Source organism: Streptomyces sp. NPDC041970, from assembly GCF_055588985.1.
The window spans coordinates 81447-185584 of the sequence record NZ_JBVJCD010000004.1 but is presented as its reverse complement, the minus strand read 5'-3'; the positions used below and the strand labels follow the sequence as shown (position 1 = coordinate 185584).

The window sequence follows — 104138 nt, the reverse complement described above, 5'->3', positions numbered from 1 at the left end:
CCCCCCCCCCCCCCCCCCCCCCCCCCCCCCCCCCCCCCCCCCCCCCCCCCCCCCCCCCCCCCCCCCCCCCCCCCCCCCCCCCCCCCCCCCCCCTCGCCGTCTGGCGCCCAAGGGGTGAGCGCGCGGCGGGGCTTGACCGGGCGGATCGCCCCGGCAGTTCCGGCAGGCGGCGGTGAGGCGGGAGGAGGAGCGAGTGATGACGGACGGCAGGAGTGGCGACGGTGACGGCGGCAGGGGCGGTGACGCCGGAGTCGGTGTGGAGGCGGCGGCAAGGGACCGGGGGAGCGGCGATCCGCTGCGTGTGGCGGTGATCATCGGCAGTACCCGCGAAGGGCGTCTCGGCGACGCCGTCGGCCGCTGGTTCATGGAGCGGGCGCGGGGCCATGGCGAGCTGGACCTCGCCGTTCTGGATCTCGCGGAGTTCGACTTCCCCGTGCACTACCCGGAGCGGGCGACGGACCGGATGACGGAGTTCAGCGAGGCGATCGACGGGGCCGAGGCCTTCGTCGTGGTCACCCCGGAGTACAACCGCTCGTTCCCCGCCTCGTTGAAGCAGGCCATCGACATCGCCTACGACGAATGGCAGACCAAGCCGGTCGCCTTCGTGAGCTACGGACACGGCTCCACCGGGTTGTACGCGGTGGAGCACCTGCGCTCGGTCTTCACCGAGCTGCACACGGTCACCCTGCGGAACGGGGTCGCCCTCGACTTCCTCCGGCAGCCGCTGGAGGACCGGGCCGGGGACGGCGCTCGGGACCGGGCGGTGGGGCTGATGCTCGACCAGCTCGGCTGGTGGGGCCGGGCCCTGCGCGACGCGCGCGCCGCCCGCCCGTACGTCTCGTGACCCGGCACGCGGGCCCGGCCCCGCCCGCTTCCTCCGCCCGCCCCCTCGACCGCCCCAGAGCACAGACGCGCACCCGACGCACGACAGAGAAGGAAACATGAGCACTGAACTGGCCATCGAGACCGAGGGGCTGGTGAAGGTCTTCGGTGAGAACCGCGCGGTGGACGGCATCGACCTCGCCGTCCCGACCGGCACCGTCTACGGGGTCCTCGGACCCAACGGCGCCGGCAAGACCACCGCCGTCCGGATGCTCGCGACCCTGCTGCGCCCCGACGGGGGGACGGCCCGCGTGTTCGGCAAGGACGTGGTCAAGGACGCCGACGCGGTCCGCAGCCGCGTCAGCCTGACCGGGCAGTACGCCTCGGTGGACGAGGACCTGACCGGCACGGAGAACCTCGTCCTGCTGGGAAGGCTCCTCGGCCATTCCAAGCCCGCCGCCCGCGACCGGGCGGCCCGGTTGCTGGAGGGGTTCGGGCTGAGCGAGGCCGCGGGGAAGCAGGTGAAGAACTACTCCGGAGGGATGCGGCGGCGCATCGACATCGCCGCCTCCATCCTGAACACCCCGGACGTGCTGTTCCTGGACGAGCCGACCACCGGACTCGACCCCCGCAGCCGCAACCAGGTGTGGGACATCGTGCGGGCCGTCGTCTCCCACGGCACCACCGTCCTGCTGACCACCCAGTATCTGGACGAGGCCGACCAACTGGCCTCCCGCATCGCCGTGATCGACCACGGCAGGGTCATCGCCGAGGGCACCAAGGGAGAGCTCAAGGCGTCCGTCGGCTCCGGCACCGTCCACCTGCGGCTACGGGACGCCGGCCAGCGGGCCGAGGCGCAGCGGGTGCTCGCGGCCGCGCTCGACGCGTCGGTCCAGCCGGACGCCGACCCGGTGGCGCTGACCGCCCGGATCAACGGGGAGAACACCGGTCAGGGCGCGGCGGAGAAGGCCGGACGGGCCCTCGCGGAGCTGGCCCGGTGCGGCATCACGGTCGACAACTTCTCGCTGGGACAGCCCAGCCTCGACGAGGTCTTCCTCGCTCTCACGGACAAGAAGGGAGTGGCGGCATGAGCACCGCGACCACCAAGGCGGAGCCGGAAGGCGTCGAGCTGGCCGCACCGGACGCCGAACGCCTCTCGGAGCTCCTGATCGGCCAGGACCGCCCACCGCGACCCAGCGCCCTGTCGGCGTCCCTGACCTTCGGTTGGCGCGCGATGCTGAAGATCAAACACGTGCCGGAACAGCTCTTCGACGTGACGGCTTTCCCGATCATGCTGGTCCTGATGTACACCTATCTCTTCGGAGGGGCGCTGGCCGGCTCCACGGAGGAGTACATCCAGTTCCTGCTGCCCGGCATCATGGTGATGAGCGTCGTGATGATCACGATGTACACGGGTGTCGCGGTCAACACCGACATCGCCAAGGGCGTGTTCGACCGGTTCCGGACACTGCCGATCTGGCGGCCCGCGCCGATGGTCGGCTATCTCCTCGGTGACGTCCTGCGCTATGTGCTGGCCTCGTTGGTGATGCTGGCCGTCGGCATGATCATCGGCTACCGGCCGGGCGGCGGTGCGCCGGGGATGCTGGCCGGGATAGCGCTGCTGGTCGTGTTCTCCTTCGCGTTCTCCTGGATCTGGACCATGTTCGGGTTGCTGCTGCGCACCGAGAAGTCGGTGATGGGCGTCAGCATGATGGTGATCTTCCCGTTGACGTTCCTCAGCAACGTGTTCGTCGACCCGAAGACGATGCCGGGCTGGCTCCAGGCGTTCGTGAACAACAGCCCGGTCACCCATCTCGCCACGGCGGTCCGCGCGTTGGCGGCGGGCGACTGGCCCGCAGCCGACATCGCCTGGACGCTGGGCTGGTCCGCGCTGTTCCTGGTGGTCTTCGGCGCGGTGACGATGCGGCTCTACAACCGCAAGTGACCCCGGACACCGGGCCCGCCCCGCGCGCCCCCGCCGGCGGGTGCCACCGGGTGCCGGTGTCGGCACCCGGCGAAGGGTCGGGGTCGCCCCGGCACCCGTCGGGCCGGTTCGGCCGGGGCGGCTCCAGGTCCGGGGGGAACCCGGCGTCGGGTGGGCCGCCCCCGGTGCCGTGGCGGGCGGGCCGCCCCGGTGCGGTACCGGTCGGGCGCCCCGGTGTTGTACTTGCCGGGTTTCCGGTCCCGTTCCCGTCGGGCGTTCCGGTGCCGTACCGGCCGGGCTGTCCGGTCCCCTACCCGTCGGGCGTTCTGGTGCCGTACCGGTCGGGCGGGGTCAGAGCCGCCAGGCGGGGGAGGGGTCGGGGCGGTAGGCGCAGGTGGTGCCCGTCGACACGGACGCCTTCAGGTGGGCGGCCAGCGAGGGGTGCAGGGAGTCCAGCTTGCGCAGGGTGTCGCGGATGCGGGCGGTGACCGTCTTGCGGGCCCGCTCGGTCTGATCGCCCAGCCGGCGGGTCCGACCGCCGAGCCCGGCGGCCGTGCGGAGTTCGTCGAGGAGGGCTCGGCGTTCGCGGTCGTACTCCTCGACCTGCCGGGTGTCGTTCCGGGCCGCTGCCCGGTCTATCTCGGCGTCCAACCGGGCCAGGCGTTCCTTGTACCGGCGTTTGGCCTCCTCGTCGAGCACGGGGTCGCCGCCGAACCGCCCGGCGGCGACGACGGCGCTGCCGCCCTCGGGGGCGAGCAGGTGGACGGCGGGGACGTCGGAGCCGGGCAGCCCCAGGAGGGTGTGCAGATCGCGCAGGCCCTTGGCGTCCGGGACGTGCACGGTCACGCCGTCCCACCGCAGTCGCCAGACGGGCCCGTTGCGCCGGAACTCCGCGGCGGGGGCGGCAGGTCGGGCCGGATGGCCGGGCTCCGGGGACCCGGCGCGCATGGCCGGGGCCGCCGCCGCCTCGTCCTCGGGACTGCTGGAGCCGGGCTCCACCGGTGCTCCCGCCCCGGCGGTCCGGGGGACGGCCGAGAGGCGGGTGGCGATGGGACCCCAGGAGGCGGCGGGTTCGGGTTCGGGAGCGGGGGCGCGGGGTGGTCGGAGGAGGGCGGCGGCTTCGGTCGCCAGGTGGTCCAGGCTCAGCACGGTCGCCTCGCGCGCCACGTCGGTGAGCGTCCGACGGGCCCGCGCGGCGTCGTCCCCGGTGGCGCGGGCGAGCAGGGAGCGGGCCAGGTGCAGTCGGGCGCGTACGGCCCAGGGGCGGGCGCCGAGGCGCTCCGAGGCGGCGGCGGCCTCGGTGAGCGCGGCCACCGCGGCGTCCTGGTCGCCGCGGGCGGCGGCGAGCATCCCGAGCCAGAGGTCGACGGGGCCGCCGATGTCGCATCCGTACAGCGAGACGACCCACTGGCCGGTGTGGGGGGCGAGTTCGTCCTCCGCTCGGGTGATGAGCCGGGGGTCCCCGGTGGCGGCGGCGGTCTGGGCCAGCAGCCGGAGCCACATCGGCAGGAACGCCCGAGGGTAGGGGGCGGGGCGGTCCGCCTGCTCGGTGAGGAGGCGGAGGGCGGGCCCGCTGTCGCCCTGCTCGACGGCGGTGAGCGCGGTCAGCAGCTCGGGGTGGGGGTAGCCGGAGGCGGGCAGGGCGGCGAGGACCTCCTCGGCCTCCGCGAAGCGGCCCTGGAGCAGATACAGGGACCAGTGCAGGTGGCGGTTCATGAAGCCGTAGGCGGCTTCGTCGTGGTCCTGGTGGGCCAGCTTCTCGTGGTCGAGGGCGTCGGTCGCCTCGGCGAACCGGCCCTGCAACGAGGCGATCAGGCTGGAGTCCACCGCGATGGCCAGGGCGAACCGGGCCAGCCCGCTGCGCTCGGCGAGCCGGACGAACGTACGGAACTGGTCGAGGAAGGCCGGGTCGCCCAGCTCCAGGAGGGTCACCCACCGCATGGACGACGCGTGCAGCTCCATGTCCTGGTCCTGGGTGCGGCGGCCGACGACGGTCATCTCGTCGGTGAGGCCGAGCCGTTCCACCGCCGAGCCGAGGCCCCAGACGGAGGCGTGGCGCGCCCAGAGCGAGAAGGCGAGCGCCTCGTCGTCCGAGCCGCGCCGGGCCAGCGCCATGATGTGGACGGACAGCTCCTGGGCGAGGCGGTCGTCGGAGAGGGTGTCCTGGCCCTCCGTGCCGGTGATCCTGCGGTGCGCCTCGGCGAGGAGGCCGGTCGTGGTGGATTCCCGGCCGCCGAGCGCCCCTTCCTGGTGGGCGGTGATCGCGACGCGGGCCAGCAGCTCCGGTTCGCCCAGCTTCCGGCTGAGGGCGACCGCCCGCTCCAGGACGTGCCGGGCCTCGGCCACCTCCCCGGAGTGCCGGAGCTGTCCGGCGAGGTCGAGGCAGATCAACGCGGTCCGCCGGAGGTCGGGGCCCGCACCCGCTCCCGTCGCACGGACGGCACGTCTCGCCGTGCCGTCTGCCGCGTCGCCAGGGCTGCCCGGCGTACCGTCTGCCGCGTCGCCAGGGCTGCTCGCCGTGCCGCCTGCCGCGTCGCCAGGGCTGCCCGGCGTACCGTCTGTGAGGCCGGGCTCGCTCGCCGTGCCGCCTGTACTGGCCGCCGCGTCGTCCGCTGTGCCACCTGCGAGGCCGGCTCCGCTCGCCGTACCGCCCGCGTGGCCTGTCGTGTCGCCCGTGCCGGACGCCGTACCGCCCGTGAGGCCGGCTTCGGTCGCCGTGCCGGTCGGGCTGTCCGTGCGAGCGGCCTCGCTCGTTTCCGCGTCGCCGCTCGTGCGGGCCGGGGTTTCGTACGCGGTCTCGTCGGAGGCCACCGCGAGGGCGCGCCGGTAGTGGCCGAGGGCCTCTTCGTCGGCCAGCCGCCCGGCGGCGTCGCGGGCGGCGGCGAGGAGGAGGTCGATCCGGCGGTCGCGCTCCAGCTCATCGCCGGCGAGGTGGGCGTGGCGGGCGAGGTCGCCGGCCCGCACCGCGCCGTCGAGGCCGCCATGGGCGTCCAGGGCCCGCACGGCGTCGGCGTGGCGGGCGCGGGCGGCGTCGCCCAGGGAGGCGTACAGCGTCTCGCGCAACAGGTCGTGGGCGAAGGCGTACTGCCCGGAGGGGCGGGGGACGAGGACGCGGGCGACGACCGCCGGCTCCAGCAACCGGTCCACGTGGGGGGCCGGCGCCCCGTGCACCACGGCCAGCACCTGGCGGCCGAACTCCCGGCCGAGCACGGCGGCGCTGGTCAGCAGCGAGACGACCGGTTCCGGCAGCAGGGCGAGCCGTTGCCGGACCGCCTCCCGCACTCCGGGCGGAATGGCGGAGATCGGGCTTCCGCTGTGCCAGAGCCGGGCGGTCTGCTCGACGAAGAAGGGGTTGCCGCCGGTGCGCCGGTGGACCTCCTCGACCAGGCGCGGTGCGGGTGCGCGGCCGGTGGTCACGGCCATCAGCGCTCCGACCTCCGCGACGCCGAGCCCGGTCAGTGTGAGGGTGGCGGAGGCGCGGGAGACCAGGGGCAGGATCAGTTGGCGGAGCCGGTGTCCGGGGGCCTCCACCTCGACGTCCCGGTAGGTGCCGACCAGCAGCAACCGCTCGAACCACGCGTGCTGGGCGGCGAATTCGAGCAGCCGCAGCGAGGCCGGGTCCGCGCTGTGGAGGTCGTCGAGCACGACCACCAGCGGCCGGTCCTGGGAGACCGTGACGAGGGCGGTGGTCACCGCGTCGAAGAGCCCGAACGCCTCCGCCCCCTCCGGAGAACCGGCCTCGGCGCTCTCGCCGCGTCCGCCCTCGGCTCCCGGCGCGGGGCCTTCCGCGCTCGGACGCGCGTCGCCTTCCGTACTCGGGCGGGCGCTCGCACCAGGGTCGCCGAGGAGCACGCCGAGCCGGCCGTCCGCCGCCTCCTGGGCCTTCGCCCACTGCGCCGCCGTGGCGGACCGGCGCAGACCGCGAAGCACCTGCACCCAGGGCCAGTAACCGGGGGTGCTGTCGGAGTCCCAGCAGGAGCCGCCCACCACCAGCGCACCGCGCCGCCGCGCCTCGTGCGCGGCGTCGGTGACCAGGGTGGTCTTGCCGATCCCGGCCTCACCCGTCACGAGCACGAGACCGCCGTGGCTGTCCGTGGCCCGGACGATCTCCGCGCGCAGGATGCCCGCCGGGTGGTCGCGCCCGAAGAGAGCAGGGGTCATGCCCTCACGATAGGAGCCCCCACTGACAACGGCCGCCGATTCGGCCGCTGTCCCATGAGCGGACGACGGCACCGGTACGGAGGCCCCGCGCGCGGGGCCTCCGTACGACCTCGTGGTCTCCGTGCGGCAGGGCGCCGCACGGGCGCCGCGCCCGCCTCACCGGACCTGACCGGCCGCATCAGCCGAACCGGTCCCCGCCCCTCAGCCGTACCGGTCCCCGCGCCTCAGCCCCGGCGCAGCTCGGCGAGTTGCTGCTCGAAGGGGACGACCGCGTCCTCCCCGTCGTCCAGGCCCCGTGTGCGCGGGGCTCCGGAGACCGTGCGGCCCAGGACGGCCGAGGCCAGTTCGCCGCCCGCGCGCCGGATGCGGGCGGGCAGGCCCTCGGTGTACTCGTCGCCGGAGGAGCCCCAGTCCTCGGACGCCGCGTAGACGGAGGTCGGCACGGTGACGGCCCGCAGGTAGGCGAAGAGCGGGCGCAGGGCGTGCTCCAGGACCAGCGAGTGCCGGGCCGTGCCGCCCGTCGCGGCGAGCACGACGGGCTTGCCGGTCAGCGCGGTGGGGTCGACCAGGTCGAAGAAGGACTTGAACAGACCGCTGTACGAGGCGGTGAACACCGGCGTCACGGCGATCAGCCCGTCGGCCTCCGTCACCGCGTCGATCGCCTCCCGCAGCGTGGCCGAGGGGAACCCGTTGACCAGGTGATGGGCGATGTCCACGGCGAGGTCGCGCAACTCGACGACCTGGACCTCGACGTTCCGGTCCTGCTCGGCCGTGAGGCGCTCGCGGGCGGCGGCGGCCAGCCGGTCGGCCAGCAGCCGGGTGGAGGACGGCTGGCTGAGCCCGGCCGAGACGGCGACGACGCGCAGGGGGGTCGTGGCGAACATGGGGTCAGGCCTCCTTCTCGGTGGTGCGGGCGGCGCGGGCGGCGGCGACCGCCGGGTGGACGGGGGCGTCCGGCACACCGGCCGGGCGACGGGCGGCGAACTCCTTGCGCAGGACGGGCACGACCTCCTCGCCGAGCAGGTCGAGCTGTTCCAGGACCGTCTTCAGCGGCAGGCCCGCGTGGTCCATCAGGAACAACTGGCGCTGGTAGTCGCCCACGGCGTCCCGGAACGTCAGGGTCCGCTCGATGACCTCCTGCGGCGAACCCACGGTCAGCGGGGTCTCGCGGGTGAAGTCCTCCAGCGACGGCCCGTGGCCGTAGACCGGGGCGTTGTCGAAGTACGGGCGGAACTCCCGTACCGCGTCCTGCGAGTTCCGGCGCATGAACACCTGGCCGCCGAGTCCGACGATGGCCTGTTCGGCGGTGCCGTGGCCGTAGTGGGCGTAGCGGCGCCGGTAGAGGTCGACCATCTTCCGGGTGTGCTCCATGGGCCAGAAGATGTTGTTGTGGAAGAAGCCGTCGCCGTAGTACGCGGCCTGTTCGGCGATCTCCGGGGAGCGGATGGAGCCGTGCCAGACGAACGGGGGGACGCCGTCCAGCGGGCGCGGGGTGGCGGTGAAGGACTGGAGCGGCGTGCGGAACTTGCCCTCCCAGTCCACGACGTCCTCGCGCCACAGCTTGTGCAGCAGGGCGTAGTTCTCGATGGCCAGCGGGATGCCCTGGCGGATGTCCTTGCCGAACCAGGGGTAGACCGGGCCGGTGTTGCCCCGGCCCATCATCAGGTCGACGCGGCCGTCCGCGAGGTGCTGGAGGGTGGCGTAGTCCTCGGCGATCTTCACCGGGTCGTTGGTGGTGATCAGCGTGGTGGAGGTGGACAGGATCAGGTTCTCGGTGCGGGCCGCGATGTAGCCGAGGGTGGTCGTGGGGGAGGAGGGGACGAACGGCGGGTTGTGGTGCTCACCGGTGGCGAAGACGTCCAGGCCCACTTCCTCGGCCTTCTGCGCGATGGCCAGGGTCGCCTTGATCCGCTCGTTCTCGGTCGGGGTCCGGCCGGTGGTGGGGTCGGTCGTGACGTCTCCGACGGTGAAGATCCCGAACTGCATGGCGTCCGCCTTCCTGCTTCCTGGGTCCTGGCCGGAATCCGGAGATCCGAGAGCCCGAGGGCCCGCCCGTAATTGGTTGAACGTTGAACTACACCCTACAACGGGACCCCCTCCCGTCCTATTCCACGTCCATCCGCACGCCGCCGCCTCCGAAACCCCGACCCCGCCCACGCGCCGCCGAGCCCCCCGCGTACCGCTGCTGCTCCGCACCCCCTCCGGTCTCACGCCCCCGCCGGCCACCCGCGCGCCACCGTCTCCCGCGCCGTTCCCCCCGCTGCTACCGTGGCGGCATGACCTCCGTCCCGTGCCGGAACTGGTGGCGCTCCTCCTAGGAGCGGCCGCAGCATCTGCACGGGATCAAGGGCCGTTCGACAGGACGGCCCTTTCCGCTGCTCGCGGTACGGGCGGATACGGGCGCCGAGCGCCGCAGCCGCCCGGACGGGGTCGTCCTCCACGCATCCGCCGTACGCGAGGAGAGGCACCCGCCATGACCGTTCCCGTCCCCACCGCCACCCCCACCGCCGCCGAGCGCCGCAGCGCCGAGCTGGAGCAGCGGATCGCCCAGGACCCCGGCCGCTTCCGGGTCCTCACCGGGGACCGCCCCACCGGCCCCCTGCACCTCGGCCACTACTTCGGCACCCTGCGCAACCGGGTCCGCCTCCAGGACCTCGGCGTCGACGTGTTCGTCCTGATCGCCGACTACCAGGTCCTGACCGACCGCGACACCGCCGATCGGCTGCCGGAACACACCGAAGGGCTCCTCCTGGACTACCTGGCCCTCGGCATCGACCCGGCCCGGAGCACCGTCTTCAACCACAGCGCCGTCCCCGCGCTCAACCAGCTCCTGCTGCCCTTCCTGAGCCTCGTCTCCGTCGCGGAGCTGGGCCGCAACCCCACCGTCAAGGACGAGATCACCCACTCACGGCAGACCGCGGTGAGCGGGCTGATGTACACTTATCCGGTGCACCAGGCCGCCGACATCCTCTTCTGCAAGGGCGACGTCGTCCCGGTCGGCCAGGACCAGCTCCCCCACCTCGAACTCACCCGGACCGTCGCCCGCCGCTTCAACGAGCGGTACGGCCCCGTCTTCCCGGAGCCGGAGGCCCTGCTCTCCGCCGTTCCCCTCCTCCTGGGCGCCGACGGCGCGAAGATGAGCAAGAGCCGCGCCAACTCCGTCCCCCTCTCCGCCACCGCCGACGAGACGGCCCGGCTGATCAGGGGGGCCACGACCGACGCCGACCGGCAGATCACCTACGACCCCGCCCGCCGGCCCGGCGTCTCCTCGCTCGTCCTGCTGGCCGCCCTCTGCCTGGACCGGGACCCGCACGAGGTCGCGGCGGAGATCGGCGGAGGTGGCGCGGCCGTCCTCAAGCGGACCGTGACGGACGCGGTCAACAGCCGTCTGGAGCCGCTGCGCGCCCGCCGGGCGGAGTACGCGGCGGACCTGGCGTACGTACGGTCCGTGCTGCGCGCCGGCAACGAGCGGGCGGCGGCGGTCGCGGAAGCGACGCTGGAGGAGGTGCGGGAGGCGATGGGCACCTTCCGGTAGGACGTGCGCCCCGTCACGGCGAGGCACCTTCCGGTAGGGCGCACGCCCGTCACGGCCGCGCGGCGAGTCCGGCAGCGGGGGCGCGCGCCTTCTGGGGCCCGCCGCCGGGCCCGGCCCAGCGGTCGGGGTCGGTAGGGGCGCGCCCGGCGGCCCCCTCCCGGCGGCGCAGACGAGCGCTGGGCGAGCCCGGTCCAGCGGTAGGGGCACGCCTCACCGCCCTCCCGGCGGCGCAGACGACGGCCTCACCGGATCGGCCCCTGCGGGCCGCCTCACCGGGCCCGCCCCGCGGGCCGTCTCACCGGGCCCCGGCGGCGCGGCCGACCGCCTCACCGGGCCCGCCCCGCGGGCCGTCTCACCGGGCCCCGGCGGCGCGGCCGACCGCCTCACCGGGCCCGCCCGGTAGTCCGGGGTGCGTGCCTCAGCGGCCCCGCCCGGCGGGCCGCCTCGTGCCCCCGCGTTCGGTGGTCGTGCTGCCGCACAGGCGTCCAGGGGCGACTCCCTACGCCCCGGCGGGAGCAGCGCCCCGCGCCAGGCGGGTGGGGGTCTCCCGCCCCGCCTCGGGCGTCACGGGCGCCCCGGCGGGAGCAGCACCCCACCCGCCCGGCGTGCTCCCCTCCCCGCCTCGGGCGTCACGGGCGCGGCGCCGCCGGCCGCTGCCGCCGCAGCAGCTCCGCCAGGCCCCGGCGGGTGGCGGCGATCACGACGCGGTCCTCGGCGCGCAGCACGTAGCCGGGCGGCAGGTCCCACACCAGCCCGGAGGGCGGTTGCCGGGTCCCGTCCTCCGGGCGGTACGGCGGGAGGGCGAGGTCCGGGGTGCGCTCGTCGGGCGGGGTGGTGTCGATGGCCAGGACCCGCCACGAGCCCGCCTCGAACGCCTCCTCGACCGTGCGGTCCTCCAACTGCGGGTGCTCGCCGACCTCCAGGGCGGCGAAGAGCATGACCTTGCGCTCGACCGGCACCGCGCCCAGGATCTGACGACCCATCATGGCGACCGCGAAGGAGGGGGCGGCGAGGTGGGAGACCGAGCGGGACCGGGTCAGCGCCTGCGGGTGGGCGGTGCGCAGGGTGCGGTAGACGGCGGTGGCGAACTCGTCGTCGTACAGCCGCAGCGCTACCCTCAGGTCCGGTTTGACCGTGCGGGCGTACAGGGTCGCTTCCAGGTTGGTCGTGTCGATGCTGGTCAGCGCGAGGAGGGCGTGCGCGCGGTGGACCTTGGCCGCTTCGAGCACGCCTTCCTGGGTGACGTCGCCGATCACGGTCGGCACGCGCAGGGAGCGGGCCAGCGGGATGCCCCGCGCCTGCGGGTCCTCCTCCACGACGACCACGGGGATGCCCAGTTCGCGGAGGCGTACGAGGACGCGCGTACCGATCTTGCCGAGGCCGAGCAGCACCACGTGCCCCGACAGGCCGCGCGGCGGGCGGCGCAGCGAGGACGCGGTGCGCAGGGTGCCGAACGCCTCCAGGACGGCGGCGACCAGCAGCGGGAGCAGCAGAAGCCCGGCGAGGCCGGACAGGAGCTGGATGATCTGCCGGGCGTTCTTCCCCTTCTCCGCCGGGTCGCCCATCGCCAGCAGGTCCAGCAGCGTCAGGTAGGTGGCGCGCAGCGCGCTGTCCCCGGTGGTCAGCACCGAGGCGACGGCCAGCGCGACCACCGACGCCGCCACCCCGAGGGCGGACCAGCGCAACCGGCGCGAGAACACCTGGGAGAGCGGGGCGCCCCTGCCGCCCATCCGGGTCGCCGTACGGTCCGGTCCCGCGCGGCTGATCGTTTCCAGGACCACCGTGCCCCGGCCGGTCGCGGCGGCGATCGTGCGCTCGTCGGGCAGGAGTTGCGGCCCCTCGTCACCACTGCTCTCCGAACCCTCCGCCCCCGCCGGGTCGTTGGTGGTGGAGGAGAGCAGGGCGAGGGTGCACAGACCGGGGTCGGCCGTCTCGCCGGGGCCGGGCGGGGGGCGTTCGGCGGCCCGCAGGAGCAGGCCCTCGGCCTGGACGACCTTGCTGCTGCCGGTCAGGGCGGTGGCGGCGAGCGCCGGGGCGGCGGTGTCGGCGTCGGACAGGACGGTGGTGGAGGCGTCGAGCAGCGTCGGATCGATGCCGGGCATGGCGACGGCCGCGGCCTGGTCGAGCAGGGCCTCCAGGTGCTGGCCGAGCTTGCGGTTGTAGAGCCGGATGACCAGCCGCAGGCGGGGGTTGAGGCGGCGGGCGGTCAGGGCGGCGCGGATGTTGCGCTCGTCGTCGTCGTAGACGAGGGCGAGGGCGGCCGCCCGCTCGACGCCCGCCTCCTCCAGGACGTCGTCGGAGGGCTCGAACGCCTCCATGATGCGGACGGCCTCGACCCCGGCGTTGGTGTCGTCGCTGCCGGGCCCCGCCGCTACGGCGCCCCCGGCGCTGTAACCCGCGCGGCTCATGGCCGCCGACATCCGGCCGAACAGGGCGGCGGCCCGCCCCCGTTGGGTCAACGGCGTCTCGGCGCCGCCGGCGTCGCGGCCCGGTGGGAGGAGCAGGGTGACCCGCTCGCCGTAGACGTACCGCAGTTCCACGGCGAGTCGGCGGGCCAGGGTGTCGTCACCGCAGACGAGCATGTGGCCCGAGGACGACGAGGGGCGGGTGGGCTGAGGGGTCGGAGGCACGAAGCCCAACATGCCGTACTCCTTCCGGCTCGTTCGTGCCGATCATTCGTGCCGATCAACGGCCCCGGTGGCTCGTCCGGTCGACCGCCCCGGTCGGCTGCTCGCGGGTCGGCCCATCGGTCCGTGGCCCATCGGTCCCTGGCCCAGCGTTCCGTGGCCCACGGTCCGTGGCCCATCGCTCTGCCGTCCAACCGGCCTGGTGGTGCCGGACCTTGGGCCGGCGGGCTGTCGGTCCGTCAGTCCGCGGCCGTCGTCCGCGGCTCGTCGGGTGGCCAGTCCATCAGTACACCAGCCCGCCAGTCCATCAGTTCGATGTGAATCGGTTGTGATCTTCGCCGTCGCCGGTGGAGGAGCGGGGACGCGTCGCACGCCCGTGGTCGCCGGACTCCCGGTGCGGGCGGGGCGGTGGGTGGCTTCGGGGCGGCGGAGGCGGGCGGCGAGGAGGCGTACCACCGCCCAGGCGAGGACCGCCGATCCGACCAGCACGGCCACCGCGAGCACCGCGTGGCCGGCGCTGTCGACGTGGCCGCGGTGGAGCAGGACCGTTCCGGCGAGGCTGCCGAGCCAGGTGAGGACGATCAGCAGGGAGACCGAGACGGAGACCGGTAGGCCGCCGAGGCCGACCGGGCCGGTGTCGAGGTCCGCGTCGAAGGCGTCGTGGCCGACGGCGCCGACGAGCACGAGCAGCCAGAAGCAGACGACGACCACCAGGGCGCCGCCCAGGAGGACGGCGGGGAACCCGAATGCCGCGTGCACGAACTCGCCCATCGCTTCCGCCCCCTGCGGTTCTGCGCGCCTGCCTCGCGGTGGCGCGTCCGTGTCCGGTACGGGGTGCGGCGGGCGAGGCGTCGGGGCGACGGGGGCCGCCGCCGCGGCTCGTGAAACCGTGCGGCAGCGGCCGGGGCGCACGCACGGGGCCCCGACGCCTCGCCGTGGGACGCGTCCCCGCGCGTCCTGGCGACGTTTCGAGAGGGCCCCCGCCCCCGGTTCCCCGTGCTTCCCCCGTACTCCCCCCGTGACTTCCCCCGTGTTCCCCCGTGGTGTCGCCTGCCTGATCCTGCCATCCGGGACGGCGTACGGCATTGCCGGATTCCGGCAGACTTCGGGGGCGGCCCATGCCGGGTACCGGCACCGCCGGCGGCGTGGGGAGAATGTCATGACGGGTGCGGGGTGAGGGGGTACGGGTGGCCGAGCCGGAGATCTCCGAGGAGATGCTGGGCGACTACGCCCGCGTTCTGGGCGAAGTGGCGGCCACAGGACGTCGGCTGACCCGCGACGAGCTGGAGGAGCGCCGGGCGCTGGGCCGGGAGGCGGCGGACGCGGGCCACCAGTTGCGGGCGCTGGTGACGATGCATCTGGCGCAGACGCGGAAGGCGTGGCCGCACACCGCGGCCGCGGGCTCCCCCGCCGTGGCGGACGCCGTGCTGGCGGCGGTGGAGCAGGCGGTCGACGCGTTCGCCGAGGGTTTCGAGGGGGCACAGCGGCTCACCGTCCGGCGTGAGGAGGCGGCGCGCCGCGAGTTCATCGACGACCTGCTCTACGGCCGCAGCAACCTGGCCCGGCTCGCGGAGCGAGCCACCCGCTTCGGGCTGCGGCTCTCGCGGGCGCACGCGGTCGCGGTGGCCTCGGGACCGGAGGCGTACACGGAGACCGACGCGGTGCCGCGCCGGGTGGAGGCGTCCCTGCTGGCGCGGTTCAGCGGCCGCAAGATCCTGCTGACGACGAAGGACGGCCGGATCGTCTGCATCGCGCCGGGCAGCCAACCCGACGTCCTGCGCTACTTCGCCAAGCAGGCGCACGCGGCGACGGACGGGGGCCGGGTCGCGATCGGCCGCCCGCACAAGGGCCCCGGCGGGGTGGTCCACTCGTACGACGAAGCGCTGGAAGCCCTCGACCTGGCGGACCGGTTGGAGATGGAGGACCCCGTGCTGCACGCCGGGGACCTCCTGGTCTACCCGGTGCTCACCCGCGACCGGCAGGCGATGGCCGACCTGGTCCGCAGCGAGTTGGGCCCGCTCCAGCAGGCGAGGGGCGGCGCCGAGCCGCTGCTGAACACCCTGGCGGTCTACTTCGACGCGGGCTGCGTGGCCGCCGAGACGGCCCGCCGCCTCGCGCTGAGCGTGCGGGCGCTGACGTACCGGCTGGAGCGCATCCGCCAGTTGACCGGGTCCGACCCGGCGGACCCGATGCACCGCTACACCTTGCAGACGGCGGTCATCGGGGCCCGGCTGCTGGACTGGCCGGCGAAGGAGATCTGACCGACCCGCGCCGACGCGCTCCCGCCCGCGCCGACGCCTCTGCCTGCGCCGTCGCGTTCCCGCCCGCGCCGACGCGTTCCCACCCGCGCCGTCGCGTTCCCGCCCGCGCCGACGCGTTCCCGCCCGCGCCGACACGCTCCCGCCCGCGCCGACGCGTCTGGAAGCGGCCGAGGACCGGCCTACGCGAAGAGCCCCCGCCGCGCGCGCAGGAGGCGGCCGGGAACCGCGTACGGAAGGGCGGCCGGGGATGCCCAGGGGCGGAGCATCCCCGGCCTCGCCGGCGGGGCGCGGACCGATGGTCGAACGGTCCGCCGCGCCGCACCGGCGGTCCGGGGGAGGGGCCCCGGCTCGGGCCGGGCCCCCGGCGGGGCAGGATCAGAGGTCGAACTCGTGCGGCGGCAGGTCGAGCGCGAAGCACGCCTCCCGCACGACGGCCCGCTCCGCGGGGTCGAAGTCGCCGTCCGCGCCGCCGATGACGATGCCGATCTGGATCACGGCACGCGCCTCGACGGGCTTCTTCTTCGCCTTGGCGATCTCCTGGACCACGCTGACCTTGCCGAAGTCGAAGTCGGCGGTGAGCTTGTCGACGTAACCGTCGAACCGCCGCTGGAGGTCGTCGGCGGGGAAGTTGCGCAGGACGTCGTTGCTCGTGATGAGCGCGCCGGCGCTCGGCCGGGTCGATGGTGCCGTCGGCGGCGGCGACCAGGGCGCACATGGCCATGCTCGCGTCCCGGAAGGCTCCCGACCTCAGGTCGTTCTTCTTCGCCTCCAACTGCGTCTGCATCGACGACGCGGATTCCTTGATCCGATCCCACAGAGCCATGACATCTCCATACATTGCGGTGCAGTGCCGTGATGGAGACAACTCTACAGACGTGTAGAACTGCGCCGCACGGGGGCGGGTCCCCGCACGGGCGGCCCGGTCGTGGGAACACGACGGCCGGTCGGGCGCGCCCCGGCGGGGCGGTCCGACCGGCCGTCACGAGGATGCCGGGAGGGGGAAGGCGCGGGGCTACTCGCGCGTCTCGCCCGCGGGTTCCGGCGTACGGGCGTCGTGGCCCGGCAGCACGGCGCCGGGGGCCTGCGCGGCGGGCCCCTTCGCCGCGCCCGCGCCGCCGCCGAAGCGGCTCTCGATCCTGGACGCGATCGGCTGCGTCCACCGGGCGGTGAGCGGTCCGGCGATGACCAGGATCAGGACGTACGCCGTGGCCAGAGGCCCGATGCGCGGTTCGCTGGCCACGGCCAGACCCGCGATGACGATGGAGAACTCGCCGCGCGCCACGAGGGTCCCGCCCGCACGCCACCGGCCGCGCGGGCCTATCCCGGCGCGCCGGGCCGCGTACCAGCCGGTGAGGATCTTGGTGAACGTGGTGGCGACGGCCAGCAGCAGCGCGGGCGCCAGGACCGGCGGGATGTCGGCCGGGGCGGTGGAGAGCCCGAAGAAGACGAAGAACACGGCGGCGAACAGGTCGCGCAGCGGGGTCAGCAGCTTGCGCGCGCCCTCGGCGACCTCGCCGGAGAGCGCGATGCCGACGAGGAACGCGCCGACGGCGGCGGAGACCTGGAGCTCCTGCGCCACCCCGGCGACCAGCAGCGTGAGGCCGAGGACGACCAGGAGCAGCATCTCCGGGTTGTCGGAGGAGACCGCGCGGCTGATGAGGCGGCCGTGGCGCAGCGCCAGGTAGAGGACGAAGCCGACGGTGCCGAGCGCGATGAGCAGGGTGAAGCTGCCGCCGGCCAGGCCGACCCCGGCGAGCATGGCGGTGAGCAGCGGCAGGTAGACCGCCATCGCCAGGTCCTCCATGACGAGGACGCCGAGGATGACGGGGGTCTCCCGGTTGCCGAGCCGGCCCAGGTCGGTCATCACCTTGGCGATGACGCCGGACGAGGAGATCCAGGTGACGCCGGCGAGCGCGACGGCACCGACGGGGCCCCAGCCGAGCAGCAGGGCGGCGACCGCGCCGGGGGTGGCGTTCAGGACGAAGTCGACGGCCCCGGAGGGGTACTGCGTCTTGAGGCTGGTGACGAGTTCGGACGCGCTGTACTCCAGTCCCAGCAGGAGCAGCAGCAGGATGACGCCGATCTCCGCCCCGATGGCGGTGAACTCCTCGCTGGCGGCGAGCGGCAGCAGCCCGCCGTGCCCGAACGCCAGCCCGGCGAGCAGGTAGAGGGGGATGGGGGAGAGCCCCACCCGCCCGGCGAGGCGGCCGATGAGCCCCAGCCCGAGGATGATGGAGCCCAGCTCCACCAGTAGCGCGGTCGTGTCGTGCACGGTCAGCCCTCCGCAATGATGTCGGCGAGCGCGTCGACGCCCTCGCGGGTGCCGACGGCGACGAGGGTGTCACCGATGGCCAGTCGGAAGTCGGGCTCCGGGGAGGGGTGCGCGCTGTGCGTGCGCAGCACCGCGACGATGGACGCCCCGGTGCGCGTGCGCGCCCGCGTCTCCCCCAGCAGCCGCCCGCCGTAGGGCGAGCGGGCCCCCAGCGGGATGTGCTCGGTGACGAGGTCGATGCCCTCGGTGCGTACGGCGTCGATGGGCGCCGGGTCGATGAGGTGCGCCAGCGCGGTCGCCTCGGCCGTCGTCAGGGGCACCGAGAGCCGGCACGAATCGGGGTCGTCCTGTTCGTAGAACCCGATGAACCGGCGTCCGTCGTGGTGGACGACGACCGAGATGTGCTGCCCCGACTCGGTGGTGAAGTCGTACTGGGCGCCGACTCCGGGCAGTGACGTGCGACGGGTTGCCATGGTTTCCTCCCGGAGCGCGCGGCGGTGCGGCGGCGCACGTGACGATCTCTTTATCCGGCCATTACCTTATCGGGCGGCCGAAATGCGCCGATAGGACGGACCGGCGCGGTGCGGGGGCCCGAACAGCGGGAACGGGTCCCGGACACGGCCGTGCCCGGCGGTGGACGGGTCGCCGCCGGGCACGTGCGGGAGAGGGCGCGACGCCTCAGTCCGTGACCTCGATCCGGCTGTCCTTCGCGCCGGCCGGCTCCGGGGCGGCGGCGGGGGCCGGCGCCGCGGCGCCCGTACGGTCCTTGAGGCTCTGGAGGAGCCCCGCCACGTCCACGCCCGTCGTGGAGCTGAGCAGCTCCATCCCCTGCGCCACGTTGTCGGTGACCGTGCGGGCCAACTGGCTCGCGCCGTCCGTGGAGATGACCGTCAGCTTGTCGATGGCGCTCAGCGGCTCGGAGGCCTTGGCGACGACGCTCGGCAGGACCTCGACCAGCATCTGGAGGACGGCCGCGTCGCCGTACCGCGCGAACGCGTCGGCCTTCTTCCGCATGGCGTCGGCCTCGGCGGCCCCCTTGGCGGCGATGGCCGCAGCCTCCGCCTCGCCCTCGATGCGGACCGCGTCGGCGAGCGCCGAGCGGTGCAGCTTCTCGCCCTGACCGGTCAGGCGCGAGCGCTCCGCGTCGGCCTCGGCCTCCTTGACCTGGGCGATGCGGCGGGCCTCGGCCTCCTGCTCGGCCTGGTAGCGGGCGGCGTCGGCGGGCTTGCGGACCTTGGTGTCCAGCTCGCGGTCGGTCAGCGCGGCCTGGCGCTCGGCGACCTTCTCCTGCTCCTGGAGGACCTCCTGCTGGCGCGCGGCCTCGGCGAGCGGCCCGGCCGCGTTGGCCTTGGCGGCCGCGGCCTCCGTCTCGGCCTTGATCTCGGCCTGCTTCAGGTAGTACGTCCGCTCGGCGATGGCGATCTCCTCGGCCGCCTTCAGCCGGGCCTGCTCCGAGGCCCGCCGGGCGATGGCCTCGGCGATGTCGGCCTCCTGCTTGGCGCGGGCGGCCTCCGGGCGGCCGAGGTCCTCCAGGTAGGAGCCCTCGGTGGTGATGTCCTGGATCTGGAAGGCGTCCAGGATCAGGCCCTGCCCGGAGAGGCTGGCCTCGGCCTCCTCCGCGACCTGCCCGGCGAACGCGGCCCGGTCCCGGATGATGTCCTCGACCGACATCCGGCCGACGATGGCGCGCAGCGCTCCGGAGAGCACTTCCTGGGTGAAGCCGACGATGCCGTTCTGCTGCTGGAGGAAGCGCTGGGCGGCGGCGCGGATGGCGTCCTCGCTGCCGCCGACCTTGACGATCGCCACGCCTTCGAGGTTGGACTTGACGCCCCGCAGGGTCACCGCGCCGCGCACGGCGATCGGGATGTGGCGGCTGGAGAGGTCCAGGGTGAACTTCTGCTGGACGAACGGCACGACGAAGACGCCGCCGCCGACGACGACCTTCTGGCCGCTGTTGTCGACGCTGATCTGCCCGGTGACCGGGTCCGTCGACTTCTTGCCCCGGCGGCCGGTGATGATGAACGCCTCGCTGGGCCCGGCGACCTTGTAGCGCGTGATGACGACCAGGCCGAGCAGGACGAGGAGTACGACGATGCCTATGACGGCGATGACTACTGGACTCATGGTGAGGTGTCCCCCCTGCCTCCCGTGGGGGACGGCAGATTGTCGTGGAGCGGGGTGGTGCCGCGGGTCGGTGGGGTGATGGGCGTACGGGTGGCCGCCGGGCGGTCCGGGCCGGTCAGCGTTCGACCGGGCGGACGGCGACCGAGGTGCTCGACAGCGCCGCTTCCACCCAGACCTCGCCCCCGCGGGCGACGGGCGTGGCGCACTTGGCGGCGTACTTGACGGGCTGACCGCCCAGCCGCAGCATCACCTCGCCGTACCCGTCGGCGGGAATGGCCGTGACGACGGACCCGGAGGTGCCGACGAGGTCCGATGCGCGGGGGGTCGCGTCGGTCTGGTCCCGCATCAGGGCCGCGCTGAACCTCCAGGTGAGCCAGGCCGCGACGAGGCCGGCGGCGACACCGGCGGCGGTGGCCGCGAACGTCCCCGCACCCGTCGTGCCGAGCACGAGGGCCCCGCCGAAACCGAGCATCGAGACGAACCCGGCGATCACCGGAAGCGAGAGGAGACCGTCGAAGAGGCCGTCGAACACACCGTCGAGCAGCCCTTCCAGGATTCCGCCGAAGACCAGGGAGAGCGCGAGCAGGACGATCCCCGCGATGCCGGCGCCGAGAAAGAAGGTCATGCGATCGCTCCCCCTGATGGTCGACGTCCCCCGAAAGCGCTCCGTCGAACTGGCTGGATGGTCCCATACCCGGCGTGGTCCGGTCACTGCCGTATTCCGGCAGTCGTCGGGCCGCTTCCCTGCCGGGTGGAGCCGGGCGGCGCGCCCCGATCCCGGACCCGGCGACCGCCCGGCGGCGCTGCGGATGCGGCGCGCGGAGTGTCGGCCGACGATGGGGGTTCCGGGCGACGACGGCGGGAGGCGGACTCGTGCAGGCCGAAGCGTGCGACGACGGGATGCCGTCCACCCTGGACACCCGCACGGTCGCGGCCGTGTTCGACGGCGCTCCGATCGGCGTCGCCGTCCTCGACCACCGGCTCCGCTTCACCTACGTCAACCCGGCGCTCGAACGGCTCGACGGCGTGCCCGCCGCCTCCCACCTGGGCCGGAGCTTCGCCGAGGTGCTGCCGGACCTGCGGGGCCAGGTCGCCGCGCTGCACAGGGCCCTGGCCGACGGGGTCCCCCGCGAGGAGACGGTCAGCGGGCGGACCTGGGCGTTCTCGGGCGACGAGCCCCGGTTCTGGCAGGTCACCTACCACCGGCTGGAGGCGAACGGGCAGGCGTGCGGCCTGCTGGCGATCGTCGTCGAGATCACCGACATCGCCCGCCAGCGCGCGGAGCTGGAACAGGCCCGCGGCCATGTGGCCCTGCTCAGCTCGGCCGCGCTCCGGATCGGCACCACCCTCGACATGGACACCACCTGCCGGGAACTGGTCGCGTTCGTGGTGCCCGCCTTCGCCGACGTGGCGATCGTCGACATCTTCCCGTCCGAGGTGGGGAGCCCGGTGCGCCGCCCCGACGCCGGCGTCCTGCGGCTGAGGCGCGCCGCGCTGCGGGGCACCGGGGTGCTCGACGAGCGGATGCGGCGGTTCGGCCACGCCGGGGAGTACGTCGACTTCACCCCCGACGCCGCGGTGAACCGCTGCCTGGCGGAGAACCGGCCGATCCTCGACGAGTGGCCCGGCCGCGGCCGGAGCGCCATCACCGCGGAGCGGATCGCCGCCTACCAGGCCCTCGGCCTGCGCGACGCGCTCGTCGTCCCGCTCACCGCGCGGGGCCACCCGCTCGGCGCCCTCAGCCTCGTCCGGGCCACCGGCTCCCCGGCCTTCACCGAGCAGGACGTGGCCGTCGCCCGCGAGCTGGCCGCGCGGGCGGGCGTCGACCTCGACCACGCCCGCCGCTACGACCACGAGCACAGCATCGCCCGCGAACTCCAGCGCTCCCTGCTCTCCGAGCCCTACGGCCCCCACTCCCACGTCGAGGTCGCCACCCGCTACCGGCCGGCGGACCGGGGCGTCCTGGTGGGCGGCGACTGGTTCGACGTCGTCCCCCTGCGGGACGGCCGCCACCTCAAGGCGATGGGCGACGTGATGGGGCACGGTGTGGAGGCGGCCGTCGCCATGAGCCACTACCGCTCGCTGCTGCGCGTGCTGGCGAGCGAGGACCTGCCCCCGCACCGCATCCTGGAGCAGCTCGACGCGATGGTGGAGCGGTCCGGCATGGACCGGGCCGCCACCTGCCTGCTCGCCGTCGTCGACCGGTTCGGCGGGAGGTGCCAGTTGGCCAGCGCGGGCCACCTGCCCCCGGTGTTCATCGATCCGGGGAAGGCCGGGGCCCGGATCGCCCGGCTGCCGGTGGGGCCGCCGCTCGGCACGGGCTTCGGCGGCTACCGGACCGCGTCGGTGTCCTGCGGTCCGGGGACGGTGCTGTTCATGTACACCGACGGCCTGGTGGAGCGCCGGGGCGAGGACATCGACGTGTCGGTGGGGCGGCTGTCCTCGCTGACCCTGCCGAGCAGCGGACGGCTGGACGACCTGCTGGACGAGGTCCTCGACCGGTTCGGCCAGGACGCCGAGGACGACATCGCCGTCCTGGCGTCCCGCATCCGCGAGGGCCCGCCGGTGCTGCGGCCGCCCTTGGGGTGAGACCCGAGGCCGCCCGCACGCCCCGCCGTCAGCCCAGTTCGAGGGTGGTGATGCCGTACAGGCCGCTCCGGTCGATCTCCGGTTCCGGGCCCGCGTACATCCGGGCGGTGTCGAACGAGGGGGCCAGCCCCAGCTCCTCGGCGAGCCGGACCGCCGCCGGGTTGGCGTCGGGCACGTCGAGCGCCACGGGCGTGTCCGGGGCGGTGGCCGCGACCGCGCTGACCAGTGCCGCCGCCACGCCGGGGGACGCGGCGTACAGGGGGCCGATGCGGGAGGCGGCGCGGCACGGCCGGAGCACCGCGAGCCCGTGGACCTCGCCGTCGCGGACGGCGGCGAGGGCCGTGTGGTGCGGGGCCGAGGTCCACGACGCCAGGAAGCCGTCGCGCGCGGCCGGGAAGAACCGGCGGTCGTAGGCGGCGAGCAGGTCGAACGGCACGCTGCGGGCGTCCACCAGGTCGGTGCCCGGCGGCGGGGCGAGGCCGGGCGGCGGCGTCCCCTCGTACCGCGCGTTGCCCCAGCAGGTGCGGAAGCCGGACCTGCGGTAGTTGTCCTGTTGGGCGGGCACCCCGTCCAGGCCCACCGTGCGCCCGGCGAGCCGGGCCGTCCCGGCCTGCCAGGTGCGCAGCCCGTACCCCTGCCCGCGCAGGTGGGGGCGGGTGAGGTAGAAGCCCAGGAAGCCGTAGTCGTCGCCGTAGCGGACGACGGACAGGGAGGTGACCGGCTCGCCGTCCAGCCGCCCGAACAGGAAGCCGCGCGGGTCGGCGGCGTAGAACAGCCCGCCGTCGCCCCCACCGGGATTCCAGCTCTCCTCGTGGGCCCACGCGCCCAGCGTGACGATGTCCTCGGCGCGGGCCGAGGTGATCTCGAAGTGTTTCGGCACGGTACGGACGTACCCACCGCGGGGCCGGTTCAGGCCGCGCCCCGCCGGTTCGCCTCCCACCGCCGCACCGGGCCGGGCTCAGGCCCCGTGCCGGCGCCGCTCGCGCAACCGCCGCAGGACGACGGCGGCCGAGGTGACCAGCGGCAGCATCCCGGACACCGTGTCGGCGGTGCTCCGCCCGCCGTGCGCGCCCTTGGCCCGGCGGAACCGCTTGGCCGCCCTGGCCACCGCCAGCGCGCCGCTGCCCAGGCTCAGCACGAGCCCCACCTTGCCGCCGCGCGTCCCCTTGAGGGGCGTGGACCGGTTCTTCGCCATCGCGGGTACCTCCAGATGCGGGACAGCGGTCGGGCCCGTCGCGTGTCCCACGTAACCGGCTCTCCGCCGCGCCCGCAAACGGACGGGCCCCGGCGCGGCGGGGTGGCGTCATCATGTGTTCACGCCCCGTCCGCGCGCGCGTCGCCGCGCCTTGCGAGGGTCCCCGGAGGAAGAGCGGCCGCCGCGGCCGTGCGGAGGAGACGTGCCATGAACGGATCGACTGCCGGCCTGCCCCGCCGCGGGGCCCTGCTGCTGGCGGGGATGGTGGCCGCGGGCACGGTCGCCACCGGCGCGGGGACGGGCGCGGCCCAGCCGCGCACCGGGGCCGTGTGCGCCGAGGGCGAGCCGTCGTCGTACGCCTGCGCGCGGCCGGGGGACCTGATCGGTGCCACCCTGGGCGAACTGCACCCCACCCAGGCCGTCCTCGGCTTCGACCAGGTCTTCTACAAGCTGGGGCGCTACGGCAGCACCCGCGACGAGGCCGCGGGCGGCGTCAACAAGCGCTTCGACGACTGGTGCGAGACCAACGGCCAGGGGGAGGCGGCGTCGGCGCCCCCCGGCGCGCGGCTGGACGACCCGGCGAGCTTCACCTGCACCGTGCCCCTCGGCCGGGAGACCCCGGAGTCGATCGCCCCGATGAAGACGGCCGTCGTCGGGCCGGGCGGGAAGCTGTACCTCACCGACGGGCACCACACGCTCACGTCGTTCCTGGAGGGCCCCGACGGCAGTCCCCGGCTGCCGGTGCGGCTGCGGGTCACCGACAACCTCAGCTCGCTGTCCACCGCGGAATTCTGGCGGCGGATGGCCGCCGAGAAGAAGGTCTGGCTGCGCGACGAGCACAACCGGCCCCTCACCCCGGACCGGCTTCCCGACCGGCTCGGGATCACCCACTTCCGCGACGACCCCTACCGCAGCCTCGTCTACTTCACCCGCGACATCGGCTACGAGGTCCCGGCGGCGGCCACCGAGTTCCTGGAGTTCTCCTGGGGCGCGTGGCTGCGCGGCGAGCACGACCTCGCCCGGGAGGACCTGACCGCGCCCGGCCCGTACCTCGACCTGGTCGAGCGCGCCTCGCGCTCCATGGCCGCGCTCGCCCCGGACGCGGTCGTCGACGACGGGAAGACCGCCGCGCAACTGGGCCGCATCGCCCAGTGGAACGGCGGCAAGAAGCGCACCGCCGGGGAGTTCGCCAAGCTCGGCAGGCCGCTGAGCGACGCCAAGCCCGGCAAGCTCGCCGAGGCGCTGCACTACAAGGCCGGCGTCCCGGCCGCGCCCGCCTGCACCACGCGGATCACCGGGCCGCGCACCGGGCCGCTGACCGTCGCCTCCGGCGTCGCCTGCCTCGACCGCGCCGACCAGCGCGGCCCGGTCACCGTCCGCGCCGGGGCGGCCGTCGTGATCACCGGCTCCACGCTGGAGGGCCCGCTGCGGGCCGACCGCGCGGCGGCGGTCCACGTCTGCGGCTCCCGCGTCACCGGCCCGGTCTCCGTCAGCCGTAGCACCGGGATGGTACGGATCGGCGGTCCGGGCTGCACCGCCGACTCGATCACCGGCCCCGTCCACCTCACCGGCAACACCGGAGGCGTGCTGCTCGCCGGGAACACGATCACCGGCCCCCTGGCGTGCTCCGGCAACCTCCCGGCCCCGGACGGCACGGGCCGGGCCAACGAGGGGGGCGGCCCGCGTACGGGCCAGTGCGCCGCGCTGTGAGTCCGCGCGCCCCCCGCCGGGGGCGCTGAGGGCCGGGTCAGACGAAGGCGTACGCCACCGCGGTGGCCGCCCCCAGCCCCGCGCCCGCCACCGTCTGGGCGACGGTGTGGTAGCCGAGGGCCACGCGCGACCAGCAGACGGCCGCCGTCAGGGGGTACGCCGCGAGCCACCAGGGCGTGTGCACGACGGCGAGGAGGGCGACGGCCGCCGAGGCCACCGCCGAGTCGACGGAGATCTTCCACACCGTGTTGACGGCCAGCAGGCCGACCGTCATCACCCACAGCGCGAGCATCGCGACGAGGATGCCGGTGGGCGCGCCGCCCGCCACCATCACCGCCGACCCGACGCCGATCGAGCCGAGGATCACGAAGAAGATCGGCGCGCGCTTGGTGCGGTCCACCACGTGCCGGTCGCCCCAGGCGCCGCGCCCCCGCTCCCACTCGATGTAGCCCGCCGGGACCAGCCCGGCGCAGAGCGCCCCGAGGAGCCCCCAGAGCAGCCCGGTCCCGTCGCCCGCCGCCGCCAGGCCGATGCCGACCATGCCCGCCAGCAGGACGTTGCGGGGCTGGAGGACGTCGGTGACGGTGCGTGCGGCGGACCGCGTGCGGGCGGGGGCGGCGGGTTGCGCGGTGGTCCGGTTCACGCGGTCGGCTCCGTGGTGCGGGGGGTGCGGGGGGAGGTCGCCTCGGCGAGGACCGCGCGGGCGCGCTCCTCGCCGACGGTGCGGTAGGCGGCGGCGATCCGGACCAGCCGGGCCACCTCGCCGTCCTGGTCGGCGGCGTGCTGGGCGGCTACGGTCGCGGCCGCCCCGGCGGGCGCGCCGGAGTCCAGGGCGAGCAGGGCGGCCCGCACCCAGTAGGCGTCGGTGAGGGCCGCCGCCCGGCGCGGGTCGGCGGTGTCGCGGGCGGCGGCCCGCCCGGCGGCGGCCAGCAGCCCGTCCGGCACGTAGTGGCGCAGCCTCTCGACCGCGTCCGCGATGTCGGCGGCCCAGCGGTCGACCCGCAGGTCGGCCGGGACGTTGAACCGGGTCAGCTCCCGGCCCAGCGAGGCGGGCGGGTCGAACGGCTGGTCGGGGAAGGCGGTCATCAGCTCGTGCCAGAGGGCGTGCAGCCGGACCTGGGCCCGCCACAGCCGGGCCCGGCGCGCGCCGGCCGCGAGGGCGGGGAGGGACGCGCCGAGGGCGAAGAGGACGAACAGCACCACCTGGGCGGCTTCGGTGGCCCGGTCGAACCGGAGGGCGAACGCCTCGCTCGGCCGGTCGGCCACGCTGACCCAGAGGAACAGCGTGCGGCTGGCGGTGTAGCCGACGCCGATGAACATCGCGCACGTCATCATGGCGAGCCCGACGCGCAGATGGCGCCGCCGGGCGTCGGCGGTGGCCAGCGCCCACTGGAAGGCGCACACGGCCGACGCGGCGCCGAGGTAGAGGTAGAACACGCTCATGTAGAGCGTCGCGCCCCACTCCCCGGCGTGGTCGGAGACGAAGCGGTCCGAGGGCTCGGAGCGGTCCACCACGGTGAAGAAGAGGACGGTGAGCAGGACCAGCGTGGCGGCGGACGCCCTGGCCGCCACCTGCTGGACGAGCCGGGCGAAGCGCACGTGGCGGGGGACCGCGCCCTCCTCGGGGTAGCTGCCGTAGACGGCCACGATGTAGCTGAGGATGGCGAGGATCGCGACGGTGGCGGTGTAGTGCTTGATGAGCACGGCCAGGTCGGTCACGGCGCTGTTGTTGAGGGCGGTGCGCACCGCGTGGGTCTTCGTCCACAGGGCGACGGCGAACCCGGCGTAGCAGCCCCACAGGGCTCTGCGCCGGCGGTCCTCCTCGTCGCCCCACAGGGCGGCGGGCATCCGCCACAGGGCGACGGCCGTCATCAGGCCGGCCGTCAGGTAGCCGGCGAGGTCGAGAGAGGTCACGGGGGCGTTCGTCCTCGGGGTCGGGGCGGGGGAGCGCGGGGCGGGTCGAGCGGGGGGCCGGGTGGCACGTGTCAGAGGGCGTCGGGCCGCCCGAGCCGGAGGAGGCCGCGCCGCCGGTGGGCCACCGGGCGGGAGAGGGAGTCGTCGAGTCGGCCCACCATGTCGTCGGTGGTGAGGCCGCGCGCCATCCGGGGGATCAGCGAGGCGCCGAATTCGGCCATGCGTTCGTCGTGGGTGTCGTACTGCGCGCGGGCCTGGACGGTCGCGCCGCCGGAGGCGAGGACGTCGGCGGCCTCGGGGGAGAGGACGCGGGCGATCAGCGAGGTGTCGAAGACCGGGAGGAGGGTGCGCAGCCGCTCGGCGTCGAGCGTCGTCCCGTGGTCGAACCACTCGTGGCACAGCTCGTGCAGGACGACGTGCTGCGTCTGGTACGCGGTCGGCCTGCGGCGGTAGAGGACGAGGCTGGTGCCGCCCGCCTTCAGGCGCAGCCCGCACGCCGCGTTGACGCGGGCCAGGCGGTCCGGCATCTCGTGCAGCCGGATGGTGCGCCCGCGCGCCTCCTCCATGTTCGCCACCAGTCCGGACAGCGAGAAGGGGGTCGGCAGGGGCAGGTCGGCGAGGCCGGCCTCGCACTCTTTCCGCAACTTCCGCAGGGACATGACCAAGACGCTACGCTTCCGGCCCCGCGCGGCGCCGGTCGGCGGCGGAACCCGTCGGTCCGGAGCCCTCCCCGAGGGGGTTCTCCCTCTCCTTGGCGGCGTCCTCCAGCAGGGCCAGCGCGAACCGCAGCAGCTCCGGCGGGAGCCCGTCCTCGTCCAGCCCCCGGCCGGCCACCCCGCTGATCTCCCCGGTGCGCCGCTTGGCCAGGAACTGGAGGCCGGCCACGACGTCGTCGACGACCTCGGACTCCTCCTTGAAGAAGCGCCAGTCCACGCCGAATCCCAGGCCGAGGGCCTTCAGGATCTCCTCGGAGGGCTGGGTCACCTTGCCGGCGAGGATGTTGGAGAAGTAGCTGTGCGACAGCGAGCCGCCGCGCTCCCTGACCCGTTCGGCGAAGACCCGGCCCGAGATCCGCCGGCCCGGAAAGGTCTTCTCGACCATGTACTCGACCTTCTGCCGCAGCGAGTCCAAGCGGGGCAGCTCGTCGGGTCCGGGCGGCCGGGGCGGTGCGGTCGGTTCGCGCGGTTCCGTACCGGGTTCGCCACCGTCGTCCTTGGCCATCCGGGCCTCCACGGTCACCTCGGAGTCGGAACTGAGCTTGCGCAAACACTCTACGTCACTGTTAACTCGAAAAAACACGGGCAGGGGACCACGAGGGGAGTCCCTTGCCCGTGCGCGAACGCGCGTCCGGAAGCGGCTCCGGACAGGGGTGTAGCCCTTCACGACGGGGGATGCGTGAAGGGCTACACGCGCATTATGGCCCCGTGGTCCTCCCCACGACAACTGACCAGTCGGTCAGCGGTTCCGCGCGCGGCCCCGCCCGCGCCGCCCGCCGCCCCCGGAATCTGTTCCGGCCGCGATAGACATGGCGTAACCGGACGATTAGGGTTTCTCGTGCGGTCATGTGAAAGAGCGGTATGCGGCAGAGGGGCCCGCGGCCGTACGGCGACCGGCCCCTGAGCGGTCCCGCGCGGCACGGCGCGGAACAGAAGAGGTGCAGATGCCCCCGGAGAACCCCGCGAACGCCGCCGATCGCCTCGACGACGACGACTACCCCGCCTACACGATGGGGCGCGCCGCGGAGATGATCGGCGCGACGCCGGGATTCCTCCGGGCGATCGGCGAGGCCCGGCTGATCACCCCGCTGCGTTCCGAGGGCGGCCACCGCCGCTACTCCCGCTACCAGTTGCGCATCGCCGCCCGCGCCCGCGAGTTGGTCGACGGCGGAACGCCCGTCGAGGCCGCCTGCCGCATCGTCATCCTGGAGGACCAGCTCGAAGAGGCGCTGCGCCTCAACGAGGAGCTGCGCGGCCGCCCCGCGCGCTCGGGCGGCCCCGCCGAGCGCTGAGCGCCCCGGCCGTCCGCCGGGGCGCCGCGCGGCCCCGCGCCCCGGCGCCCCCGGAGGTCTTCGCGGAGCCCCGCGCCATATCTGCATTCGCCAGCACAGTATTTCACGCAATGCGCGGTGAGGCTTTTATGTTCCGACGGGCGCGGTGTTATTGCCGACGCGCTCTCCCGGCATCACCGTGCTACTGTTGATCTCAGTTGCAGTTGTGGTTCCCAAAAACTTCAAGTGCTCTTGCCGGTCAGATGTCGGCGGGCGCGCTTATGTATTTCCGGTACTTCCGGACGGGGTAATCATCGCGGCGACGTCGGACCCGCACAGTGTGGGTCCGCGGGCTCTGCCCCTAAGGAGATATGACATGGCTACTGGCACCGTGAAGTGGTTCAACGCGGAAAAGGGCTTCGGCTTCATCGAGCAGGACGGCGGCGGCGCCGACGTCTTCGCCCACTACTCCAACATCGCCGCCAGCGGCTTCCGTGAGCTGCAGGAGGGCCAGAAGGTGAACTTCGACGTCACGCAGGGCCAGAAGGGCCCGCAGGCCGAGAACATCACCCCCGCCTGATCACTCAGGCCGCAGTACCGCGTAGCTGGGGCCCGCACCTTGGGGTGCGGGCCCCGGCTCGTTGTCGTTTCCGGGGCCCGCACCGCGCGCCCCCTGCCGAAGCCGCGTCCGGTGCACTGATTCCCGGCGGCCGGGTTTCGCTCTCTTCTGTCATTTCATCGGCTCGTTCTTGCGATTCTGGGTGCCGTTCACGGCCGCTTCCCGAAAAAGAATCCCTCGATACGTGCCCCATCGAGGAAAGGTTCTGCATGAACCGCGAACGCACACCCCGCTCGAACGACCGATTCGCCCGCACCCGCTCCGGCGGCCCCTCCGCCGCCCGCAGCGGCGGCGCGCCCCGCCACTCCGGCGGCGACCGCCGTGCCGCGGGCTTCGGCGGCGGCCCCAAGCGGTCCAGCGGCTCCGGGGGCTACGGCCGCCGCTCCGCCGCCGGCGTCAAGGGCGAGTTCGCCCTGCCGGTCACCGTCACCCCCGCGCTCCCCGCCGCCGAGACCTTCGGCGAGCTGGAGATGCCGGCGCCGCTGAAGGCGGCGCTCGTCGCCGAGGGCATGACCGTGCCCTTCCCGATCCAGGCGGCCACCCTGCCCAACTCGCTGGCCGGCCGGGACGTCCTGGGCCGCGGCCGCACCGGCTCGGGCAAGACGCTCGCCTTCGGCCTCGCGCTGCTGGCCCGCACCTCGGGCCGCCGTGCCGACGCCAAGCGCCCCCTCGCCCTGGTCCTCGTCCCCACCCGCGAGCTGGCCCAGCAGGTCACCGACGCGCTCACCCCGTACGCCCGGTCGCTGAAGCTGCGCCTGGCCACCGTGGTGGGCGGCATGTCCATCGGGCGGCAGGCCAGCGCGCTGCGCGGCGGCGCGGAAGTCGTCGTCGCCACGCCGGGCCGTCTCAAGGACCTGATCGAGCGCGGCGACTGCAAGCTGGACCGGGTCACCATCACGGTCCTGGACGAGGCCGACCAGATGGCCGACATGGGCTTCATGCCGCAGGTCACCGAGTTGCTGGACCAGGTGAGCCCGGACGGGCAGCGGATGCTGTTCTCGGCCACCCTGGACCGCAACGTCGACCTGCTGGTGCGGCGCTACCTGAACGACCCGGTCGTGCACTCCGTCGACCCGTCCGCCGGTGCGGTCACGACGATGGAGCACCACGTCCTGTACGTCCAGGGCGCCGACAAGTACGCCACCACGACGGAGATCGCGGCCCGCGACGGCCGGGTGATCATGTTCCTGGACACCAAGCACGCGGTGGACAAGCTCACCGACCACCTGCTGCACAGCGGGGTCCGGGCGGCGGCGCTGCACGGCGGGAAGTCCCAGCCGCAGCGCACCCGCACCCTGGAGCGGTTCAAGAGCGGGCACGTCACCGTCCTGGTCGCCACGAACGTCGCGGCGCGCGGCATCCACGTCGACAACCTCGACCTCGTGGTCAACGTCGACCCGCCGAGCGACCACAAGGACTACCTGCACCGCGGCGGCCGGACCGCCCGCGCCGGGGAGTCCGGCAGCGTCGTCACGCTGGTGCTGCCCAACCAGCGCCGCGAGATGACCCGCCTCATGGCGGACGCCGGGATCACCCCGCAGACCGCCCAGGTCCACTCCGGCGAGGCCGAGCTGAGCCGGATCACCGGCGCGCAGGCGCCCTCGGGCGTCCCGGTGGTCATCACCGCCCCGCCCAAGGAGCGCTCCACCCGCGGCGGCGCGTTCATGGGCCGCGGCACCAAGCGCGGCGGCGCGACCGCCACCCGCCGCCGTCCGGGCGTGCCCACGCCCGAGGCCCGTACGGCCGCCGCGCAGCGCCGCTCCAACCGCGCCGCGTGAACCCGCGCGGCCGGCGGTCCGCCGCCGGCCGCTCCCGTGCGGCGCTCCCCGAACCCCTCGTGCCGCTCCGTGTACGCGAACCCTGTTGAGGAACCATGCGCTGTGTCATCGCCCGCTTCCCCTTCGATCTGTTCAAGAACGAGGTGGAGGACTCGATGAAGGGCATCAAGCCCGAACCCGTCACCGGTGACGCGGTGGTCATCAGCCGCCGGGTGTACCCGGTCAAGCAGGTGGGCGAGGTCATCACCCGCCAGGACCGCCGCGATTTCAGCTCCTCCGAAGTCGTGCGCGCGCTGTCCAAGCTCGGCTTCACCTGCCGCACCGCCGAGACGGCCGCCGCACCGGCGGCCGCCCCCCGCTCCCCGCTGGAGACGGCCTCCGCTCTGCTCGGCACCCCCGCCTCGGAGCCCGCGCCGGCGCCGGCCGCCGCGCGGGGGCTCGGGACCCTCTGAGCCCCGCTCGGCCGGCCGTCCGCGCCGCGAGGGCGGCCCGGACCGGCGCCGGTCCGGGCCGCGCGCGGTCCGGGGCGTGCCAGGATCAGCGCCCATGAAGAGGAAGCTGACCGCGTTCGGCGCGGCGGTGGCGGCGTGCCTGCCGGCCGCCGCCCCCGCGCACGCCGACGAGACGCACACGGACTCCCACAACGGGCCGGTGGTGGCCCTGATCTCGACGGGTCAGATCGACGATCCGCTGGAGGACGTCCTGGAGCACGTCACGCTCCTGGGCCGGACCGTGATCCAGGACGGCTGAACCCCGAGGGCCCGTTGCGCCCCCTCCCCCGGACGGGAGGGGGCGGACGGGCCCTCGCGCCGTCCTGCGGTTCAGGCCGCCGGGACGGCCGGGGGCCGCTGCCGCGCCCACGCCATGCGGGGCTCCAGCAGCGGGCGGAGCAGCCGCCGTACGGGCGGCGTGCACAGCAGCGTGACCATGACGGCCGCACCCGCGGTGACGGCGACGGAGCCCGCCGCGGTGGCGAGGAACGGCCGCTCGTAGAAGCCCTCGTAGGACAGGCCGCGCACGACGAAGCCGTGCAGCAGGTACCCGTACAGCGTGCAGCTCCCCAGCGCCGTCATCCACGTGCGGCCCCTGGGCACCCAGGACAGGAAGCACGCGCCCAGCACCAGCGCCGCCGCGAACAGCAGGACGGTCGCCACCGGGCCCGTCCACTGCGCGGTCTCCAACTCCTGGGTGCTGTTCTTGCGGAAGAACCACGAGGTCGAGGTCCGGGGGACCAGCCAGTACGCCACCAGCGTCCCGAGGGCGAGGACCGGCACCGAGACGACGCGCACCCAGGTGCGGCGGACCAGCTCGAAGTGGTGCGGGCCCAGCCGCAGCCCGAGGACGTAGAACGGCAGGAACTGCAGCACCCGCTGGACGGGGAGCGCGCCGTCCGCCGCCGGCGACAGCGTCGCCAGCGCGGCGATGGCGAGGGAGACCAACACCGGAGCGCGGACCGCCTGCCACAGCGGGGTGGACAGCCGCCAGAGGAACAGGGCGGGCAGGAACCACAGCAGCCAGTAGGGCGAGAGCAGCGCCAGGGCGAAGTCGGCGTCGCGCAGCGTCCGCTGGAAGACGGTGTAGAGGACCTGGAACACGACGTAGGGCGCCAGCAGGCTGGTGACCAGCTTCCACACCCGGTCCGGCCGCAGCTCGAAGGTCCGCGAGAAGTAGCCCGCGATCAGGATGAACACCGGCATGTGGAACGTGTAGACGAAGGTGTACGCGGCCTCCACCAGCCGGCCGTGGGGCAGCGGCTCCCAGGCGTGGCCGATGGCCACCAGCACGATCGCCAGGTACTTGGCGTTGTCGAAGAAGTGGTCCCGGCCGTCGTCGGGCGTGCCGCTCCGGGGGGAGGCGGCCGCGGTGGGGCGCGGCAGCTCCGGGGTGAGGGGGGAAGGCATCCTGACACCCTAGGGCGTGTTCGCGTTCCGTCGGAGGGGTGTGTTCCTCGTCACCTTCGCGGGGGATCCGTGCTCCGCGCGGGGGTCACCCGGTTGACGCGCTCCCCTGCGCGCCGGCGGGTCCGGGCGCAGGGTGGATGCCATGTGGTCCCGCCGTATCGTCCTGGGCGTCCTGGTCCTGCCCCTGGCCCTCCTGGTGTTCGGGGACGGCCCGGCGCTCCACGCCTCGCGGACCGAGCTGGCCACCGGGCCCCGGCCGCCCCGCGGGCTCCCGCAGCCGGCCGTCGTCGGGCGCGGGGCGTGGCGGGCGGCGGAGGAGCTGGTGCGGGAGGAGCCGCGCTACACGGGGGCGGCGAAGGCGGTGTTCGTCCACCACACCGGCAATTCCAACGACTACGACTGCGCGGACGCCCCCGCGCTGATCCGCGCCGTCCAGGCCGCCCACGTCGAGAAGGACGGCTGGGACGACATCGGCTACAACTTCCTCGTCGACCGCTGCGGCACCCTCTACGAGGGGAGGGCGGGCGGGGTCGCCCGGCCGGTGCTGGGGGCCCACACGAAGGGGTTCAACGCGGACACGGTCGGCGTCGCGGCCATCGGGAACTTCGCCGAGGGGGCGCGGGTCCCGGCGCCGATGCTGGAGGCGCTGGTGCGGCTCGCCGCCTGGAAGCTCCGGCCGGGGGCGGACCCGATGGGCACGGTGGACCTGGTCTCGACGAACGACGAGAGCCGCTACGACCGGGGCCAGGTGGCCCGGCTGCACGTCATCTCCGGGCACCGCGACAGCTTCGAGACCCGCTGCCCCGGAGACGCGCTCTACGGGCTGCTGCCCGAGCTGCGGGAGCGCACGGCGAAGCTGCGCGCCTCGGTCCCCGGACACTCGGCGGCGGCCCGGCTGCGCCCGACGTTCTGAGCGCCGGCCGGGCCCCCGGCTGCCGTCAGCGGGCGACGAACTGGGTGAGTATCGCCTGCACCTCGTAGATGTCGACGCCCTTGGTGAACGTCTTCTGGAGCGGCGTGGGGCTGCCCGAGATCCAGATCTTCAGCTCGGCGTCGAGGTCGAACGTCCCGGCCGTCTCCACCGCGAAGTGCGTGATGCTGCGGTACGGCACGGAGTGGTACTCCACCTTCTTGCCGGTGATGCCCTGCTTGTCGACGAGGATCAGCCGACGGTCGGTGAACAGGATGGTGTCGCGGATCAGCAGGAAGGCGGCGTGGATCTGCTCGCCCTGCCCCAGGAGCCGGGCGTAGTCCTGCTGGGCCGTGGCCGGGTTGATCGTGTGCGCGTTGCCGAACAGTGCCATGGGCGCCTCGTCTCTCGTTCCGTCGTAGTCAACTACGCGCCGGGCGGGGCGATGGTTCCCGATCGCTGCCCGGCCGCCGGGTCTCAGAGGGGGACGACGGTCGCCTCGGTCGCCTTGACGCTGGTCCAGACGGCCGTCCCCTCGGCGATGCCCAGCTCGGCGGCGGCCTGCGGGGTGATCTCCGCGACGAGGTCGGGAGCCCGGTCGGAGGTGATCAGCAGGCGGAGCCGGCTGCCGCCCGAGGTGATCTCGCGGACCGTGCCGGGCCAGACGTTGCGCGGGCTGCCGGTGGGCCGCTCGCGGTGGACGGAGACGGCTTCCGGCGCGATGACGGCGAGGGCCTCCGTGCCCGCCGGGAGGGGGTCGGCGACGACGAGGCGCCCGCCGCCCTCCGGGGCGAGCCCGTCCGCCGTGGCGGTGCCGGGCCAGGCGTTGCGGCCCAGCATCCGGGCGACCCACGGGGAGCGCGGGCGGCGGGCGACCTCGGCGGGCGGCTCGTCCTGGAGGACCCGGCCGTCCTCCAGCACCAGGACCCGGTCGGCCAGCGAGACCGCCTCGACCGGGTCGTGGGTGACGATCAGGCAGACCCCGCCGAAGTCCGCGAGGTGCCCGCGCAGGGTGTGGCGCACGCGGGCGCGGGTGGTCTGGTCGAGGGCGGCGAGCGGTTCGTCCAGCAGCAGGAGGCGGGGGCGGGCCGCCAGCGCGCGGGCGAGGGCGACCCGCCCGGCCTGGCCCCCGGAGAGCTGGGCGGGCCTGCGGTGGGCGAGGTGGCCGACCCCGAGCCGGTCCAGCCAGCCCTGCGCCTCGCGGCGGGCCTCCGCGCGGGGCACGCCGCGGGCGCGGAGCCCGTACGCCGTGTTCGCCAGGGCGCTCAGGTGCGGGAAGAGCGCCCCGTCCTGGGGGACCCAGGCGACGCCCCGGCGGTGCGGGGGCAGCGCGGTGGCGTCGACGCCGCCGAGGCGCAGGGCGGCGTGCGCGCGGGGGGTGAGGCCGAGGAGGGCCCGCAGGAGGGTCGTCTTGCCCGCGCCGTTGGGGCCGACGACCGCGAGGGTGGCGCCCGCCGGGGCGTCCAGCGTGAGCCGGGTGAAGCCGGTGACCTCCGCGTGGAGCGGCCAGGGCTCCGACGGCGCGGGGGCGGCCGGCGGCTCCGGGTGCGCGCCGCCGCGCCCCTCGCCGCCCTCGCCGCCCTCGGCGTCGGGCGCGGGCCGGTGCGCGGGGGACCGGTCGTGCGGGGCGCCGGTCCAACGGCCGCGCAGGGCGGTCAGCACGGCCATCGCGATCACCAGCAGCAGCAGCGACACGGAGGTGGCGGCCTCCGGGGAGTCCTGGAGCAGCAGGTACACCTGGAGCGGCAGGGTCTGCGTCGCGCCGGGGAGGTTCCCGGCGAAGGTGATGGTGGCCCCGAACTCCCCGAGCGCGCGGGCCCAGGTGAGGGCGGCCCCGGCGATCAGGCCGGGGGCGACCATCGGCAGCGTGACGGTGAGGAACACCCGGACCGGCGCGGCGCCGAGGGACGCCGCCGTCTCCTCGTACCGGGGGCGCAGGCCGGCGAGCGCGCCCTCCAGCGAGATGACCAGGAACGGCATGGCGACGAAGGTCGCCGCGAGCACGGCCCCCGAGGTGTGGAAGGGGAGCGTGACGCCGAGGGAGTCCTCCAGCCAGGGGCCGAGCAGCCCGCGCCGCCCGAAGGCCAGCAGCAGGGCGACGCCGCCGACCGTGGGCGGCAGGACCATCGGCAGCAGGACCAGCGAGCGGACGAACGCCTTGCCGGGGAAGGAGGTCCGGGCCAGCAGCCAGGCCAGCGGCACCCCGAGCAGGAGGGAGAGCCCGAGCGCCCACAGGGAGACCGTCAGCGAGAGCCGCAGGGCCCGGACGGTGGCCGCGTCGGTGAGGTGCGCGCCCAGCTCGCCCCAGGAGGTGCGGGCCAGGATGCCGACGAGGGGCAGCAGCAGGAACGCCACGGCCAGCAGGGCGGGCGCGGTGAGCAGCAGCGGGGCGCGGGTGCGCGGGGCGCGGCGGCCTTTCGGGCGCGGGCCCCCCGCGCGGCGGGCGGTCACGGCTGCTGGAAGCCCGCGGCCCGCAGGATCTCCTGCGCGGGGGGCGTGGTGAGCCAGGCGACGAACGCGGCGGCCGCCGCGCCGTTCCGGGAGGTCTTCAGGGTGGCCGCCGGGTAGGAGGCGACGGCGTTCTCGGCGTCCGGGATCCCGACCGCGTCGACCTTGCGGGCCGCGGCCTCGGCGTCGGTGCGGTAGACGATCCCCGCGTCCGCCTCGCCGAGCGCGACCTTGGCGAGGACGGCGCGGGCGTTGGGTTCGTGGGAGACCGGGGCCACCGCGATCCGCTGCGCGTCGAGCACCCGCCGCGCGTAGCGTCCGACCGGCGCCTCCACGGCGGCGAGGACGACCTTCAGTCCGGGGTCCGCGAGGTCGCGCAGGCGCCCGACGTGTTCCGGGTTGCCCTCGCCCACGGCGATGACCAGCCGGTTGCGGGCGATCACCGCCGGCTTCCCGGTGTCGGCGGCGAGGGCGTCCATGGTCGCGGTGTCGGCGGTGACCAGCGCGTCGGCGGGGGAGCCCTGGTGCACCTGGGCGGCCAGCTCCTGGGAGCCGGCGAAGGAGAACGTGATCGCGGTGCCGGGGTGCGCCTTCTCGTACGCGGCGCCCGCCTCCGCGAAGACGTCGGTGAGGGAGGAGGCGGCCAGCACCGTCAGACGTGTCGTGGGAGCGCCCGGTCCGGGCGCTCCGCCGCCGCAGGCGGTGAGGGGGACGAGGAGTGCGGCGGCCAGCGCGGCGGCGGCCGGGCGGCGGCGGGTCGGGGCAGGCACGGGGCGGGGCTCCTCGGGCGCGGGCGCGGTCGGGCGGGCGGTGGGGGAGGTCCGGGCTCAGGCGCGGTCGATGTGCACGCTGGTCGACTTCACGCGGGCCGTCGCCCGTACGCCGACCTCCAGCCCCAGCTCCTCCACGGCCTCCCTGGTCAGGAGGGAGACGAGCCGGTGCGGACCGGCCTGGACCTCGACCTGGGCCGCGACGTCGCCGAGCTTCACCGCCGTGACGATGCCGGGGAAGGCGTTGCGGACCGAGGTGGCGGGGGCCTCGTCCTCGCCGCCCGCGCCCTGGCCCACCTCGATCGCGAAGGCCGCCAGCGCCCGGCCCTCGATCACGCGCCGGCCCGCCTCGTCGCGCCGGGTCGCGACCCGGCCGGCGTCCGCCCAGCGGCGGGCGGTGTCGGGGCTGACCCCGAGCAGCCGGGCGGCCTGGCCGATGGTGTAGGTCTGCATGTGCGCCACGCTAGAGCAGTCGGCCTGGCAGGTGCCAGCCTTCGGGCGGATACGCATCGCAGACGCGTGCCTCTCCGCGCGGCGGCGCGGGTCGCGCCGGGGCCCCCGGCCTCGGCCCGTGGACGCCGGTCGGGCGGGGATCAGGCCGCCGGGCTGATGGCGGGGACCTCGCCCTCGGTGGTCGTCACGTCGATCACCGAGAACGCCGCTCCCTGCGGGTCGACGAGCGCGGCGAACCGGCCGAAGGGGCTGCCCACCGGACCGAAGCGCAGCGTCCCGCCGCGCCCGGTCGCCCGCGCCACCGCCGCGTCGCAGTCCGGCACGGCGAAGTACACGTTCACGAAGGCCGGTTCCTCGGCGGGGAACTCCTCGCCCATCGTCATCCGGCCCAGGACCGTCTCGCCCTGGACGTCGAACATGGCGTAGTCCATCGAGGCGTCGTCGAACCGGCGCACGGCGTAGGAGAAGACCGCCGGGTAGAACGCGTCGGCCTTCTCCGGAGTGCGCGTGTACACCTCGGCCCAGCAGTACCCGCCGGGGGTGCCCAGGTCGGTCGCGAACCCCTCGTGCTCGCCGGCCTGCCAGACCCCGAACACCGCGCCGCCGGGGTCGCGGGCCAGCACCATCGTGCCGAAGTCGCCGACCCGCATCGGCTCCATCAGCACCTCGCCGCCGTTCTCCCGGATCGCGGCGGCCGTGGCGGCGGCGTCCGGCGAGGCGAGGTAGAGGCACCACGAGGGCCGGCCCTCCGCGCCCGGCACCGGCGGGACGACGGCGGCCGCCGCCCTGCCGTCCGCGTACGCCTGGACGTAGTCGCCGAACTCCGACGCGCTCGTGTCGAACGTCCAGCCGAGCACCTCGCCGTAGAAGTCCTCCACGCCCTCGACGTCGTCGAACATGGCGTCCGCCCAGCACGGAACGCCCTGCGGTTTCCCAGCCATGGGCCCGGTCCTTCCCTGGGGTCGCTGCCTCGGTCCCTCCCGTACGACCACGCTAGCCAGCCCCCGCCGCCTCCGCGCGCCGGGCGGCGGGAGCGGGGCTCACGGGCGGGAGCGGTGCCGGGACCGGGGCTCCGGGGCGGCGTGGTCCGCGCAGTCGGGGTTCTCGCAGGGGCCCGGACGCCAGACGGGGACGAAGACCCCGAGGGACTTGTGGCGCCGCACCTCGGAGGGGACGGGGTGCTTGCAGGTCGGACACATGAAGGCGGTCCGCCCGCGTCGGTCGTCGCTTCCTTTGCTGTCCATGCACCCACGATAGGTCCGGCGGCCCGTGCGGGACACCGCTCGCCGGGGCTCCGCCGTGCGCACGAACGGCCCCTCGCGCGCCTACGCGCGGGCGCCGGCGCCGCCGGAGGGGTCCGGGCCGTCCGCGTCCTCCGGCGGGCGGCGGCGGAGGCTCAGGACCACGGACACCGCGAGGATGACGACGATGACGGCGAGGCTCACCGGCGAGGGGATCTCCGGGACGGAGGAGCTGACCATCTTGTGGGTGGCCTGGAGGATCAGTTTGACCGCGATGAAGGCGAGGATGACCGCCAGCCCGTGGCTCAGGTAGTGGAACCGGTCCAGCAACCCCGCCAGCAGGAAGAACAGGGCCCGCAGCCCCAGGATCGCGAACGCGTTGCTGGTGTAGACGATGAAGAGGTGGTCGCTGACCGCGAGCACGGCGGGGACGCTGTCGACGGCGAAGACCAGGTCGGCCGCCTCGATCGCGGCGACCACCGCGAGCAGCGGGGTGGCGACCCGCCGGCCTCCCTCCCGGACGGTGAAGCGCGTGCCGGAGTAGTGGTCCTGGACCGGCACCACCTTCCGCAGCAGCCGCACGGCGAAGCTCCTGCCCGGATCGAAGCTCTCCTCCTGGCCGCTGAGGATCTTGTAACTGCTGTAGAAGAGCACCGCGGCGAAGAGGAACAGCACGGCGGTGAAGCGGTCGACCACCGCGACGCCGAGCGTCAGGAAGACCGCGCGGAACACCAGCGCGCCGATCACCCCGAGGAAGAGCACCCGGTGCTGATAGGCGCGCGGCACCTGGAAGTAGGCGAAGATCAGCGCGAAGACGAAGAGGTTGTCGACCGAGAGGCTCTTCTCCAGCAGCCAGGCGGTGGTGTACTCCGTCGCGGCGTCCGTCCCGAGCACCAGGAGGACGAGCCCGCCGAAGGCCAGCGCGAGCCCCACCCACAGGGCGCTCCACAGCCCGGCCTCCTTGAAGCCGATGACGTGCGCGCCGCGGTGCGCCAGGAGGTCCACCGTGAGGGAGACGACCACGGTCGCGGCGAAGACGAGCCACAGCCACACCGGTACGTCCACGCCGCGCACCTCCCACTCGGTTGTCTACGAGTGTGTCCCTCCCCGTTCGGTCCCGCGCGCCGGAGCGTGCCGGGTGGCGGCCGCGACCGAGGCCATCAGCTCCGCGTCGAGGAACGACGGGTCGGCGAGCCGGGCGGCGGCGGCGTACGAGGTGAACAGGGCCTTGGTCACCCGCAGCGCCGCCTCGGGGCGGCGGACCACCGGCTTCGCCCAGGCGGCGACCGCGTCGTCCAGCTCCGCCTCGGGCACCACCTTCTGGAGGACCGAGAGCCGGTGCGCCTCGGCGGCGTCGAAGGGGCGGCCGGTGAGGACCAGTTCGCGCACGCGGGCCGCGCCGACCTCGTTGATCAGCCGGGGCAGCAGCCCGCCCCAGGCGGTCGGCAGCCCGAGCGCCAGCTCCGGCAGCCGGAAGACCGCGCTCTCCGCGCCGACCCGCAGATCGCAGGCGAGCGCGAGCGCCATCCCCGCGCCGATGGCCTTGCCGTGGACGCGGGCGATGGTGACGGCCCGGCCGCCGGAGATCGCCTCGCAGACCCGGCGGGCCTTCTCGCCGGCGACGCGGATGCCCTGGCCGGTGGGGTCCTCCTCCAGCCAGTCGGCGAACTCGGCGCGGTCCCCGCCCAGGCAGAAGTCGGCCCCCGCGCCGCTGAGCACCATCACCCGCACTCCGGGGTCGGGCACGGCGACGATGTCCAGCAGGTCGTCGAGCATCGCCTCGCTCACCGCGTTGCCGGTCTCCGGCGCGTGCAGCTCCACGTACAGGACGGGGCCCTCGCGCCGGGTGCGCACCGTGGAGGGCCGCTCGTACGAGGTCAGGAACTCGGGCAGCGAGAGCTTCACGCCGCCACCCCCAGCGAGGTGATCCGCCGGAAGACCATCCGGGAGGCGTACACGGCGGGGGAGGCGGTGCGCAGGGTGGGAAAACGTTCCAGCATTCGCGTCAGGAGCGTGCGGGCCTCCAGCCGGGCCAGCGCCGCGCCCAGGCAGTAGTGCACCCCGCCGCCGAACGTGAGGTGGCCGCCGCCCTTGCGCAGGACGTCGAACGCCTCCGGGTCCGGGTTGCGCCGCGGGTCGTGGTTGGCGGCGCCGTAGAGGACGTGGACCATGCTGTCCTTCGCGATCGGGACGCCGGCCAGGACGGTGTCCTCGGCGGCGATCCGGGTGTTGATGTGGATGGGCGGGTCGTAGCGCAGCACCTCGTCCACGGCCGCGTCGACGTGCTCGGGGTGCTCCCGCAGCCAGCCCCAGCGGCCGGGCTCGGCCAGCAGCAGGGCGGTCATCGACGAGAGCAGCGTCGCGGTGGTCTCCAGCGAGGCGATCGTGACGAACATCGTGAGCCGGTAGAGGATCTCGTCCGCCCGCTCGCGGTCCGGCTCCATCGCGTCCCAGGTGTGGATCCACCCCGTCAGCACGTCCTCGCGGGGCTCCGCCCGGCGCCGCGCGACCAGGGAGGTGAAGTAGGCGCGCAACTGCGCGGTCGCCTCGGCGGAGACGGCGAGCTGCGACTTGGTGGGCAGCAACTCCTGCGCGTACACCTGGTTGTGCGTCATCTCCAGGATGTGCGGGAAGTCGGCGGGATCGATGCCCAGCCAGGAGCCGACGGTGGTGACCGGCAGTTGCTCGGCGACGGTGGAGGCGAAGTCGGCCTCGCCCCAGCGGAGCTTCTGCGCCAGCTCGTCCAGCAGCCGGTCGGCGTCGCGCTCGACGGCGGGGGCGAGGCGTTCGATGGCGGAGCGGTCGAAGAGGTTGCCCAGGCTGCGCCGCTGGCAGGTGTGCTCGGGGGCGTTCAGCCGGGAGAGCGTGGCGGTCATCTCCCGCGTGGCGACGGCCTCCCACCGCTCGGTGTCGTCCTGCCGCTCCTGCCAGGCGAAGTCGGGGGCCAGCCAGGTGCGGCCGCGCAGGACCTGGCTGCAGGCGTCGAAGCCGGTGACGAAGTGGCCGCCCCACGGAGCGCGGACGACGTCACCCATCGCCCGCAGCTCCGCGAGTATCCCGTAGGGGTCGGCCTGGCCCTCCGGAGAGGTGAGTCTACGAAGGAGTGCGACCACCGCCCGCCGACCGTCGGGGGTCCTGGCGGTACCGCCTGTGACGCTCACGCAGAGTTCCTTGTCCTGGGCCCGTGGTTACCGCCCAGAACCTACCCCTGCCAATGTCCACGTCAAGCGTCGATCTCTGTTGCCCCCGTCACATGCATTCGTGACGAATGCCCGTTCTCACCCGCGAATTGTCACCCGGTGGGTCATACGCGAAAGACGTCGAGGAACGAACTCCACCAGCCCTTGGGCTTCTTGCCCGGCTCCGCAGCGTGACGGCCCGCGGGCGCGGCGGGCGCGGACGCGTTCCGGTACGGGTCCGGCAACTGGGCCGAGCCCTGCGCCGGGGGCTGCGCCCCGGTCGAGGCCCGCCGCGCAGCCGTCGGGGTGAACCGCACGGGCAGGGCGACCAGGGCCCGGTGGAAGGGGCCGGGCCGCCAGGCCACGCCGGTGGGCGGCACGGCGAGCGCGAGGTCCGGGACGGTGTTGAGGATCTTCTCGATCGCGGTGAGCGCGATCAGCGTCGCGGGCGACTTGGCCGGGCACACGTGCGGCCCGGCGCCCCACGCCAGGTGCGCCCCCTTGCTGAGGGTGTGGCGGGCGTCGGTGAGCCCCGGATCGCTGTTCGCGGCGGCGAAGCTGATCAGCACGGGGGTGTCCGCGCGCAGGGTCACCCCGTCCAGCTCGATGTCCTGGACCGGGTAGTGCGTGGCGTAGTTGGCGATCGGCGGGTTGTTCCACAGGACGTCGTCGAGCGCGTCCTCGACGAGCATCCCCGAACCGCGCCGCTCGGGCCCGCCCGGCTGGTCGCCGGCGAGCATCAGGAGCAGCGCGTTGGCGATCAGGTTGCGCTCCGGCTCGACGCCCGCGCCCATCAGCATCACCAACTGGTCCTTCAGCTCCTCGTCCCGCAGCCCCGCCGGGTGCTGGATGAGCCAGGAGGTGATGTCCTCGCCGGGCTGGCGGCGCTTGAGCGCGACCAGCTCCATCAGGCACTCCGTCAGGTCGGCGTTGGCGCGCAGCACGTCCTCGCCGTCGAAGATGGCCGACATGGAGCGGGTCAGCCGGTCGCCGATGTCGCCGGGGCAGCCGAAGAGCTGGTTGAACAGCAGCAGCGGCAGCAGCTTGGCGTACTCGTTGAGCAGGTCGGCGGTGCCGCGCTCGATGAACTGGTCGATCAGGTAGTCGGCGATCCGCTCGACGTCCCGGCTCAGCCGGCTGCTGTTGAGCCGGGCCAGGGACTCGGTGACCGCCTTGCGCAGCCGCAGGTGCTCCGCGCCGTCGGTGAACAGGCAGTTGGGCCGGTACACCATCATCGGCAGCACCGGGCTGTCCAGCGGTACGGCGCCCTCGCGCAGCGCGGCCCAGCGCCGCGCGTCGCGGGCGAACAGCGAGGGGTTCTGGAGGACCCGCAGCGCCGCCTCGTGCTGCACGATCAGCGTGGCCTCCACGCCGGGGGCCAGCTCGATGGGGGCCGCGGGGCCGTGGGCCCGGAAGGCGTCGTAGGCGCGGTGCGGATCGGCGGCGAACTCGGGGCCGTACAACGACGTCTGCTGCTGGTGCATGGGGCACCCGGCGGGGGCGTTGTACGGGGTGGCTCCCGGCGACGGGTCCATGTCGGCTTCCTCGGTGTGATCGCGGGGCCCGGTCGGCCCCGGCTTGGGGATACGTGGGGGGGTGCGTCAGGCCACGTGCGCCAGCAGGTGGCGGACCAGGGTGATCAGGGCCTGCGCGGAGGACTTCTGGTCGCGTGCGTCGCAGTAGACGACCGGGGTGTCCGGCAGCAGGTCGAGCGCTTCGCGCAGCTCGTCCTCGGCGTGGCGGGAGTACGGGTCGAAGCTGTTGACCGCGACCGCGTACTCCAGCCCGTACGTCTCGACCAGGTCGATGACGGGGAAGGTGTCGGCGAGCCGCGCCGGGTCGACCAGGAGCAGGGCGCCCAGCGAGCCGCGCGCCATGTCCTCCCACAGCTCGACGAACCGCTGCTGCCCCGGCGTCCCGAACAGGTACAGCACCAGCTCGTCGCTGAGCGTGAGCCGTCCGAAGTCCAGGGCGACGGTCGTCGTCGTCTTGTCGGGCGCGCCGCGCAGGTCGTCGATGTGCGCCGACGCCTGGGTCATCCGCTCCTCGGTGCGCAGCGGCTTGATCTCGGAGAGGGTGCCGATCAGCGTGGTCTTGCCCACGGCGAAGTGCCCGACGACGAGGATCTTCGCCGCGCGCCGCACCGCGTCCGGCACGTAGATGTTCTCAGCCGAACCGGACCTGGAGTCCATGCAACACCTCTTCGAGGATCTTCCTGTCAACGAGCTGGGCCGGCGGCGGCGCCTTGCGGCGCAGCAGGTGTCCCTGGTGGCTTAAATCCTGGAGCAGCAGACGGGCCACTCCCACGGGCAGGCCGAGGTGGCCGGCGACCTCGGCCACCGACAGGTAGCCGCCGGAGCACAGCTCCCAGATCGCCTTCACCTCGGGGCTCGGGTTCGGCGGAGGCTGGCTCTCGGGGGCGAGGGTGACCAGCGTGACGAGGGAGAGGTCCTCCGCGTCGGGCAGCCCCCGTCCCCCGGTGATGACGTAGGACCGGACGAACCCGCTGCTGACCTGCTGCTCCTCGCCCGGCGCGGTCATATCTCGCTGTCCGCGTGTCGGCGGGGGGGCGTGGTCATCGCCTTCCCCAGTGCGGTGACCTGCTGCTGCATCCGGAAGGACATCGCCTCCATGTCCACGTCGGCGGCCGCGGTCGCCGCCAGGTAGGCGCCGCTGCCCGCGGCGATCAGGAAGATCCAGCCGTCGTCGTACTCGAGGAGCGTCTGCCGCCAGCGGCCGGGCTCGCGGGTCCCGATGAAGGGGGCGACCGCCCGGCTGAGGGACTGCATGGAGCTCATGGCCGCGGCGACGGTCTCGGCGTCGTCCCGGCCGATCTCGCTGGAGTTGGCGAGCAGAAGGCCGTCGGCGGACACCAGGATCGCGTGCCGGGCGCCGGGTACCTGGAGCACATCGTTGAGCACCCAGGTGAGGTCGGGGTTCACTGGAACTCGGGTCCTTCCGTCGTCGTCGTGTCCCGCCCGGACCGGGTACCGCGCTGGAACGCGCCCAGCCGCGAGGCGGTCTCCTCGTTGCTGCGTACGGGCTGCGGCTCGACCGAGGGCACCGCCGAGACCGGGCTCTTGCGACGACGCTTCGGCAGCCCCCCGGCGGTGGTGGTGATCTGGGGGAGCTGCTGGGTGGCGGTGTCCGGCTGGGGGGTGGGCGGGAAGAGCGGTGTGGGGGCCGGGGCGGGGGCGGGGGCGGGGCGCGGGTCCGGCGGGCGGACCTGCTGCTGGTGCCCGTACGCCTCGGGCGCCTCGGCGGGGGCCGGGGCGGACGGCGGCGCCTCGGTGGTGAGCAGTTCGTCGGGGATGAGCACCACCGCGCGTACGCCTCCATAGGGGGAAACGGAGTCCACCGAGACCCGGAAGCCGTAGCGGGCGGCGAGCATCCCGGAGACGGCGAACCCGAACTGCGGCGGTATGCCCAGGCTGGAGACGCTGATCGCCGCCTGGGGGGAGAGGAGGGCCGCTGCGCGGTCCTTCTCCTCCTGGCCCATGCCGAGGCCGGCGTCGTCGACGATGAGGCAGACGCCCGACGGCACGGCTTGGATGTTGATCTCCACCGGGGTGCCCGGCGCGGAGTAGTTCGTCGCGTTGGCGAGCAGTTCGGCGAGGACCACGGCGACGGGCTCCACCGCCCTGCTGACGACGGAGAAGTTGACCTGGCCGTTGACGCGGACCCGGTCGAAGTGGCGGATGCGGCCCTGGGCGCTGCGGGCCACGTCGAAGACGGAGGCCACGGTCTCGCGCCGGCCGAGCCAGCCGCCGCAGAGGACGGCGATGCCCTGGGCGCGCCGGCCGAACTGGCTGTTGGCGTGGTCGACGGCCATCAGGTCGGCGAGGATGCCGGGGTCGTCGCCGTACTTGCGCTGGGCCTTCTCGATCACGACCTGCTGCTCGTCGGCGAGGCCCTGGAGGGTGCGGACGGCGGCCTTGAGGACCGCCTTCGTCTCCTCCTCGGCGTCCTTGCGCACCTCGGCCAGCTCGGAGGCCTGGCGCTGGAGCATCCCGTTGTGGACGACGTGCAGTTCGTCGCGCTGACGCAGCAGTTCGTCGCGTTCGCCGCGCAGCTCCGTGTTCTGTCTGCGCAGTTTGACGTTGGTCGCGCGAGCCCGCAGGACGGCACCCACGGCGACCAGTGCTACGACAGCCAGCGCCCAGATGAGGGGGCCCTGCGAAAATGTCATGAGACTCACTTCAAGTGCCATGGCTGGAAACGGCTTGACACCCCGTCAGGCGGCACGCGACCAGGGCTGGTGGGCCAAGACCGTGCGCCGCTCCGAAAGGTGCCCCTCCGAAGGTGGGGCCGAGGAATTCATTCCTCCCGGAATGCCCCCATACGCCATCAGCCCACTGGAAGTAAGATGATCTTATCACTGGCCGCGCGGTGAAATGTCAAGACGGCCACGCCAGTTGCCACTCGACGCGAAACGTTCACATCCCGGTGACATGGAGGACAGTGCTCCGGCCCCGGCGGGACGGGAGGAGGCTCAGCCGGCCGTCGCGTACCGGCTCGCGGGCCGCGCCAGGCCCAGATGCCCGCGCAGGGACGAGGCCGTGTACGCGGTACGGAACACCCCGCGCCGCCGCAGCTCCGGCACCAGGCTCCGGGTGATCGCGGTGAGGTCGTGCGGCAGGGCGCCCGGCCGCAGCCGGAAGCCGTCCAGCCCCGCCTCCCGCCAGTCGAGCAGCAGGTCGGCCAGCTCGCCGGGGGTGCCGGCGAAGATCTCCGCGTCGGAGGCGAGGGCCGCCCCGGCCAGCTCGTCCAGCTCCGCCCTGCGCCGGGCCGCCGCCCCCGGCTCCTCGTCCAGGAAGACCAGGAGGTCGGCGAAGGTGCGCAGCGGCCGCTCCGCCACGTCCCGGCCCGCGCCCTCCACCGCCGCCCCGACCTGCGCCAGGATCGCCTCGACGCCCTCGCGGTCGTGCGGGGTGACGCAGACGAGGTCGGAGGCGGCGGCCGCGAACTCGTACGGGGTCGAGGCGTGCGCGAGGCTCACCACCAGCGGCTGGCCCTGGGGGGAACGCGGGGTGGTCGAGGGGCCCTTGACGCTGAAGTCCGTCCCCCGGAAGTCGATGTGGTGGACCTTGTCGCGGTCCAGGAAGCGGCCGGTGGCCGCGTCCCGTATCTCCGCGTCGTCCTCCCAACTGTCCCAGAGCAGCCGCACCGCCTCGACCGCCTCCGCGCCCTCCGCGAAGAGGCCGCGCAGCCGCTTGGCGATCAGTTCCGGGTCGGTGACGTCGTCCTCGGTGAGCTGGGGGGTGGTGCGGCGGCCGAAGTGGGCGGCGTCGGCCGCGCGGGAGGCTATCTGCGGCCGCCAGCCGGCCCGGCCCCGGCTCGCGTGGTCGAGCGTGGCGATCCCGATGGCCACGTGGAACGGCTCGGTGTGGGTGACGTTCGCGGTCGGCACCAGGCCGATGCGGTGGGTGAGCGGGGCCAGGTACGCCGCCAGCAGCACCGCGTCCACGCTGCCCCGGACCTGGTCGGTGCGGTCGTCGGGCCGGTGGAAGGCGGCGGACTGGAGCCCGAGGGCGTCCTCCAGGGTGACGAAGTCGAGCAGGCCCCGCTCGGCCTCGGCGACCAGGTCGGCCCAGTAGGCGGCGGTCAGCAGCTCGCCGGGCCGGGCTCCCTCGGCGCGCCAGGCCGCCGGGTGCCAGCCCGCCCCGTCGAGGGCGACGGCGAGGTGCAGCGGTCCGCCGGGGGCGCGGGAGGTGCCGGTCATGCGGAGGTCTCCTTCTCGGGGCGGGGGGCCGGGCGGTCGCGGCGTGCGGACCAGGCGGCCGGGCGGGGCGCGTCGGCCAGGCCCAGGTGGTGCCGGAGCGTCGTGCCCGTGTACTCCTCGCGGTGCACGCCCTTCTCCTGGAGCAGCGGGACCACCCGCTCCACCACGTCGTCCAGGCCGCCGGGGGTGAGGTGGGGGACGAGGACGAAGCCGTCGGCGCCGTCGGTCTGGACGAAGTGGTCGATGGCGTCGGCGACCGTGCGCGGGCTGCCGACGAACGTCTGGCGGCCGCCGATCTCGATCACCAGCTCCCGGATCGACAGCTTCCGCTCCTCGGCGAGCGCGCGCCACCGCCGCGCCGTCGCCGCCCGGTCCTTGCGGAAGACGGAGTGCCCCTTCAGGAAGTGGGCGTCGTCCTCGGGCTCGACGTCGGGCAGCGGCCCGTCCGGGTCGTACGCCGACAGGTCGCGCCCCCACACCGCCTCCAGGTGGGCGATCGCGGTCTGCGGGCTCACCAGCTCGCGGCTGATCTCCGCCGCGTACGCGGCGGCCTCCTCGTCGGTGTCGGCGACGACCGCGTTGGCGGTGGGGAGGATCAGCAGGTCGCCGGGGCTCCGCCCGTAGCGGGCCAGGCGCCGCTTCACGTCCTGGTAGAAGGCGCGGGCCGCGTCGATCTGGTTGTGCTTGCTGAAGATGACCTCGGCGTCGGACGCGGCGAACTCGCGGCCCGCGTCGGACTCGCCCGACTGGATGACCACCGGGTGGCCCTGCGGACCGGACGGGGTGGTGAACCGGCCGGAGATGGAGAAGTGCCGGCCCTCGTGGGCGAAGGCGCCGGCCCCGGCCCGGACGAACTCGCCCGTCGCCGCGTCGGCCCGCAGGTCGTCCTCGGCCCAGCTCTCCCACAGGGTGCGGGCCGCGGTGAGGAACTCGGCGGCCCGGCTGTAGCGGTCGGCCTCCGGGAGGAAGCCGCCCCGGCGGAAGTTCTCGCCGGTGAAGGCGTCGTAGCTGGTGACCACGTTCCACGCGGCCCGTCCCCCGCTGAGCCGGTCCAGGGTGGCCAGCCGGCGCGCCACCTCGTACGGCTCGTTGAAGGTGGCGTTGACCGTGGCGGCCAGGCCGAGCCGGGTGGTGGCGGCGGCCAGGGCGCTGAGCACCGTCAGGTTCTCCGGCCGCCCCGCGATGTCCAGGTCGTAGATCCGCCCCTTGTGCTCGCGCAGCCGCAGCCCCTCGGCGAGGAAGAAGAAGTCGAACTTGCCGCGTTCGGCGGTCTGCGCGAGACGGATGAAGGAGTCGATGGATATCTGGCTCTCGGAGCGGGGGTCCGACCAGACGGTCACGTTGTGGATGCCCGGCAGTTGCGCTGCGAGGTGCACCTGTTTCCTGGCGGTGGCGGGCACGGTGCGGTCTCCTCCTGCGAAGCCGGGGGCCTGGAGTGGGGTGGGGGATGGCGGGGTGGCCTTCAGAGAGTGCACGGGCCGGTCGACCCGCGTACAGGTCGACCGGCCCCGTTTCACGCGGAGTTCACGCCGTGGTGACAGAAGCCCCCGTGTCCCGCGACCGGTCGGGGGCGGGGGTGGTGAAGGGGGGCGGGGACACGAACCGCACCTGGTTCTCGAAGGCCACGCCGTGGCTCTTGACGTCGATGGCGATGCGGTCGCCGTCGGCGATCCGGAACCCGTCGTGGAAGCTGGCCTCGTCCGCGCCCAGGAGCACGTAGTTGACCAGGCCGGGCCGCCGCACCGCCGGGAAGGTGAACAGGTGGTCCGCCATCTCCTCCACCCGGTAGTAGAGGGCGTCGTCGCCGCAGTCGAAGCCGCCCTCCCACGCCGTCACGCCGTCCCGCACGATCGTGACGCGTCCGGTCACCGTGCGCGGCGGCGGGCCGAGGAACAGCCAGGGGGCGAGGGCGGTGTCGCACAGCTTGCAGTACGGGTTGTAGCCGGGGTCCTTGCGGTGCAGGCCGATGTCGCACAGGTCGTTGCCGAAGGTGTAGCCCGCGTAGTGGGGCGTGCCGTCGGCGTCGTTGACGTAGACCAGGGCGATCTCCGGCTCCTCGATCAGCGCCACCGGCCGCGCGGGCACGTTCAGCGGCTCGCCCGGCAGCCGCACCCAGTCGCCGAACCCCTTGAAGAACCACTTGGGCGGCACGAACTCCCCGCCCTCCGGGGCCGACTCACCGCCCCACTTCTTCTGGTGCGTGCCCATGAAACCGCTCAGCAGGGCCTGGCCCGAGGCCTCCGGCAGCAGCGGCGGCAGCAGCCGCAGCTCCGGGTCCCCGGCGGTGGTCACGACGGAGTCGGCGTCCTCGGTGAGGGCGGCCCGCAGGGCCTCGGGCGAACCGCCCGAGGCGATGACGGCGGCCGCGACCCGGCCGGCGTCCGCCCGGTACAGGGTCTGCCGCGCACCGGGCTGCGGAAGGCCGAAGCCGACGTGGCGCTCCCCCTCGTACAGGGCCTCGAACAGGACGGGAAGGTGGGGCTGGGACGGCTGGGACACGGATGACTCCTTGATGGGGTGGGCGGGTTCGTTCGTCAGTACGGAGTGGGGGCGGGGGCCTTCCGGCCCGTGAGGTCGGCCAGGACCTCGCCGATCCGGTCGACCTGCTCCCGGACCCACGGCAGGGCGAGCGGGTCCGCCGCCTCCAGAGCGGCGGTGCGGTGCTCCTCGGTGTCGCCGTAGAGCCGGCTGGTCGCGGCCCGGACGCGCAGGGGGCGGACGGGCTCGCCGAACGCGCTCGCGGGCAGCACGCCGACCCCGTAGCGCTCCGAGAGCAGCCCGGCCAGCGCGTCGCCGTCCGACACGCCGTGCGTGCGCGCGAGCCGGTCCCGCAGCGGCTCGAAGTCCGGGTAGAGGTAGCTGGTCGCCGTGACGGGGGCCAGCAGGGCGCCCGCGGCGGTGAAGCGGGCGGCGACCGCGCGCACCACCCTCTCGTGCAGCCGCCGGCTCGCCGCGACGCGCTCGGCGATCTCCGGCGGCTCCCCGAAGGCGTACGCGGCGGCCGTCTGCACGGGCGCCGGCGGGCTGGACCAGATCTGGCTGGCGACGGCCACGAGCCGGGTGCGCAGGGCGTGCCCCAGCTCGCTGTCGGGCAGCCGGGCCGCCCCCGTGCGCCAGCCGCCCAGCGCCAGGCTCTTGGTCAGCCCGGTGGTGACGACGGTCCGCTCCGGCGCGTGCAGGGCCGGGGAGACGTCCGGCGCGGACGCGTCGTACACCAGGTCGCGGTAGATCTCGTCGGAGACGATGACGAGGTCCAGCTCGCGGGCCGCCCGCGCCAGCCGCCCCACGGTGTCGGCCGACGCGATCGTGCCGGTCGGGTTGTCCGGCACCGTCACGACGACCGCGCGGGGGTCGCGCCCGGCGGCGCGGGCGGCGGCGACCGCCTCGCGCAGCCGGTCCGGGTCGGGCACCCCGCCCTGGCCGGGCAGGATCGGCACCGGGACCGGCCGCGCCCCGGCGAGGCGGGCCTGCGCCGCGTAGCTGACCCAGCTCGGCACCGGCACGACCACGTCGCCGCCGATGGCCAGGAGCAGCGCGAACAGCAGCGCCTTGCTGCCCGGCCCGGCCACCACCAGCTCCGGGTCGACGCCCAGCGCGCGCCGCTCCCAGTACCCGGCGACGGCGGTGCGCAGGGCGGGGCTGCCGGCGACGGAGCCGTACGCGTTCTCGGCGGCCGCCGCGGCGAGCCGGTCCCTGAGCGCGGGCAGGACGGGCAGCCCGATCTCCCCGGAGGCCATCGACAGGACCCGCTCCCCGGCCCGGCGTCTGCGGGCCAGGGCCTCGTCGGCGGCGAGGGTCGCCGACAGGGCGACCGGTGTCGGTTCGGGCATGACGGCGGCTCCAGTGATCGGGGGCGAGGGGGAGGGGCGGGTGCGGGTCAGGGGGTCGGGGCCGTCCCGGCGTACCGCTCGCGCAGCTCCGCCTTGCGGACCTTGCCGGTCAGGGTCTTCGGGAGGGCGGGGACCGCCTCCACCCGGTCCGGGAGGAAGAGGGCGTCGTGGCCCGCCTCCGTGATCCGGGCCCGGACGTCGGCGAGCGACGGGCCCGGCCCGCCGTCGCGCGGCACCACGACGGCGAGGAGCGCCTCCCCGGCCCCGTCCGGTGCGGGCAGGCCGACCAGGGCCGCCTCGACGGCCTCGGGGTGGCTGCCGATCACCGCCTCCAGCTCCGTCATCGGCGCCACCCGCCCGTCCCGCACGACCGCGTCGCGGGCCCGGCCGATGATGCGGATGCCGCCCCGGCCGTCGTCGCGGGCGAGGTCGCCGGTGTCGAACCAGCCGTCCGCGTCCAGCTCCGCCGCGAACGCCTCGGGCCGCCGGTGGTACCCGAGCGCGAGCGACGCGCCGCGCACCTTGAGCCGGCCCACGCGGGAGCCGCCGTCCGCCCCGGAGCCGCCGTCCCCGGACGCGAGCGGTCCGAACGGCTCGATGCGGGTCTCCATGCCGGGCACGGCGCTGCCGTTGCTCCGCGCGGCCCAGCCCTCCGGGTCCTCGGGCCGGGTCGTGGTCACGGGCCCGTTCTCGGACATGCCCCACAGGGAGTGGGCGCGTGCGCCGAGCGTCGCCCGGACCTCGTCGGCCAGCTCCTCCAGGACCGGCGCCGAGCCGATCACCACATGCCGCAGCGTGCGGGTGTCCCGCCGCTCGGCGCGCTGCGAGGCGGCGACGTCGGCGAGGGTGGCGGGCGGCCCGTACAGGAGGGTGGCCCCGTACCGCTCGACCAGGTCCAGCAGCGCCTCGTTGCGGCGTACGTCCTGGAAGGCGACGGTGCCGCCGAGCATGACGCCCGCCAGGACGCCCTGCGCGAACCCCGAGTAGTGGACGAGCGGCGTGGAGACGGCCGCCACCCAGTCGTCGCCCGCGCCGAAGGCGTCGACGTAGCCGCGCACCGCCGCGTGGACCGTGTTCTGGCTGTGCAGGACGCCCTTGGAGGGCCCGGTGGTGCCGGAGGTGAAGAGGACCACGAACGGCTCGTCGGCCGTGAGCGCCAGGCCGTCCAGCCGGGCGGCGGCCCCCTCGGCCTCCTCCCGCTCCCGCGCCGCGAAGTGCTCGTGGAAGTCGAGCGCGCCGTCGGGGGCCGGGCCGTCGACCACCACCACGTGCTCCAGGGACGGCAGTTCGTCCCGGAGCTCGGTGACGATCCGGGCCAGCGGCGTCCCCGCCCACGCGGGGAGCGTCACGCACACGCGGGCCCCGGTGAGGCTGAGGCGGTGGCGCAGCTCGTCCTTCGTGCAGATGGGCGAGATGGGGATGATCACCGCGCCGATCCGCAGCGTGGCGAAGATCAACGGCACCATCTCCCACCGGTTGGGGAGCTGGACGGCGACGAAGTCGCCCCGCCGCACGCCGAGATCGAGCAGGGCGAGGGCGAACCGGTCGGTCAGCCGGTCCAGTTCGGCGTAGTCGAGCGTGTCGGTACGGGACTCCGCGACGCGCCGGCCCGCGATGGCCGTCCGGTGCGGGCGCAGCCGGGCCTGCCGGTGCAGGTCGTCGAGGAAGGTCTCGTCCCGCCACCAGCCCCGCCGGCGGTACTCGGCGGCGCGCTCCGGGCTGATCCGGCGCCCCGCGTCGTGCTCCGGCGCGCCCGCTTCGGGGGCCGTGGCCGTCTCCGTGCCCGCCGCGGCCATCAGCGGTCCTTCCGGCGGGCCGCGAGCAGCTCGGGCAGCGGGTTGCCCGCCCGCGCGGCCGCGATCTCCAGCAGGTCGCGGGTGTTCTGCCGGACCCGGTCGCCGACCCAGTCGAAGACCCACGCCTTGCGGGCCTCGGCGGGCAGGTCGAAGGGGACGACCCGCGTGACGGCCAGGGCCGCCGACGCGGCGCCGCCGATGTTGGCGATGACGCCCGGCACCAGGGCCGCCCCCGACGCCGCCACCTTCTCCTTCGCCGCCGCGCTGGAGGCGAGGTTGGCCCCCTCGACCACCAGGCCGGCGCGCAGCCGGTGGGTGTTCTCGGCGGTGAGCGCGTACTTCTGCGCCGCCAGGATCAGGATGTCCGCGTCGACGTCGAGCCAGGCGTCCGGCTCACCGGAGAGCGTCACGTTCTGCGGCAGGCGCGTCCGGTCGATCCGCCCGAACTCGTCGGTGACGGCGACCAGGTCGGCCACCGGCAGCCGGTCGGCGCTGATCGTGCCCTGGACGTCCGCGACGCCCACGACGGTGTGCCCGCGGTCCTCCAGGAACCGCGCCACCGCCCGGCCCACCGCGCCGAAGCCCTGCACCACGACACGGGCCGGGTCGGTGCGGCCGCTCGCCTCCAGGGCGGTGAGCGCGGCGACCCCGACGCCGTGGCCGGTGGCGTCGATCAGCGGCTCGTAGTAGGTGCGCCAGTCGATCGGCATGTCCGGGGCGCCCAGCCGGTAGCGGGGGTCGTACCCGGCCTCGGCGAAGAAGACGGCCCGGTCGGCGGGGGTGACGCCCATGTCGATGCCGAGGTGGATGCCGCCGTGCAGCAGCGGCTTCACCGTGCGGCCGAAGGTGCGGAAGGTCTGCTCGCGGTCGGCGCCGTCGGCGACGATGCCCGCCTTGGCGCCGCCGATGCGCAGGCCCGCCAGGGTGAACTTCTCGGTCATGTCGCGGGCCAGGCCCGCGACCTCCTCCTCGGTCACACCGGGGGTCATCCGGGTGCCGCCCATCGCCAGGCCGTCGACGAGCGTGTCGACGACCACCCAGCCCTTGATGGCGCCGCCGCTGCCGTGGAGGTGGGTGGTGAAGGCGGGTTCCTGCGGGACTTCCAGAGCACTCATGGCCGATTCCTTGTGTGGGTGCGTGAAGGGGCGCGCCGGACTCGGGACGAGGGGAGCCGGGCGTCGGGCGTCGGGTGAGGGGCGGGTCACTGGTAGAGCTGGGCGAAGCCCCGCAGGATCTCCAGGCCGTCCTTGCGGAACTCCAGGTGCGCCTGGGAGCCCAGGACGCGGCCGTCGTCCGACCGCAGGAACTCCACGGGCGCGTGCTCGGAGCGGCCGATGGAGCGGTAGCCGGGCGGAGCCTCCTGGAGGTAGAGCGTGTGCCGGTGGAAGACGGTGACCGTCGGCTTCACGTAGGTGAACAGCGGCTCCTCGGTGTCCACCTGCACCTCGTAGCCGCCCACCCGCTGCTCGCCCTCGGCCAGTCGGCCGCCGGCCGCGACGGCGATGATCTGCATCCCGCCGCAGATGCCGAAGACGGGGACGTCGGTGGTGGTGACGAGGTCGATCAGCGGCCGGTAGAACGCGCTGTCGTAGGCGCGCACCTTGGTGCCGCTCAGCACGATCGCCTGGTAGCGGCCGTCCACCCGGGCGGGCACGGAGGAGGCGTCCACCGTGTCGGTCTCCGAGCCCAACGCCTCGAAGCGGGCGCGCAGTTGCTTGAGGGACAGGGTGCCGTTGTTGACGACCAGCACACGGGAGGGGGTCATGCGGGCGCTCCAGACACTCGTACGTCGGCATCGGCTTCGGGTCCGGCGGCGGGCTCGGCTCCGGCGCGGTCGGCGGTGATGAGCGTGCCGGTGCGGCCGGCCAGCAGCTCGGACACGGCGGCGCTGCCGATGACGACCCGCTCCACGCCGTGGCCCAGGGCCTCGCCGGCGGCCCGCAGCTTCTTGCGCATCCCGCCCCTCGCGCCCTTGTCGCGGAAGGCGGCGGCCTCCCCGGCGCTGATCCGGCGCACCGGCTCCCCGTCGATCAGGAGGTGGCCGACGTCGGTGACCAGGACCAGGTCGGCGGCGCCGGTGGCCCCGGCGATCGCCGCGGCGGCCCGGTCGGCGTCGGTGTTGACCTCCCGGCCCGCCGCGTTCCGGGCCAGCGGGGTGACCAGGCAGGCGTGGCCGGCCCGGAGGTTCGCCAGCGGCGCGGGATCGACCCCGGTGATCGGGCCGACCAGGTTCTCCAGCTCGACGAGCTGCTTCTCCCGCCACCACCAGCGCTCGCCCTCGCCCGCGCTGACCAGGCCGTCGCTGCCGAGCACGCGCTCGGCGGTGACGCCCCGGCTCCCGAGCCGCCCGAGGACGTCCTCGGCCAGCTCCGCGCTGACGGTCTTGATGTCGGTGATGACCTCGGGCGTGGTCCACCGGCTCTGGTTGCCGTACCGGTCGCGCAGGACCGCCGACGGCTCGCTGTAGCGGGGGCTGAGCTGCTTGAGCGGCTTGGACCAGCCGTGCACGAGGACCAGCGGGCGGTCCCGGCCGAGCCGGGCCAGGTCGTCCCACCAGCCGCCGTCGAGGTCGTCCAGGCAGCTCCCGCCGAGCTTGACCACCGTGGGGACGGGCTGCCGCGCGCTCATGCCGGCATCACCGGCTGCTGCCCGAGCCCGGTCTCCTCCGGCAGCCCGAACCGCAGGTTCGCCGCCTGCACGGCCTGCCCCGCGGCCCCCTTGACGAGGTTGTCGAGCGCGGCGAGCACGACGATCCGGCCGCCCTCCTCGTCGTGCAGGGCGGTCACGTCGGCGAAGTTGGAGCCGAGCACCGCCTGCGGGTCGGGCACCGGGATCAGCGTCTCGTCGTGCCGGCGCACCCGGACGAACGGCCGCCCCTTGTAGAAGCGCAGGTAGGCCCGCGTCAGCGTGCGCTGGTCGACCTCGTCGTCGGTGAAGACGTAGGAGGAGGTGAGCAGTCCGCGCACGTGCGAGACGCCGTACGCCGACATCGTCAGGTTGCCGACCGTGCCGGGCTTGCTCCGCTCCAGGAAGTCCCCGACCTCGGCGGCGTGCCGGTGCCCGGTGGGGGAGTACGGGGCGATGGCCCCGGACCGGAAGGGGTGCAGGTCGGAGGTGCGCAACTGGAGGCCGCCGCCGCTGGACCCGCTCTTGCCGTCCACCACCACCGTCTTCAGGTTCAGCCCGAGGCCGAGGGTGAGCGGGGCCAGGCCCAGCGTGATCGCGGTGGCGTAGCAGCCGGGCAGCGAGATCAGCGCCGCGTCGGCCAACTGGTCGCCGAGCAGCTCCGGTACGCCGTACACGAAGCGGTCCGCCAGGTCGGCGCGGCGCCTGACCTTCGGGTACCAGCGGTCGTGCAGCTCCGGCGTGCGGATGCGGAAGGCGCCGCTGAGGTCGACGATCGCCGGGACGCGGTCCGCGAGCAGCGCGGCCAGGTCGGCCGAGACCGGTGCCGGGGTGGCCAGGAAGAAGACGTCGGCCTTGTCGGCGACGTCCTCGGTGACCGGCTGCACGGTCAGGCCGTGGTCGAGGCGGAGGCCGGGGTGGAGTTCGGAGGGGCGGCGGCCGATGTTGGACGCGCCCCCGAGGAAGGTCAGCTCCAGTTCGGGGTGCTGGGTGATGAGGCGGATGAGATCGCCGCCGGCGAGCCCGGAGGCGCCGATGACTCCTGCACGGATCATGCGAGCAGCTCCTGCACGTAACGGCCGATGGCCGAGGGGATGTCCGCGCCGGTGGCCGAGGCCACCGCCCGGAAGCCCGGCGCGTGGTTGACCTCGTTGACGACGTAGCCGTCGGGGGTGGCGAAGAGGTCGACCCCGTAGATGCCGGGCCCGAGCGCACCCACCACACCGTCGATGATCTTGAGGACGTCGGGGTCGTGCGCGACCGGGCGGTTCCTGTTGCCGAGCGCGGCGTTGTTGCGCCAGTCGCTCCCGCCGCTCTCGAACTCCGCCGCGCCGATCAGCTCGCGCCCGACGACCAGGCACCGCACGGAGCTGCCGCCGAGGTAGGGCTCGACCACGCTGGCCTGCTCGAAGGCGTGGGCCAGGTCCTCGACGTAGTCGTACACGGAGTGGGCGGTGTCGGCGTGCCGGATCAGCGTGACCCGCTTGCCCATGCCCCCGAAGACGGGCTTGAGGACGAGGGGCGTCGGCAGGTCGGCGAGCGCCTTGTCGAAGTCCTTGCGGGAGAGCACGAGCCGGTGGTCGGGGACCGGCACGCCCGCGGTGTGCAGCAGGGCGCGCAGGGCGGCCTTGTTCTCGCAGGCGTGGATGGCGCGTGCGGTGTTGAGCGTGGGGACGCCGGCCGCCTCGGAGAGCGTGGCGATCAGCCCGCCGCGGGTGTAGCTGCGGCTGCGGATCAGCAGGGTGTCGTACCCCCTGATCGCCGGGGCGTCTGGGTGGCCGAGGGAGAGCGACTCGTCGTTGACCCAGTCGATGCGCAGGCCGAACGCCGGGGCCGCCTCGATGAGGAGGCGCTCCTCCCAGGCGACGCGGTCCGCGACGAGGGCGACGGGACGGGGAGCGGCCATCTCACTGGCCCCAGTCGCGCAGTTGCACCTCGACCATCTCCAGCGTCAGCCGGCCGTTCTCGACGGCCTCGACGCGGAGGGTCAGGATGCACTCGGGGCAGGACAGCGTCTCGCCCTCGGTGACGGGGGGCACGGTGAGGTCGGTCTCGCACTCGGGGCATACGCCGGTCAGGGTGGCGGTGGACATCATCAACTCCGGTGGTGGGATGGGAGGAGTGGGGCTTTGCGGTGGTCCGGCGCCGTCCGGCTCACGCCGGGACGGGCCGGAAGTCGACGGCCGCCTTGCGGATCGCGTCCCGGTCCAGCAGCGGGCGCCCTTCGCGCTCCTGCAGCTCGGCCAGCCACGGGGTGAAGGCGTCGACGTCCACCTCCAGGCCCGAGTCGGCGAGCGCCCAGGCGACCAGGGCGGTGGTGAGCCGGCTGCGCACGCGCAACTCACGGCTGTTGCCGACGAGTTCGGCGGGCAGCGTCTCGTACGCCTCCGGGTGGCTGAGCTGGCCGGGCAGCTCGTACGCGAACGCGTGCGGCGTCGTCGGCCCGGACTGGAAGGCGTCGCCGAGGCCGGCGCCCCGCAGGGCGACACGGGACAGCTCGGTGAGGTGGGTCAGGTCGAACCGGGTGTCGCCGTGGATGACGCGCAGCGAGGTGAGCAGCTCGGCCAGCGGGGCGTTGCCGCCGCGCTCACCGATGCCGCCGACGGTGGCCGAGATCCACTGGGCGCCCGCGCGGACGGCGGCGAGGGAGTTGGCGACGGCCATCCCGAGCATGTTGTGCGAGTGGATCTCGATCTCGGAGCCGTCGATCGCGACCAGGTCCCCGATCACCGACTCCATCTGCCAGGGCGACAGGTACGCGACGGTCTCCGCGAGCCGGAAGCGGTCGGCCCCCGCCTCGAACCCCGCGGCGACGTAGGGGACCAGCCGCTCCTTGGGGGTGCGGGCGCCGTCCTCGCCGCTGAAGGTGACGTGGAAGCCGCGCTCCTTGGCCTGGGTGATCGCGGAACGCGCCAGGGTCTGGAGGAACTTGGGGCTGGCCGAGTCGAGCTTCAGCCGGGCGTGCTGCTCGGAGGTGGGGATGGAGTACATGATGTGGCGCACGCCCAGCCGCTCGGCCTCGTCGAGGGCCCGCGCGACCTGGCGGCGGTCGCGCACGACCAGCAGCGTCATGCTGCGCTCGGGGCCCACGGCCTCGTGGGTGGCCAGGACCAGGTCGGCGTCCTTGGAGTCCGGCCCGGAGACCATGCCCACCTCGACCAGCTCGACGCCCGTGCGCACCAGCAGGTCCGCGATGACGGCGGCGTCGGCGGGCCCGAACTCGACGCCCGCCATGTGCGCGGAGTCCCGCAGCGTCGCGTCGGATATGCGGGGCGGCCTCTCCAGTTTCTCCGGGCTGTCTGTTGCGGTCATCACGTTCACTCCTTTTTCCCGAAGGGATCGGCATTCCCCGTCAAGGGGACGGCTTTTCCGATGGGATCGGCGTTCTCGAAAGGGTCGGTGAAGGCACGTTCGGGAAGTGCGGATGTGCGGTGTCGCCGTGGTCCGGGCGTTGATCCATATCCTTCGTCGCGCACCCGGCGAGATCAAGATCGGCTGTGTCAGGGCTCTGTGCGGAAATGTCAAGAAGCGTCAGGCAGCGTCAGGGAGTGTGACGAAGGAAAGGAAGTGCAAGACGGAGGTGAGACGTGTGCCAAATAGTGTGCGAAGAAGGGCCGCCGACGTGAGTCGCGCCCTACGGTGCGGCCATGGATCTCTTCTCACTGCCCCGGTTGGGGGTCGTCGTGCCGCCGGAGAACCCGACGGCGGAACCCGAGTTCAACCACCTCCTCGGCGCCGGGGCGAACGTGTACACCTCCCGCTTCCCGGTGACGCCCGGACTCGGGCTGCGGGCCATGCTGGAGACCTACAACGACGTGCTGCCGGCGCTGCTCGGCAGCTTCGGCGCGATGCGCCTGGACGCGGTGGTGGTGGCGTGCAGCGCGTCGCACTACCTGCTGGGGCCGGGGGGCGACCGGGCCTTCTGCGCGGAGCTGACCGAGCGCGCCGGCACGCCCGTCCACTCCTCCACCCAGGCCATCCTGGCGGCGTGCGAGGCGCTCGGAGTGACCCGCCTGACGCTCGTCTCCCCCTACGAGCCGTGGCTCACCGACACCTCCCGCGCCTTCTGGGAGCGGGCCGGCCTCACGGTCGACGGGGTGGTGCTCGTCCCGGCGGACGCGGGCGCGGACGGCGACGCGCACTACGACCCGTACGCGGTGCGGACCGCGGCGATCCTGGAGCGCATACGGGAGCGGCCGCTGCCCGCCGACACGGCGCTGCTGTGCACGGGCACGGGCATGGGCACGCTCGCGGCGCTGGCGGAGCTGGCCCGCCAGGAGCCGGAGCGCACCCTGCTGACCTCGAACCTGGCGTCGGCCTGGTGGGCGCGGCGCGCGGTGGGGGAGACCGGCGAGGCGCACCACCCGCTGCTGCGGCGACTGGAGCGCACGCCGGTGTGAACGCGCGGTGACACCGGCGCGCGGCGCGGCCGGGGCGTTCGGCGCGAACGGGGGCGCGACCGGGCGCGTCGGCGCGTTGGTTCGGCGCGGGTGGGGGCGGGGCGTACGGCGGGGCGCTGGAGCGGGCACTGGAGCGCGACCGCTCCCCGGCGCCCGTGCGGGCCCCGCCCCGTACGCGCGCCGGCGGGCGCGGCGGCCCGTACCGGCGCGCGGCTCAGCCGGCGGACGACTCGTGCATCCGCCAGGCGTAGCCCATCCGGTAGCCGATGCCCCGCACCGTGATGATCCAGTCGGCGGAGCCGAGTTTGGCGCGGAGACTGCTCACGTGCGTGTCGATGGTGCGGCTGGTGTGGCCCCAGTTGCTGCCCCAGACGCGGGCCATCAATTCCTTCCGGGTCACGACCGTTTCCGGGGAGGACGCCAGGACGTAGAGCAATTCGAATTCCTTCGACGTGACGCCGACGAGCCGGTCGCGCAAACGCACCTCCCGCAAGCGGGGGTCGATATGGAGATGACGCAGGGAAATGGCGGACGGGACCGACTGGCGGGGCCGGGCCCGGCGCAGTACGGCCTCGATCCGGGCCGCGACCTCCCTGAATCCCCAGTTCTTCACCACGCAGTCGTCCGCGCCCGCGTTCAGGGCGAGCACCCGCTCCAGTTCGTCATCGGCCGATGCGACGGCGATCAACGGGGTGTCGCCGTAGTTCCGCAGGGACCGGCACAATTCCAGTCCGTCGATGTCGGGCAGCTCCAGACAGAACAGCACCAGGTCGACATCGGCGTGCAGCCGCAGGGCCTGCTCCCCGGTGGCGACGCTGCGGGCGGTGAACCCCTGCCGCCGCAGATCGCCCACCATGGCCGCCGCGGCGGCGGCGTCCTGTTCCACCACGAGTACCCGTCTCACGTGTCCCATCGCCCGGCTCCTCCGCTCCTCTTCGACCCCTCGGCTCCACGCGGTTGCTCGCCCCGGCCATCAGAGCGGGGCGCCGGTGAGGTGGGCGTCGGCGAGCAGGGCGGAGGGGGCGGTCGACGGGGCGCCGGGCTCCGGCCGGGCGGCGTCGGGGCCGCGGTAGAGGCTCTCGTAGACGTAGGCGGCGGAGGCCATGGTCATGTGGCGGTGCCAGCCGGGATAGGAACGGCCCTCGAAGTCGAGGACGCCGAAACGCTTCTGAAGGGTGCCGACGGCCGAAAGGGTCGCCACACGGGTACGGGCGAGCCGCAGGATCTCCTCCACCCGGTGGTCGGTCAGCGAGGTGATCCAGTACCGGGGCGGCTGCCGGCCGTCCGGGTCCGGCCGCTCCAGGACGCGGTACGGGCGGCCGTCGCCCTCGTGGCCGGAACCGGGCAGTCGCACGGTCTCGGTGTACGCGTGGATCGGCACGGCCCTGACCCGGCCCGCCGCGGCCTGCCGGATCGTCACATGGGTGTGGCGGGCGTGCCGGTCCCCCCGCAGCGCGCTCACGGCGCCCGCGGCCGGTGCGCGGCCCGAGAGCACCATCTGCTCCGGGGCGACCTCGCACACCACGTCGACCCGTTGGCGGGCGAGCCCCGCGAGCACCCCGGCGGACTCGCCGCAGCGCGTCAGGTCGAGGACCCAGGGGATGGAGCGCAGGGGGGCCTGGGCGGCCACCCCGGTGGCGTAGTCGAGCACGTACGAGGCCGCGGTGCGGCCGGTCTGCTCCGCCGGGATGCGGGCCCGCTGCCGGCGCTCGGCGTCCGAGTCCCACACGCCGTCGAGGACGAGGCTCCAGTCCACCGGCAGGCAGTGCGCGCCCGTGACCAGGAACAGCCCCAGTGCCCGCTGGCAGTTGACCGTGCGCCCGGTCCGCGCGTCCACGCGCTGGTGCACCCCCACGGAGTGCTCGCCGCGCTTGGGGATGATGAGTTCGGTGACGGTCCAGGCGTGCGGCGTCGTGGTCGCGGCGGCGCGCAGCGCGAGCCGCCGGCGCACCGGTTCCCAGTCCCACGGGCTGGCGTTGATGAACTGGTGCAGCCCGTGCGCCGCGGCCGAGGGGAGAGGTCTGGCCAGCGCCAGCCGCCGCGGGGTCTTCTTGCCCGAGGCGTGAATCAGCCCCCACAGGTACTCCTGGGCCCAGCGGCGTTGCTCCGAGCGCTGGAAGGCCGGGAAGGTCTCGTCCATGAACCGCTGCACACGCGTGTTCTCACCCGGTACGGCCGCACGCACCTCACTTGTCGACATGTAACGCTACGCCCCCTCGATATTCGTCTTCGCTCGAACCCAAGTGGATACATGGCACATAAGTACGAGTGAAAATACCGTCCAGGGGGGCGATTCCCTGGCTTGCCGGGCAATTTTGGAACGTTGCCGTCTGAGCTGCGGAAACAGGGGCCCGGCGGGGGGCGCGCGCTCGCATCCTCCGCCGTGTGCAGGGGCGCGACCAGGCAATAAACCGTTGTCAAACCCGAGCGGTGAAGTGTCAATAAAACATGAACATGATCCGGCCATGGTCGAGAAGCCGATCCGGCCGCCGGTCAGTCGGCCGGATCGGCCGCCGACACGTCGGCCGGATACGGAGGAACCCGAGGCCGGAGCGCGACGGGCGCTCACGCGGACGCGGCCGGGGGGTGCGGACGGGTCCGGCGGCGTGCGCCGGACCCGCCCGCGACCGCTGCCGCGTCAGGCCGAATCCGTACCGGCGACAACCGGCCGCTGCGCGGGGAAGCCCGCCCGGCGGGCGGCCAGGACGACCGCGATCACCGGGAGCAGGAGCAGCAGGACCGTCCAGGGGAAGGACTCGCTGCCGACGACGTCGAGCAGGATGCCGCCGACGATGCCGCCGCCCGCCATCGCGAGGTTCCACAGCGTCACCAGCATCGCCTGGGCGGAGTCGGCCGCCTCGCCGCCCGCGTCGCCGACGGCGGTCTGGAGCAGGGTGGGCACCCCGCCCCAGCCCAGGCCCCACAGCACCGAGGCGACGTAGACGAGCGCGGTGGTGTCGGAGAGGACGGCCAGGAGCCCGGCGGCCAGGGCCACCAGCAGCGCCCCGGCGACGGTCAGGCCGCGCAGCCGGCGGTTGATCTGCGCGCCGACGATCCAGATGCTCGCCAGCGACGCGGCGCCGAAGACGAGGAGCACCAGGCCGGTGTGGTCGCCGAGGCCCAGGTCCTCCAGGTACGTGGCGATGTACGCGTAGAGGATGGTGTGGGCCAGCACGAAGACCAGCGTGACGAAGAGGACCGGGACCACGCCCGGAACGCGCAGGGCCCGCAGGATCTTCGGCCGCTCCCCGCGCTTCTGGCCGGGGAAGTCCGGCACGGCGGCGGCGATCCACCCCAGGAGCCCCACGGTGAGCACGGTCATGGCCCAGAACGCCGCGCGCCAGCCGAGCCATTCGCCGAGGAAGGTGCCGGCGGGGACGCCGAGGGAGAGCGCGACGGGGATGCCCGCCATGGAGATGGCCATCGCCTTGCCCTGGAGGTGCACGGGCGCCATGCGCCGCGCGTAGCCCGCCAGCAGGGCCCAGGCCAGACCGGCCGCGACCCCGGCGACGAACCGCGCCACCATCGTCAGCTCGTACACGGACGACACGGCCGTCACCGTGTTGGCGACGGCGAAGCCCGCCATGGCGGTGAGCAGCAGCCGCTTGCGCCGCCAGCCCGCGGTGGCCGCGGTGAGCGGGATCGCGGTGAGCGCGGTGCCGATGGCGTAGATCGTCACGGTCTGACCGGTCGCGGACTCGCTCACCCGCAGGTCCTGGCTCATCGCGGGCAGCAGACCGGCGGGGAGGGTCTCGGTGAGGCTGGTGATGAAGACGGCGGTGGCGAGGGCGAGCAGGGCGAGCATCGGGAGCTTCTGCTGCTCGCCGCCTCCGCCCTTGCCGTCCGGGGCGTCCGCGGCTGCGGGAGCCGTGTCGGGTGCGGTGCTCATGCGGTGTGCTCCAGGTTCTCAGGAGGGGACGGGGAGTTCTCGGGAGGGACGGGGCCCCTGACCGGTGGCGGCCTGGCCGGGGAGGCCGGGGGACGCGGCCGGGTGAGCGGCGGCCGGGTCACGGGGGGCCGAGCCCGCCGTCGACGGGGAGCCGGGCCCCCGTGGTGAACGTCGCCTCCGTCGCCAGGAACAGCGCGGCGCGCGCCACCTCCTCGGTGGCGCCGAGCCGCCCCAGCGGGGGCAGGGGTACGGCGCCGGAGCCCGGCGCCTCGATACAGCCCGGCGCGACGGCGTTGACGCGCACGCCTCGGGAGGCCAGCTCGGCGGCGAGCGCCCGCACGGCGGCGGGGCACGGGGTCGGGGCGGTGAGCACGACCGCGCCACCGTCCTCGACGTGGGGAAGGAGCGGACGGGCGGTGGCGACGGCGTCGGCGAAGAGGAGGTCGACGCCACCGGCGAAGCCCCGTACGGGGCGGTGGTCGTCGACAGCGTCCTCGGCCGGGCCGCCGCGGCGCCGGGTGAGAGCCGCCTCCACCGCGGCCGGGGCCACGACATGGGCGGCGGAGCCCAGCTCGGCGACCGCGTGGGCGCGCTCCGGCGCGGTGGGAGCGGTCAGCAGGACGGTGGCCCCGCCCTCGACGAGGCGCTTGGCGATGGCCAGGCCGATGCCGGTGGCCTCGCCGACGACCAGGGCCCGTCGGCGCGCGTACTTGGTCATGGTGCCGCTCCCTCCAGAGGCCGCCCGCCCCGCGCCGGTGCGTGGTGCCGCCGGGGACGACTCTGCGCGCGAGCCCTTCGGAGAACCTTCGGGAAACCTTCGGACGGGCCGGAGGCCCCTTCGGGCACGGCGGGTCGGCGCGCTCGGTGAGGTGGGCGGCTGGGGGATGACCCGGAGGGAGGGGACCGCGCACCTGTACGGTGGCGGCTATGCGGTTTGGGGTGCTCGGGCCACTGGTGGTGTGGGACGGCGAGGGGCGGGAGGTCACCGTCCCCGAGGTCAAGGTCCGGGCCCTGCTCGCGGACCTGCTCGCGAACGACGGCGGACCGGTCTCCACCGACCGCCTCATCCACGACCTGTGGGGCGACGCGCCGCCGGGCAACCCCGCGGGCGCGCTCCAGGCCAAGATCTCCCAGTTGCGCCGGGCCATCGGCCGGGACCGGGTGGTGCGCCAGCCGCCCGGCTACCGGCTGCGCCTGGACGACGGGCCCGAGGCGGTGGACGCCGCGCGGTTCCGGGCCCTGGTGACCGAGGCCCGGCCCGTCCGGGACCCCCGCGCGCGGGCCGCGCTGCTCACCGAGGCGCTGGAGCTGTGGCGGGGCCCCGCGTTCGCGGACTTCGCCGACGACGGCTTCGCGGCGGGGCCCGCGCAGCGCCTCGCCGAGCAGCGGCTCACCGTGCTGGAGGACCAGGCGGAGGCGCGCCTGGAGGCGGGCGACCACGCGCTCCTCGCCGGCGAGCTGGCCGGCCTGGTCGCGCTCCACCCGCTGCGGGAGCGCCTGCGCGCCGTGCAGATGCGGGTGCTGTACGCGGCGGGACGGCAGAACGAGGCGCTCGCCTCGTACGAGGATGTGAGGACCCGGCTCGTCGAGGAGTTGGGCGTCGACCCGAGCCCCGAACTGGCCGCCCTGCACGGGGCGGTGCTCCGCCAGGACCCGGCGCTCACGGGCGCGGGGGCGGCGGGGGGCGCGCTCGCCGCCGGGTCCGACGGGGGCGTGCCTGCCGCGGGCCGTGCGGGGCTCATGGAGAGCGCGCGTGCCACGGGGGGCGGCGCGGCGCCCTCGGGAGGCGGCGTACGGCCCACGGGGGTCGGCGGGGGCTCCGGGGGGATCGGCGCGGGAGGCGCGGGGAGCGGCGCGGGCTCCACGCGGATCGGCGCGGGAGGCGCGGGAGGCGGCGCAGAGCCCGCGGGACGGGCGGGCGCCACGGCCCCCACGCCCCATGCGGGTATCGCGAACGCCACGCCCCCCGCCGACCACACCGCCGCCCTGGCCTCAGCCGGCACCGCGCCCTCAGCGGCCCCCGCCGAGACCGCGCCCCCCGCGGCGGCCCCTGCCCCGGCGCACTCCAACCTCCCCGTCCCCCTCACCCCCCTCATCGGCCGCCGCAAGGCTCTCGACCGGGTCTCCGAACTCCTCGCGGAAGCCCGCCTGGTGACGCTGACGGGCCCCGGCGGCGTGGGCAAGACCCGGTTGGCGGTGGCGGCCGCCACGGCGGAGCGGGACGGCGCGCGCCCCGGCGAACTGGCCGACGGGATATGGCTCGTCGAGTTCTCCGGGCTCCGCGCGGGCACGGCCGCCGACCTGGCGCAGGTCGTCGCCGCGACCCTCGGCATCCGGGACGACGCCCCGCACCCGCTGCCGGGCACCGGCTCGGGGACGCCGTCCCCGCCGCACCGCCTCGCCGCCGCCCTGCGCGACCGCCGCACCCTGCTGGTCCTGGACAACTGCGAGCACGTCGTCGACGCCGCGGCCGAACTCACCGACCTGCTCCTGCGCACCGCCCCCGGACTGCGCGTCCTGGCCACCGGGCAGGAGCCGCTGGGGCTGGCCGGGGAGGCGATGTTCCTGGTCGAACCGCTGCCGCCCGCCGACGCCGTCCGGATGTTCATGGAGCGCGCCGCCGCCTCCGCCCCCGGCTTCCCGCGCGATCCGGACGCGCCGGACGAGCCCGAGCGCCGGGCCGTCGCCGAGATCTGCCGCCGCCTCGACGGCATCCCGCTCGCGCTGGAGCTGGCCGCCACCCGCGTACGGGCGTTGGGGGTACGGGAGTTGGCGTCCCGGCTGCACGACCGCTTCCGGGTCCTGACGTTCGGGCAGCGCGGCGCGCCGGCCCGGCAGCAGACGTTGCGCGCGGTGATCGACTGGAGCTGGGAACTGCTCAGCGCGCCCGAGCGCATCGTCCTGCGCCGCCTCGCCGCGCACAGCGACGGCTGCGACCTGGACGCCGCGGAGGCGGTCTGCGCGGGGGACGGCGTGGCGCGCGAGGAGGTCCTCGACCTCGTCACCCGGCTGGTCGACCGGTCCCTGGTCGTCGTGGTGGACGGGCCCACCGGCCGCCGCTACCGGCTCCTGGAGTCCGTCGCCGCGTACGCGACCGAGCGGCTGCACGAGATGGAGGACCTCACCGCCGTACGCGATCGCCACCTGCGCCACTACCGCGACCTCGCCGAACGCGCGGAGCCCCGCCTGCGCGGGGCCGAACAGCGGTCCTGGCTGGCGCGGTTGGACGCCGAGGCGGGCAACCTGCGGACCGCGCTCGACGAGGCGGTGCGCCGCGCGGGCGCGGGCGAACCGCGGGAGGCCGTCCGGCTCGCCACCGCCCTCGCCTGGTGGTGGCTGCTGCGCGGCCGCCTCACGGAGGCCCGCCGCAGCCTGGGGACCGTACTGGCCGCCGCCTCCACTCCCGCCCCGGCACCTGCCTCACCGCCCTCGGAGGACGCCGAACTGGCCCTGCTGCACACCGCGTTCGCGCTGCTCACCGGGGACCACCTGGCCGCTTCCCCCTCCGGGCCCGGCCGCCCCCCGGCACCGGACCGGGACCTCGCCGTCGTCGGGGACGCGATCCCCGACCCGGTGCGGCGTGCCCGCGCGCTCTGGCTCTGCGCGTACGGGCTGTTCAGCGCGGGCGACGCGGCGGAGGCCGGTGAGCTGAACACCCGAGCCCTCGCCCTCTTCGCCGGGGCGTCGGACCAGTGGGGCACCGCCGCCGCCCTCGGGCTGCGGGCCACGCTCGCCCTGGTGCGCGGCGATCTCACCGGACTCGGCCGGGACGGGCTCCGCAGCGCCCGGCTCTTCCGCGAACTGGGCGACCGGTGGGGCGAGTTGCAGACCGTCTCGCCGCTCGCGGCGCTCGCCGAGATCAAGGGGGCGTACGAGGACGCGGAGCGACGCCAGCACGAAGGGCTGCAGATGGCGCGGGAGTTGGGGTTGGAGGCGGAGGTGTCCGCGCGGCTCTCCGGTCTCGGCCGCCTGGCGCTGCTCGCCCGCGACTGGGACCGCGCCCGCGACCTGCACGAGCAGGCACACCGGATCGCCACCGAACAGGGGTACAAGTACGGGGAGATCCACTCCGAGATGGGCCTCGCCCTCGGGGCGCGCCGCTCCGGCGACCTCGACGCGGCCGCCGCGTACCTCCTGCACCTCCGCGACGGCTACGCCGACGTGTCGTCCGACGCGGGCGACCACCTCCTCCGCGCCGAGCTGGGCTTCGTCGCCGAGCTGCGGGGCGACGCCGAGGCGGCGGCCGCCCACCACCTGGCGGGGCTGGAGATCGCCCGCGCGCTCGACGAGCCCCGCGCCCTGGCCCTCTCGCTGGAGGGCCTTGCCGGGGCGGCCGCCCTCCTCGGCCACCGGCCCGCCGCCGCCCGCGCCGCCGCCCTCCTCGGCGCGGCGGCCGCCGCCCGCCGCCGCGCCGGCGCCCCGCTGCCCCCCGCCGAACGCGGCGACGTCGACCGCGTCACCGCGTCGGCGCGGGCCGCGCTGGGCGAGCCCGCGTTCACGGCGGCGTACGAGGAGGGCGCGCGGCTGCCCCCCGACGCGGCGCTCCACCGGGCCCGCACGGCGCTCACCCCCGAACCGGACGAGGCGGCCCCCGGACAGGGGGAGGCGGGCTGACGGCCGGGGGGGAGCGCCCGGACCGGGGGATGCCGTCCGCCGTTCGGGGCCGGAGCGGCGCTCGGACCGGGGGAGCCGGGCTGACGGCCGGGGCGGGGGCAGTGCCCGGACCGGGATACGCGCTCCGACCGCCGGACGGGAACCACCCCGGACCGCAGGCCGCAGGCCGACCGCGACACGGGCCCAGCCGCTCCGAGACGTGACTGAAACAGAGTCGAGCGCCCCCGGAAGCATCGCCCAGACCGACCGGAAGCGCGGCTCGCGGACGCTGGGGGCGTACCCGACCCCCGGTGTACGCGATGTTGGGAGACACATGCCGTGCTGAGCACCCAGGAGGACCCGCCACCGACCCCCGAGCCCGCCCGCGTCCCGGAACCCGCCCACGCCCCGGAGCCCGCCCGCGCCCCGGCGCACGACCGCACCCCCGCGCCGCACGCCCCAGAGCCCGAGCCCGCCCCGGCGACCGCCCGCGTCCCAGAACCCGCCCACGCCCCGGAGCCCGCTGCCGCCCCGGCGCACGCCCGCACCCCCGCGCCGCACGTCCCAGAGCCCGAGCCCGCCCCGGCGACCGCCCGCGCCCCGGAGCCCGCCGCCCCGGCGACCGCCCGCGCCCCGGAACCCGCCGCCACCCCGGAGCCCGCCCGCGCCCCGGCGCACGCCCGCGCCCCCGCGCCGCGCGCCCCCGCGCCGCCCACCACCCCCGTGAGCGGGGCCCCCGCCGACCGGGCCGCCGCGTCCCGCGCCGGGCTGTGGCTCACCGGCGCGGCCGGGGTCTGCACGGTGGTGATGGCGCTGCACGCGTACATCCCGAACACGGTCGGCAACCTGGGCAGCCTCCTCCAGACCCTGCTGCCCTGGGCGGGTCTGAGCGTCCCGGTCCTGCTCCTGCTGGCCGCCGCGCACCGCTCCCGGCTCGCCGCCGCCGCGGTGCTCGCCCCCGCCGTGGCGTGGACGGCCCTCTTCGGCGGGACGCTCGGCGACCGGGGGACCGGCGGCGGGGACCTGACGGTGGTCAGCCACAACGTGGACGAGGCCAACACCGACCCGGCCGGCACGGCGCGCGTGCTCGTCGCGGCGGACGCGGACGTACTGGCCCTGGAGGAGCTGTCCGACGCGTCGGCGCCCGTGTACACGCGCGCCCTGTCCGCCGCCTACCCGCACCACGCGGTGATCGGCGGGGTCGGCCTCTGGAGCAAGCACCCGCTGGCGGACGTCGAGGACGTGCCGATCATGCCGTGGACCCGCGCGATGCGGGCCACCGTGCGGGCCCCCGGCGGACCCGTCGCCGTCTACGCCGTCCACCTCGCCTCCGTACGGGTCTCGGCGGCCGGGTTCACCACGGACCGGCGCAACGAGGCCGCCGGGGAGCTGGCCGCCGCGCTGCGCGCGGAGTCCGCCCCCCGCATCGTGGTGCTGGGCGACTTCAACGGCACGGCCCAGGACCGCGCGCTCGCCCCGGCGACGTCCGGGCTGCGCTCCGCGCAACGCGAGGCGGGCGCCGGCTTCGGCTTCACCTGGCCCGCCGCGTTCCCGGTGGTCCGCATCGACGACGTGTTCGTACGGGGCCTGACCCCGGTCTCCGCCTGGACCCTGCCCGCCACCGGCAGCGACCACCTGCCGGTCGCGGCGGCGCTGGGACGGTGACCCGGCCCCCGGACCCCCGCCCGACTACGATGCGGACGACCATGACCTCGCGAGCCCAGGGGGAGAGCGTGTCGGAAGGCCGGGCCCCGGACCCCGTCAGCGTGCTCGTGGTCGAGGACGACGCCACCATCCGGCGCGCCGTCCAACTGGCCCTGGAGCGGTACGGCTACCGGGTGGACGTCGCCGCCGACGGCCTCAGCGGGCTGGAGGCGTTCCGCGCCGGCGGGCACGACCTGCTGATCCTCGACGTGATGCTGCCCGAGCTGGACGGCATCGGCCTCTGCTACCGGATTCGCGAGCAGAGCCCGGTCCCGGTCCTGATGATGTCCGCGCGCGGCGACGCCCTCGACGTGGTGGCCGGGCTGGAGGCGGGGGCCGACGACTACGTGGTCAAACCCGTCGACACCGGCGTCATGGTGGCCCGCATCCGCGCGCTGCTGCGCCGCGCCACCTTCGGCGCGCCGCGACCGTCCGCGGGCGGGGCCGCCGACCGGGGAGCCGACGGGTGGAACGGGCCGCGCCCCCAGCCCCCGCGGACCCCCGAACCGACCCCCGAACCGACCCCCGACCACGTCCTGGTCTTCGGGGACCTCAGCGTGGACACGCTCGGCATGGAGGTGCGCCGCGGCGGCGAGACCGTGCCGATGACCCCCACCGAGCTGCGCCTGCTGCTGGAGTTCGCCGCCGCGCCCGGCATGGTGCTCGACCGCCGCCGCCTGCTGCGCGACGTCTGGGACTACGGCTGGGAGGGCGACACCCGCGTGGTGGACCTGTGCGTGCTGCGGCTGCGGAAGAAGATCGGCAGCGGCCGCATCGAGACCGTCCGCGGCTTCGGCTACAAACTCGTCCGCGGCTGACCGCCGTGGGCTTCCTCAACCCGCGCGCCCTGCGCTGGAAGATCGCCGCGCTGGCCGCCGCCGCCTGCTGCGCGGTCTCGGCGGTGATCGGTTTCCTGGTGCACGACGCGACCCGCGAGCGCGGAATGCGCGTCGGGTACGAGCGGACGATCACCCGGCTGGTCGCGGCCGAGCGCGAGCACAGCCGTACGGGGAACGCGCCGGCCGACGTCGACGTCAGGACCAGGGCCGAGCTGCCCGAGCCGCTGGCCCGCGCACTGGCCGCCCGGCACAGCGCGACCGGCCCGTACGCCACCTGGTACGACGCCGAGGACCCCAACTGGTACTGGATGTGGGGGGCCGTGGCCGTCGGGGACGACGTGCTCGTCGTCCGGGACGACATGAGCAACGAGGTCCGCGGCCTCCAACTCCTGGACCGCTCCATCGTCACGTCGGTGTTCGCCGCGCTCCTGGTCGTCGTCCCGCTCGCCGCCCTCGCCACCGAACCGATCAACCGGCGGCTGCGCCACGGGGCCCGTACCGCCCGCCGGATCGCCGACGGCGACCTGGACGCCCGCATCGGCCCGGCCGGGCGGGCCCGCGACGAGATCACCGAGATGTCGGCGGCCGTCGACGACATGGCCACCGCCCTCCAGCGCCGGCTGGAGAACGAGCGGCGCTTCACGGCGGACGTGGCGCACGAACTGCGCACCCCGCTCATGGGGTTGGCCACCGCCGCCGGGCTGCTCCCGGAGGACGACGAGGCGACCGCGCTCGTACGCGACCGGGTGCGCGCCCTGAACGGCCTGGTCGAGGACCTGTTGGAGATCTCCCGCCTCGACGCGGGCGCCGAGCGGTCCCGCCCCGACCCGGTGCCGCTGGGCGAGCTGGTCGCCGACGTGGTGCGGCGTACCGGCACGGACACCCGCGTCACCGTCCGGGACGCCGAGGTGGTGGAGACCGACCCGCGCCGGGTGGAGCGGATCGTGGTCAACCTGGTCGCCAACGCCCACCGCCACGGCGCGGCCCCGGTCGAGGTGGCCGTCGCCGGCCCCCGGATCGTCGTACGGGACCACGGCGCGGGCTTCCCCGCCGACCTGCTGGCGCGGGGCCCCCAGCGCTTCCGCACCGGCGCGAGCGAACGCGGCCGCGGGCACGGGCTCGGGCTGACCATCGCCCAGGGCCAGAGCGAGGTGCTCGGGGCGCGGCTGACCTTCGCGAACGCCCCGGACGGGGGAGCGGTCGCGACCCTGGACCTGACCCGCCGGACCGCCCGGAACACCGCCTGATACGGAATCGCAACGCACCTACGCGCCCACGGAAACGGCGCCGCACCGAGCCCGAAGAACGCCTCGTCGAAGGTGAGCGGTACGTGAGAACGCACGTGCCACCTGGAGGCGCCCATGCCCACCGAACCCACCGCCGGCCGCCCGCGTCCGCCGCACGAAGAGGCCCGACAGCCGTCACCCGCACCGTGGTTCGGGCAGGCTGACCCGCAACCGCCGTACCGTCGCGCCGAGTCGGCGGACCCCGCTCGCAGGCCCTCCCCCTTCCGCCGCTCGGTCCTCGTGCCGTTGGCGGCGGCCCTGGCGCTCGCGACGGGCACGGTCGGCTGGTACGCGTTCGAGGGCGACGACGCCCGGCCCGCGGCGGTGGCGCCCTCCGAGGGCGGCGGGGAGCCGGTCGCGCCGCTCGCCCGGTCGATGGAGCTGCCGTGGCCGGCCGAGGGCCAGACGAGCGTCGCGGTGGAGGGGATCGGCAGCCTCGGGACCAGGGGCGAGCAGAAGCCGGTGCCCATCGCCAGCGTCACGAAGGTCATGACCGCCTACGTGGTCCTCAAGGACCACCCGATACGCGGCGACGGACCCGGCGCGACGGTGGTGGCCGACGCGCAGGCGGCCAACGAGTCGTACGCCGCTGACGAGACGACCGCGCCGGTGATCGAGGGGCGGGAGTACACCCAGCGCAGGCTGCTGGAGATGATGATGGTGCCCTCGGGCAACAACGTGGCGCGTCTGCTGGCCCGTTGGGGCGCGGGCGACGAGAGGGCGTTCGTCGCCAGGATGAACAGGGAGGCCGCCGCGCTCGGCATGGACCGCACGACGTACACCGGGGTGAGCGGCATGGAGGCCAGCACCACGAGCACGTCGGCCGACCAGTTGACGCTCGCCCGCGCCGCGATGAGGAACCCGGTGTTCCGTCAGATCGTGGCCGTCCAGTCCGTCGTCGCCCCGGAGGTCGGGGTGACCCTGCACAACACCAACAAGCTGCTGGGGCGGGACGGGGTGATCGGGCTGAAGACCGGCTCGTCCACCCCGGCGGGCGGCAACCTCGTCTGGGCCGCCACCCAGGACGTCGCCGGCACCAGCCGCCTGATCATCGGCGTGGTCCTGCACCAACGCGCCGGGACCTCCCCCGCCGAGGGCAGCGCCGCGGCGCAGGAGGCGAGCCACGAACTGATCAAGGCCATCCGCAAGGCCCTCCCGGCGGCGGCCGGCCGCTCCGGCCCGACGGCGCTGAAGGCCGCCGGGCCCGCCACGACAGCGTACTGACGGTGCGTCAGCGCAAGGTGGACAGCATGTCGGCGGAGAAGGGGACGATGTCCCCGGTGCGGCCGGACAGGGTCTTCGCCGCCCACTCGGGGTCGGCGATCAGCGCGCGGCCCACGGCCACCATGTCGAACTCGTCGCGCTCCATCCGCTCCAGCAGCTGCTCGATGCCGGTGACGGCGGAACCGGCGCCCCGGAAGGCGCCGAAGAAGTCGCCGTCCAGGCCGACCGAGCCGACCGTCAGGGTCGGCAGGCCGCTCACCTTCCTCACCCACCCGGCGAGGTTCAGGTCGGAGCCCTCGAACTCGGGCAGCCAGTAACGGCGGGTGGACGCGTGGAAGACGTCGACACCGGCCTCGGCCAGCGGCGCGAGCAGGGCGTCCAACTCCTGCGGGGTGTGCGCGATCTTCGCCTCGTAGGCGTCCTGCTTCCACTGGGACAGGCGGAAGAAGAGGGGGAACGCGTCGGAGACGGCCGCCCGGCAGGCCGCCACGATCTCGGCGGCGAAACGGGTCCGGGCCACGAGGTCGCCCCCGTAGGCGTCGGTACGCCGGTTGCTCCCCGCCCACAGGAACTGGTCGATCAAGTACCCGTGCGCACCGTGCAGTTCGACGCCGTCGAAGCCGAGGCGTTCGGCGTCGGCGGCGGCCGAGGCGAAGGCGGCGACCACGTCGTCCAGGTCCTGCTGCGTCATGGCGCGCCCCTTGGGCTCCCCGGCCAGGGACACCCCGGAGGGCCCGACCGGCTCCGCGTCCACCACGGGCCCGGCGCCCTCGTCACGGGTGACGCCCACGTGCCACAACTGCGGCACGATCGCGCCGCCCTCCCGGTGCACGGCCCGCGCCGCCTCCGCCCATCCCGCGAGCGCCGCCTCGCCGTGGAACCGCGGCACCCGGTCGCTGGTCCCGGCGGAGTCGTGGTCCACGTAGGTGCCCTCGGTGATGATCAACCCGACCCCGCCGGCGGCCCGGCGGGCGTAGTAGTCCGCCACATCGCGCCCCGGCACGCCGTCCGGGGAGAACTGCCGGGTCATGGGGGCCATGGCGATCCGGTTCCGCGCGGTGAGCCCGCGGACCGAGAACGGCCGGGCCAGGACGCCCGCCGCCCGATCGGCGGCCGCCCCGGCCGGTCCCACGGGGTCTGTCACATCTGTCACGTCTGTCACGTCGGTGTCCTCTTCCTGTCCGGGAATCCCCCCGCTTGAACACCCACCGCCCCCGCGCCCATCCCGACGCCGCCCCGGATGTGGCCGACGTCTCGCGGGGCGGCGGCGAGCCGGGCGCCGCCCCGAGGGCGCACGGTGTGCGGGGCCCGTACGGGGCAGGTCAGACGGTTTCGGGGTGCGGGGACGCCTTGTCCAGCACGGCCCGTGCGGCGGCCCGGCGCTGCGCGGCACGCAGGGCCGCGTGTCCGATGAGCCCGCCGAGGGCGTTGGCGATCAGGTCGTTGACGTCGACGGCCCGCCCGTGGGCGAAGGCCACGTACTGGAGCAGTTGGACGACCTCGATGCCCAGGCTGATCAGGGCGCAGACCAGGCCGGTGCGGCCGCGGCCGAGGCCGGGGAGGAACAGCGGCAGGAGGAAGCCGAGCGGCAGGAACATGACCACGTTGGGGACCATGGTGACGTCCGCCATGAGCAGCGGGATCGGCTGGATCTGCCCGATCCACTCGGCCTGGTTGCGGTAGTCCCCGCCGTAGACCCACAGCGGGAAGAGCGTGAGCGAGGCGACCGCCGCCGCGTAGAGCGCGGTGACGGCGCGCAGCACCAGCGGCCCGCCCCGCCAGCCGGGGGCGCCGCGCCGGCGGCGCGCCAGGGCCACGAGGGCGAAGACGGCGAGGGCCGGCCCGAGGACGGCGATGGTGGGAATCTGGACCTGGAAGTTCATGGGGCGCCCCTGGGATGTGCCGGCGGATCGTCGTGGACGATCGTCGTCCGCGCGGTCGCCACCGCGGATCCGCCGAAGGACGGAGCCTTCCCGGAGCGCTACGACTTTCGGCAGAGGGGGCCTCCCGCACCCGGTACGTACGCTGCCGTCATGAACTCCCCGCCCATCGGCCGAGGCTCCTCCCGGACGCGCCGTGCCCTGTTCCGCCTCGGCGCCGCCCTGGTCGGGGCCGTCCTCGTGCTCGCGCTCGCCGCCGACCACCGCAGCGGCGCCCACCGCTCCGCCCTCGCGCCCCAGGCCCTCCTCTCGGCCGCCGCACCCCTCCTCGCGGCATCGGTCTGGGCGGTACGCCGGTGGCGCGCCGATCCGCGGGCGGTGGCGGTGGCCGGCGGCCTGGCGGGGGCCGTGTCCCTCGGTTGCAGCGGATGGATGCGCGCGGCGGCCGGGCGGCCGGGCTCGCCGGTGGAGCGCGCCGACGCCTACACCCTGTTCGAGATCGCCGCGCTCGTCGTGGTGCTGGTGCCCACGGTCCGGTACGGAGCCGCCCGGCAGGCCGCGGGGGCGTCCCTCCTGCTCTGCCTGGCGGTGGCCCTGCGCCCGGTGGCCGTCGAGGCGAGCGAGAACAGCCTGATCCTGGCGCTCTTCTGCACCCTGACCGCCGTCGCCGGGCTGATCGGGGCGCTCGTGGCCCGGCTGGCAGCCGTCGACCGCCGCCGCCACGCGGAGCGGGTGCGCCTGGAGCAGCGGCTCGCCTTCGCCCGCGACCTGCACGACTTCGTGGCGCACCACGTGACGGGCATCGTCGTGCAGGCCCAGGGCGGACAGGTGGTCGCGCGGTCCGAGCCGGAGCTGGCGGCGGCGGCGCTGGGGCAGATCGAGCGGGCGGGCTCGGAGGCCCTGCGGACCCTGCGGTACATGGTGGGCGGCCTGCGCACCGAGACCGCGTCCGTACCGGCGGGCGGGGCGGAAGCACTCCGCACGCTCGTGGCGTCCTTCTCCCTCCCCGGCGGCGGGCCCGCCCGCCTTGCGGAGGAGGGGCCCGTCGACCGGCTCCCGGCGGCGGCCCTGGCGGTCGTGCACCGGGTCGTCATGGAGTCGCTGACGAACGTGCGCAAGCACGCCCCGGACTCCCGGCAGGTCTCCGTGGCCCTCCGGGTCCTGCCCGGCTCCGCCGAAGTGGACGTCGTCAACGACCGGACCGGTCCCCTCCCGCCGACGGCGGCGGGGTACGGTCTCGTCGGGCTCGCGGAACGCGTCACCGCCGAGGGCGGCGCCTTCCGGGCCGGCCCCGACGGCAGCGGACACTGGCGGGTGAACGCCCGCATCCCCTGGGAGGACGCGTGGAGGGACGGCCCGTGATCCGGGTCCTGCTCGCCGACGACCAGGAGATCGTCCGCACCGGCATGGCGATGATCCTCTCCGCCGAGCCCGACATCGACGTCGTCGCCCACGCCCAGGACGGCCTCCAAGCCCTGGAGATGGTCGAGCGGCACCGACCGGACGTCGTCCTCATGGACATCCGGATGCCGCGCCTGGACGGCCTGGACGCCCTGCGCCACCTCACCCGGCCCCACGCCCCGCACCGCCCGCAGGTCGTGATCGTCACCACCTTCGACGACGAGGAGTACCTGGCCCGCGCGGTGGAGGCGGGGGCCGGCGGGTTCATCCTCAAGGACTCCGGCCCACGGCTCCTGGCGGAGGCGGTCCGCGCGGCCGCCGCCGGAGACTCCCTGGTCAGCCCGTCGATCACCGTACGGCTCCTGAAACGGCTCCGAGCCGCCCCGCCCCCGCCACAACCCCCCACCCCGCTCTCCCCGCGCGAGCGGGAGGTCGTCGTCCTGCTGGCGGAGGGCCTGACCAACGCCGAGATCGCCGCGGCCCTCTCCATCACGGTCGGCACGGTGAAGACGCACCTCACCAACGTGCAGGCCAAACTCGGCGCGCGGAACCGCGTGGAGATCGCGGCCTGGACCTGGCGCACCGGCCTGACGAACCGCGGGGCCTGAGACGGCGGCCGCGCTCCGGAACGCGGGCCAGGGCCTCCGGGGCCGGAGACGACCGGTTCCGGCTGCTCCGAAGTTCACGGCCGAGCATGGCCGGCCCAGCCCGGCCGAGCAGCCGAGCGGCGTCCCTACAGCGCCGCGTCACACGTCTCGCAGCGGCTCACCGCCGCTCGCCCGGTGTTGCCCCGGGTGGCGCGGAGCGGGTGGGACGGTGCGAGACGACGCCACGCTCCGGGGGACGGGGCGGGCACCCAGCCGTAGACGGGCGGGCGGACGTCGGCGGGCTCGATGTGCGGGCATCCGGGGAGATGGGCCTTGCCGCTGGCGTGGACGATGATCGCGGCCGCCGACCAGCCGTCCCACGCACCGGTGGACGGGCTGACGTGCGGTGTGCGCGGAGCACAGTCCGCGCAGTTGTGCATTTCATGGCGTTCGCAGTACTGCATGGCGATCACCCTGCCAGCAGTTCGGCCATCACCCAGTGCGATCAAGCCACTACGGAAACCGGCGCGAGGACACGCGGCAGCACCCGAGCGCGCTGCCGAGCGCGCTGCCGAGCGCGTGCGGGGCGCGGGCGGGGCGCGTGCGGGGCCGGGCCTGCCGACGTGGGTGCGACGGGTCGCCCCGACCCGTACCGCGCGAGGACCGTACGCGTCATCTCCCGCGGCCCCTCCGGGCTTTCCGCGAACGGAGCGCAGGTCGGACAGGGCGCGGGGCACACCCTCGGTGCTGTCCCGGTCCCTCGCGCGGAGACGCGGCGCGACGTACTCCGGCGGGTGGGCGACGAAGGGCGGGCGCTCAGGACCCCGCGCCGCGTCGCCGAGACCGGCCCAGCCCCACAGGTCCGGGATCCGCGCCGTCAGCGCGAGGACATCGAGGCCCGAGCGCTCGCGGCGCCGTACGGGGACGGGCCCTCGAACAGGTGGCGTACCTCCGGACGCTGCGGCCTGCGCCGATGCCGCCACCGGGCCCTGGCCGAGACCGACCTCCCAGCACGAACCCGCCGGCGCCGCCACCGACCTCCCCGGCATCGGCGCCCCCCGCGACACCCTGGGCCCGCGCCCGCACCAGCCCCTTCACAGCACTTCGCCCCGCCGACCACGAGATCGACGGGGCGAAGCGGCAGACCCGGAATCGACCGCGGCGGCCGCGGCTCGGGGTCCGGGCAGCCCGGCCCGCGCACCGCCTTCCCGAGGAGGTGACGCGTCAGCCCTGTGCGGTGTCGCCACCCGCCTGCTCCGCACCCTCGGCCGCGCCTGCCTTCTCACGCATCTTGCGCACCAGCTCCGCCTTCTGTTCGGCGGCGCCCTCGCGGTCGAGGTTGCGGTGCGGGCCGTTGTTCTGCCGCTCGGCGCGGGACAGCCGCTTGCGCTGGCCGCCGCCCATGCCCACGGGGTTGTTGATGTTCTTGCTCACGGTCATGGGTTCTCCCGGAATGATGTGGAGGGATCTACGAATTCATCGGTGGAGGACGGGCGGGCTGAGGTCGGGGACGTCAGCAGGGGCCCGTCGCACTCTCACTCGTCCATCCGTCTCTAGAAGAACATGACAAAGACGTTACCCGCTCCCGTAGACCCCGCACGCCACACGCTGCGCCGCCCAGCGCCAACCGCTCCCTTCCGAAAATCCCAGCACCGGCCACCCGGTTCAGCCTCGTTGGTCACCGAGACCTGCGGGCGACGGTGGTCGGTCACGACGACGCGCACCGTGCGGTCGCGTGTGTGTACCGGAGGCTCCGCCGCGATGCCCGCGATGCGCAGCACGACTCGGGCCAGAGGGGGAGGCCCAGCTCAGAGGGCGACGGGTTGCGGTTGCCCCGGGGCGACCTCGGCGGCTGTGGCGTACTCGTGTCCGTGCAGCCCGGCGGCCTTGAGGAGTTCCGCTGCTGCTTCCGCCGCTTGTTCGGCGACGGGCTCCACTTCGACGCGGGAGAGAGCTCAGTTCAGGTGAGGCGTCTTGGCGGGTGACCGGCTGACTTTCGCGATGGTGTTGGCCCCGATCACCGGGCCGGCGTCCATGCCGTGGAAGATCCGCGGCATCGCGAGGAGCTTGCGGTCCTGCGCGACCCTGGGGGAGAGCCCTTGCGAGTCCAGGACGACGGTTTCGCTGCGCTCGCTCACGCGGCGTCCGCGCCCGTGGAGGGGCGGGTGGAGCCGAAGATCCTCCCGTGCGCCTCGGCGAGTTCCTCGCCGGTGAAGGGTGACGGTGATGCGAGTCGTGGAGACATGAGTCCAGCCTGCTGGAGTATGCGGGGTGGCGGACTTGCCGTGGCTGTCCTCGCCGGGTTCATGGCCTCTGCCGCGTCGATTCTGGCGTTTACCGGCAGTGCCGGCCTCGGACTGTTGTGGCTGAGCGCGGTGATGGCGCGGCTGGCCGACGCTCCGGGCGACCACTAGCCGAAGGCCGTTCGCACCGGTACCACCAAGATGATCACCATCCGAAACGGAGCATCCATGACCGACAACGCCGTGAAGGGCCCTGCCAGCTACTTCCCGTCCATCGAGAAGAAGTACGGCCGTCCGATCGCCGAGTGGAAGGGGCTCATCCGTTCCTCACCGCTCACCAAGCACATGGAGCTGGTCGGCTGGCTCAAGTCCGAGCACGGACTCGGCCACGGCCATGCAAACGCCCTCGTCGCCCACACACTCGCCGAGGACAGCGCCAAGTGATCAGGGCTGGGCGCCGAGGCATCCTTCACCGCTCAGGTATCCCGGCAGGCCGAACAGAGGAAAGAGGAGCGCGGTGTCACGGAATGCCGTGATGCTCGCGATGCGGTCACCGGAGAACTCGAGGACTTGGAGCGCCCAGGGCTCGTAACCGGTCCCGTCCGTACGGGGCCGGTACTGGCCGAAGGCGGGGGAGCCGTTCGCCACGGTCGGGACGAGTCGTGATCCGCGGCAGCCGATGGCTGGTCCGGTCAGCCAGGATTCGATGTCGGCCATTCCGCGCATCCACTTCGCGTACGGCGGAAGGGACAGCGTGGCGTCGACGACGGGAGAACGCCGTCGCGTATCGCTCGGCCAGGACCTGCTGAGTGCCACCGGGCGCCGGGAGGCCGAGTTCGTCGGCCCTGTCCCGGGGGTCGGCCAGAGTGGCGCGGGCCCGCTGGAGAGCGCTGTTGGCGGAGGCGAGGGTGCAGTCGTGCAGGTCGGCGACCTCGCGGGCCGAGAAGCCGAGGACATCCCGCAGGAGCAACGTGGCTCGCTGCTTGGGCGGCAGGCGCTGGAGCGCGGCGACGAACGCCAGCCGAACCGACTCGCCGGTCATCGCCGAAGCCGCCGGACCACCACCGGGCAGGGCGTCGATCCACAGCGCGCCGTCCGCCGGCGCGCCTGGAGGTGCGGCACCGTCCGAAGGCCCGGACAGGTCCATCGGCAGCGCCCGCCGCCCCCTGGAGGCCAGGGCGTCCAGACACACGTTGGTGGCGATGCGGTACACCCATGAGCGCAGGGGCGACCTGCCCTCGAACTGCCCGGCGTTCTGTCAAGCCCGGACGAGCGTCTGCTGAGCGGCATCCTCGGCATCTGCGTACGACCCCAGCATCCGATAGCAGTAGCGAACCAACTCACCTCGGTACGCATCACGTTCCAGCACCATCGCCCGCGCCTCGTCATCCATGTTGCTCCCCCCGCTCCCGATGACGCGCCACCTCGGCATGTGGCCAGGTGTGCCGCCCGTCCGACCCGCATGACGATAGAGCTGCGGGCATGTGCGGCGATCCCGAGGGCGGGCCAAGAGCGACCGCGAGTGCCGCGAAGAGGGGCCAGGTGGTGCGGAGGTGGTGCCAGGCGCCTGGGGAGGTCTATGACAACGACGAACCCCCAGGCCGATGACCTGGGGGTTCGTGGAAGAGCGGGTGACGAGAATCGAACTCGCGCTCTGAGCTTGGCAATCAGCGGTGCTTGGACCTTCGGGGAAGCTCTGACCTGCACTTTCCTGCGAGGAAGCTTGGACTTCCCTGGCCTCTGGGGGCTGTACCTGACCGCTGTTGTCCGCTCTGCTGGGCACGGATGGGGCACGCGGATAGCGGTGTAGCGGAGCCTGCCAGGGGGCGTGCTCGGGGTGGGCTTGCGCGTCAGGTCAGAGAGGGATGACGCGGACCTGGTTTCCGCAGAGTTTGGTCATGTCGTCGCTGTCGGAGGTCAGGAGGGCGACGGGTTTCGGCTGGCGCAGGGCGACTTCGGCGACCGTGGCGTCGATGGCGTACTTGTGCCCGTGCAGTCCGGCCCCTTTGAGAAGCTCAGCCGCCGCCTTCGCCGCCTGTTCGGTGACCGGCTCCACCTTGACGCGGGACAGGGCCCAGTTCAGGCGCGGCATGTTGGTGCGGGAGTGGCTGACTTCCACGATGGTGTTGGCCCCGATGACCAGGTCGGCTCCCATGTAGTGGAAGACCTGCAGCATGGCGAGGAGCTTGCGGTCCTGCGCGATCCAGGCGGAGAGCCCTTCCGAGTCCAGGACGACGGTTTCGATGCGCTCGCTCACGCGGCATCCGCGCCCGTGGAGGTACCGGCGGAGCCGAAGATCTTCAGTCGAGCCTCGGCAAGCTCCTCGTCGCTGAAGGGTCCGTGCTCCTCCTCATGCCGACGAAGGTCGTCGCCCAGGAGCTGGTGCCGGATCTGGCGGGCTACGGCTTCCGCCACGTACCCGGAGATGTTGTCCGTGAGCTTGCGGAGTTCCGCCACCTGGTCGCTAGGCAGCGTGACGGTGATGCGAGTCGTTGAGGACATAAGTCCAAGCATACTTGAGTATGCACACGCTGGCTCGGGTTCCTGGTCCCCAGCCTTGACGCCAGCGGTCGCAGGTTCCGGGTGACATGGGCGCGATCACTCACAGGCTGTCCCTGGCGAGTGACGCTACGAGCCGGTGCCGGTGGACGGCAAGCAAAAGGCCCGAGTCATTGACCAGGGCGCTTTCGTCGTGGAGCGGGTGACGAGAATCGAACTCGCGCTCTAAGCTTGGGAATCAACGGCGCTCGGGCGATCTGATGGCCTCTGACCTCGGGAAGGCCATCAGATGCGGGGTTCTCGACCACCTTCCCGCGCCTGAGGTTGACTGCTGTTCACCGCTCCTACTGGCACGTTGTGGCACGCGCCCTGTCGTGAAGCGCTAAGGGCACGGGCCAGTGAAGAGCGCCTGCCAATCCGCCTTGTGATGATCACGCCGAGAGACGTAGCAGCACCTCGCGTCTGCTAGCAGGGTCTGCCACGATGTGGTCGACCACGGCTTGCCAAACCTCGGGGCGTTCGAGCTGTCGAATCACAGCCTCGGCGGGCATGGAGCTGGCTTGATTCGGAATCTGCCTCGAGCCGATGACGGAGCGGTACTCGTTCGCGGTTACGCGCTTCCGGCCCTCACTGGCCGCAGAATCGATCATCGAACGAAGGGCGTCCCAGCGTTGATGATCAGGCATGCCAGACCGTGAGTAATCGCGGGCCGCTTCCCTCAAGACCGTGTAGGAGATCTGGACTTCTGAAAAGATGCGTTCGCGCATGTCCGGGCTGAACCATCGTGCCAGGGCTACGTACTCCCTCGCACGGGCTACGGAGAGGCCACGCTGGGCAGCGGCACGTTTGAAGGCACTCGAGCGGCAAGCAGCCTCAGTGGGAAACTGTGCCAGCAGGGTGTCGCCCAGCTCGATGCGGCTGGCGGCATCGAGGTCTCCGGAGCGGTCAAGATCAGTGGGTTCAGGGAAGAGCGCGGACATGAAACCTGTCATAGCCACTTCTATACAGGCCACGCAGTGCCTTCGGGGCCCCGTCACCCGTATGAGGGACGGGACGCAGATTGAAGTGCAGCGCACGCCTACATCCCGTCCCACGGCGGCGTTGGCCTCGGCCCCTCTCCCGCCGGCCCTCGACTTTCGTCACCCAGCGACACTCCCTGCTCGAGAACCTCAGACGCATCTGTTGCAGCGAGTCAGGTGGTGCCGTAGGACGGTGGTGCTCGCTGCAATTGCTGCACTGGGGTGCAGCCGTCTGCCCATGAGTCGAGGAGACGGAGGCCGATCAGGGCCAAGTTTGAGGACTTGGCGATGTCGGCCGATCAGCGGCCACCGGAGTTGCGAGGCGGGGACACCAATCGCGCGACGGTAGGAGCAGACGAGGTGTCAAGGAAATCCGGGGCCGCTAAAGAATATAGACGCGCAATTTCACCTCAGGGGACAGCAATGTGATATCTTCCGTTGAAGAATAGCTGAAATGCAGCTTGCGACATCCTTGAGGAATCTTATGTAGTTGTTCACTTCAGCTGGGGTCGGCTTTTCACTCCTATCGCCATGGGCGATTTTATTCCTACGTTCGACAATTTCAGTCAACCTGGGGCCGACCTTCACCGGCGCTTCTTCGTCATCGCGGCCGACGATGGCCTCGTTGACGTATGCGTCGATCTCTGCCATGACGTTGTTGACATCGAGAATAGAAAATACGTTTTCCAGGACCTCGGGTTTAGCGTTTGTGAACTGTCGAGTTAGGACTTTGGAGGTGAATACTTGCGGATTGACAGTTCGGTCAGCTTCCCAAAGGCAGGCGTAGGCAGAGAATAGCTTGCGCGTTTTGTGAATTCTGTCCGGACCCTCGGTTCCGAAAATCTCCTCGATCCTGCCACGGGTATGAAGTTCCAGTAGGCCTTCTGGAATACGTCTGGTTGGAGGTTTGGCTTCACAGATTTGATCGATCAACTCAGTAAGTGCAGCCTTCACGAAACCCTCGAAATGCGCCACAAGCATTACCGTGCAGGATCGGGTGACGGCGTTGGCGAGTTCTCTATCTTGAGCTTGCTCGGCGGCACCGCCGTCGATCCGGGGATGAGTAGGTCCCACTGCAAGCAGTACTTCGACCTCCCGCAGACTGTCGACAAACTCCGCCATAGCCTCGATTTCAAGCTGACTCATCGGCCCTCACTATTCGGGGAGAGCTGGGAGATCGCAGCGAACTCCAAGCCTGGTGAGACCGGATGCAAAAGCTTTTACGCGTCCGTGCATTCGCGTGCGGTCGGCTGTGGCTCTTCCAATCGCTGTCTGAAAGGTTTCTCTGTCGAGAAGTTCTTCTCGCAGTTCACGAATCTGCGGGGCCTTGGATGCGGCAGACCTTCGATCGGAAAAGGCTAGCGGTAGCATGATGGCGTCGAATAGAGCCTTATTGAAGGCTCCAAGCTTGCCATCTTTGGAGAGTCGAAAAGCTGCGGAGCCAAAGATCTCCTGGACGACATCACATGTCTCATAGAAGACACTCACGGCCTTTGGGTCTGGCTCGCCGTTCCGGTGGCTTCGCATGTATACGTTGAGCAGCTGTCGCAGTGGCGGCTTGTACGCGCTTAGATCTTCGTAAAGAGAGAAGAATCGGAGCGCCAATTCTTCGTAAGCCATCCGCTTATTTGCAAGTCCGCCAAGAATGTCGGAATATCTTTTAGTTTCCGACATTTCTTTCAGGAAAGTATTGAGGGGCCCCCGATAGATGCAGTTTCGCAGCTCCTGGGCGGCCAGCATGGCTGATCCAGTATTGAGTCGCTCGAAAACATCGAACTTGATGTCCGGATGTGAATCATCGGTGATGACGATGCATCTAACAGTTCTATTGCCCAGGCGCCTCTGCTCCTTCAATGGGAGATCATCGTAGCTCATCCCTTCGAACTCTCTAACGACGGAGACTCCGCGCAGTGAGAATTCCCCGGTTAGAAAATCCTTGATGGTTTGAATTCGCTGAAGTCCATCGATTACTTCATATGAGCCATCTTCGTTTTCGGCAAAATAGCAGACAGGGACCGGGATGTTCAAGAGGAAGCTTTCGATCAGGCGGCTCGCCTTGGCTCTGTCCCAAACGTACTTCCTTTGATATTCGATGCTTAGGAGGAGTCGTTTTCTCCTGATATCATCTACCAGCGTTGCCAAAGACAAGTCGTAAGGCTGGGTAACTAGTCGGCGTTCCTCGATCGGTACGTGCAGGGGGTCGGACTGCTCAGCCGCAGCCTCTTGCTCGTCTTCATCGAAGAGGGGTTCCTGCTTGCGTTCGATCGGCACTCTCTGCCTCGTTTCTATAGCTTCGCTCTTGCTGCCCAACCGTAAGCTGATAGTTCGGATCGTGTCCCACTTTTACCTGGATCACTGCAAGATGCCGACCGCCCCAGCCACAGCGGGTTTCTTCCCACCACGGTGCTCGCTCCAGTCGCGCGACCGGCGTAGCCGGGGCGCGCGCGGCGAGCGGAGCGAGCCGCCTTGATGAAGTAGGGAAAGTTCTACCGCGCTGGAAGCAGGCGCCCGGCGCAGCTTGTGTGCCGGATGTGGCCGCCGCCCGCGTCCAACCGGAGCGGTCGACGGCCACATCCGGAGGCTGTCAGGCCGCAGCAGTGGCCTCGCGGCCCCGTCGTGTCCGCCGGTGGACGATCTCGTCGAAGGTGGCGCGGGCACCGATGGGGTCGATGTAGTGCATGGCCAGGAGGGCGGCGATGACGGAGCCGACCAGGTCGTTCTGGACCTCGGACTAGGTGTGGGCGTCGTCGCAGGTGGTGAGGCCCTTCAGGCCGTGGAGGGCGTGCATGGCCTCGCCGGCTTCCTCGGCAACCTTGCCGATCTGGAGGGCTTTGAGTTCCTCGTCGGGGAGGTGGGCGACGGCCGCTCGGCAGACGGCGGAGAGCTTCTCGATGTTGTCCCACAGGGTGTCCACGTCGGACCTCCGGTCGATGGGTTCGGCTATTCCTGTGCGGGTCGTCCGAGCTGGCGTACGGTCCATCCGGCGATGCGCCAGGCGTCGGCGTCGATGAGGTTGCGGAGGTCGATGAGGATTTGGTCCGCGACGAGCGGGGCGAGTGCTTTGGAGTCGGCCTCGCGGAAGTGGGGCCATTCGGTGGCCAGGACGATCAGTTCGGCTGCCGCGAGGGAGTCTTCGAGGTCTTCGCAGTAGTCGAGTTCGGGGTGGCGGCGCAGTGCCGTGGGCACGGCGTGCGGGTCGTGGACGGTGACGGTCGCGCCTCGCTGGTGCATGAGCGCGGCGATCGCCAGGGCCGGGGATTCGCGGACGTCGTCGGTACCGGCCTTGAAGGAAGCGCCCCAGACGGTGATGCGGACGCCGTCGACGGGGCGGCCGAGCGTCTGCTCGATGAGCTTCAGCGCGGCGGCGGGGCGGGATTCGTTGACCTCCTCCGCCGCGCGCAGCATGGTCGCTGCCTCGGCGGCGCCCAGGGTGCGGGCGGAGGCGGTGAAGGCGCGGACGTCCTTCGGCAGGCAGCCGCCGCCGTAGCCGGGGCCGGCGTTCAGGCCGCCACGGCCGATGCGGGGGTCCAGGCCGATGGCCTCGGTGAGCTGCTGGACGTCGGCTCCGGCGGCGGTGCACATGTCGGCGACGCCGTTGATGAAGGAGATCTTCATGCCGAGGTAGGCGTTGGCGGCGCCCTTGATGAGTTCGGCGGTGGCGGGGTCGGTCACGAACAGCGGGATGCCGTTCGCCAGGAGGGGCGCGTAGACCTGGCGTACCGCGTCCTCGGCGCGGGCCGAGGGGACGCCCACGACGATCCGGTCGGGGCGCAGGGTGTCGTCGATGGCGTGGCCCTCGCGCAGGAACTCGGGGTTCCAGACGACCTCCACGTCCTCACCGGCCGGAGAGAGCCGGGCGAGGAGAGCACCGAGGTCGCGCGAGGTGCCGACGGTGACCGTGGACTTCCCGACAATGACGGTCGGGCGGGTCAGGTGCGGGGCCAGGGCGCGGGCGGCGCCGAAGACCTGTCCGGTGTCGTAGCTCCGTCCGTCCGCGTCGATCGGCGTGCCCACGGCGAGGAAGTGGATGTCGGCGAACTCGGCTGCCTCCGCGAGGCTGGTGGTGAACCGCAGGCGTCCAGTGGCGGTGTGGGTGCTGAGGAGTTCGGGCAGGCCGTCCTCGTAGATGGGGCACTCGCCGGCGTTGAGGCGGTCGATCTTCGCCTGGTCCAGGTCCACGCCGATGACCTCGTGGCCGATCTCGGCCATGGCAGCGGCGTGGGGGATGCCCAGGTGACCACAGCCGATGACGGATACGCGCATGGGTCGACGCTCCTTTCCTTATCCCTCGCCCGCCCAGGGGAGTCCGGGCCGGCCGGGTGCGTCACGCTAGCGCCAACGCCCGGCGCGGCCCTCTTCGTGCAGGTGGATCAACCAGCGTGCTGTCTGAGCAGGTTGACGAGGACGGGCAGGGCCTCGGCGGCGGTCGCCCGGCACACCAGGTCGCCGTCCTGGGGGCCTTCCAGCGGGTACGGCATGAACTGGCCGTCGCGCCAGAAGCCCTCCGGGTCCAGGTAGACGACCTGCATGCCGCGAGCGCGGGCGCGAGCCTGGACCTTGCGGCGGTCGGCGTGCAGGCCGACGACGAGAAGGGCCTTGGCGCCGTCGACCCACTCGACATCGGGTACGGCCTGGTCGTACCGGCGCATGAAGCACTCGTCGAGCCCGGCGCGCGCCGCGAGCACGTCGAAGTTGTTGGTGATGACCGGGCCGACGAGGTGCCCGGCGTCCTTCAGTTCTTTCAGCGCCCACATGGCCGGGGTCGGTTCGGCCAGGAAGCAGGCGCGGAACATTTCCACGAATTCCGCCGCCTTCTCCTCCGGCTCTGTCAGCAGCTCGTGGAGGAGGGTGTCCGCTGTCGGGGAGAGGGTGAAGCGGTGCTCGCGTGGCTCGTGGCCTTGGCGGTCGGTGACCCGGTAGATCTCGTGGAGCCGGTGCAGGGGCGGAATACCCGCCTCCACCGACGTACCGCAACCGATCTCCACCTGGAACGGCAGCAGGTCCGCGAGGACGGACAGGTCCGGGACGCGGGTCGGCGTACCGGGGCGGTCCTTGCACCTGATCCCGGTGGAGAGGACGTTCCACGGCAGTTGCCGGACAGCGGGCGGCGGTGCGTAGGACACCGAGGCGATCTGGACGTCCAGGCTCCGGTAGCCGGCGGGGAGGGTGCGGCCCGCAGCGGCGTCCTGGGGGTGGACGTCGTACTCGGTGATCCGGCACTTCAGGTCCCGTCGGGTCCATAAGAATCCACCGGGGGCCTCTTTCCAGCCGCCGGTGGCCAGCGAGTCCCCCAGGGCGTCGTGGTGCGCGTCGATCTCGTCCGCGGGAGCGGTAGCGGAGTGGTAGAGGTACAGGTCGGTCAGGCCGATGGCCGGCGCGGCGGTGGTGGGGACCAGGCCGTACCGGTAGCGGTAGTGGATGATCCGCCGCCGGGCGTCGTCGGCGGCCGTCCAGCCGCTCTGTTCGGCCGTGGCCTTCTCCTGCGTACGGCGCCAGATGCCTTCCTCGATGTAGCGGGGTCGGTCGGCGTCGCCGAAGTAGGTCTGCCAGACCTGCTGCTGGTCGGGGGTGAGCTGATCGATGACGATGTACGGGATGTCCATGATCTCTCCCTGGAGAATCACGCCTGGATGTTCCGGGTGCATGGCAGGCTCCGTGGGCCGGGAAGGTGGGGTGAACGACCCGGACAGCGGAGTGGAGTCAGCGGTCGGAGGGCGGGCTCGTGTCCGGCGCGGCGGCGGCGGCCTGGTGAGCGAGGCGGTTGAGGAGCGGGGCGGCATGTTGACGAAGTGCCGGGCCGGGGCTACCAGGCCAGCAACGTGAGCACGTTGCCCCTGCCTTCGTGGCGTTCGGAGAGCGGTGCGCCTTTTCGGGCGTGGCATCGTCGGGGCCGGTCACGGGGTGCCGCCGAGGGCGCGTTCGTGTGCGTCAAGGAGGCGGCTGGTCTGCGCGTACAGCCGCTCCAACTCAGCCGAGGTAAGGATGAGTGCACCGCCGAGGGTCGAGCCGTCGTCGAAGTGGAACTCGACGGGAACCGACGCTTGCCGGGCCCGCGGGTCGTAGACCGCGTCCCGTCCGACCGAGAGCGTGGCGTGGGTGGCCCTCACCGGCACGGGACTGAGCGTCGTCCCGTCGGCGGGTGCGGACCACGGGGCCCCGCCCCCGGGCGGCCGCAGGTGGTACGTCGTGGCGGAGCCCTCACCGGGGAGGGCGATCACGACCCCGACACGGCCATCGCGAGCGCTGTCCGTGGCGAGGTCGCCGAGCCGTGGAACGAACGGTGCTGCCGTACCTAACTCGGCGCCCTGCGAGCGAAGATGAGAAGAACGTCGTCGCGTCATGCCCCGAAGTTAGGGACAGGACGGCCCCCGAATATGAGCCGGAGGAATACGACCCCTATCCGTCCAGGTGAAAGCGGTCGGACATGTGCCGCAGCTTCTCCCTCGTGGCTGCCCGTTCCGCGTAGACGATGCTGCGAAGCGTTGAACGGGCGATGGGGTGGTTCCGTACGAGCTGCGGCGCGATCCGCTCAGCCGTCTCCAGCTCGGTGAGGGCCTTTGCCCGGTTCCCGTCCCACAGCCAGGCCCGTGCGACGTCCATGTGGTGGTGTCCCTGACGGGAGTTGGGCAGTGCCCCGACCAAGCTCGGGCTGGTGCGGCGGTTTATCTCCAGAGCTTTGCCCTGTTCGCCCATTTCCAGAGCCACGCTGATCGCGTGGATCTGCACGTTTCCGGCGGAGAACGTCAGCGAATGCCGGTCGTACACCGGTGCCCCGCCGTACGCGTCCATGCGTTCAGCCGCGTCCTTCGCGTGTCCGATCCGGTCCTCCGCTTCCGATGGGCGGTTGGCCCGAGCGGCGGAGATGGCCGCCCGAAGCTGAAGCGTGCCCCAAGCACGCACGGCCAGCGGATCACCATGCTCGTACGGCTGTTGCACTGACGCGATCGCCTTGTCCGAGAGGGTCAGAGCATCGGTCCAGTCAGCCGTCGCCCACATGTCCCAGACGCGCATCCAGTCGGCGACGGCAGGCAGCACCGGATCTCCCGACAACCTGGCTGACCACGCGGCCCGTTCGCACGCCATGGCCACCAGCTCGGGGTGCCCGAGGGCGTGCGCGGCGGTGTGCGCGAACTTGCAGCACACGGCGTAGACGGCGTACGCCTCCTCCCGCTCGTGCCCGTCCGAGTCCTCCGCCAGAGCGCGCGCTTCCCGGAAGAGATCCGGGAGAACTCGGAGAATCGCGACGTTGGAGGCGGTGTCCCGCAGGCGGTGCAGCCGTGTCACCTCACGCCACAGTTGTTGTGCCGGTCGGGGAGCCCCATCGAAGACGGGGACGAGGTCGTAGCGGCGCATCTCGCGCAGGATCGACGAGGCGGCGATCTGCCACTGGCTGTCATCGGGTGAGCTGCTGTACGGGCGTCCGATCAGGTCGTTCGGATGGACGTGCAGCTCTGCGGCCACCTGGTTGAGCAGTCCGACCCGGTCCAGTTCGATCAGCCCACGCTCCATCTTCGACACCCAGCCCTGCGATTTCCCCAGGGCCGTCGCCAGGTCGGCCTGCGGCATACCCAGCCGCAGCCTCGCCCTGCGAGCGCGCTTGCCGATCTCCTCGGCTTCCTCGAGCATCAGGACACCTCCCGGCCGCCGGACGCTTCGGCGCGACCGCCGGTCTGTCCGTACAGAGTTCGTCTCCTGCACGGTACCCATGACGCGGCTTCAGCGTGAGACGAGCTGCAAGGGCAGTCGGGGCCACGGCCCGTGTACCGCTGTCGCGTCCTGAACGGCGAGACCGAGACCGGAGGCATTTCTGTCCGCCATCAGCGCCCGGACTGCCACCAGGTATTTTTCCTGCAGCCGCTGGTGCCGAGCGACAGCGGATCATGGGGAATGAGAAACGCCCGATGTCGCATACCGCCGGAGGCAGCCAGTGATCACTGTGACCGTCCTCCACCCTGGAACCATGGGCGCGGCAATGAGCGCCGAGATCGTCGCGGGCGGCCATGAGGCGCTGTCGGTGACCAAGGGCCGTAGTGAGAACACCTGGCGCCGCGGGCGAGAAGCCGGTGCCACGGCGTGCGACTCGCTCGCGGAAGCGCTGTCCCGAAGCGCGGTCGTTCTCTCGGTCTGCCCACCACAGGCGGCGGAGGACGTTGCGGCGGCGGTGGCCGCACACGGTTTCGCGGGGGTGTACGCCGATGCCAACGCCATCAGCCCTCAACGCGTACGGCGCATCGCCGACGAGATCCGCCCCGGCTCCGCAGTCGTCGACGGTGCCGTCTTCGGTCAGCCGCCAGGCGAGGGGCGTGCCACACGGCTCTATCTCGCAGGGGCGGACTCTGCCGTCGAGCTGGTGGCGTCGCTGTTCACGGACTCTGCGCTGCACGTGTGCCGGGTCGGGGACACACCCGGTTCCGCTTCCGCTCTGAAGATGGCCTTTGCCGGCTACCAGAAGGCCGCTCGCACCCTCGCCGGCGTCGCTCACGCACTCGCCGACGCCCATGGAGTCGGTGATCAGCTCACGGCCGAAGCAGAGATCATGGTCTCCGCGATCCTCTCCGATCCGGAGTACTTGCCGAGCGTGGCAGCGCGAGCCTGGCGCTGGGCACCCGAGATGGAAGAGGTCGCCGATACCCTCCGCGCGGCTGACCTGCCCACGGACATGGCCGAGGCCACGGCGCGGGTGCTCGCTTTCTGGGAGCGGGACAAGGACCAGTACGACCTGCCGGTCGTGCACACCCTCTCTCGGCTCCGGTCTGGAGGAAACAGTTGACTGGTTCACGCTGACGGCACGCGACGCCTGGACAGGTCCAGACAACGAACAAGGCCCTGGTCTCCGACCAGGGCCTTCATCATGGAGCGGGTGACGAGAATCGAACTCGCGCTCTGAGCTTGGGAAGCTCATGTTCTACCATTAAACTACACCCGCGAAGCGCGCCGATCACCGGCGCTGCACCGCTCCACACTCTACCCCATCCCAGGCCCCCGGCGAATGAGCCGTCGGGCCCGTCCGTCGTGCGGCCGGTCCGGTGGCGGGGTGGACGGGGGTGCGGGGGGAGGGAGTTGGGGGCGTAGCGTGAGGGGCGGAGTGCCGGGTGGGGCGGCGTCCTGTTCATCCCCTAATGTGGCGGTCTCGTCCATACGCGGTTGGGGAAGGGGCTTGATGGAGTCGATGGAGCGCACCGTCGTCCGCTGTGCCGAAGGGCACGTTTTCAGTACCTCGTCGTTCCCGATGCAGCAGCTCGGGGCCGCTCGGATCGGGCCGGGGCGGTTGCTCCGGTGTCCCCGGTGCGCGCGGTTGCGGCACGCCGTGCCCGTGGCGTTCGAGAAGCGGTAGGGCCTCACCGCACGGCCGCCGTCGGTACGCCGTCCACGTGAGCGGCAGGCAGGCAGGCGGCAGGCGAGTGCGAGGTGAGCACGTACGCAGGCGCGCGGGTGGTCCGATTGGGGTGGGCTCGCGCGTTCTGCGTATCCTCGGGGCGTGCTTCTCTCAGACAAGGACATCCGGGCCGAGATCGACGCCGGCCGCGTCCGCATTGATCCGTACGACCCGTCGATGGTGCAGCCGTCGAGCATCGACGTGCGGCTCGACCGCTACTTCCGGGTGTTCGAGAACCACCGGTACCCGCACATCGACCCCGCCGTCGAGCAGCCCGACCTGACGCGCACGGTCGAGCCGGAGGGGGACGAGGCGTTCATCCTGCACCCCGGCGAGTTCGTGCTGGCGTCCACGTACGAGGTGATCTCGCTGCCCGACGATCTGGCCTCGCGGCTGGAGGGCAAGAGCTCGCTGGGGCGGCTCGGGCTGGTGACGCACTCGACGGCCGGGTTCATCGATCCCGGTTTCTCCGGGCACGTGACCCTGGAGCTGTCGAATCTGGCCACGCTGCCGATAAAGCTGTGGCCGGGCATGAAGATCGGGCAGCTCTGCCTGTTCAAGCTGACCTCGTCCTCGGAGTTCCCGTACGGCTCCGAGCGGTACGAGTCGCGGTACCAGGGGCAGCGGGGCCCGACGGCCTCGCGGTCGTTCCAGAACTTCCATCGGACGCAGGTGTGATGACGATGTCGAACGAGGCGCGGGAGAACCTGACGTACGAGGGCTTCGGGCGGGCCGTGCGCGAGCTGGCGCAGGCCGTCGCCGACGACGGGTACGTGCCCGACGTGGTCCTCAGCATCGCCCGCGGCGGCGTCTTCGTCGCGGGCGGGCTGGCGTACGCGCTGGACTGCAAGAACATCCACCTGGTCAACGTGGAGTTCTACACCGGGGTGGGCACGACGCTGGAGATGCCGGTCATGCTGGCCCCGGTGCCCAACGTCGTCGACTTCTCGGACAAGAAGGTCCTGATCGCCGACGACGTCGCCGACACCGGCAAGACGCTGAAGCTGGTCCACGACTTCTGCGTGGACCACGTGGCCGAGGTGCGCAGCGCGGTCGTCTACGAGAAGTCCCATTCGCTCGTGAAGTGCGAGTACGTGTGGAAGAAGACGGACCAGTGGATCAACTTCCCCTGGAGCGTGGAGAAGCCCGTCGTCCGCCGCGACGGCCAGGTCCTCGACGCGTAGCCCGGCAGGGACCGTTCGACGGAGAAGGCCCCCGGAGCGCAGGTCGCGCGCTCCGGGGGCCTTTCGTGCGTGCTCTCAGATGGTGCCGAGCTTGATGATCGACAGCAGCGCGACGAGCTGGATCGCGGAGGCTCCCAGCGCCTTCGGCCACGGCAGGTCGTGCGACTTGCTCACCATCGACGTGAACAGCGCCCCGGCCGCCAGCCAGGTCAGCCAGCCGACGATCTGGACCAGGGCGTTCTCGCCGCCGAGGAAGACGGCGAAGATCAGGCGCGGGGCGTCGGTGATCGACATGATGAGCATCGACAGGCCCACCGTCGGCTGCCAGGAACCGGTGCCGCCGAGCTGGCGGGCGAGGGTGTGGGTCACCGCGCCGAGAACGAGGCCGCCGACGACGAAGCCGACGCCGGTGAGCAGGACGTACGGGACGGCCGTCGAGATCGTCGCGTTGATCGCTTCCTCGCGCGCCTGGTCGAAGCCGAACAGCGCGAGCAGGCCGTAGACGAAGGTGACGGTCAGCGCCGGGCCCCAGACCGGGTAGTCCCGCATCTGCCAGAACGTCGGTCCCGGCCGGGCCACGATGCCGCTCAGCAGTGCCTTCCAGCCCAGCCGCGGGCCCGAGGGCGCGGGGGCCTGGCCGGCGCGGTAGGTGTCGCCGTCGCCGTACGGGGCCTCGTCGACGCGGAACACCTGCGTGTGGCCCGGACTGTTGGCGTACGGGTCGTGGGGCGCGGGGTCGGCGTACGGGTCGCCGAAGTACTCCGGCTCCCCGTGCCCGTGCGGCCCCTGCCCGCGCGGAGCCTGGCCGTGCCCGCCGTGCCCGCCGCCGGGGTACGGGGCGGCCTGCGGCGGTCCGTACGGCGGCGGCGCCGCGCCGTTGCCGCCGCCTCCTGACGTCGGCCACGGCTGAGCGCCGTACGGCGGCTGTGGTGCCTGCCCTCCGTACGGCTGCTGCCGCGGGTGCTGCGGTTGTTGCGGGGTGCGGTTGTCCCGGCCGCGTCCGATCCTGAATCCAGCCACCCACCGAACGTACCTGGTCCCGGCGGACGGGGTGCGGGGGGTGGGGGGAGCCGGCTCCATTGCGGCCGAGCTGTGACATCCCCTAGGGGGGCGGCCAGGGGGAGTTCAGGGGTGGAACAGCGCCGTGGAGAAGGCGGCCGCCGGTCGGTCCGTGCGCCCCGCGGGGCGGAGGCGACCAGGTCCTCCCGCCCGCCCGGTACGCCCGCACCACCGTCTCCGCCGTCCCGTCCCGTCGCCGTCCCGTCGCCGTCCCGTCGCCGTCCCGTCCCGTCGCGGTCGCGGTCGCCGCGATCGAGCAGTGCGATGCGGGTGCGCTCATGCGCTTCATCCGTCCTCGTACTCGTCCGGTGGCCCGGTGGCCCGGTGTTCCGGGGGGCCGCGGTGTTCCGGCGCGTGAGGCTCCGGACGCGCCGGACGCGCCGGTCCGCACAGGTCCGGGCTCGCACGCGGCGGACTGCGGCCGGGTACGGCGGAAGCGGGGGGGGGGGGGGGGGGGGGGGGGGGGGGGGGGGGGGGGGGGGGGGGGGGGGGGGGGGGGGTGGGTGGTCTGTGGTTTTTCTCGTTGTTTCCCCCCCCTATCTCCCCCCCCCCCCCCCCCCCCCCCCCCCCACTCCCTCCCCCCCCCCCCCCCCCCCCCCCCCCCCCCCCCCCCCCCCCCCCCCCCCCCCCCCCCCCCCCCCCCCCCCCGCTTCCGGCGGTGCGGTACCGACAGGTCGTTACTGTGCCGGTTCGGGCTCCGGCGCGTCCACCTGGCCCGGCTCGTCCGACGGGTCGGCGGGGGTCTTCACGGACTCCAGGAGGAGCTGCGAGACGTCGACGACCTGGATGGACTCCTTGGCCTGGCCGTCGTTCTTCTTGCCGTTGACGGAGTCGGTGAGCATCACCAGGCAGAACGGGCAGGCGGTGGAGACGATGTCCGGGTTGAGGGCGAGGGCCTCGTCGACGCGCTCGGTGTTGATGCGCTTGCCGATCCGCTCCTCCATCCACATCCGGGCGCCGCCGGCGCCGCAGCAGAAGCCGCGCTCCTTGTGGCGGTGCATCTCCTCGTTCCGCAGACCCGGAACCTTCGCGATGATCTCGCGCGGCGGGGTGTAGATCTTGTTGTGGCGGCCCAGGTAGCACGGGTCGTGGTACGTGATCAGGCCCTCGACCGGGGTCACCGGGATCAGCCGCCCCTCGTCGACGAGGTGCTGGAGCAACTGGGTGTGGTGGATGACCTCGTACTCGCCGCCGAGCTGCGGGTACTCGTTGGCGATGGTGTTGAAGCAGTGCGGGCAGGTGGCGACGATCTTCTTCGACGACTTGGGCTTCTTCGTCTCCGGGTCGACGTTGCCCTCGTCGTCGAAGGACTCGCCGTACGCCATGTTCAGCATGGCCACGTTCTCCTGGCCGAGCTGCTGGAACAGCGGCTCGTTGCCCAGGCGGCGGGCGGAGTCACCGGTGCACTTCTCGTCGCCGCCCATGATCGCGAACTTGACGCCCGCGATGTGCAGCAGCTCCGCGAAGGCCTTGGTGGTCTTCTTGGCCCGGTCCTCCAGGGCTCCGGCGCAGCCGACCCAGTAGAGGTAGTCGACCTCGGTGAGGTCCTCGACGTCCTTGCCGACGATCGGGACCTCGAAGTCGACCTCCTTGGTCCACTCCACGCGCTGCTTCTTGGCCAGCCCCCAGGGGTTGCCCTTCTTCTCCAGGTTCTTGAGCATCGTGCCCGCCTCGGACGGGAACGAGGACTCGATCATGACCTGGTAGCGGCGCATGTCGACGATGTGGTCGATGTGCTCGATGTCGACCGGGCACTGCTCGACGCAGGCGCCGCAGGTGGTGCAGGACCACAGCACGTCCGGGTCGATGACGCCGTTCTCCTCGGCGGTCCCGATCAGCGGGCGCTCGGCCTCGGCGAGGGCGGCCGCGGGGACGTCCTTGAGCTGCTCCTCGGTGGCCTTCTCGTTGCCCTCCATGTCCTTGCCGCCGCCGGCCAGGAGGTAGGGGGCCTTGGCGTGCGCGTGGTCGCGCAGCGACATGATCAGGAGCTTGGGGGAGAGCGGCTTGCCGGTGTTCCACGCGGGGCACTGCGACTGGCAGCGGCCGCACTCGGTGCAGGTGGAGAAGTCGAGGATGCCCTTCCAGGAGAACTGCTCGACCTGGGAGACGCCGAAGACGTCGTCGTCGCCCGGCTCCTCGAAGTCGATCTCCTTGCCGCCCGACGTCATCGGCTGGAGCGCGCCGAGGGCGACCCGGCCGTCGGCGTTCCGCTTGAACCAGATGTTCGGGAAGCCGAGGAAGCGGTGCCAGGCGACGCCCATGTTGGTGTTGAGCCCGACCGTGATCGCCCAGATCATCGTCGCGCCGAGCTTGATCATCGCGACCAGGTAGACCAGGTTCTGCAGCGTTCCGAGGCTCAGCCCCTTGAAAGCGAGCACCAGGGGGTACGAGGCGAAGTACGCGGGCCCGTAGCCGTCCACGTGGTGCAGCGCGCCCTCCAGGCCGCGGAGCACCAGGATCGCGGCGCCGATGATCAGGATGATCGCCTCGACGAAGTACGCCTGGCCCATCTTCGAGCCGGCGAACCGCGACTTGCGCCCGGCCCGCGAGGGCAGGTTCAACTGGCGGATCGCGATCAGCACGAGGATCCCGAGGGTCGTGCCGAGCGCGATGAACTCGATGTAGACCTCGTACGGCAGGAAGGTGCCGATGTACGGCAGCACCCAGTCGGCCTGGAAGAGCTGGCCGTACGCCGTGACGATCGTCAGGCCCAGCGTCAGGAAGCCGACCGCGACGAACCAGTGGGCGACGCCCACGATCCCCCAGCGGTTCATGCGGGTGTGGCCGACGAACTCCTTGAACAGGGTGATCGTCCGCTGCTTGGGGTCGTCGGTGCGGCTGCCTGCCGGTACCGCCTGCCCGAGCCGGACGAAGCGGTAGATCTGTGCGACGGCTCGGGCGACGAGCGCAACGCCGACGACCGTCAGCACCAGCGACACGATGATCGCGGCGAGTTGCATGAGTAGGGCTCCTCGGGCCTGCGAGAGCGGGGTCCAGTGGCTACTACCCGCTACTACTAAGCAGTAACTTAATTAGTCTGTGCTGACACTATCCACATATTCGACCGGGCTGTAGCCGGGCCGGCGGTGATCTGTGTCGCTCAGGCGTGCCTTGGTTCGGCGAGCCCCCCGGAGCGCCGTCCGCAGGGTCGCGCGTACGGCTTCGGCGAGGATCGCCAGGTCGAGCACGACTCCATGGTGCTCCGCGTAGTGCTGGTCCAGCAGGGCGGGGTCGTCCCACGGCATCCCGGAGCGGGCGCGCACCTGGGCCAGACCGGTCAGGCCCGGACGCAGCTCCTGCCGCCAGCGCGGGGCGCCCGGCCCCGCCGCCCGCGGGTCGCCCGGCGGCAGGGGGGCGGGGCCGACGAGCGCGAGGTCCCCCCGTACGACGTGGGGGAGGCGGGAGAGCACGTCCAGCCGCAGCCGCCGGGTGCGCAGGCTGCGCAGGTGGAAGACCCCGCCCCCCGCCCCGATCCGGGCGCGTCGCTCCCACACGCCCCCCGGCCCCCGCCGGACCGCCAGCGCGAGCGCGGCGGCGGCGACGGCCGGCGCGGTCAGGACCAGCAGCGCGGACCCGAGGGCCAGGTCCAGCAGCCGTTCCCCCGTCGTACGGCTGCCGCGGGGCGCGCGGGGGCGCGGGGGCCGGCCGCGCCCGAACGGGCTGTTCCGGCCGTGCGCGCCGGGCCGCCCGTACGCGCCCTCCCTCCGGTCGGTCCGGGCCTGCCGGTCCTTCCGCTTCTTCTGCCGTGCGTGCCGCGTCCTCGTGTTCCGCATCGCGTCCACCCAGGGGCCGAGGTTCTTCGGTGTACCGATCCACGATGAAACCTGCCGGTCGATGGCGGTTGAAGCCCTCTCACGGCATTTTGTGACAGAACGATCCCACGGTGGGATGGTGGACCGGGGGGTGCGCGAGGGGCGTGGCGGGCGCGGGTCGGATCTCCGCCCGCGCACAGGTCGCCCGCCGGACGGCGCCCGCTCCGCGCGGGGAGTGCGGCGCGACGGCGCCCCGTGAGCCCTGCGTGTGCGGTGCGGCGGCGCCCCGTAACCCCTGTGTGTGCGGGTTGACGGCGTCCCCGTGAGCCCTGCGCATGTCAGGGCGAGCATGTAAGTTGAGTCCGCTTGACTCAGCTCTGTTGACTCCGGGACGGGGGTGGTGCATTCTTGAGTCAGATCCACTCAAGTAGTCAGTTGGAGGAATCGAAATGGCACGTGCGGTCGGCATCGACCTGGGCACGACTAACTCCGTCGTCAGCGTTCTCGAAGGCGGCGAGCCCACCGTCATCACCAACGCCGAAGGCGCCAGGACCACGCCGTCCGTCGTCGCCTTCGCCAAGAACGGCGAGGTGCTCGTCGGCGAGGTCGCCAAGCGCCAGGCGGTCACCAACGTCGACAGGACCATCCGCTCCGTCAAGCGCCACATGGGCACTGACTGGAAGATCGACCTGGACGGCAAGAGCTTCAACCCGCAGCAGATGAGCGCCTTCATCCTGCAGAAGCTGAAGCGGGACGCCGAGTCCTACCTGGGCGAGAAGGTGACCGACGCGGTCATCACCGTCCCGGCGTACTTCAACGACTCCGAGCGCCAGGCGACGAAGGAGGCCGGCGAGATCGCGGGCCTGAACGTCCTGCGCATCGTCAACGAGCCGACCGCCGCCGCGCTGGCGTACGGCCTCGACAAGGACGACCAGACGATCCTCGTCTTCGACCTCGGCGGCGGCACCTTCGACGTGTCGCTCCTGGAGATCGGTGACGGCGTCGTCGAGGTGAAGGCCACCAACGGCGACAACCACCTCGGTGGCGACGACTGGGACCAGCGCGTCGTCGACTACCTGGTGAAGCAGTTCGCCAACGGCCACGGCGTGGACCTGTCCAAGGACAAGATGGCCCTCCAGCGCCTCCGCGAGGCCGCGGAGAAGGCGAAGATCGAGCTGTCGTCCTCGACCGAGACCTCGATCAACCTGCCGTACATCACGGCGTCCGCCGAGGGCCCGCTGCACCTGGACGAGAAGCTCACGCGCTCGCAGTTCCAGCAGTTGACCGCGGACCTCCTGGACCGCTGCAAGACCCCGTTCCACAACGTCATCAAGGACGCGGGCATCCAGCTCTCCGAGATCGACCACGTCGTCCTCGTCGGCGGTTCCACCCGTATGCCCGCCGTCGCCGAGCTCGTCAAGGAGCTGACCGGCGGCCAGGAGGCCAACAAGGGCGTGAACCCGGACGAGGTCGTCGCCATCGGCGCCTCGCTCCAGGCCGGTGTCCTCAAGGGCGAGGTCAAGGACGTCCTGCTCCTCGACGTCACCCCGCTCTCCCTCGGCATCGAGACCAAGGGAGGGATCATGACCAAGCTCATCGAGCGCAACACCACGATCCCGACCAAGCGCTCCGAGATCTTCACGACGGCCGAGGACAACCAGCCGTCCGTGCAGATCCAGGTCTACCAGGGCGAGCGCGAGATCGCGGCGTACAACAAGAAGCTCGGGATGTTCGAGCTGACCGGTCTGCCGCCGGCCCCGCGCGGTGTGCCGCAGATCGAGGTCGCCTTCGACATCGACGCCAACGGCATCATGCACGTCGCCGCCAAGGACCTCGGCACCGGCAAGGAGCAGAAGATGACCGTCACCGGCGGCTCCTCGCTGCCGAAGGACGAGGTCAACCGGATGCGCGAAGAGGCCGAGAAGTACGCGGAGGAGGACCACGCCCGCCGCGAGGCCGCCGAGTCGCGCAACCAGGGCGAGCAGCTCGTCTACCAGACGGAGAAGTTCCTCAAGGACAACGAGGACAAGGTCCCCGGTGACGTGAAGACGGAGGTGGAGACCGCGGTCGGCGAGCTGAAGGAGAAGCTCAAGGGCGAGGACACCGCCGAGATCCGCACGGCCACCGAGAAGGTCGCGGCCGTCTCCCAGAAGCTGGGCCAGGCGCTGTACGCCAACACCCAGGCCGAGGGCGCGGCGCAGGGCGGCGAGGCTCCGGGCGGCGCCCAGGCCAAGGCCGACGACGACGTCGTCGACGCCGAGATCGTGGACGACGAGAAGGACGCCAAGGGCGGTGCGGCGTGACCGAGGAGACTCCGGGTTTCGAGGAGAAGCCCGACGTCCCCTCCGGCGCCACCTCTGATGACGCCGAGCCGAAGGCCGCCGCCCCCTCCGAGGGGGCGGCGGCCCCGGCCGGGGACACGGACCCGACCGTCGGTCTGACCGCGGAGCTGGACCAGGCGCGCAGCGCGCTCGCCGAGCGCACCGCGGACCTCCAGCGGCTCCAGGCCGAGTACCAGAACTACCGCCGCCGCGTGGAGCGGGACAGGGTCACGGTGAAGGAGATCGCCTCGGCGAACATCCTCTCCGAGCTGCTGCCCGTGCTCGACGACGTCGGCCGCGCACGGGAGCACGGCGAGCTGGTCGGCGGCTTCAAGTCGGTGGCCGAATCGCTGGAGACGATCGTCGCGAAGCTGGGCCTCCAGCAGTTCGGCAAGGAGGGCGAGCCCTTCGACCCGACGATCCACGAGGCCCTGATGCACAGCTACGCGCCGGACGTCACCGAGACGACCTGCGTCGCGATCCTGCAGCCGGGGTATCGCATCGGCGAGCGCACCATCCGCCCCGCGCGGGTGGGGGTCGCCGAGCCGCAGCCGGGCGCCACGCCCGCCGCGGCCACGGAAGAGAAGGCAGACGACGAGGAGAGCGGTGGCACCGAGGAGGTCTGACGCCGACACGTCTGACCACCGGGGTGCACACCGCCCGGCCCGGCGGCCGGCCCACGGGCCGGCCGCTCGGTCGATCGTCCGGAAGGAGGGACGTCGATGAGCACGAAGGACTTCGTCGAGAAGGACTACTACAAGGTCCTCGGCGTCCCCAAGGACGCCACCGACGCCGAGATCAAGAAGGCGTACCGCAAGCTCGCGCGGGAGAACCACCCCGACGCGAACAAGGGCGACGCCAAGGCGGAGGAGCGCTTCAAGGAGATCTCCGAGGCGAACGACGTCCTCGGCGACGCCAAGCGGCGCAAGGAGTACGACGAGGCGCGCGCCCTCTTCGGCAACGGCGGCTTCCGGGCCGGGCCCGGTGGTGCGGGCGGCAACTTCAACTTCGACCTGGGCGACCTCTTCGGCGGGGGCGCTCCGGGCGGCCAGGCGGGCGGCTTCGGCGGGGGCGGCCTCGGCGACGTCTTCGGCGGGCTGTTCAACCGGGGCGGCGGGGGCGCCCGCGTCCAGCCCCGGCGCGGCCAGGACGTCGAGTCCGAGGTGACGCTCAGCTTCACCGAGGCGGTGGACGGGGCGACGGTCCCGCTGCGGATGTCCAGCCAGGCGCCCTGCAAGGCGTGTTCCGGCACCGGCGACAAGAACGGCACCCCCAGGGTCTGCCCGACCTGCGTCGGCACCGGCCAGGTCTCGCGCGGCAGCGGCGGCGGCTTCTCGCTGACCGACCCCTGCGTGGACTGCAAGGGCCGGGGCCTCATCGCCCAGGACCCCTGCGAGGTCTGCAAGGGCAGCGGGCGGGCCAAGTCGGCGCGCACCATGCAGGTGCGGATTCCGGCGGGCGTCTCCGACGGCCAGCGGATCAGGCTGCGCGGCAAGGGCGGACCGGGCGAGCGGGGCGGACCGGCCGGCGACCTCTACGTCGTCGTCCACGTCGGCTCCCACCCCGTCTTCGGCCGCAAGGGCGACAACCTCACGGTCACCGTGCCCGTCACCTTCGTGGAGGCGGCGCTCGGCGGCGAGGTCAAGGTCCCCACCCTCGGCGGCCCGCCGGTCACCCTGAAGCTGCCCGCGGGCACGCCCAACGGGCGTACGATGCGGGCCCGCGGCAAGGGCGCGGTGCGCAAGGACGGCACCCGCGGCGACCTGCTGGTCACCGTGGAGGTCGCGGTCCCCGGCGACCTCGGCCAGGAGGCCAGGGACGCCCTGGAGGCCTACCGGAAGGCGACCGCGGACGAGGACCCGCGGGCGGAACTGTTCCAGGCCGCGAAGGGAGCTTGAGATGGACGGCCGTCGACGCAATCCGTACCAGTTGACCGATGAGACACCGGTGTACGTGATCTCGATCGCGGCCCAGCTCTCGGGCCTGCACCCGCAGACGCTGCGCCAGTACGACCGCCTCGGCCTGGTCTCCCCCGACCGCACCGCCGGGCGCGGCCGGCGCTACTCGGCCCGCGACATCGAACTGCTCCGCACGGTGCAGCAGTTGTCGCAGGACGAGGGCATCAACCTGGCGGGCATCAAGCGGATCATCGAGCTGGAGAACCAGGTCGCGGCCCTCCAGCAGCGCATCGCCGAGCTGTCGGCGGCGGTGGACGGGGCGGCGGTCGCCATGCGGCAGCGCGAGGCCCAGGTGCACGCGTCCTACCGCCGCGACCTGGTGCCGTACCAGGACGTGCAGCAGAGCGGGGCGCTGGTGGTCTGGCGGCCCAAGCCGAAGCGGACGGCGGACTGAGCGCCGGACAGCCCTCCACGCCACGGCGTGGCGCACAGCGCGGGGGCGGGAGGAGCGGACGCCCTCCCCGCCCCGCGGCGTGTGTGGGGGGCGGCGGGGGGGGGGGTGTGGCCCGCCCCCCGAGCCAGGGTTCCAAA

Annotated in this window: 93 protein-coding genes, 1 tRNA gene and 3 pseudogenes; 30 read left to right on the top strand and 67 right to left on the bottom strand. The window is 73.2% G+C overall.

From position 1 onward, the window contains the following. The first annotated feature begins 196 nt into the window (after positions 1-196). From ACZ6EJ_RS04400 to ACZ6EJ_RS04390, 3 genes are all read left to right on the top strand, one after another. On the top strand, positions 197-844 hold the full coding sequence (locus ACZ6EJ_RS04400) for an NADPH-dependent FMN reductase (RefSeq protein WP_469264500.1): 648 nt from the start codon (positions 197-199) through the stop codon (positions 842-844). Between the two features lie 97 nt (positions 845-941). Then, on the top strand, positions 942-1913 hold the full coding sequence (locus tag ACZ6EJ_RS04395) for an ATP-binding cassette domain-containing protein (protein ID WP_469264498.1): 972 nt from the start codon (positions 942-944) through the stop codon (positions 1911-1913). Continuing rightward, positions 1910-2767: an ABC transporter permease gene (locus ACZ6EJ_RS04390; protein WP_469264496.1), complete on the top strand. Its 858-nt coding sequence runs from the start codon at positions 1910-1912 to the stop codon at positions 2765-2767. The genes ACZ6EJ_RS04395 and ACZ6EJ_RS04390 overlap by 4 nt, the downstream gene beginning before the upstream one ends. 330 nt (positions 2768-3097) lie before the next feature. Here ACZ6EJ_RS04390 and ACZ6EJ_RS04385 read toward each other — a convergent pair whose 3' ends face one another. The 3 genes from ACZ6EJ_RS04385 to ACZ6EJ_RS04375 all read right to left on the bottom strand — a co-directional run bounded on the left by ACZ6EJ_RS04385 (position 3098) and on the right by ACZ6EJ_RS04375 (position 8893). Continuing rightward, positions 3098-6907 (bottom strand): ATP-binding protein, encoded by a 3810-nt coding sequence (locus tag ACZ6EJ_RS04385; RefSeq protein WP_469264494.1) that lies wholly within the window; start codon positions 6905-6907, stop codon positions 3098-3100. 224 nt (positions 6908-7131) lie between these two features. Then, positions 7132-7791: an FMN reductase gene (locus tag ACZ6EJ_RS04380; protein ID WP_469264492.1), complete on the bottom strand. Its 660-nt coding sequence runs from the start codon at positions 7789-7791 to the stop codon at positions 7132-7134. Between the two features lie 4 nt (positions 7792-7795). Beyond that, positions 7796-8893 (bottom strand): LLM class flavin-dependent oxidoreductase, encoded by a 1098-nt coding sequence (locus tag ACZ6EJ_RS04375; protein WP_469264490.1) that lies wholly within the window; start codon positions 8891-8893, stop codon positions 7796-7798. Positions 8894-9380: 487 nt separating this feature from the next. Here ACZ6EJ_RS04375 and trpS point away from each other — a divergent pair, with 487 nt between their 5' ends. Beyond that, positions 9381-10442 (top strand): tryptophan--tRNA ligase, encoded by a 1062-nt coding sequence (trpS, locus tag ACZ6EJ_RS04370; protein WP_469264488.1) that lies wholly within the window; start codon positions 9381-9383, stop codon positions 10440-10442. Positions 10443-11071: 629 nt separating this feature from the next. Here trpS and ACZ6EJ_RS04365 read toward each other — a convergent pair. Further along, complete coding sequence (locus ACZ6EJ_RS04365) at positions 11072-13084, bottom strand: NAD-binding protein (protein ID WP_469264486.1); 2013 nt, start codon at positions 13082-13084, stop codon at positions 11072-11074. A 30-nt stretch (positions 13085-13114) separates the two neighbouring features. Beyond that, positions 13115-13840 (bottom strand): hypothetical protein, encoded by a 726-nt coding sequence (locus ACZ6EJ_RS04360; protein ID WP_469264484.1) that lies wholly within the window; start codon positions 13838-13840, stop codon positions 13115-13117. 416 nt (positions 13841-14256) lie between these two features. Here ACZ6EJ_RS04360 and ACZ6EJ_RS04355 point away from each other — a divergent pair, with 416 nt between their 5' ends. Next, entirely contained in the window at positions 14257-15330 is a 1074-nt protein-coding gene (locus tag ACZ6EJ_RS04355) for a PucR family transcriptional regulator (RefSeq protein WP_469264483.1), read from the top strand. A 375-nt stretch (positions 15331-15705) separates the two neighbouring features. Here ACZ6EJ_RS04355 and ACZ6EJ_RS04350 read toward each other — a convergent pair. From ACZ6EJ_RS04350 to ACZ6EJ_RS04330, 5 genes and pseudogenes are all read right to left on the bottom strand, one after another. Further along, positions 15706-16153, bottom strand: a pseudogene (locus ACZ6EJ_RS04350) (tellurite resistance TerB family protein). A gap of 189 nt (positions 16154-16342) precedes the next feature. Continuing rightward, positions 16343-17602, bottom strand: coding sequence for a cation:proton antiporter (locus tag ACZ6EJ_RS04345; protein WP_469264481.1), 1260 nt, complete (start codon positions 17600-17602; stop codon positions 16343-16345). Between the two features lie 2 nt (positions 17603-17604). Continuing rightward, positions 17605-18075, bottom strand: a complete 471-nt coding sequence (locus ACZ6EJ_RS04340; protein WP_469264479.1) for a cation:proton antiporter regulatory subunit — start codon at positions 18073-18075, stop codon at positions 17605-17607. Positions 18076-18280: 205 nt separating this feature from the next. Next, positions 18281-19726, bottom strand: a complete 1446-nt coding sequence (locus tag ACZ6EJ_RS04335; RefSeq protein WP_469264477.1) for a flotillin family protein — start codon at positions 19724-19726, stop codon at positions 18281-18283. 115 nt (positions 19727-19841) lie between these two features. Continuing rightward, positions 19842-20351: a hypothetical protein gene (locus ACZ6EJ_RS04330; RefSeq protein ID WP_469264475.1), complete on the bottom strand. Its 510-nt coding sequence runs from the start codon at positions 20349-20351 to the stop codon at positions 19842-19844. A 275-nt stretch (positions 20352-20626) separates the two neighbouring features. On the opposite strand from ACZ6EJ_RS04330, the gene ACZ6EJ_RS04325 reads away from it, so the two are divergent. Continuing rightward, a complete protein-coding gene (locus ACZ6EJ_RS04325; protein ID WP_469264520.1) occupies positions 20627-22315 on the top strand; it encodes a PP2C family protein-serine/threonine phosphatase in 1689 nt (562 codons plus the stop codon). A gap of 28 nt (positions 22316-22343) precedes the next feature. Here the strand turns inward: ACZ6EJ_RS04325 and ACZ6EJ_RS04320 are convergent, their stop codons facing one another. Next, positions 22344-23195: a GNAT family N-acetyltransferase gene (locus tag ACZ6EJ_RS04320; RefSeq protein ID WP_469264473.1), complete on the bottom strand. Its 852-nt coding sequence runs from the start codon at positions 23193-23195 to the stop codon at positions 22344-22346. Between the two features lie 78 nt (positions 23196-23273). Continuing rightward, positions 23274-23510, bottom strand: a complete 237-nt coding sequence (locus ACZ6EJ_RS04315) for a hypothetical protein (RefSeq protein WP_469264472.1) — start codon at positions 23508-23510, stop codon at positions 23274-23276. Positions 23511-23717: 207 nt separating this feature from the next. On the opposite strand from ACZ6EJ_RS04315, the gene ACZ6EJ_RS04310 reads away from it, so the two are divergent. Then, entirely contained in the window at positions 23718-25220 is a 1503-nt protein-coding gene (locus ACZ6EJ_RS04310) for a ParB/Srx family N-terminal domain-containing protein (RefSeq protein WP_469264470.1), read from the top strand. Positions 25221-25257: 37 nt separating this feature from the next. Here the strand turns inward: ACZ6EJ_RS04310 and ACZ6EJ_RS04305 are convergent, their stop codons facing one another. From ACZ6EJ_RS04305 to ACZ6EJ_RS04290, 4 genes are all read right to left on the bottom strand, one after another. After that, positions 25258-25761: a hypothetical protein gene (locus ACZ6EJ_RS04305; RefSeq protein ID WP_469264519.1), complete on the bottom strand. Its 504-nt coding sequence runs from the start codon at positions 25759-25761 to the stop codon at positions 25258-25260. A gap of 98 nt (positions 25762-25859) precedes the next feature. Beyond that, on the bottom strand, positions 25860-27134 hold the full coding sequence (locus tag ACZ6EJ_RS04300; RefSeq protein WP_469264469.1) for an MAB_1171c family putative transporter: 1275 nt from the start codon (positions 27132-27134) through the stop codon (positions 25860-25862). 71 nt (positions 27135-27205) lie between these two features. Further along, positions 27206-27793: a toxin gene (locus ACZ6EJ_RS04295; RefSeq protein WP_469264467.1), complete on the bottom strand. Its 588-nt coding sequence runs from the start codon at positions 27791-27793 to the stop codon at positions 27206-27208. A 10-nt stretch (positions 27794-27803) separates the two neighbouring features. Then, positions 27804-28400 carry a hypothetical protein gene (locus ACZ6EJ_RS04290; RefSeq protein WP_469264466.1) on the bottom strand — a complete coding sequence of 199 codons (597 nt, stop codon included), beginning with the start codon at positions 28398-28400 and terminating at the stop codon, positions 27804-27806. Positions 28401-28794: 394 nt separating this feature from the next. On the opposite strand from ACZ6EJ_RS04290, the gene ACZ6EJ_RS04285 reads away from it, so the two are divergent. The 5 genes from ACZ6EJ_RS04285 (at position 28795) to ACZ6EJ_RS04265 (ending at position 32268) form a co-directional block, all read left to right on the top strand. After that, positions 28795-29142: a MerR family transcriptional regulator gene (locus ACZ6EJ_RS04285; protein ID WP_469264465.1), complete on the top strand. Its 348-nt coding sequence runs from the start codon at positions 28795-28797 to the stop codon at positions 29140-29142. Between the two features lie 355 nt (positions 29143-29497). Next, a complete protein-coding gene (locus ACZ6EJ_RS04280; protein WP_015609674.1) occupies positions 29498-29701 on the top strand; it encodes a cold-shock protein in 204 nt (67 codons plus the stop codon). A gap of 248 nt (positions 29702-29949) precedes the next feature. Next, positions 29950-31518: a DEAD/DEAH box helicase gene (locus tag ACZ6EJ_RS04275; RefSeq protein WP_469264463.1), complete on the top strand. Its 1569-nt coding sequence runs from the start codon at positions 29950-29952 to the stop codon at positions 31516-31518. Between the two features lie 95 nt (positions 31519-31613). Next, on the top strand, positions 31614-31970 hold the full coding sequence (locus tag ACZ6EJ_RS04270; protein WP_469264461.1) for an SCO5918 family protein: 357 nt from the start codon (positions 31614-31616) through the stop codon (positions 31968-31970). 94 nt (positions 31971-32064) lie between these two features. Next, complete coding sequence (locus ACZ6EJ_RS04265) at positions 32065-32268, top strand: hypothetical protein (protein ID WP_469264460.1); 204 nt, start codon at positions 32065-32067, stop codon at positions 32266-32268. A 71-nt stretch (positions 32269-32339) separates the two neighbouring features. Here the strand turns inward: ACZ6EJ_RS04265 and ACZ6EJ_RS04260 are convergent, their stop codons facing one another. Beyond that, on the bottom strand, positions 32340-33419 hold the full coding sequence (locus ACZ6EJ_RS04260) for an acyltransferase family protein (protein WP_469264459.1): 1080 nt from the start codon (positions 33417-33419) through the stop codon (positions 32340-32342). 142 nt (positions 33420-33561) lie between these two features. On the opposite strand from ACZ6EJ_RS04260, the gene ACZ6EJ_RS04255 reads away from it, so the two are divergent. Beyond that, positions 33562-34332, top strand: a complete 771-nt coding sequence (locus ACZ6EJ_RS04255) for a peptidoglycan recognition protein family protein (protein WP_469264457.1) — start codon at positions 33562-33564, stop codon at positions 34330-34332. Between the two features lie 25 nt (positions 34333-34357). Here the strand turns inward: ACZ6EJ_RS04255 and ACZ6EJ_RS04250 are convergent, their stop codons facing one another. From ACZ6EJ_RS04250 to ACZ6EJ_RS04125, 26 genes are all read right to left on the bottom strand, one after another. After that, positions 34358-34723 (bottom strand): PH domain-containing protein, encoded by a 366-nt coding sequence (locus ACZ6EJ_RS04250; protein WP_469264455.1) that lies wholly within the window; start codon positions 34721-34723, stop codon positions 34358-34360. Between the two features lie 83 nt (positions 34724-34806). Further along, on the bottom strand, positions 34807-36780 hold the full coding sequence (locus ACZ6EJ_RS04245; RefSeq protein ID WP_469264454.1) for an ABC transporter permease: 1974 nt from the start codon (positions 36778-36780) through the stop codon (positions 34807-34809). Then, positions 36777-37547, bottom strand: coding sequence for a molybdate ABC transporter substrate-binding protein (modA, locus tag ACZ6EJ_RS04240; protein WP_469264452.1), 771 nt, complete (start codon positions 37545-37547; stop codon positions 36777-36779). The genes ACZ6EJ_RS04245 and modA overlap by 4 nt, the downstream gene beginning before the upstream one ends. Positions 37548-37604: 57 nt before the next feature. After that, positions 37605-38000: a TOBE domain-containing protein gene (locus tag ACZ6EJ_RS04235; RefSeq protein ID WP_469264450.1), complete on the bottom strand. Its 396-nt coding sequence runs from the start codon at positions 37998-38000 to the stop codon at positions 37605-37607. A gap of 140 nt (positions 38001-38140) precedes the next feature. Then, positions 38141-38941, bottom strand: a complete 801-nt coding sequence (locus ACZ6EJ_RS04230) for a VOC family protein (protein WP_469264448.1) — start codon at positions 38939-38941, stop codon at positions 38141-38143. A 99-nt stretch (positions 38942-39040) separates the two neighbouring features. Beyond that, positions 39041-39244 carry a hypothetical protein gene (locus ACZ6EJ_RS04225; RefSeq protein ID WP_469264447.1) on the bottom strand — a complete coding sequence of 68 codons (204 nt, stop codon included), beginning with the start codon at positions 39242-39244 and terminating at the stop codon, positions 39041-39043. An 81-nt stretch (positions 39245-39325) separates the two neighbouring features. Further along, the gene (locus tag ACZ6EJ_RS04220) at positions 39326-40306 is read right to left on the bottom strand and encodes a TerC family protein (protein WP_469264446.1); all 981 of its coding nucleotides are present in this window, start codon (positions 40304-40306) and stop codon (positions 39326-39328) included. Positions 40307-40330: 24 nt separating this feature from the next. Further along, positions 40331-41146: an enoyl-CoA hydratase/isomerase family protein gene (locus tag ACZ6EJ_RS04215; protein WP_469264444.1), complete on the bottom strand. Its 816-nt coding sequence runs from the start codon at positions 41144-41146 to the stop codon at positions 40331-40333. Then, positions 41143-42276 carry a cytochrome P450 gene (locus ACZ6EJ_RS04210; RefSeq protein WP_469264517.1) on the bottom strand — a complete coding sequence of 378 codons (1134 nt, stop codon included), beginning with the start codon at positions 42274-42276 and terminating at the stop codon, positions 41143-41145. The genes ACZ6EJ_RS04215 and ACZ6EJ_RS04210 overlap by 4 nt, the downstream gene beginning before the upstream one ends. Before the next feature lie 269 nt (positions 42277-42545). After that, a complete protein-coding gene (locus tag ACZ6EJ_RS04205; RefSeq protein WP_469264442.1) occupies positions 42546-43955 on the bottom strand; it encodes a cytochrome P450 family protein in 1410 nt (469 codons plus the stop codon). Positions 43956-44021: 66 nt separating this feature from the next. Continuing rightward, entirely contained in the window at positions 44022-44612 is a 591-nt protein-coding gene (locus ACZ6EJ_RS04200) for a GTP-binding protein (RefSeq protein WP_469264441.1), read from the bottom strand. Then, on the bottom strand, positions 44587-44961 hold the full coding sequence (locus ACZ6EJ_RS04195; protein WP_469264439.1) for a DUF742 domain-containing protein: 375 nt from the start codon (positions 44959-44961) through the stop codon (positions 44587-44589). Before ACZ6EJ_RS04195 ends, ACZ6EJ_RS04200 begins: the two co-directional genes overlap by 26 nt. Further along, entirely contained in the window at positions 44958-45362 is a 405-nt protein-coding gene (locus ACZ6EJ_RS04190; protein ID WP_469264437.1) for a roadblock/LC7 domain-containing protein, read from the bottom strand. Before ACZ6EJ_RS04190 ends, ACZ6EJ_RS04195 begins: the two co-directional genes overlap by 4 nt. Next, entirely contained in the window at positions 45359-46609 is a 1251-nt protein-coding gene (locus ACZ6EJ_RS04185) for an ATP-binding protein (RefSeq protein ID WP_469264435.1), read from the bottom strand. The genes ACZ6EJ_RS04190 and ACZ6EJ_RS04185 overlap by 4 nt, the downstream gene beginning before the upstream one ends. 303 nt (positions 46610-46912) lie before the next feature. Continuing rightward, on the bottom strand, positions 46913-48142 hold the full coding sequence (locus ACZ6EJ_RS04180) for an LLM class flavin-dependent oxidoreductase (protein WP_469264434.1): 1230 nt from the start codon (positions 48140-48142) through the stop codon (positions 46913-46915). Then, positions 48139-49542 carry an NtaA/DmoA family FMN-dependent monooxygenase gene (locus ACZ6EJ_RS04175; protein ID WP_469264432.1) on the bottom strand — a complete coding sequence of 468 codons (1404 nt, stop codon included), beginning with the start codon at positions 49540-49542 and terminating at the stop codon, positions 48139-48141. Before ACZ6EJ_RS04175 ends, ACZ6EJ_RS04180 begins: the two co-directional genes overlap by 4 nt. Before the next feature lie 124 nt (positions 49543-49666). Beyond that, a complete protein-coding gene (locus ACZ6EJ_RS04170; protein WP_469264431.1) occupies positions 49667-50641 on the bottom strand; it encodes a fumarylacetoacetate (FAA) hydrolase in 975 nt (324 codons plus the stop codon). A 35-nt stretch (positions 50642-50676) separates the two neighbouring features. Then, entirely contained in the window at positions 50677-51972 is a 1296-nt protein-coding gene (locus ACZ6EJ_RS04165; RefSeq protein ID WP_469264430.1) for a pyridoxal phosphate-dependent aminotransferase, read from the bottom strand. A gap of 47 nt (positions 51973-52019) precedes the next feature. Next, positions 52020-53768, bottom strand: coding sequence for an AMP-binding protein (locus tag ACZ6EJ_RS04160; protein ID WP_469264429.1), 1749 nt, complete (start codon positions 53766-53768; stop codon positions 52020-52022). After that, positions 53768-54883 (bottom strand): Glu/Leu/Phe/Val dehydrogenase dimerization domain-containing protein, encoded by a 1116-nt coding sequence (locus tag ACZ6EJ_RS04155; RefSeq protein WP_469264427.1) that lies wholly within the window; start codon positions 54881-54883, stop codon positions 53768-53770. The genes ACZ6EJ_RS04160 and ACZ6EJ_RS04155 overlap by 1 nt, the downstream gene beginning before the upstream one ends. A gap of 86 nt (positions 54884-54969) precedes the next feature. Beyond that, on the bottom strand, positions 54970-55533 hold the full coding sequence (locus tag ACZ6EJ_RS04150; protein ID WP_469264425.1) for a type 1 glutamine amidotransferase: 564 nt from the start codon (positions 55531-55533) through the stop codon (positions 54970-54972). Continuing rightward, a complete protein-coding gene (locus ACZ6EJ_RS04145) occupies positions 55530-56396 on the bottom strand; it encodes an amino acid kinase family protein (protein ID WP_469264423.1) in 867 nt (288 codons plus the stop codon). Before ACZ6EJ_RS04145 ends, ACZ6EJ_RS04150 begins: the two co-directional genes overlap by 4 nt. After that, positions 56393-57448 (bottom strand): N-acetyl-gamma-glutamyl-phosphate reductase, encoded by a 1056-nt coding sequence (argC, locus tag ACZ6EJ_RS04140; RefSeq protein ID WP_469264421.1) that lies wholly within the window; start codon positions 57446-57448, stop codon positions 56393-56395. The genes ACZ6EJ_RS04145 and argC overlap by 4 nt, the downstream gene beginning before the upstream one ends. Next, the gene (locus tag ACZ6EJ_RS04135) at positions 57445-58299 is read right to left on the bottom strand and encodes an ATP-grasp domain-containing protein (RefSeq protein ID WP_469264419.1); all 855 of its coding nucleotides are present in this window, start codon (positions 58297-58299) and stop codon (positions 57445-57447) included. Before ACZ6EJ_RS04135 ends, argC begins: the two co-directional genes overlap by 4 nt. 1 nt (position 58300) lies before the next feature. Next, complete coding sequence (locus ACZ6EJ_RS04130) at positions 58301-58486, bottom strand: lysine biosynthesis protein LysW (protein ID WP_469264417.1); 186 nt, start codon at positions 58484-58486, stop codon at positions 58301-58303. Positions 58487-58547: 61 nt separating this feature from the next. Then, positions 58548-59705 carry an isopropylmalate synthase gene (locus ACZ6EJ_RS04125; protein ID WP_469264415.1) on the bottom strand — a complete coding sequence of 386 codons (1158 nt, stop codon included), beginning with the start codon at positions 59703-59705 and terminating at the stop codon, positions 58548-58550. Positions 59706-60040: 335 nt separating this feature from the next. Between ACZ6EJ_RS04125 and ACZ6EJ_RS04120 the strand changes: the two genes are divergently transcribed. Beyond that, positions 60041-60793, top strand: coding sequence for a maleate cis-trans isomerase family protein (locus tag ACZ6EJ_RS04120; protein ID WP_469264413.1), 753 nt, complete (start codon positions 60041-60043; stop codon positions 60791-60793). A gap of 214 nt (positions 60794-61007) precedes the next feature. Here ACZ6EJ_RS04120 and ACZ6EJ_RS04115 read toward each other — a convergent pair whose 3' ends face one another. The 4 genes from ACZ6EJ_RS04115 to ACZ6EJ_RS04100 all read right to left on the bottom strand — a co-directional run bounded on the left by ACZ6EJ_RS04115 (position 61008) and on the right by ACZ6EJ_RS04100 (position 65400). Continuing rightward, positions 61008-61706: a response regulator transcription factor gene (locus ACZ6EJ_RS04115; RefSeq protein WP_469264412.1), complete on the bottom strand. Its 699-nt coding sequence runs from the start codon at positions 61704-61706 to the stop codon at positions 61008-61010. Positions 61707-61766: 60 nt separating this feature from the next. Continuing rightward, positions 61767-62993 carry an IS701 family transposase gene (locus tag ACZ6EJ_RS04110; RefSeq protein WP_469264411.1) on the bottom strand — a complete coding sequence of 409 codons (1227 nt, stop codon included), beginning with the start codon at positions 62991-62993 and terminating at the stop codon, positions 61767-61769. A 438-nt stretch (positions 62994-63431) separates the two neighbouring features. Next, the gene (locus ACZ6EJ_RS04105; RefSeq protein ID WP_469264409.1) at positions 63432-64682 is read right to left on the bottom strand and encodes an MFS transporter; all 1251 of its coding nucleotides are present in this window, start codon (positions 64680-64682) and stop codon (positions 63432-63434) included. Positions 64683-64800: 118 nt separating this feature from the next. Next, positions 64801-65400 carry an SDR family NAD(P)-dependent oxidoreductase gene (locus ACZ6EJ_RS04100; RefSeq protein WP_469264408.1) on the bottom strand — a complete coding sequence of 200 codons (600 nt, stop codon included), beginning with the start codon at positions 65398-65400 and terminating at the stop codon, positions 64801-64803. A gap of 209 nt (positions 65401-65609) precedes the next feature. On the opposite strand from ACZ6EJ_RS04100, the gene ACZ6EJ_RS04095 reads away from it, so the two are divergent. The 5 genes from ACZ6EJ_RS04095 (at position 65610) to ACZ6EJ_RS04075 (ending at position 74328) form a co-directional block, all read left to right on the top strand. Further along, on the top strand, positions 65610-69296 hold the full coding sequence (locus ACZ6EJ_RS04095) for an AfsR/SARP family transcriptional regulator (protein WP_469264406.1): 3687 nt from the start codon (positions 65610-65612) through the stop codon (positions 69294-69296). Positions 69297-69998: 702 nt separating this feature from the next. Continuing rightward, positions 69999-70940: an endonuclease/exonuclease/phosphatase family protein gene (locus tag ACZ6EJ_RS04090; protein ID WP_469264515.1), complete on the top strand. Its 942-nt coding sequence runs from the start codon at positions 69999-70001 to the stop codon at positions 70938-70940. Positions 70941-70981: 41 nt separating this feature from the next. Further along, complete coding sequence (locus ACZ6EJ_RS04085; protein ID WP_469264404.1) at positions 70982-71797, top strand: response regulator transcription factor; 816 nt, start codon at positions 70982-70984, stop codon at positions 71795-71797. Positions 71798-71802: 5 nt separating this feature from the next. Continuing rightward, positions 71803-73065, top strand: coding sequence for a sensor histidine kinase (locus ACZ6EJ_RS04080; RefSeq protein ID WP_469264403.1), 1263 nt, complete (start codon positions 71803-71805; stop codon positions 73063-73065). Positions 73066-73362: 297 nt separating this feature from the next. Further along, positions 73363-74328, top strand: coding sequence for a D-alanyl-D-alanine carboxypeptidase family protein (locus ACZ6EJ_RS04075; RefSeq protein ID WP_469264513.1), 966 nt, complete (start codon positions 73363-73365; stop codon positions 74326-74328). A 7-nt stretch (positions 74329-74335) separates the two neighbouring features. Here ACZ6EJ_RS04075 and ACZ6EJ_RS04070 read toward each other — a convergent pair whose 3' ends face one another. Then, a complete protein-coding gene (locus ACZ6EJ_RS04070; RefSeq protein WP_469264401.1) occupies positions 74336-75481 on the bottom strand; it encodes an NADH:flavin oxidoreductase in 1146 nt (381 codons plus the stop codon). 169 nt (positions 75482-75650) lie between these two features. Beyond that, the gene (locus ACZ6EJ_RS04065; RefSeq protein ID WP_469264400.1) at positions 75651-76211 is read right to left on the bottom strand and encodes a VanZ family protein; all 561 of its coding nucleotides are present in this window, start codon (positions 76209-76211) and stop codon (positions 75651-75653) included. Between the two features lie 150 nt (positions 76212-76361). On the opposite strand from ACZ6EJ_RS04065, the gene ACZ6EJ_RS04060 reads away from it, so the two are divergent. Together ACZ6EJ_RS04060 and ACZ6EJ_RS04055 are read left to right on the top strand one after the other, a co-directional pair. Beyond that, complete coding sequence (locus ACZ6EJ_RS04060) at positions 76362-77570, top strand: sensor histidine kinase (protein WP_469264398.1); 1209 nt, start codon at positions 76362-76364, stop codon at positions 77568-77570. Continuing rightward, positions 77552-78217, top strand: coding sequence for a response regulator (locus ACZ6EJ_RS04055; protein WP_469264397.1), 666 nt, complete (start codon positions 77552-77554; stop codon positions 78215-78217). The genes ACZ6EJ_RS04060 and ACZ6EJ_RS04055 overlap by 19 nt, the downstream gene beginning before the upstream one ends. 125 nt (positions 78218-78342) lie before the next feature. Here ACZ6EJ_RS04055 and ACZ6EJ_RS04050 read toward each other — a convergent pair whose 3' ends face one another. From ACZ6EJ_RS04050 to ACZ6EJ_RS04040, 3 genes and pseudogenes are all read right to left on the bottom strand, one after another. Further along, positions 78343-78660: a hypothetical protein gene (locus ACZ6EJ_RS04050; RefSeq protein ID WP_469264396.1), complete on the bottom strand. Its 318-nt coding sequence runs from the start codon at positions 78658-78660 to the stop codon at positions 78343-78345. Positions 78661-79420: 760 nt separating this feature from the next. Next, on the bottom strand, positions 79421-79636 hold the full coding sequence (locus ACZ6EJ_RS04045; RefSeq protein WP_469264395.1) for a DUF6243 family protein: 216 nt from the start codon (positions 79634-79636) through the stop codon (positions 79421-79423). Between the two features lie 371 nt (positions 79637-80007). Then, positions 80008-80334, bottom strand: a pseudogene (locus ACZ6EJ_RS04040) (DNA-binding protein); the annotation flags it as partial. Positions 80335-80481: 147 nt separating this feature from the next. Between ACZ6EJ_RS04040 and ACZ6EJ_RS04035 the strand changes: the two are divergent. Next, complete coding sequence (locus tag ACZ6EJ_RS04035) at positions 80482-80610, top strand: hypothetical protein (protein ID WP_469264393.1); 129 nt, start codon at positions 80482-80484, stop codon at positions 80608-80610. Positions 80611-80667: 57 nt separating this feature from the next. Beyond that, on the top strand, positions 80668-80883 hold the full coding sequence (locus ACZ6EJ_RS04030) for a DUF4287 domain-containing protein (protein ID WP_018522248.1): 216 nt from the start codon (positions 80668-80670) through the stop codon (positions 80881-80883). Here the strand turns inward: ACZ6EJ_RS04030 and ACZ6EJ_RS04025 are convergent. From ACZ6EJ_RS04025 to ACZ6EJ_RS03975, 11 genes and pseudogenes are all read right to left on the bottom strand, one after another. Next, positions 80884-81832: pseudogene (locus ACZ6EJ_RS04025) on the bottom strand (RNA polymerase subunit sigma-70). A 462-nt stretch (positions 81833-82294) separates the two neighbouring features. Next, entirely contained in the window at positions 82295-82696 is a 402-nt protein-coding gene (locus tag ACZ6EJ_RS04020) for a DNA-binding protein (RefSeq protein ID WP_469264392.1), read from the bottom strand. Then, positions 82693-82941, bottom strand: coding sequence for a type II toxin-antitoxin system CcdA family antitoxin (locus ACZ6EJ_RS04015; RefSeq protein WP_469264390.1), 249 nt, complete (start codon positions 82939-82941; stop codon positions 82693-82695). Before ACZ6EJ_RS04015 ends, ACZ6EJ_RS04020 begins: the two co-directional genes overlap by 4 nt. A 428-nt stretch (positions 82942-83369) precedes the next feature. After that, positions 83370-83930: a hypothetical protein gene (locus tag ACZ6EJ_RS04010; protein ID WP_469264389.1), complete on the bottom strand. Its 561-nt coding sequence runs from the start codon at positions 83928-83930 to the stop codon at positions 83370-83372. 432 nt (positions 83931-84362) lie between these two features. Continuing rightward, positions 84363-85103 (bottom strand): MAE_28990/MAE_18760 family HEPN-like nuclease, encoded by a 741-nt coding sequence (locus ACZ6EJ_RS04005; RefSeq protein ID WP_469264387.1) that lies wholly within the window; start codon positions 85101-85103, stop codon positions 84363-84365. Positions 85104-85112: 9 nt separating this feature from the next. Further along, a complete protein-coding gene (locus tag ACZ6EJ_RS04000) occupies positions 85113-86267 on the bottom strand; it encodes a DUF262 domain-containing protein (RefSeq protein ID WP_469264385.1) in 1155 nt (384 codons plus the stop codon). 421 nt (positions 86268-86688) lie between these two features. After that, entirely contained in the window at positions 86689-86871 is a 183-nt protein-coding gene (locus ACZ6EJ_RS03995; RefSeq protein WP_469264383.1) for a nucleoside triphosphate pyrophosphohydrolase family protein, read from the bottom strand. Positions 86872-86897: 26 nt separating this feature from the next. Beyond that, positions 86898-88220 (bottom strand): UDP-glucose dehydrogenase family protein, encoded by a 1323-nt coding sequence (locus ACZ6EJ_RS03990; RefSeq protein WP_469264382.1) that lies wholly within the window; start codon positions 88218-88220, stop codon positions 86898-86900. A gap of 107 nt (positions 88221-88327) precedes the next feature. Continuing rightward, complete coding sequence (locus ACZ6EJ_RS03985) at positions 88328-89560, bottom strand: SIR2 family protein (RefSeq protein WP_469264512.1); 1233 nt, start codon at positions 89558-89560, stop codon at positions 88328-88330. Positions 89561-89851: 291 nt separating this feature from the next. After that, positions 89852-90070, bottom strand: a complete 219-nt coding sequence (locus ACZ6EJ_RS03980) for a hypothetical protein (RefSeq protein WP_469264381.1) — start codon at positions 90068-90070, stop codon at positions 89852-89854. A 283-nt stretch (positions 90071-90353) separates the two neighbouring features. Then, the gene (locus ACZ6EJ_RS03975) at positions 90354-91583 is read right to left on the bottom strand and encodes a helix-turn-helix domain-containing protein (RefSeq protein ID WP_469264380.1); all 1230 of its coding nucleotides are present in this window, start codon (positions 91581-91583) and stop codon (positions 90354-90356) included. A gap of 301 nt (positions 91584-91884) precedes the next feature. On the opposite strand from ACZ6EJ_RS03975, the gene ACZ6EJ_RS03970 reads away from it, so the two are divergent. Further along, positions 91885-92727: an NAD(P)-dependent oxidoreductase gene (locus tag ACZ6EJ_RS03970; protein WP_469264379.1), complete on the top strand. Its 843-nt coding sequence runs from the start codon at positions 91885-91887 to the stop codon at positions 92725-92727. Positions 92728-92809: 82 nt separating this feature from the next. On the opposite strand, the gene ACZ6EJ_RS03965 is transcribed toward ACZ6EJ_RS03970, so the two are convergent. Beyond that, a tRNA-Gly gene (locus tag ACZ6EJ_RS03965) sits at positions 92810-92883 on the bottom strand. A gap of 552 nt (positions 92884-93435) precedes the next feature. Between ACZ6EJ_RS03965 and dcd the strand changes: the two genes are divergently transcribed. Both dcd and ACZ6EJ_RS03955 read left to right on the top strand, forming a co-directional pair. Beyond that, positions 93436-94011, top strand: a complete 576-nt coding sequence (dcd, locus tag ACZ6EJ_RS03960) for a dCTP deaminase (protein ID WP_050358434.1) — start codon at positions 93436-93438, stop codon at positions 94009-94011. A 5-nt stretch (positions 94012-94016) separates the two neighbouring features. Further along, positions 94017-94517, top strand: coding sequence for a phosphoribosyltransferase (locus ACZ6EJ_RS03955; RefSeq protein WP_469264510.1), 501 nt, complete (start codon positions 94017-94019; stop codon positions 94515-94517). Between the two features lie 75 nt (positions 94518-94592). Here ACZ6EJ_RS03955 and ACZ6EJ_RS03950 read toward each other — a convergent pair whose 3' ends face one another. The 3 genes from ACZ6EJ_RS03950 to ACZ6EJ_RS03940 all read right to left on the bottom strand — a co-directional run bounded on the left by ACZ6EJ_RS03950 (position 94593) and on the right by ACZ6EJ_RS03940 (position 99349). Then, positions 94593-95537 (bottom strand): Yip1 family protein, encoded by a 945-nt coding sequence (locus tag ACZ6EJ_RS03950; RefSeq protein WP_469264377.1) that lies wholly within the window; start codon positions 95535-95537, stop codon positions 94593-94595. A 716-nt stretch (positions 95538-96253) separates the two neighbouring features. Further along, a complete protein-coding gene (locus ACZ6EJ_RS03945) occupies positions 96254-98536 on the bottom strand; it encodes a (Fe-S)-binding protein (protein ID WP_469264375.1) in 2283 nt (760 codons plus the stop codon). A 72-nt stretch (positions 98537-98608) separates the two neighbouring features. Further along, positions 98609-99349: a sugar transferase gene (locus ACZ6EJ_RS03940; protein ID WP_469264373.1), complete on the bottom strand. Its 741-nt coding sequence runs from the start codon at positions 99347-99349 to the stop codon at positions 98609-98611. A gap of 428 nt (positions 99350-99777) precedes the next feature. Between ACZ6EJ_RS03940 and dnaK the strand changes: the two genes are divergently transcribed. The 4 genes from dnaK to ACZ6EJ_RS03920 all read left to right on the top strand — a co-directional run bounded on the left by dnaK (position 99778) and on the right by ACZ6EJ_RS03920 (position 104001). Next, positions 99778-101631 (top strand): molecular chaperone DnaK, encoded by a 1854-nt coding sequence (dnaK, locus tag ACZ6EJ_RS03935; RefSeq protein ID WP_469264372.1) that lies wholly within the window; start codon positions 99778-99780, stop codon positions 101629-101631. Then, positions 101628-102275, top strand: coding sequence for a nucleotide exchange factor GrpE (grpE, locus tag ACZ6EJ_RS03930; RefSeq protein WP_469264371.1), 648 nt, complete (start codon positions 101628-101630; stop codon positions 102273-102275). Before dnaK ends, grpE begins: the two co-directional genes overlap by 4 nt. Positions 102276-102371: 96 nt before the next feature. Beyond that, complete coding sequence (gene dnaJ / locus ACZ6EJ_RS03925; protein ID WP_469264369.1) at positions 102372-103547, top strand: molecular chaperone DnaJ; 1176 nt, start codon at positions 102372-102374, stop codon at positions 103545-103547. A gap of 1 nt (position 103548) precedes the next feature. After that, on the top strand, positions 103549-104001 hold the full coding sequence (locus ACZ6EJ_RS03920; RefSeq protein WP_469264368.1) for a heat shock protein transcriptional repressor HspR: 453 nt from the start codon (positions 103549-103551) through the stop codon (positions 103999-104001). Positions 104002-104138: the final 137 nt, after the last annotated feature.

What these genes read in the sequence shown, in the direction of transcription:
- ACZ6EJ_RS04310 (WP_469264470.1), top strand. Translation starts at nt 23,718, where the DNA reads ATGAACGGATCGACTGCCGGCCTGCCCCGCCGCGGGGCCCTGCTGCTG.
- ACZ6EJ_RS03940 (WP_469264373.1), bottom strand. Translation starts at nt 99,349, where the DNA reads ATGCGGAACACGAGGACGCGGCACGCACGGCAGAAGAAGCGGAAGGAC.
- ACZ6EJ_RS04200 (WP_469264441.1), bottom strand. Translation starts at nt 44,612, where the DNA reads ATGGACTCCAGGTCCGGTTCGGCTGAGAACATCTACGTGCCGGACGCG.
- ACZ6EJ_RS04065 (WP_469264400.1), bottom strand. Translation starts at nt 76,211, where the DNA reads ATGAACTTCCAGGTCCAGATTCCCACCATCGCCGTCCTCGGGCCGGCC.
- ACZ6EJ_RS04235 (WP_469264450.1), bottom strand. Translation starts at nt 38,000, where the DNA reads ATGCAGACCTACACCATCGGCCAGGCCGCCCGGCTGCTCGGGGTCAGC.
- ACZ6EJ_RS04150 (WP_469264425.1), bottom strand. Translation starts at nt 55,533, where the DNA reads ATGACCCCCTCCCGTGTGCTGGTCGTCAACAACGGCACCCTGTCCCTC.
- ACZ6EJ_RS04340 (WP_469264479.1), bottom strand. Translation starts at nt 18,075, where the DNA reads ATGGCAACCCGTCGCACGTCACTGCCCGGAGTCGGCGCCCAGTACGAC.
- ACZ6EJ_RS04315 (WP_469264472.1), bottom strand. Translation starts at nt 23,510, where the DNA reads ATGGCGAAGAACCGGTCCACGCCCCTCAAGGGGACGCGCGGCGGCAAG.
- ACZ6EJ_RS04005 (WP_469264387.1), bottom strand. Translation starts at nt 85,103, where the DNA reads ATGAGTCAGCTTGAAATCGAGGCTATGGCGGAGTTTGTCGACAGTCTG.
- ACZ6EJ_RS04110 (WP_469264411.1), bottom strand. Translation starts at nt 62,993, where the DNA reads ATGTCGACAAGTGAGGTGCGTGCGGCCGTACCGGGTGAGAACACGCGT.
- ACZ6EJ_RS04260 (WP_469264459.1), bottom strand. Translation starts at nt 33,419, where the DNA reads ATGCCTTCCCCCCTCACCCCGGAGCTGCCGCGCCCCACCGCGGCCGCC.
- ACZ6EJ_RS04135 (WP_469264419.1), bottom strand. Translation starts at nt 58,299, where the DNA reads ATGGCCGCTCCCCGTCCCGTCGCCCTCGTCGCGGACCGCGTCGCCTGG.
- ACZ6EJ_RS04165 (WP_469264430.1), bottom strand. Translation starts at nt 51,972, where the DNA reads ATGCCCGAACCGACACCGGTCGCCCTGTCGGCGACCCTCGCCGCCGAC.
- ACZ6EJ_RS04255 (WP_469264457.1), top strand. Translation starts at nt 33,562, where the DNA reads ATGTGGTCCCGCCGTATCGTCCTGGGCGTCCTGGTCCTGCCCCTGGCC.
- trpS (WP_469264488.1), top strand. Translation starts at nt 9,381, where the DNA reads ATGACCGTTCCCGTCCCCACCGCCACCCCCACCGCCGCCGAGCGCCGC.
- ACZ6EJ_RS04120 (WP_469264413.1), top strand. Translation starts at nt 60,041, where the DNA reads ATGGATCTCTTCTCACTGCCCCGGTTGGGGGTCGTCGTGCCGCCGGAG.
- ACZ6EJ_RS04210 (WP_469264517.1), bottom strand. Translation starts at nt 42,276, where the DNA reads ATGGGTGACGTCGTCCGCGCTCCGTGGGGCGGCCACTTCGTCACCGGC.
- ACZ6EJ_RS04285 (WP_469264465.1), top strand. Translation starts at nt 28,795, where the DNA reads ATGCCCCCGGAGAACCCCGCGAACGCCGCCGATCGCCTCGACGACGAC.
- ACZ6EJ_RS04330 (WP_469264475.1), bottom strand. Translation starts at nt 20,351, where the DNA reads ATGACCTTCTTTCTCGGCGCCGGCATCGCGGGGATCGTCCTGCTCGCG.
- ACZ6EJ_RS04230 (WP_469264448.1), bottom strand. Translation starts at nt 38,941, where the DNA reads ATGGCTGGGAAACCGCAGGGCGTTCCGTGCTGGGCGGACGCCATGTTC.
- ACZ6EJ_RS04335 (WP_469264477.1), bottom strand. Translation starts at nt 19,726, where the DNA reads ATGAGTCCAGTAGTCATCGCCGTCATAGGCATCGTCGTACTCCTCGTC.
- ACZ6EJ_RS04145 (WP_469264423.1), bottom strand. Translation starts at nt 56,396, where the DNA reads ATGAGCGCGCGGCAGCCCGTCCCCACGGTGGTCAAGCTCGGCGGGAGC.
- ACZ6EJ_RS04015 (WP_469264390.1), bottom strand. Translation starts at nt 82,941, where the DNA reads ATGTCCTCAACGACTCGCATCACCGTCACGCTGCCTAGCGACCAGGTG.
- ACZ6EJ_RS03985 (WP_469264512.1), bottom strand. Translation starts at nt 89,560, where the DNA reads ATGGACATCCCGTACATCGTCATCGATCAGCTCACCCCCGACCAGCAG.
- ACZ6EJ_RS04390 (WP_469264496.1), top strand. Translation starts at nt 1,910, where the DNA reads ATGAGCACCGCGACCACCAAGGCGGAGCCGGAAGGCGTCGAGCTGGCC.
- ACZ6EJ_RS04400 (WP_469264500.1), top strand. Translation starts at nt 197, where the DNA reads ATGACGGACGGCAGGAGTGGCGACGGTGACGGCGGCAGGGGCGGTGAC.
- ACZ6EJ_RS04045 (WP_469264395.1), bottom strand. Translation starts at nt 79,636, where the DNA reads ATGACCGTGAGCAAGAACATCAACAACCCCGTGGGCATGGGCGGCGGC.
- ACZ6EJ_RS04010 (WP_469264389.1), bottom strand. Translation starts at nt 83,930, where the DNA reads ATGACAGGTTTCATGTCCGCGCTCTTCCCTGAACCCACTGATCTTGAC.
- ACZ6EJ_RS04275 (WP_469264463.1), top strand. Translation starts at nt 29,950, where the DNA reads ATGAACCGCGAACGCACACCCCGCTCGAACGACCGATTCGCCCGCACC.
- ACZ6EJ_RS04030 (WP_018522248.1), top strand. Translation starts at nt 80,668, where the DNA reads ATGACCGACAACGCCGTGAAGGGCCCTGCCAGCTACTTCCCGTCCATC.
- ACZ6EJ_RS04100 (WP_469264408.1), bottom strand. Translation starts at nt 65,400, where the DNA reads ATGACCAAGTACGCGCGCCGACGGGCCCTGGTCGTCGGCGAGGCCACC.
- ACZ6EJ_RS04050 (WP_469264396.1), bottom strand. Translation starts at nt 78,660, where the DNA reads ATGCAGTACTGCGAACGCCATGAAATGCACAACTGCGCGGACTGTGCT.
- argC (WP_469264421.1), bottom strand. Translation starts at nt 57,448, where the DNA reads ATGATCCGTGCAGGAGTCATCGGCGCCTCCGGGCTCGCCGGCGGCGAT.
- ACZ6EJ_RS04095 (WP_469264406.1), top strand. Translation starts at nt 65,610, where the DNA reads ATGCGGTTTGGGGTGCTCGGGCCACTGGTGGTGTGGGACGGCGAGGGG.
- ACZ6EJ_RS04225 (WP_469264447.1), bottom strand. Translation starts at nt 39,244, where the DNA reads ATGGACAGCAAAGGAAGCGACGACCGACGCGGGCGGACCGCCTTCATG.
- ACZ6EJ_RS04185 (WP_469264435.1), bottom strand. Translation starts at nt 46,609, where the DNA reads ATGACATTTTCGCAGGGCCCCCTCATCTGGGCGCTGGCTGTCGTAGCA.
- ACZ6EJ_RS03945 (WP_469264375.1), bottom strand. Translation starts at nt 98,536, where the DNA reads ATGCAACTCGCCGCGATCATCGTGTCGCTGGTGCTGACGGTCGTCGGC.
- ACZ6EJ_RS04395 (WP_469264498.1), top strand. Translation starts at nt 942, where the DNA reads ATGAGCACTGAACTGGCCATCGAGACCGAGGGGCTGGTGAAGGTCTTC.
- dnaJ (WP_469264369.1), top strand. Translation starts at nt 102,372, where the DNA reads ATGAGCACGAAGGACTTCGTCGAGAAGGACTACTACAAGGTCCTCGGC.
- ACZ6EJ_RS04125 (WP_469264415.1), bottom strand. Translation starts at nt 59,705, where the DNA reads ATGACCGCAACAGACAGCCCGGAGAAACTGGAGAGGCCGCCCCGCATA.
- ACZ6EJ_RS04105 (WP_469264409.1), bottom strand. Translation starts at nt 64,682, where the DNA reads ATGAGCACCGCACCCGACACGGCTCCCGCAGCCGCGGACGCCCCGGAC.
- ACZ6EJ_RS04295 (WP_469264467.1), bottom strand. Translation starts at nt 27,793, where the DNA reads ATGTCCCTGCGGAAGTTGCGGAAAGAGTGCGAGGCCGGCCTCGCCGAC.
- ACZ6EJ_RS04305 (WP_469264519.1), bottom strand. Translation starts at nt 25,761, where the DNA reads ATGGTCGGCATCGGCCTGGCGGCGGCGGGCGACGGGACCGGGCTGCTC.
- ACZ6EJ_RS04195 (WP_469264439.1), bottom strand. Translation starts at nt 44,961, where the DNA reads ATGACCGCGCCGGGCGAGGAGCAGCAGGTCAGCAGCGGGTTCGTCCGG.
- ACZ6EJ_RS04280 (WP_015609674.1), top strand. Translation starts at nt 29,498, where the DNA reads ATGGCTACTGGCACCGTGAAGTGGTTCAACGCGGAAAAGGGCTTCGGC.
- dnaK (WP_469264372.1), top strand. Translation starts at nt 99,778, where the DNA reads ATGGCACGTGCGGTCGGCATCGACCTGGGCACGACTAACTCCGTCGTC.
- ACZ6EJ_RS04180 (WP_469264434.1), bottom strand. Translation starts at nt 48,142, where the DNA reads ATGACCGGCACCTCCCGCGCCCCCGGCGGACCGCTGCACCTCGCCGTC.
- ACZ6EJ_RS04380 (WP_469264492.1), bottom strand. Translation starts at nt 7,791, where the DNA reads ATGTTCGCCACGACCCCCCTGCGCGTCGTCGCCGTCTCGGCCGGGCTC.
- ACZ6EJ_RS04265 (WP_469264460.1), top strand. Translation starts at nt 32,065, where the DNA reads ATGAAGAGGAAGCTGACCGCGTTCGGCGCGGCGGTGGCGGCGTGCCTG.
- ACZ6EJ_RS04325 (WP_469264520.1), top strand. Translation starts at nt 20,627, where the DNA reads ATGCCGTCCACCCTGGACACCCGCACGGTCGCGGCCGTGTTCGACGGC.
- ACZ6EJ_RS04130 (WP_469264417.1), bottom strand. Translation starts at nt 58,486, where the DNA reads ATGTCCACCGCCACCCTGACCGGCGTATGCCCCGAGTGCGAGACCGAC.
- ACZ6EJ_RS03975 (WP_469264380.1), bottom strand. Translation starts at nt 91,583, where the DNA reads ATGCTCGAGGAAGCCGAGGAGATCGGCAAGCGCGCTCGCAGGGCGAGG.
- ACZ6EJ_RS03990 (WP_469264382.1), bottom strand. Translation starts at nt 88,220, where the DNA reads ATGCGCGTATCCGTCATCGGCTGTGGTCACCTGGGCATCCCCCACGCC.
- ACZ6EJ_RS04155 (WP_469264427.1), bottom strand. Translation starts at nt 54,883, where the DNA reads ATGAGTGCTCTGGAAGTCCCGCAGGAACCCGCCTTCACCACCCACCTC.
- ACZ6EJ_RS04385 (WP_469264494.1), bottom strand. Translation starts at nt 6,907, where the DNA reads ATGACCCCTGCTCTCTTCGGGCGCGACCACCCGGCGGGCATCCTGCGC.
- ACZ6EJ_RS04375 (WP_469264490.1), bottom strand. Translation starts at nt 8,893, where the DNA reads ATGCAGTTCGGGATCTTCACCGTCGGAGACGTCACGACCGACCCCACC.
- ACZ6EJ_RS04205 (WP_469264442.1), bottom strand. Translation starts at nt 43,955, where the DNA reads ATGGACCCGTCGCCGGGAGCCACCCCGTACAACGCCCCCGCCGGGTGC.
- ACZ6EJ_RS03955 (WP_469264510.1), top strand. Translation starts at nt 94,017, where the DNA reads ATGTCGAACGAGGCGCGGGAGAACCTGACGTACGAGGGCTTCGGGCGG.
- ACZ6EJ_RS04270 (WP_469264461.1), top strand. Translation starts at nt 31,614, where the DNA reads ATGCGCTGTGTCATCGCCCGCTTCCCCTTCGATCTGTTCAAGAACGAG.
- ACZ6EJ_RS04360 (WP_469264484.1), bottom strand. Translation starts at nt 13,840, where the DNA reads ATGGGCGAGTTCGTGCACGCGGCATTCGGGTTCCCCGCCGTCCTCCTG.
- ACZ6EJ_RS04250 (WP_469264455.1), bottom strand. Translation starts at nt 34,723, where the DNA reads ATGGCACTGTTCGGCAACGCGCACACGATCAACCCGGCCACGGCCCAG.
- ACZ6EJ_RS04160 (WP_469264429.1), bottom strand. Translation starts at nt 53,768, where the DNA reads ATGGCCGCGGCGGGCACGGAGACGGCCACGGCCCCCGAAGCGGGCGCG.
- ACZ6EJ_RS04365 (WP_469264486.1), bottom strand. Translation starts at nt 13,084, where the DNA reads ATGTTGGGCTTCGTGCCTCCGACCCCTCAGCCCACCCGCCCCTCGTCG.
- ACZ6EJ_RS03920 (WP_469264368.1), top strand. Translation starts at nt 103,549, where the DNA reads ATGGACGGCCGTCGACGCAATCCGTACCAGTTGACCGATGAGACACCG.
- ACZ6EJ_RS04060 (WP_469264398.1), top strand. Translation starts at nt 76,362, where the DNA reads ATGAACTCCCCGCCCATCGGCCGAGGCTCCTCCCGGACGCGCCGTGCC.
- ACZ6EJ_RS04085 (WP_469264404.1), top strand. Translation starts at nt 70,982, where the DNA reads ATGACCTCGCGAGCCCAGGGGGAGAGCGTGTCGGAAGGCCGGGCCCCG.
- ACZ6EJ_RS04115 (WP_469264412.1), bottom strand. Translation starts at nt 61,706, where the DNA reads ATGGGACACGTGAGACGGGTACTCGTGGTGGAACAGGACGCCGCCGCC.